Source organism: Roseovarius sp. MBR-78, assembly GCF_040547535.1.
GTDB lineage: Bacteria > Pseudomonadota > Alphaproteobacteria > Rhodobacterales > Rhodobacteraceae > Roseovarius.
The window spans coordinates 1-115343 of sequence record NZ_JBEPPX010000003.1 but is presented as its reverse complement, the minus strand read 5'-3'; the positions used below and the strand labels follow the sequence as shown (position 1 = coordinate 115343).

98 protein-coding genes, 2 tRNA genes and 4 pseudogenes (1 of these 104 running past the window's edge) are annotated in these 115343 nt (G+C 63.6%); 56 read left to right on the top strand and 48 right to left on the bottom strand.

Features of this window, described 5'->3' with window-relative positions; translation table 11 throughout:
- The 5 genes from ABIE58_RS03475 to ilvD form a co-directional block, all read right to left on the bottom strand.
- Window positions 1–27, bottom strand: the start of a protein-coding gene (locus ABIE58_RS03475; RefSeq protein ID WP_354543293.1) for an oligosaccharide flippase family protein. It extends 1341 nt beyond the left edge of the window; the window shows 27 of its 1368 coding nt (coding positions 1–27); it begins with the start codon at window positions 25–27; the stop codon falls past the left edge of the window.
- 218 nt (window positions 28–245) lie between these two features.
- Window positions 246–635 (bottom strand): hypothetical protein, encoded by a 390-nt coding sequence (locus ABIE58_RS03470; RefSeq protein WP_354543291.1) that lies wholly within the window; start codon window positions 633–635, stop codon window positions 246–248.
- A 15-nt stretch (window positions 636–650) separates the two neighbouring features.
- Window positions 651–1409, bottom strand: coding sequence for a DUF6478 family protein (locus ABIE58_RS03465; RefSeq protein ID WP_354543290.1), 759 nt, complete (start codon window positions 1407–1409; stop codon window positions 651–653).
- Between the two features lie 87 nt (window positions 1410–1496).
- On the bottom strand, window positions 1497–2183 hold the full coding sequence (locus ABIE58_RS03460; RefSeq protein ID WP_354543289.1) for a hypothetical protein: 687 nt from the start codon (window positions 2181–2183) through the stop codon (window positions 1497–1499).
- Complete coding sequence (ilvD, locus tag ABIE58_RS03455; protein WP_354543288.1) at window positions 2164–3921, bottom strand: dihydroxy-acid dehydratase; 1758 nt, start codon at window positions 3919–3921, stop codon at window positions 2164–2166. Before ilvD ends, ABIE58_RS03460 begins: the two co-directional genes overlap by 20 nt.
- Window positions 3922–4018: 97 nt before the next feature.
- On the opposite strand from ilvD, the gene ABIE58_RS03450 reads away from it, so the two are divergent.
- The 3 genes from ABIE58_RS03450 (at window position 4019) to ABIE58_RS03440 (ending at window position 7165) form a co-directional block, all read left to right on the top strand.
- Window positions 4019–4906: a CPBP family intramembrane glutamic endopeptidase gene (locus ABIE58_RS03450; protein WP_354543287.1), complete on the top strand. Its 888-nt coding sequence runs from the start codon at window positions 4019–4021 to the stop codon at window positions 4904–4906.
- 61 nt (window positions 4907–4967) lie between these two features.
- Window positions 4968–5894, top strand: a complete 927-nt coding sequence (gene accD, locus ABIE58_RS03445; protein WP_354543286.1) for an acetyl-CoA carboxylase, carboxyltransferase subunit beta — start codon at window positions 4968–4970, stop codon at window positions 5892–5894.
- A complete protein-coding gene (locus ABIE58_RS03440; RefSeq protein WP_354543285.1) occupies window positions 5891–7165 on the top strand; it encodes a bifunctional folylpolyglutamate synthase/dihydrofolate synthase in 1275 nt (424 codons plus the stop codon). The genes accD and ABIE58_RS03440 overlap by 4 nt, the downstream gene beginning before the upstream one ends.
- 276 nt (window positions 7166–7441) lie before the next feature.
- On the opposite strand, the gene ABIE58_RS03435 is transcribed toward ABIE58_RS03440, so the two are convergent.
- The 4 genes from ABIE58_RS03435 to ABIE58_RS03420 are packed head-to-tail and all read right to left on the bottom strand — an operon-like array spanning window position 7442 to window position 12065.
- On the bottom strand, window positions 7442–8938 hold the full coding sequence (locus tag ABIE58_RS03435) for a phosphomannomutase/phosphoglucomutase (protein WP_354543284.1): 1497 nt from the start codon (window positions 8936–8938) through the stop codon (window positions 7442–7444).
- A 17-nt stretch (window positions 8939–8955) separates the two neighbouring features.
- Window positions 8956–9789, bottom strand: a complete 834-nt coding sequence (kdsA, locus tag ABIE58_RS03430) for a 3-deoxy-8-phosphooctulonate synthase (RefSeq protein WP_354543283.1) — start codon at window positions 9787–9789, stop codon at window positions 8956–8958.
- A gap of 1 nt (window position 9790) precedes the next feature.
- On the bottom strand, window positions 9791–11428 hold the full coding sequence (locus ABIE58_RS03425) for a KpsE/RkpR family capsule polysaccharide export protein (protein WP_354543282.1): 1638 nt from the start codon (window positions 11426–11428) through the stop codon (window positions 9791–9793).
- A complete protein-coding gene (locus tag ABIE58_RS03420; RefSeq protein WP_354543281.1) occupies window positions 11406–12065 on the bottom strand; it encodes an ABC transporter ATP-binding protein in 660 nt (219 codons plus the stop codon). The genes ABIE58_RS03425 and ABIE58_RS03420 overlap by 23 nt, the downstream gene beginning before the upstream one ends.
- A 270-nt stretch (window positions 12066–12335) precedes the next feature.
- Here ABIE58_RS03420 and ABIE58_RS03415 point away from each other — a divergent pair, with 270 nt between their 5' ends.
- On the top strand, window positions 12336–12815 hold the full coding sequence (locus ABIE58_RS03415; protein WP_354543280.1) for a UPF0262 family protein: 480 nt from the start codon (window positions 12336–12338) through the stop codon (window positions 12813–12815).
- Window positions 12816–12820: 5 nt separating this feature from the next.
- Window positions 12821–13288, top strand: a complete 468-nt coding sequence (locus tag ABIE58_RS03410) for an arsenate-mycothiol transferase ArsC (RefSeq protein WP_354543279.1) — start codon at window positions 12821–12823, stop codon at window positions 13286–13288.
- Window positions 13289–13354: 66 nt separating this feature from the next.
- On the opposite strand, the gene ABIE58_RS03405 is transcribed toward ABIE58_RS03410, so the two are convergent.
- Entirely contained in the window at window positions 13355–14581 is a 1227-nt protein-coding gene (locus ABIE58_RS03405) for a multidrug effflux MFS transporter (protein WP_354543278.1), read from the bottom strand.
- A 222-nt stretch (window positions 14582–14803) separates the two neighbouring features.
- Here ABIE58_RS03405 and ABIE58_RS03400 point away from each other — a divergent pair, with 222 nt between their 5' ends.
- The 7 genes from ABIE58_RS03400 to ABIE58_RS03370 all read left to right on the top strand — a co-directional run bounded on the left by ABIE58_RS03400 (window position 14804) and on the right by ABIE58_RS03370 (window position 20708).
- Window positions 14804–16336: an acyl-CoA carboxylase subunit beta gene (locus ABIE58_RS03400; protein WP_354543277.1), complete on the top strand. Its 1533-nt coding sequence runs from the start codon at window positions 14804–14806 to the stop codon at window positions 16334–16336.
- Between the two features lie 85 nt (window positions 16337–16421).
- Window positions 16422–16766 carry a hypothetical protein gene (locus ABIE58_RS03395; protein ID WP_354543276.1) on the top strand — a complete coding sequence of 115 codons (345 nt, stop codon included), beginning with the start codon at window positions 16422–16424 and terminating at the stop codon, window positions 16764–16766.
- The gene (locus tag ABIE58_RS03390; protein WP_354543275.1) at window positions 16763–17176 is read left to right on the top strand and encodes a DUF6497 family protein; all 414 of its coding nucleotides are present in this window, start codon (window positions 16763–16765) and stop codon (window positions 17174–17176) included. The genes ABIE58_RS03395 and ABIE58_RS03390 overlap by 4 nt, the downstream gene beginning before the upstream one ends.
- Before the next feature lie 223 nt (window positions 17177–17399).
- Entirely contained in the window at window positions 17400–17537 is a 138-nt protein-coding gene (locus tag ABIE58_RS03385; protein ID WP_354543274.1) for a hypothetical protein, read from the top strand.
- A gap of 90 nt (window positions 17538–17627) precedes the next feature.
- Window positions 17628–17987: a hypothetical protein gene (locus tag ABIE58_RS03380; RefSeq protein ID WP_354543273.1), complete on the top strand. Its 360-nt coding sequence runs from the start codon at window positions 17628–17630 to the stop codon at window positions 17985–17987.
- Between the two features lie 152 nt (window positions 17988–18139).
- Complete coding sequence (locus ABIE58_RS03375) at window positions 18140–20185, top strand: ATP-binding protein (protein ID WP_354543272.1); 2046 nt, start codon at window positions 18140–18142, stop codon at window positions 20183–20185.
- A gap of 4 nt (window positions 20186–20189) precedes the next feature.
- The gene (locus ABIE58_RS03370) at window positions 20190–20708 is read left to right on the top strand and encodes a hypothetical protein (protein WP_354543271.1); all 519 of its coding nucleotides are present in this window, start codon (window positions 20190–20192) and stop codon (window positions 20706–20708) included.
- Window positions 20709–20719: 11 nt separating this feature from the next.
- Here ABIE58_RS03370 and ABIE58_RS03365 read toward each other — a convergent pair whose 3' ends face one another.
- Window positions 20720–21169 carry a DUF4174 domain-containing protein gene (locus ABIE58_RS03365; protein WP_354543270.1) on the bottom strand — a complete coding sequence of 150 codons (450 nt, stop codon included), beginning with the start codon at window positions 21167–21169 and terminating at the stop codon, window positions 20720–20722.
- Window positions 21170–21341: 172 nt separating this feature from the next.
- Between ABIE58_RS03365 and ABIE58_RS03360 the strand changes: the two genes are divergently transcribed.
- Both ABIE58_RS03360 and scpA read left to right on the top strand, forming a co-directional pair.
- Entirely contained in the window at window positions 21342–22295 is a 954-nt protein-coding gene (locus tag ABIE58_RS03360) for a hypothetical protein (RefSeq protein WP_354543269.1), read from the top strand.
- Entirely contained in the window at window positions 22252–24396 is a 2145-nt protein-coding gene (scpA, locus tag ABIE58_RS03355) for a methylmalonyl-CoA mutase (RefSeq protein WP_354543268.1), read from the top strand. The genes ABIE58_RS03360 and scpA overlap by 44 nt, the downstream gene beginning before the upstream one ends.
- A 24-nt stretch (window positions 24397–24420) precedes the next feature.
- Here the strand turns inward: scpA and ABIE58_RS03350 are convergent, their stop codons facing one another.
- The gene (locus tag ABIE58_RS03350) at window positions 24421–24792 is read right to left on the bottom strand and encodes a GFA family protein (protein WP_354543267.1); all 372 of its coding nucleotides are present in this window, start codon (window positions 24790–24792) and stop codon (window positions 24421–24423) included.
- Window positions 24789–25535, bottom strand: a complete 747-nt coding sequence (locus tag ABIE58_RS03345; RefSeq protein WP_354543266.1) for a rhomboid family intramembrane serine protease — start codon at window positions 25533–25535, stop codon at window positions 24789–24791. The genes ABIE58_RS03350 and ABIE58_RS03345 overlap by 4 nt, the downstream gene beginning before the upstream one ends.
- Window positions 25536–25666: 131 nt before the next feature.
- On the opposite strand from ABIE58_RS03345, the gene ABIE58_RS03340 reads away from it, so the two are divergent.
- Window positions 25667–26263 (top strand): LysE family translocator, encoded by a 597-nt coding sequence (locus tag ABIE58_RS03340; RefSeq protein WP_354543265.1) that lies wholly within the window; start codon window positions 25667–25669, stop codon window positions 26261–26263.
- Window positions 26264–26272: 9 nt separating this feature from the next.
- Here ABIE58_RS03340 and putA read toward each other — a convergent pair whose 3' ends face one another.
- Window positions 26273–29704: a bifunctional proline dehydrogenase/L-glutamate gamma-semialdehyde dehydrogenase PutA gene (gene putA / locus ABIE58_RS03335; RefSeq protein WP_354543264.1), complete on the bottom strand. Its 3432-nt coding sequence runs from the start codon at window positions 29702–29704 to the stop codon at window positions 26273–26275.
- 103 nt (window positions 29705–29807) lie between these two features.
- On the opposite strand from putA, the gene ABIE58_RS03330 reads away from it, so the two are divergent.
- From ABIE58_RS03330 to ABIE58_RS03320, 3 genes are all read left to right on the top strand, one after another.
- Window positions 29808–30287, top strand: coding sequence for an Lrp/AsnC family transcriptional regulator (locus ABIE58_RS03330; protein ID WP_354543263.1), 480 nt, complete (start codon window positions 29808–29810; stop codon window positions 30285–30287).
- Between the two features lie 31 nt (window positions 30288–30318).
- Window positions 30319–30870, top strand: a complete 552-nt coding sequence (locus ABIE58_RS03325; protein ID WP_354543262.1) for a tetratricopeptide repeat protein — start codon at window positions 30319–30321, stop codon at window positions 30868–30870.
- Window positions 30871–30944: 74 nt separating this feature from the next.
- Window positions 30945–31030, top strand: a tRNA-Leu gene (locus tag ABIE58_RS03320).
- Window positions 31031–31034: 4 nt separating this feature from the next.
- Here the strand turns inward: ABIE58_RS03320 and ABIE58_RS03315 are convergent.
- A complete protein-coding gene (locus ABIE58_RS03315; protein WP_354543261.1) occupies window positions 31035–31751 on the bottom strand; it encodes a polyamine aminopropyltransferase in 717 nt (238 codons plus the stop codon).
- 184 nt (window positions 31752–31935) lie between these two features.
- On the opposite strand from ABIE58_RS03315, the gene ABIE58_RS03310 reads away from it, so the two are divergent.
- Entirely contained in the window at window positions 31936–32424 is a 489-nt protein-coding gene (locus ABIE58_RS03310) for a hypothetical protein (protein WP_354543260.1), read from the top strand.
- Between the two features lie 252 nt (window positions 32425–32676).
- On the opposite strand, the gene ABIE58_RS03305 is transcribed toward ABIE58_RS03310, so the two are convergent.
- Genes ABIE58_RS03305 through ccmI form a run of 3 tightly spaced genes read right to left on the bottom strand, consistent with a single transcriptional unit; the run spans window position 32677 to window position 34620 of the window.
- Window positions 32677–32910 (bottom strand): DUF1289 domain-containing protein, encoded by a 234-nt coding sequence (locus ABIE58_RS03305; protein ID WP_354543259.1) that lies wholly within the window; start codon window positions 32908–32910, stop codon window positions 32677–32679.
- Window positions 32900–33382 (bottom strand): Holliday junction resolvase RuvX, encoded by a 483-nt coding sequence (ruvX, locus tag ABIE58_RS03300; RefSeq protein WP_354543258.1) that lies wholly within the window; start codon window positions 33380–33382, stop codon window positions 32900–32902. Before ruvX ends, ABIE58_RS03305 begins: the two co-directional genes overlap by 11 nt.
- Window positions 33379–34620: a c-type cytochrome biogenesis protein CcmI gene (gene ccmI / locus ABIE58_RS03295; protein WP_354543257.1), complete on the bottom strand. Its 1242-nt coding sequence runs from the start codon at window positions 34618–34620 to the stop codon at window positions 33379–33381. The genes ruvX and ccmI overlap by 4 nt, the downstream gene beginning before the upstream one ends.
- A 205-nt stretch (window positions 34621–34825) precedes the next feature.
- Between ccmI and ABIE58_RS03290 the strand changes: the two genes are divergently transcribed.
- The 7 genes from ABIE58_RS03290 (at window position 34826) to rarD (ending at window position 42405) form a co-directional block, all read left to right on the top strand.
- Entirely contained in the window at window positions 34826–36070 is a 1245-nt protein-coding gene (locus ABIE58_RS03290; RefSeq protein WP_354543256.1) for a sarcosine oxidase subunit beta family protein, read from the top strand.
- A 17-nt stretch (window positions 36071–36087) separates the two neighbouring features.
- Window positions 36088–36732 (top strand): hypothetical protein, encoded by a 645-nt coding sequence (locus ABIE58_RS03285; RefSeq protein ID WP_354543255.1) that lies wholly within the window; start codon window positions 36088–36090, stop codon window positions 36730–36732.
- Window positions 36726–37055: a sarcosine oxidase subunit delta gene (locus ABIE58_RS03280; protein WP_354543254.1), complete on the top strand. Its 330-nt coding sequence runs from the start codon at window positions 36726–36728 to the stop codon at window positions 37053–37055. Before ABIE58_RS03285 ends, ABIE58_RS03280 begins: the two co-directional genes overlap by 7 nt.
- Window positions 37056–37117: 62 nt before the next feature.
- Window positions 37118–40138, top strand: coding sequence for a sarcosine oxidase subunit alpha family protein (locus tag ABIE58_RS03275; RefSeq protein ID WP_354543253.1), 3021 nt, complete (start codon window positions 37118–37120; stop codon window positions 40136–40138).
- Window positions 40131–40700 (top strand): sarcosine oxidase subunit gamma, encoded by a 570-nt coding sequence (locus ABIE58_RS03270; protein ID WP_354543252.1) that lies wholly within the window; start codon window positions 40131–40133, stop codon window positions 40698–40700. The genes ABIE58_RS03275 and ABIE58_RS03270 overlap by 8 nt, the downstream gene beginning before the upstream one ends.
- Before the next feature lie 107 nt (window positions 40701–40807).
- Complete coding sequence (locus ABIE58_RS03265; RefSeq protein WP_354543251.1) at window positions 40808–41407, top strand: superoxide dismutase; 600 nt, start codon at window positions 40808–40810, stop codon at window positions 41405–41407.
- Between the two features lie 101 nt (window positions 41408–41508).
- Window positions 41509–42405 carry an EamA family transporter RarD gene (gene rarD / locus ABIE58_RS03260; protein ID WP_354543250.1) on the top strand — a complete coding sequence of 299 codons (897 nt, stop codon included), beginning with the start codon at window positions 41509–41511 and terminating at the stop codon, window positions 42403–42405.
- Here rarD and ABIE58_RS03255 read toward each other — a convergent pair.
- On the bottom strand, window positions 42366–42917 hold the full coding sequence (locus ABIE58_RS03255) for an LOG family protein (RefSeq protein ID WP_354543249.1): 552 nt from the start codon (window positions 42915–42917) through the stop codon (window positions 42366–42368). The two genes, rarD and ABIE58_RS03255, sit on opposite strands and share 40 nt — an antisense overlap.
- 100 nt (window positions 42918–43017) lie before the next feature.
- On the opposite strand from ABIE58_RS03255, the gene ABIE58_RS03250 reads away from it, so the two are divergent.
- On the top strand, window positions 43018–44418 hold the full coding sequence (locus tag ABIE58_RS03250) for a LysM peptidoglycan-binding domain-containing protein (RefSeq protein WP_354543248.1): 1401 nt from the start codon (window positions 43018–43020) through the stop codon (window positions 44416–44418).
- Window positions 44419–44523: 105 nt separating this feature from the next.
- Here the strand turns inward: ABIE58_RS03250 and ABIE58_RS03245 are convergent, their stop codons facing one another.
- The 3 genes from ABIE58_RS03245 to ABIE58_RS03235 form a co-directional block, all read right to left on the bottom strand.
- A complete protein-coding gene (locus tag ABIE58_RS03245; RefSeq protein ID WP_354543247.1) occupies window positions 44524–45726 on the bottom strand; it encodes a UbiH/UbiF family hydroxylase in 1203 nt (400 codons plus the stop codon).
- A 26-nt stretch (window positions 45727–45752) separates the two neighbouring features.
- The gene (locus tag ABIE58_RS03240; protein WP_354543246.1) at window positions 45753–45959 is read right to left on the bottom strand and encodes a hypothetical protein; all 207 of its coding nucleotides are present in this window, start codon (window positions 45957–45959) and stop codon (window positions 45753–45755) included.
- A gap of 85 nt (window positions 45960–46044) precedes the next feature.
- Window positions 46045–46689 carry a pyrimidine 5'-nucleotidase gene (locus ABIE58_RS03235; protein WP_354543245.1) on the bottom strand — a complete coding sequence of 215 codons (645 nt, stop codon included), beginning with the start codon at window positions 46687–46689 and terminating at the stop codon, window positions 46045–46047.
- A 105-nt stretch (window positions 46690–46794) separates the two neighbouring features.
- On the opposite strand from ABIE58_RS03235, the gene ABIE58_RS03230 reads away from it, so the two are divergent.
- Window positions 46795–47439: a GntR family transcriptional regulator gene (locus ABIE58_RS03230; protein WP_354543244.1), complete on the top strand. Its 645-nt coding sequence runs from the start codon at window positions 46795–46797 to the stop codon at window positions 47437–47439.
- On the opposite strand, the gene ABIE58_RS03225 is transcribed toward ABIE58_RS03230, so the two are convergent.
- Window positions 47380–49314: a glycosyltransferase gene (locus ABIE58_RS03225; protein ID WP_354543243.1), complete on the bottom strand. Its 1935-nt coding sequence runs from the start codon at window positions 49312–49314 to the stop codon at window positions 47380–47382. The genes ABIE58_RS03230 and ABIE58_RS03225 overlap by 60 nt on opposite strands.
- A gap of 107 nt (window positions 49315–49421) precedes the next feature.
- Entirely contained in the window at window positions 49422–50570 is a 1149-nt protein-coding gene (gene carA, locus ABIE58_RS03220) for a glutamine-hydrolyzing carbamoyl-phosphate synthase small subunit (protein WP_354543242.1), read from the bottom strand.
- 152 nt (window positions 50571–50722) lie between these two features.
- Between carA and ABIE58_RS03215 the strand changes: the two genes are divergently transcribed.
- Window positions 50723–51181 (top strand): GatB/YqeY domain-containing protein, encoded by a 459-nt coding sequence (locus ABIE58_RS03215; protein ID WP_354543241.1) that lies wholly within the window; start codon window positions 50723–50725, stop codon window positions 51179–51181.
- Between the two features lie 550 nt (window positions 51182–51731).
- Here ABIE58_RS03215 and ctaD read toward each other — a convergent pair.
- The 6 genes and pseudogenes from ctaD to ABIE58_RS03185 all read right to left on the bottom strand — a co-directional run bounded on the left by ctaD (window position 51732) and on the right by ABIE58_RS03185 (window position 57565).
- Complete coding sequence (ctaD, locus tag ABIE58_RS03210) at window positions 51732–53405, bottom strand: cytochrome c oxidase subunit I (protein WP_354543240.1); 1674 nt, start codon at window positions 53403–53405, stop codon at window positions 51732–51734.
- A gap of 188 nt (window positions 53406–53593) precedes the next feature.
- Complete coding sequence (gene rlmJ, locus ABIE58_RS03205) at window positions 53594–54373, bottom strand: 23S rRNA (adenine(2030)-N(6))-methyltransferase RlmJ (protein ID WP_354543239.1); 780 nt, start codon at window positions 54371–54373, stop codon at window positions 53594–53596.
- A gap of 100 nt (window positions 54374–54473) precedes the next feature.
- Window positions 54474–55439, bottom strand: a complete 966-nt coding sequence (speB, locus tag ABIE58_RS03200) for an agmatinase (RefSeq protein WP_354543238.1) — start codon at window positions 55437–55439, stop codon at window positions 54474–54476.
- A 99-nt stretch (window positions 55440–55538) separates the two neighbouring features.
- Window positions 55539–56774, bottom strand: a complete 1236-nt coding sequence (locus ABIE58_RS03195; protein ID WP_354543237.1) for an acyl-CoA dehydrogenase family protein — start codon at window positions 56772–56774, stop codon at window positions 55539–55541.
- 109 nt (window positions 56775–56883) lie between these two features.
- Window positions 56884–57087, bottom strand: a pseudogene (locus ABIE58_RS03190) (protein NO VEIN domain-containing protein); the annotation flags it as partial.
- A 388-nt stretch (window positions 57088–57475) separates the two neighbouring features.
- Window positions 57476–57565: transfer RNA gene (locus ABIE58_RS03185), tRNA-Ser, on the bottom strand.
- Between the two features lie 282 nt (window positions 57566–57847).
- Between ABIE58_RS03185 and ABIE58_RS03180 the strand changes: the two genes are divergently transcribed.
- From ABIE58_RS03180 to ABIE58_RS03170, 3 genes are all read left to right on the top strand, one after another.
- Window positions 57848–58396, top strand: a complete 549-nt coding sequence (locus tag ABIE58_RS03180; protein ID WP_354543236.1) for a hypothetical protein — start codon at window positions 57848–57850, stop codon at window positions 58394–58396.
- Window positions 58397–58652: 256 nt separating this feature from the next.
- Entirely contained in the window at window positions 58653–60533 is a 1881-nt protein-coding gene (locus ABIE58_RS03175) for a tyrosine-type recombinase/integrase (protein ID WP_354543235.1), read from the top strand.
- Window positions 60534–60682: 149 nt separating this feature from the next.
- Window positions 60683–62203 carry a tyrosine-type recombinase/integrase gene (locus tag ABIE58_RS03170; protein ID WP_354543234.1) on the top strand — a complete coding sequence of 507 codons (1521 nt, stop codon included), beginning with the start codon at window positions 60683–60685 and terminating at the stop codon, window positions 62201–62203.
- Window positions 62204–62560: 357 nt separating this feature from the next.
- Here ABIE58_RS03170 and ABIE58_RS03165 read toward each other — a convergent pair whose 3' ends face one another.
- On the bottom strand, window positions 62561–63859 hold the full coding sequence (locus tag ABIE58_RS03165; protein ID WP_354543233.1) for a type II toxin-antitoxin system HipA family toxin: 1299 nt from the start codon (window positions 63857–63859) through the stop codon (window positions 62561–62563).
- A complete protein-coding gene (locus ABIE58_RS03160) occupies window positions 63860–64081 on the bottom strand; it encodes a type II toxin-antitoxin system Y4mF family antitoxin (RefSeq protein WP_354543232.1) in 222 nt (73 codons plus the stop codon).
- A gap of 161 nt (window positions 64082–64242) precedes the next feature.
- Here ABIE58_RS03160 and ABIE58_RS03155 point away from each other — a divergent pair.
- Window positions 64243–64515 (top strand): annotated as a pseudogene (locus ABIE58_RS03155) (transposase domain-containing protein); the annotation flags it as partial.
- A gap of 291 nt (window positions 64516–64806) precedes the next feature.
- On the top strand, window positions 64807–65211 hold the full coding sequence (locus tag ABIE58_RS03150; protein ID WP_354543231.1) for a hypothetical protein: 405 nt from the start codon (window positions 64807–64809) through the stop codon (window positions 65209–65211).
- A gap of 114 nt (window positions 65212–65325) precedes the next feature.
- On the opposite strand, the gene ABIE58_RS03145 is transcribed toward ABIE58_RS03150, so the two are convergent.
- Both ABIE58_RS03145 and ABIE58_RS03140 read right to left on the bottom strand, forming a co-directional pair.
- Window positions 65326–65583 carry a hypothetical protein gene (locus ABIE58_RS03145; RefSeq protein ID WP_354543230.1) on the bottom strand — a complete coding sequence of 86 codons (258 nt, stop codon included), beginning with the start codon at window positions 65581–65583 and terminating at the stop codon, window positions 65326–65328.
- 175 nt (window positions 65584–65758) lie between these two features.
- Window positions 65759–65902 carry a hypothetical protein gene (locus tag ABIE58_RS03140; protein WP_354543413.1) on the bottom strand — a complete coding sequence of 48 codons (144 nt, stop codon included), beginning with the start codon at window positions 65900–65902 and terminating at the stop codon, window positions 65759–65761.
- On the opposite strand from ABIE58_RS03140, the gene ABIE58_RS03135 reads away from it, so the two are divergent.
- The 5 genes from ABIE58_RS03135 (at window position 65834) to ABIE58_RS03115 (ending at window position 76209) form a co-directional block, all read left to right on the top strand.
- Window positions 65834–66025 (top strand): BrxR family helix-turn-helix transcriptional regulator, encoded by a 192-nt coding sequence (locus tag ABIE58_RS03135; protein ID WP_502950058.1) that lies wholly within the window; start codon window positions 65834–65836, stop codon window positions 66023–66025. The two genes, ABIE58_RS03140 and ABIE58_RS03135, sit on opposite strands and share 69 nt — an antisense overlap.
- Window positions 66026–66167: 142 nt before the next feature.
- Entirely contained in the window at window positions 66168–69671 is a 3504-nt protein-coding gene (locus ABIE58_RS03130) for a protein NO VEIN domain-containing protein (protein WP_354543407.1), read from the top strand.
- The gene (locus ABIE58_RS03125; protein ID WP_354543229.1) at window positions 69668–70075 is read left to right on the top strand and encodes an ASCH domain-containing protein; all 408 of its coding nucleotides are present in this window, start codon (window positions 69668–69670) and stop codon (window positions 70073–70075) included. Before ABIE58_RS03130 ends, ABIE58_RS03125 begins: the two co-directional genes overlap by 4 nt.
- A complete protein-coding gene (locus tag ABIE58_RS03120; protein ID WP_354543228.1) occupies window positions 70072–72867 on the top strand; it encodes a DUF1156 domain-containing protein in 2796 nt (931 codons plus the stop codon). Before ABIE58_RS03125 ends, ABIE58_RS03120 begins: the two co-directional genes overlap by 4 nt.
- Window positions 72868–72915: 48 nt before the next feature.
- Window positions 72916–76209 carry a DUF499 family protein gene (locus ABIE58_RS03115; RefSeq protein WP_354543227.1) on the top strand — a complete coding sequence of 1098 codons (3294 nt, stop codon included), beginning with the start codon at window positions 72916–72918 and terminating at the stop codon, window positions 76207–76209.
- A gap of 66 nt (window positions 76210–76275) precedes the next feature.
- On the opposite strand, the gene ABIE58_RS03110 is transcribed toward ABIE58_RS03115, so the two are convergent.
- The gene (locus ABIE58_RS03110; protein ID WP_354543406.1) at window positions 76276–76536 is read right to left on the bottom strand and encodes an SEC-C metal-binding domain-containing protein; all 261 of its coding nucleotides are present in this window, start codon (window positions 76534–76536) and stop codon (window positions 76276–76278) included.
- A 549-nt stretch (window positions 76537–77085) separates the two neighbouring features.
- On the opposite strand from ABIE58_RS03110, the pseudogene ABIE58_RS03105 reads away from it, so the two are divergent.
- The 4 genes and pseudogenes from ABIE58_RS03105 to ABIE58_RS03090 all read left to right on the top strand — a co-directional run.
- A pseudogene (locus tag ABIE58_RS03105) lies at window positions 77086–77403 on the top strand (metallophosphoesterase family protein); the annotation flags it as partial.
- A gap of 66 nt (window positions 77404–77469) precedes the next feature.
- Window positions 77470–78216: a metallophosphoesterase family protein gene (locus ABIE58_RS03100; RefSeq protein ID WP_354543412.1), complete on the top strand. Its 747-nt coding sequence runs from the start codon at window positions 77470–77472 to the stop codon at window positions 78214–78216.
- Complete coding sequence (locus ABIE58_RS03095; RefSeq protein WP_354543226.1) at window positions 78213–80828, top strand: AAA family ATPase; 2616 nt, start codon at window positions 78213–78215, stop codon at window positions 80826–80828. Before ABIE58_RS03100 ends, ABIE58_RS03095 begins: the two co-directional genes overlap by 4 nt.
- Before the next feature lie 451 nt (window positions 80829–81279).
- A complete protein-coding gene (locus tag ABIE58_RS03090; protein ID WP_354543225.1) occupies window positions 81280–82314 on the top strand; it encodes a GreA/GreB family elongation factor in 1035 nt (344 codons plus the stop codon).
- 903 nt (window positions 82315–83217) lie between these two features.
- Here the strand turns inward: ABIE58_RS03090 and ABIE58_RS03085 are convergent.
- The 8 genes from ABIE58_RS03085 to ABIE58_RS03050 all read right to left on the bottom strand — a co-directional run bounded on the left by ABIE58_RS03085 (window position 83218) and on the right by ABIE58_RS03050 (window position 91874).
- Entirely contained in the window at window positions 83218–83952 is a 735-nt protein-coding gene (locus ABIE58_RS03085) for a GntR family transcriptional regulator (protein ID WP_354543224.1), read from the bottom strand.
- 77 nt (window positions 83953–84029) lie between these two features.
- Complete coding sequence (locus ABIE58_RS03080) at window positions 84030–85301, bottom strand: TRAP transporter large permease (protein WP_354543223.1); 1272 nt, start codon at window positions 85299–85301, stop codon at window positions 84030–84032.
- Window positions 85302–85314: 13 nt separating this feature from the next.
- Window positions 85315–85896 (bottom strand): TRAP transporter small permease, encoded by a 582-nt coding sequence (locus tag ABIE58_RS03075; protein WP_354543222.1) that lies wholly within the window; start codon window positions 85894–85896, stop codon window positions 85315–85317.
- 16 nt (window positions 85897–85912) lie between these two features.
- The gene (locus tag ABIE58_RS03070) at window positions 85913–87286 is read right to left on the bottom strand and encodes an amidase (protein ID WP_354543221.1); all 1374 of its coding nucleotides are present in this window, start codon (window positions 87284–87286) and stop codon (window positions 85913–85915) included.
- A 227-nt stretch (window positions 87287–87513) separates the two neighbouring features.
- Window positions 87514–88713, bottom strand: a complete 1200-nt coding sequence (locus tag ABIE58_RS03065) for a CaiB/BaiF CoA transferase family protein (protein WP_354543220.1) — start codon at window positions 88711–88713, stop codon at window positions 87514–87516.
- A gap of 12 nt (window positions 88714–88725) precedes the next feature.
- A complete protein-coding gene (locus ABIE58_RS03060; protein ID WP_354543219.1) occupies window positions 88726–89901 on the bottom strand; it encodes an acyl-CoA dehydrogenase family protein in 1176 nt (391 codons plus the stop codon).
- A gap of 21 nt (window positions 89902–89922) precedes the next feature.
- Window positions 89923–91338 (bottom strand): MmgE/PrpD family protein, encoded by a 1416-nt coding sequence (locus tag ABIE58_RS03055; RefSeq protein ID WP_354543218.1) that lies wholly within the window; start codon window positions 91336–91338, stop codon window positions 89923–89925.
- A 47-nt stretch (window positions 91339–91385) separates the two neighbouring features.
- On the bottom strand, window positions 91386–91874 hold the full coding sequence (locus tag ABIE58_RS03050) for a MaoC family dehydratase (RefSeq protein WP_354543217.1): 489 nt from the start codon (window positions 91872–91874) through the stop codon (window positions 91386–91388).
- A 100-nt stretch (window positions 91875–91974) separates the two neighbouring features.
- On the opposite strand from ABIE58_RS03050, the gene ABIE58_RS03045 reads away from it, so the two are divergent.
- The 7 genes and pseudogenes from ABIE58_RS03045 to tnpC all read left to right on the top strand — a co-directional run bounded on the left by ABIE58_RS03045 (window position 91975) and on the right by tnpC (window position 98567).
- Entirely contained in the window at window positions 91975–92865 is an 891-nt protein-coding gene (locus ABIE58_RS03045; RefSeq protein ID WP_354543216.1) for an HpcH/HpaI aldolase/citrate lyase family protein, read from the top strand.
- 1 nt (window position 92866) lies between these two features.
- A complete protein-coding gene (locus tag ABIE58_RS03040; RefSeq protein WP_354543215.1) occupies window positions 92867–94072 on the top strand; it encodes an MFS transporter in 1206 nt (401 codons plus the stop codon).
- 101 nt (window positions 94073–94173) lie between these two features.
- A complete protein-coding gene (dctP, locus tag ABIE58_RS03035) occupies window positions 94174–95166 on the top strand; it encodes a TRAP transporter substrate-binding protein DctP (protein ID WP_354543214.1) in 993 nt (330 codons plus the stop codon).
- A gap of 82 nt (window positions 95167–95248) precedes the next feature.
- A complete protein-coding gene (locus tag ABIE58_RS03030) occupies window positions 95249–95890 on the top strand; it encodes a class I SAM-dependent methyltransferase (protein ID WP_354543213.1) in 642 nt (213 codons plus the stop codon).
- A 280-nt stretch (window positions 95891–96170) separates the two neighbouring features.
- Window positions 96171–96572: an IS66-like element accessory protein TnpA gene (gene tnpA, locus ABIE58_RS03025; protein WP_354543212.1), complete on the top strand. Its 402-nt coding sequence runs from the start codon at window positions 96171–96173 to the stop codon at window positions 96570–96572.
- On the top strand, window positions 96569–96931 hold the full coding sequence (gene tnpB / locus ABIE58_RS03020) for an IS66 family insertion sequence element accessory protein TnpB (RefSeq protein ID WP_354543211.1): 363 nt from the start codon (window positions 96569–96571) through the stop codon (window positions 96929–96931). The genes tnpA and tnpB overlap by 4 nt, the downstream gene beginning before the upstream one ends.
- A gap of 54 nt (window positions 96932–96985) precedes the next feature.
- Window positions 96986–98567, top strand: a pseudogene (gene tnpC / locus ABIE58_RS03015) (IS66 family transposase).
- Between the two features lie 381 nt (window positions 98568–98948).
- On the opposite strand, the gene ABIE58_RS03010 reads toward tnpC, so the two are convergent.
- Window positions 98949–99914: a tyrosine-type recombinase/integrase gene (locus ABIE58_RS03010; protein ID WP_354543210.1), complete on the bottom strand. Its 966-nt coding sequence runs from the start codon at window positions 99912–99914 to the stop codon at window positions 98949–98951.
- Between the two features lie 840 nt (window positions 99915–100754).
- On the opposite strand from ABIE58_RS03010, the gene ABIE58_RS03005 reads away from it, so the two are divergent.
- Together ABIE58_RS03005 and lexA are read left to right on the top strand one after the other, a co-directional pair.
- Window positions 100755–101831 carry a tyrosine-type recombinase/integrase gene (locus ABIE58_RS03005; RefSeq protein ID WP_354543209.1) on the top strand — a complete coding sequence of 359 codons (1077 nt, stop codon included), beginning with the start codon at window positions 100755–100757 and terminating at the stop codon, window positions 101829–101831.
- A 437-nt stretch (window positions 101832–102268) separates the two neighbouring features.
- On the top strand, window positions 102269–102973 hold the full coding sequence (lexA, locus tag ABIE58_RS03000; protein ID WP_354543208.1) for a transcriptional repressor LexA: 705 nt from the start codon (window positions 102269–102271) through the stop codon (window positions 102971–102973).
- A gap of 7 nt (window positions 102974–102980) precedes the next feature.
- On the opposite strand, the gene ABIE58_RS02995 is transcribed toward lexA, so the two are convergent.
- Window positions 102981–105014, bottom strand: a complete 2034-nt coding sequence (locus ABIE58_RS02995; protein ID WP_354543207.1) for a ComEC/Rec2 family competence protein — start codon at window positions 105012–105014, stop codon at window positions 102981–102983.
- Window positions 105015–105090: 76 nt separating this feature from the next.
- Between ABIE58_RS02995 and gltX the strand changes: the two genes are divergently transcribed.
- Complete coding sequence (gltX, locus tag ABIE58_RS02990; protein ID WP_354543206.1) at window positions 105091–106500, top strand: glutamate--tRNA ligase; 1410 nt, start codon at window positions 105091–105093, stop codon at window positions 106498–106500.
- A 77-nt stretch (window positions 106501–106577) separates the two neighbouring features.
- Window positions 106578–107873, top strand: coding sequence for a citrate synthase (gene gltA / locus ABIE58_RS02985; RefSeq protein ID WP_354543205.1), 1296 nt, complete (start codon window positions 106578–106580; stop codon window positions 107871–107873).
- Between the two features lie 97 nt (window positions 107874–107970).
- Here gltA and dacB read toward each other — a convergent pair whose 3' ends face one another.
- Genes dacB through ABIE58_RS02970 form a run of 3 tightly spaced genes read right to left on the bottom strand, consistent with a single transcriptional unit; the run spans window position 107971 to window position 111379 of the window.
- The gene (gene dacB / locus ABIE58_RS02980) at window positions 107971–109467 is read right to left on the bottom strand and encodes a D-alanyl-D-alanine carboxypeptidase/D-alanyl-D-alanine endopeptidase (protein WP_354543204.1); all 1497 of its coding nucleotides are present in this window, start codon (window positions 109465–109467) and stop codon (window positions 107971–107973) included.
- 58 nt (window positions 109468–109525) lie between these two features.
- Window positions 109526–110152, bottom strand: coding sequence for a nicotinate-nucleotide adenylyltransferase (locus ABIE58_RS02975; protein ID WP_354543203.1), 627 nt, complete (start codon window positions 110150–110152; stop codon window positions 109526–109528).
- Between the two features lie 48 nt (window positions 110153–110200).
- On the bottom strand, window positions 110201–111379 hold the full coding sequence (locus ABIE58_RS02970; RefSeq protein WP_354543202.1) for an alpha/beta hydrolase: 1179 nt from the start codon (window positions 111377–111379) through the stop codon (window positions 110201–110203).
- 197 nt (window positions 111380–111576) lie between these two features.
- On the opposite strand from ABIE58_RS02970, the gene ABIE58_RS02965 reads away from it, so the two are divergent.
- Both ABIE58_RS02965 and ettA read left to right on the top strand, forming a co-directional pair.
- Complete coding sequence (locus tag ABIE58_RS02965; protein WP_354543201.1) at window positions 111577–113427, top strand: putative bifunctional diguanylate cyclase/phosphodiesterase; 1851 nt, start codon at window positions 111577–111579, stop codon at window positions 113425–113427.
- Window positions 113428–113496: 69 nt separating this feature from the next.
- Window positions 113497–115152 (top strand): energy-dependent translational throttle protein EttA, encoded by a 1656-nt coding sequence (gene ettA, locus ABIE58_RS02960; RefSeq protein ID WP_354543200.1) that lies wholly within the window; start codon window positions 113497–113499, stop codon window positions 115150–115152.
- Window positions 115153–115343 lie beyond the last annotated feature (191 nt).

Here is a 115343-nt window from a genome sequence, read left to right as displayed (position 1 = left end):
GCTAAAGACTGCCCTGACGGCGCGCATCGTCCCTCGCTTGCCTGCCAGAGCGGGGCGCGTTCATTCGCAGTCACGCGCCCCGCTCTAACTCATTGATGCCGCATGTTTGAGGAACTCAAAACCCGTTCCTGCTCTTGAGTAACATGCTACTGCGTGACCTGTCGCATCATGGCGGCGCTTTCGTGGCAATTTCATTGCAACCGGGTGGTTTTCAGGGCGATGCGGCAGGCCGGATCACCCCCGCGTCACCCCCCGCCAGAGGCCGTCTCCAGGCAATGCCGCCGGAAGGCGCGTTTCAGAAGGTCCAGCTCCTCGCGCAAGAGCGCAATTTCGGCGCGCAGGTCGTAGGCCAGCGCATCGCCCGCCACCAGCGCGAAACTGTCGAGAACCTCGCCGCTGCTGCGGTCGCGGATCAAGAAGGTCTGCACCCCGTCGGCGATGCGGTCGGCGGGCACCGGCACGCGCAGCACCCGGTCGCCGCTATCGGGGCGGGCGATGATCTCGACCCCGTCGAGCGGCTGTTGCAGGTGGGTCACCTCGATCTCGGGGGCGGCGGTGCCCGGCTCTGTCGGCACCAGCACGCCCTCCCAGACGCCCTCGAACAGGCGGGTCTTGGTCAATGTCCAGTCGCTCATGATCGCTGTCCTTTGCTAGAGCGCCGCGCGGGGGCGGCGGCTGAAGGTGACATCGCGCAGCGTCACCTGGCTCATCGCCGGGTTTTCAAAGATCAGGTCGATCCAGGCGCGCTCGATCCGTTTTTCGTTGAGGTTGGAATAGGCAAGGTCGAATTCCACCGTGGTCTCGACCTTCGAGAGCGGCAATTCGCGGACGATCTGCTCGGTATTGGGGCCGTGGCGGATATTGAGCCGGGCAAAGATTTCCAGCGGCTTTTCCATCTCGATGATGGTGTCGAGGCGCACAAGATGGCGCTTGCTCAGGCCCTCGGTGGCCTCTTGCGGCAGGTCGATCACCAGCGACAGGAACGAGCCGTCGAAGGCAAACACATCCATCCGCAGCCCGTAGGGCGCAAGATCGGCCTCGCGGGTGTTGCGCACCTGCCGCAGCGACAGCTCGGAATGGGCGCAATCGTGAAACAATGTCACCTCGCGCCCCAGCATGGATTTCGATTTTACCGAGGCCATTCCGGGGGCGGGCAGCGGCAGGCGCCAGACCTCGGGGCGCCAGGCCCAATCGGTGCCGTGGGGGCGCGGAAACGAGGACGAGCCGACCACCGGCAGCGCGAGGTGATGATCGGCCACGGCAAGCGCCTCTTGCAGGAAATGCGACAGGCGCGCGCCGCTTGCGCGGATGTGGCGCAATTCGGCGAGCGACATCGCCGGGGCGGTGCGCGCCGTCCTGCGCCAGAGGCGCATCATGCGGCGATGCAGGACCGTATCAAGCAGTTTCATGCGGGGCGCACCTTTGAAAACCCGTTTCGACATCCTGACGCGCAAGGCGGATGCCGCAACGTTACCATGACAGGTATGTGCATAACATTAATTCGAAACAGGAAACAATCGCGCGAAGACCCCGCGACGCGGTGTTGCCGCAGAGGGGGGCGGTGCCGTCGCGACCGCCGGTTTCGCCGGGGCGGCCCCGACCGGTGCCGCAGCCGACAACCCGGCCGCCAGATCGCCCAGCAACAGGCGGCCCTCGCGGCCTGTCAGGGTGCTGCCTTGGGGCACGTAGAGCGCGAGGCTTGCAAGCTGGCCCGCCACCACGCGCGCGCCGCGCCAATGGCGCGGATCGCCGCCGGGCAGCACCGCCTCGCCGCCCCGCATGACCTGCGCATAAACCAGCCCCGCCTCCTGCCCCTCGCCCCGCACCGGCGCGGGGGCCACGGCGGCGGCAAGGCTCCGGGCGTCGGGCGCGGGGGCGCCCGCCGCCTGCGGCATGACCGAGACGGTCATCAGCGCCGGGGCAGCAGACACGCCCGGCGTGCCGGTCAGGTGCGTGCAGGGCGCGAGCAGCACAAAGGCGCCGCCACCGGGCAGGCGGCGCTGGCTGTCTGCGTCGATGCAGTAGCCGCGCGGCGCGCTCAGCCGCACCGCCCCGTTGCCAAGCGCGGCCTCGGTCAGCGGCGCTTGCGGCGTGACAGGCGCGAGGCAGGCGGGCAGGGCAAGCAAAAGCGCGGCGCAGGTGACCCCGCGCCGCGCGCCGCGCTCAGATATCCATGTAGACATGGGTTTCGGCCTGCGCGCCGGGATGGGTGACCGCACCCTTGTAGGTAGGCCCCACGAGCTGCGCATATTTCCACAGCGCACCGGCGGTGTAGAGCGTCTTGCGCGGGCCGGGCCACGCATCGCGGCGCAGGGCCAGCGTTTCATCGCTTAGATCGACCGACAATTCGCCCTTGATCGCGTCGATGGTCACCATGTCGCCGGTTTGCAAGAGCGCGATCGGCCCGCCATGCGCGGCCTCGGGGCCGACGTGGCCGACGCAGAAACCGCGCGTCGCGCCCGAGAAACGCCCATCGGTGATGAGCGCCACCTTCTTGCCCATGCCTTGCCCCGAGAGCGCCGCCGTGGTGGACAGCATTTCGCGCATCCCGGGGCCCCCTGCGGGGCCTTCGTTGCGGATGACGATCACCTCGCCCTCCTCGTAGGCCCGCGCCTTGACCGCCTCGAACGCGTCTTCCTCGCATTCGAACACGCGCGCGGGGCCGGTGAAGACCTGATGCTCGGGCGCGATGCCCGCGACCTTTACGATCGCCCCCTCGGGCGCGAGGTTGCCCTTGAGGCCCACCACGCCGCCGGTCTTGGTGATCGGCGCGTCGATGGGATAGATCACGCGGCCATCGGCCTCGCGCGCGATCAGGTCCAGTTCCTCTCCGATGGCGCGGCCGCTGGCGGTGATGCAGTCCTCGTGGATGAGGCCCGCTTTGCGCAATTCCTTCATCACCACGGGGATGCCGCCCGCATCGTAAAGATCCTTGGCCACATAGGCCCCGCCGGGTTTGAGATCGACGAAATAGGGCGTGTCGCGGAAAATATCGCAGACATCCTCGAGGAAGAAATCAATCCCCGCCTCATGGGCAATCGCCGGAAGGTGCAGCCCGGCATTGGTGGAGCCACCAGTGCAGGCCACCACGCGCGCGGCGTTTTGCAAGCTCTTGAGCGTGACGATATCGCGCGCGCGGATGTTTTGCTCCAGCAGATGCATCACCGCCTGACCGGAGGCCTCGCCATATTGGTCGCGGCTCTCGTAAGGGGCGGGCATTCCGCTGGAATTCATCAGCGCAAGGCCGATTGCCTCGCTCACACAGGCCATCGTGTTGGCGGTGAACTGCCCGCCGCAGGCCCCGGCAGAGGGGCAGGCCACGCGTTCGAGCATCTCGAGCGCGGCATCCGACAGCGTGCCGTTCTGGTTGCGGCCCACGGCCTCGAACATGTCCTGCACGGTCAGGTCACGCGAGCGGAAATCCTCGGGGATTTCCTCCATCTGCGGGGCGCGGCCCGGCAGGATCGAGCCGCCATAGATGAACACCGACGGCACGTTGAGACGCACCATCGCCATCATCATCCCCGGCAGCGATTTGTCGCACCCCGCCAGCCCCACCAGCGCGTCATAGCAATGCCCGCGCATCGTGAGCTCGACCGAGTCGGCAATCGCTTCGCGGCTTGCCAGCGACGAGCGCATCCCCTCATGCCCCATCGCGATGCCGTCGGTGACGGTGATGGTGGTAAACTCGCGCGGGGTGCCGTGGGCCTCCTTGACGCCGCCCTTGACGGCCTGCGCCTGACGGCTCAGCGCGATATTGCAGGGCGCGGCCTCGTTCCAGCAGGTGGCGACGCCGACGAGAGGCTGGTGAATCTCCGTCTCGGTCATGCCCATGGCGTAGTAATAGGACCGATGCGGCGCGCGCGCGGGGCCCTCGGTCACGTAACGGCTGGGCAGTCTGGACTTGTCGATCCTGGTCATTTTGGCCTCCCGGAATTTGCTGGCAATCGGTCTAGGCCAGCGCGCCGCGCGGGGCAAGCCGATTGCACGTATCGGCGCGCGCCGATACGGTCGCGCCATGCGATACGCCGCCCATGAAATCCTTGTCGCCCCGGCCCGCGCTTCGGCGGGGATCGGGCGGCTATGCGCGGGGATCGCGCTCACGGTGGCGCTCTTCGTGATGCTGGGGGTGCTGTGGTCGGGGCTGTTGCCGCTCCTTTTCGGGGCCGAGGGCTGGGCGCGGATCAGGCCGGGGATCGCGGCGGCGACGACGCCTGTGGGCGTGCTGATTACGCTCTTCAATTTCGCGCTGCTGGTCGCTGCGCTGGCGCTGGCGCTCAGGGTGGTTCACCGGCGCGGCCTCCTGAGCCTGGTTGGGCCGCTGCCGCTGGCGGCGGGGCAATTCGCGCGGGCGGGGCTGGCGCTGGTGGTGCTTTACGGGGTCGTCGCGCTGGTGCCGATGCCCGAGGCGCTGCGGCCCGTGCGCGGCCTTGGCCTTGGCACATGGCTTTCGGTGTTGCCGCTGGCGCTGGTTGGGCTGTTTTGCCAGGTCTTCGCCGAGGAGGTGGCCTTTCGCGGCTACCTGCAAAGCCAGCTTGCCGCGCGCTTTGCCTCGCCGCTGGTCTGGATGGGCCTGCCTGCGCTCGGCTTTGGCCTGCTGCATTTCGACAGCGCCACCTATGGGGCAAGCGGCTGGCTGGTGATGCTCTGGGCCGCCGGGTTCGGACTGGCGGCGGCGGACCTCACCGCACGGTTCGGCACGCTGGGGCCCGCCACGGCGCTGCATTTCGTCAATAATTTCAGCGCCATCCTCGTGGCCGCGCCCAAGGGGCAGTTCGACGGGCTGGCGCTTTACGTCTATCCCTTCGCGCTCGGCGATGTGGGGGCGGTGACGGCGATCCTGCCGGTCGATATCGTGATGCTGCTTTGCGCGTGGCTGGCGATCCGGCTGGCCTTGCGCGGCTGATTGCATTTCGCGCGGCGCCCGCTTAAGTGGGGGCGACAGCAGCGACAGGACCGACCCCGCGATGAACTGGATCACCAACTATGTGCGCCCGCGCATCAACTCGATCTTCTCGCGGCGGGAGATGCCCGAGAACCTGTGGACGAAATGCGACGAGTGCGGCACGATGCTGTTTCACCGCGAATTGTCGGACAACCTGAACGTCTGCACCAATTGCGGCCACCACATGGCGATCACGCCGCGCGCGCGCTTTGCGGCGCTCTTTGATGGCGGGCTTTACACCGAGGTAGAGGTGCCCACGCCCACCCCCGACCCGCTGCAATTCCGCGACCAGAAGAAATACCCCGACCGGCTGCGCGCCGCGCAAAAGGCCACCGGCGAGAAAGAGGCGATGCTTGTCGCCACCGGCGAGATGGGCCGCACGCCCATCGTGGCCGCCGCGCAGGATTTCTCGTTCATGGCGGGCTCGATGGGCATGTATGTGGGCAACGCGATCATCGCCGGGGCCGAGGCGGCGGTAAAGCACAAGCGCCCGCTGATCCTCTTTTCCGCCGCCGGTGGCGCGCGGATGCAGGAGGGGATTCTCTCGCTCATGCAGATGCCGCGCACGACGGTGGCGGTGCAGATGCTGCGCGAGGCGGGCCTGCCCTATATCGTGGTGCTGACCCATCCAACCACCGGCGGCGTCACCGCCTCTTACGCGATGCTGGGCGATGTGCAGATTGCGGAACCCGGCGCGCTGATCTGCTTTGCCGGGCCGCGCGTGATCGAGCAGACCATCCGCGAGAAACTGCCCGAGGGGTTTCAGCGCGCCGAATACCTGCTGGAGCACGGGATGCTCGACCGGGTGACGCCGCGCACCAGGATGCGCGACGAGCTGATCACCATCACCCGGATGCTGATGGGCCTGCCCCCGGCGGTAAAGGGCGATCTGCCTGCGCCCGAGCCACTGGCGGTTGAGGCCCCGGCCAAGGATACCCCCGAGGCATGAGCGCCCCCGGATCGGACCTCATCCTGTCGCGGATGATGGCGCTGCACCCCAAGATCATCGACCTCACGCTTGATCGCGTCTGGCACCTGCTCGACGCGCTGGGCAACCCGCAGAACGACCTGCCGCCGGTGATCCATATCGCGGGCACCAATGGCAAGGGGTCGACGCTCGCCATGATCCGCGCCGGGCTGGAGGCCGCGGGCAAGACCTGCCACGCCTATACCTCGCCCCATCTGGCGCGGTTTCACGAACGGATACGGCTGGCGGGCACGCTCATTTCCGAGGACCACCTGGCCGCGATCCTCGATGAGTGCGAGGCCGCCAATGGCGGCGCGCCGATCACCTATTTCGAGATCACCACCTGCGCCGCGATCCTTGCCATGGCGCGGGTGCGCGCCGATTATACCCTGCTGGAGGTAGGGCTTGGCGGGCGGCTTGACGCCACCAACGTGGTGGCGCGCCCGGCGCTGACGGTGATTACGCCGGTCTCCATCGACCACGAGCAATATCTGGGCGACACGCTGGCGAAAATCGCGGGTGAAAAGGCCGGGATCATCAAGCGCGGCGTGCCCTGTGTGATCGGCCCGCAGGCCGAAGAGGCGATGGCGGTGATCGAGGCGCAGGCCGCGCGGCTTGGCGCGCCGATCCTTGCGCATGGTCAGCACTGGCATGTCTGGGAGGAGCGCGGGCGGCTGATTTATCAGGACGAGGCGGGGCTGTGCGATCTGCCGCTGCCAAACCTGCCCGGCGCGCATCAGATCGACAATGCCGGGGCTGCGCTGGCGGCGTTGCGTCATCTCGGGGCAGGCGATGCGGCGTGTGAGTCGGCGGTGACGCGCGCGCACTGGCCCGCGCGGATGCAGCACCTTCGGCGTGGCCCGCTGGTCGAGGCCGCGCCCGAGGCCGAGATCTGGCTCGATGGCGGGCATAACCCTGCTGCCGGGCAGGCGCTGGGGCGGCATCTGGCGCATCTTCCAGAGCGGCCGACGCATCTGATTTGTGGGATGCTGAACACCAAGGATATCGGCGGCTATCTCCGCCCCTTTGCGGCGCAGGCCGAGCGGCTGATCGCGCTGTCGATCCCCGGCGAGGCCAACACCCTGCCCGCCGAGGTGACGGCAGAGGCGGCGCGCGGCGCGGGGCTGCGCGCCGAGACGGCAGGCAGCGCGCTCGACGCGGTGCAGCGCATCGCGGCGGATGACCCGCGCGCGCGCATCCTCATCTGCGGCTCGCTCTATCTCGCGGGGGGGATTCTGCGCGAGAACGGCTGAGCGGGGGCGGGGCGCAGGAGGCTACGTTTGGCCTGAAGGGGACGTTGAGGGTTTATCCCCCGCGCGGAATCGAGGCGTGCTTGCACGCCGCCGCGCATCGCCGGGCCGCCCCCCGGCACGGCGATTTGGCTGCAACCTGCGCAATGCTCTGAGGTTTTTCGGATTTGGCGAGATAAAGTGCACCCAAACTGACGTTGGATCGCCGCACCGCGGCCCGTCGATGCGCGGCTTCAGCGAACGTCCCCTTCAGGCCAATCCCCCCTTGCCGCCCCTTTCTCAGATCGTCTGATCGTAATCGCCCACGCTCGGCTCGGTGCGGATCACCGCGTCGATATCGGCGAAGATGGCGCGCATCTCGGCCTCGCTCTCGCTGCTTTCGCAGACCACCACCAGATTCGGCGTGTTCGACGACGCCCGCACCAAACCCCACGACCCGTTGTCGAGGATCACGCGCGCGCCGTTCACCGTGACCACTTCCTTGATGGTCTGGCCCGCAAGCCGCTCACCTGCGTCCTTCTTCGCCACCATCCGCGCCACGATCCGCTCCAGCACCTGATATTTCTCGGTATCGGCGCAGTAGGGCGACATGGTGGGGGTGGCCCAGGTCACCGGCAGCGCGCGGCGCAGGTCGGACATCGACATATCGGGGTTGCGATCCATCAGCTTGCAAAGCTCTACCGCCACGCGCAGCCCGCAATCATAGCCGCGCCCGATGGGCGCTGCGAGGAAGTAATGCCCCGATTTCTCGAACCCCGCCAGCGCGCCCAATTCCTTCACGCGGCGTTTCATGTGGGAGTGCCCGGTTTTCCAGTAATCGGCCTTGACGCCGTTTTTCTGCAACTCGGGATCAGAGGCGAAAAGCCCGGTCGATTTCACATCCGCGACAAAGGTCGCGCCGGGGTAGAGCTTCGACAGATCCCGCGCCATGATGACGCCCACCTTGTCGGCGAAAATCTCTTCGCCCTCGTCATCGACCACACCGCAGCGGTCGCCGTCGCCGTCAAAGCCAAGCGCGAAATCGGCACCCGTGGCACGCACCGTTGCGGCCATGTCGTGCAGCATTTCCATGGCTTCTGGGTTGGGGTTGTAGTGGGGGAAGGTGTAATCAAGCCGGTTATGCGAGGGGATCACCTCCACGCCGATGCGCTCGAACAGCTCCGGCGCAAAGGCCGACGCCGTGCCGTTGCCGGTGGCGCAGACCACGCGCAGCTTGCGCGTCATGCGGAAATCGCCCACCAGATCATCAAGATAGGCCTCGCGCACACCGGGCACGAATTCATAGGCCCCGCCCGGATGCGCCTGCCCGCGCCCCTCCAGCACGATATCGCGCAACTCGGCCATCTCGTCGGGGCCATGCGTGAGGGGCCGCTCGAACCCCATCTTGACGCCGGTCCAGCCATTGGGGTTGTGCGAGGCCGTCACCATCGCCACGGCGGGCACATCGAGGTGGAACTGCGCGAAATAGGCCATCGGCGACAGCGCGGGACCGATATCCTTGACCGTGATCCCCGCCTGCATCAGCCCGAGGATGAGCGCGTTCTTGATCGACAGCGAATAGTCGCGATAATCGTTGCCGACCGCGATCACCGGCGCGATGCCGCGCGCGCGGATCTGCGTGCCAAGGCCAAGGCCAAGCGCGGTGATCCCTGGCAGGTTGATCGCGTCGGGATATTTCCAGCGCGCGTCGTATTCACGAAAACCGGTCGGTGCGATCATCGCATCGCGCAGGAACTCCCAGGTGTTGGGGGTGACGGTCGGCAAGGGTTTGGTCATGAAAAACTCGTTTTTAATCAGAGGGTAATGGGGTGGGCCTTAGCCAGCCTGTCAAACTCCATCAGCGTTGAAATCAGCGCCGCCATCTGCGGCAGCGGGATCATGTTGGGCCCGTCCGAGGGCGCGTTGTCGGGGTCTTCATGCGTCTCGATGAACACGGCGGCCACGCCAAGCGCCACGGCGGCACGCGCCATCACCGGGGCGAATTCGCGCTGGCCGCCCGACGATCCGCCCTTGCCGCCGGGTTGCTGCACCGAATGGGTGGCATCCATCACCACCGGATATCCCGTGGCGGCCATCTGCGGCAGCGAGCGCATGTCGGCCACCAGCGTGTTATAGCCGAACGAGGTGCCGCGCTCGGTCAAGAGGATGCGGCGGTTGCCGGTCGATTCGATCTTGGAGATGACATTGGGCATGTCCCAGGGTGCCAGAAACTGGCCCTTCTTGACGTTGATCGCCGCCCCCGTCTCGCCCGCCGCGATCAAAAGGTCGGTCTGGCGACACAGGAAGGCGGGGATTTGCAGCACGTCGGCCACCTCGGCCACCGGCGCGCATTGATCGGCGGTGTGAATATCGGTCAGCACCGGCAAGCCAAGCGCGTCCTTGACCGATTGCAGCACCTTCAGGCCTTCGTCGATCCCGAGCCCGCGCTTGCCCGCAAGCGAGGTGCGGTTGGCCTTGTCGAACGAGCCCTTGAAGATCAGCCCGGCACCCGCCGCGCGGCACGCCTCTTGCAGGGTGCCCGCGATCATCTGGGCGTGATCGGCGGATTCGAGCTGGCATGGCCCGGCGATGAGGGTGAGCGCCCGGTCATTGCCGAGGGTCAGGCTGTTGAGATCGACATGTTGCATATTAGGACGACACCTGTTCGCGAAGGATGGACGCTGTGAGCGAGATCATCAGGTAGATACCAGAAAAGATCAGGAAGGCCAGAACGGTGTTCTCGAACACCTTGGGATAGGCGGCCTCTTGCGGGGCCACGGGGCGGGCACTTACGGTGAGGTAGCGCACCTGCTTGTTGGCCTCGACCTGCGACATGCGCATGGTTTCCAGCGCGGATTGCATCACCATGTCGGCGGTGGCCAGATCGGCCTGCGCCATCTGGATCGCGGCGGTCTTGGAGGCGAGCGAGCTTCCACCGCCGGTCGCCTCGGTCAGGCGGTTCTTCTGGCTTTTGAGTTCGGCGCGCAGAACCTCGATCTCGCTGCGCAGGGCCGCGACCTTGGCGCTGTTGGGGCGCGGGTTGTTGAGCTGGATGCTGAGCGCTAGCTCTTTCTCCTGAAGCTGCAATTCAACGGTGTTGATGAGGCTGCGGATACCGGCGATCTCGCCCTCGGGGTCGAGGATGCTGTTCTCTTGCAACTCCACCAGCCGCTCTTGCGCCGCGCGTCGATCGGCCTTAGCCTTCTCGAGGCTTTCGGCGGCGACCTTGACGGCGTCGTTGCGCTTGTCGCGGCTGAGCTCGTCCACGCGCTCCTCGGCATAGGCGATAAGCTGCTCGTTGAAGCGCAGGCTGGTTTCGGGATCGGCGGCGATCACCTCCATGCGCATGACGCCCTCGGTCGGGTCATAGCCGATCTTCACATGGTCCTTGTAGAGCTTGTAGACCGCTTCATTGCTGGCCTCGGGGTCAAGCCGCTGAATCGGGTCGATCGCGGGATCGGCGAAATGCGCGCGATAGTCCATTTCTCGATCAAGGCGCAGCATCGCATCCTTTGATTCGAGGTATTCCTGCGTCGCGATCGCGTCCTGCCCGGTGGCGAACTGGCTGGGCAACAGCCCGCCAAGCCCACCCTTGCCGCCGCCGCCACCATCGGCCGAAAGGATCAGAAAGGCCGATTTGGACGCATACATCGGCGTTGCCATAGCCGCGAAATAATAGCCCGCGAGAAAGGTGGGCAGGATCACGAAGGCCGCGAGCCGCGAGAACAGCAGCAAGAGTTTGCGTCGCCGCCGTCTGCTGATGTCGCGCTGGATGCCGGTGATCTCGGCGGCGCGGCGCTCTGCCGGGCTTTTCTCGGTCGCGGGCAGGTTATGGCCGGGCGCGGGCACGGTCTGGGGCAGGTTCACGCGGCCCGCGCCCGCAGCCTTGTCCTCGGCGCCCTTGCCCGCCACCAGCTCGAGCATGGTGGTGCGCTGGAACGGGTCGATGCCGCGTGCGCGCAAGAGCCGCACCGCGTCGAAATCAGAAGTGGGGGCAAGCCCGTGTTTCTGCGCCACGCGCCGCGCCATGCGCAATTCGCGCCCCGAAAGCCCCTCGCGGCGGATGTCGTCGATGCTGGTGCCCGGCGCCTCGGCGCGGGTCTGGTCGATCTGGCCCTCGCGGAGCGGCTCGGGGCGCTGCGCGGCCTCGGGCACCGAGGCTTGCACCGTCTCGGGATGCGCCTCGGCGGCATTGCCATAGGCTGCGCCTGTGCCGGTGGCGGCGCTGGCGGCGGCAGGCGCGCTGCGGCGGATGCGGAATTTGCTAACCTTGGGTTTCGTAGTCATAAAGCTCTCTTGCCTCTTCCAAGGTGTCATACATGTAAAGTTTGCCACCCATCAGAACGGCGGCGGAACTGGCGAATTTTTCAAGCGTCTTGGGATCGTGAGACACGATGATGATGGTGGTGGTGCGCAGCCGTTCCTGCAATATCTCGCCGGCCTTGCGGTTGAATTCCACATCCGTCGAGCCGGGCATCCCCTCGTCGATCAGATACATGTCGAAATCCAGCGCCAACATCAACGCAAAGCTGAACCGCGCGCGCATCCCCGAGGAATAGGTGCCAAGCGGCTGGTCGAAATATTCGCCCAGACCACAAAGCCAGCGGCAATAGGCCTCGACGTAATCGGGGTCGATCCCGTAAAGCTGGGCGATGTAGCGGGCGTTTTCCTTGGCCGAGAGGCGCGAGACCACGCCGCCCATGAAGCCCAGCGGAAACGAGATGCGACAGCCGCGCCGGATCACGCCCTCGTCGGGCTTTTCCAGGCCCGCCATCATGTTGATGAGCGTCGTCTTGCCGGTGCCGTTGGGGGCGAGAATACCGAGGCTGCGCCCGAGATCGACGCGAAACGACACATCCTCGAGGATCACCTTGTGCTGTGTTCCCGTCCAGAAGGACTTGGAGACGTTTTCGAACTCGAGCATTGCTGCGCCTCGTTGATCGCCCGCGCATGGCGTCCCTCCTGATCGTCAGGGTGGGCGCGGGTCCGGTTATTATTCCCGATCTAGGGACAATATGCCATTCGAACTGGGCAACAATATGCCGTTTGCCACAAGATTTGCGGCCATCGCGGGGCAGGCGTGGCACGCAGGTGACGGCGCGGTGGCATTCGGTGCGTCAAACCGCGCCGATGATTGCCCGCCGCGCGCCGCTGGGCTAGGCACGCCATAGACAGACCCGAACGGGAACACGCCATGAGCCGGATTTGCCATATCGACCTCGACGACGCCAACCTGCCGCCGCCCACGCCCGAGATCGAGCAGGAACGCAAGGTCGCGATGTATGACCTGATCGAGGAGAATTCCTTTGTGCTGCCCGCGCGCGAGGGCCGCGCGGTGCCCGATGGCCCCTACCGGGTGGGCCTTGCGATCCGCGACAAGCGGCTGGTCTTCGACATCCGCACCGAGGCCGATCAACCGGCGGCGGAATTTCACCTGTCGCTGTCGCCGTTCCGGCAGGTGGTCAAGGATTACTGGGCCATTTGCGAAAGCTATTTCGATGCGGTCAGGAACATGCCGCCAAGCCAGATCGAGACCATCGACATGGCCCGGCGCGGCATTCACAACGAGGGCGCAAGGGTGCTCGCCGAGCGGCTGGAGGGCAAGGCAGAGGTGGATAGCGACACTGCGCGCCGCCTCTTCACGCTCATCTGTGTGCTGCATCACGGGGGCTGAGCCGGATGCCCGCTCGCCTGCCGCAATCGGTGCTGTTTTGCTGCGATCACAACGCCGTGCGCTCGCCGATGGCCGAGGGCATCATGAAGAAATTCTATGGCACCGAGACCTATGTGCAATCCGCGGGCGTCAAGAGCGAGATGGATATCGACGGTTTCGCCATCACCGTCTGCCGCGAGATCGGGGTGGAGCTGGAACGCCACCGTGTGCGCAGCTTTGACGAAATGGCGGAATGGGGCGACGATCTGTCCTCCTTCGATCTGATTGTCGCGCTCAGCCCGGCAAGCCAGCGCCGCGCGCTCGATCTGACGCGGTTCTATCACCTCGATGTGGTCTACTGGCCGATCATGGACCCGAGCGGCCTTGCCCAGACCCGCGAGGCGCGGCTCGACGCCTATCGCCAGACCCGCGACCAGATCATCGGCCACCTGATCGCGCGATGGGGCCCGCCCGTCGAGGAGGGGACCGCCTGAGCGCGCGACGGGACACGGGGCCAATGTCCTTCACGCCCGGCCCTGAGGCCTGCCAGCCCGCCCTTGTCAGCTATCCAGCATCAACCCCAGCCGCCGCTCGCGGCGCATGACGAGGCGGATGGTGATCACCCCCGCCAGCCCGGTCGCGAACATCAGCCACAAAAGCGGGAACGCTCCGCGTTCGGGGGTGAGCAACAGCCCCGCCAGCGCCGAGAGCGCCGCGCCCAGCCCGATCATCAACGCGCCGGAGAGGCCGCTTGCCGTACCTGCAAGATCGGGCCGGATCGACAGCGCCCCGGCGGTGGCGTTGGGGATCACCATGCCATTGCCCAGCCCCATGAAGGTCATCAGCCCGAAAAACGTGAGCGGGGTGCCAAGGCCCGCGTAGAAAAGCGTGAGGTTGAGCCCGATGCCGCCCGCGTTGAACATCGCCCCCCAAAGCACCATCCGGTTGACTCCGATGCGCGTGGAAAAGCGCCCCGAGGCGAAATTGCCGAGGAAATAGCCGATCGCGGGCGCGCCAAACAGCAGGCCGAGCGCCGCAGGCGACAGCCCGAAAATCTGATCGCCCACGAAGGGCGCGCCGCCCAGGTAGGCAAAGAACGCCCCCGAACTGAGCCCCGCCGCCGACGCATAGCCCCAGAACCGGTAAGAGGTGAGCAGCGCCGGGTAGTCGCGGAATTGCTGCACAAGCGTGCGCCCCGAGAGCGGCGCGGTCTCGCCCAGATCGCGCCAGCACAGCCACATGAGCGCCGCGCCCAAGAGCAGCAGCGCCCAGAAATTGGCCTGCCAGCCGAACACCTCATCCAGCACCCCGCCGATGGCCGGGCCGATCATCGGCACCACCGCCATGCCCATCGTCACATAGCCGATCATCGAGGCGGCGCGATCCTGGGGCACCATGTCGCGCACGATGGCGCGGCTCAGCACCATCGCCACGACGATGCTGGCCTGCACCATGCGAAAGGTCAGAAACACCAAGACATTGGGCGCCATCAGGCAGCCCAGCGTGGCAACCAGGAACAGCCCCAGCCCCCAGAGCACCACGGGCCGCCGCCCCCAGCGATCCGAGATCGGCCCCATCAGCAGTTGCAGCGCGGCGTTCACCGCGAGATAGAGCGCGACGGAAAGCTGGATGAGTCGATATTCGGTATCGAAATACGCCACCATCCCCGGCAGCGAGGGCAAGAAAATATTCATCGCCAGCGCCGACAATCCTGCCATCAGGATCAGCGTTGCGATATGGGGCGGGGTGGAGCGGTCCAGAAACCGGACCTTGACTTTGGATTGCATGGGTGAAGGCTAGGCGTTGCAGGTGGGGATGTCCATTTGCACCAGACGCAAAGCTGGGGTTTATTTGCAGCTTTGCAGATATTCACGAAATCGTTCGCAAGAAGTTGCAAATTTGCGGGATTCCGTTTGGTTTCGCGCCCCTGACTGCGTATGGTGCCCGCCAAGGACGGCGAGGGAGGCCCGGACGTGCCGGGACGGATCGCGCAGACAAAGGGGAGCGCCATGAAAGACATTCTTCAGGAACTCGAAAATCGGCGTGGTGATGCGCGGCTTGGCGGCGGGCAGGCGCGGATCGAGGCGCAGCACGCACGCGGCAAGCTTACCGCGCGCGAGCGCATCGAGCTTTTGCTCGACGAGGGCAGTTTCGAGGAATTCGACATGTTCGTGGCGCATCGCTGCACCGATTTCGGCATGGAGGAGAACCGCCCCTATGGCGATGGGGTGGTGACCGGCTGGGGCACTATCAACGGGCGGCAAGTCTATGTGTTCAGCCAGGATTTCACCGTTCTGGGCGGCTCGGTCAGCGCCACCCACGCGCAGAAGATCTGCAAGATCATGGATATGGCGATGCAGAACGGCGCGCCGGTGATCGGCATCAACGATTCGGGCGGCGCGCGCATCCAGGAGGGCGTCGACAGCCTTGCGGGCTATGGCGAGGTATTCCAGCGCAATATCGAGGCCTCGGGCGTGATCCCGCAGATCAGCGTCATCATGGGGCCTTGCGCGGGCGGTGCGGTCTATTCGCCGGCGATGACCGATTTCATCTTCATGGTGCGCGATACGTCCTACATGTTCGTGACCGGCCCCGACGTGGTCAAGACGGTGACCAATGAGGTGGTGACCGCCGAAGAACTGGGTGGGGCGGGCACGCATACCCGCAAGTCGAGCGTGGCCGATGCGGCCTTCGAGAACGATGTCGAGGCGCTGGCGGAGGTGCGGCGGCTGGTGGATTTGCTGCCGCTCAACAACCGCGAGAAGCCGCCCGTGCGCCCGTTTTTCGATGCGCCGGGCCGGGTGGAGGCCAGCCTCGATACGCTGATCCCGGCCAATCCCAACATGCCCTATGACATGAAGGAATTGATCCTCAAGATCGCCGACGAGGCGGATTTCTACGAGATTCAGGAAGACTTCGCCAAGAACATGATCACCGGCTTCATCCGGCTGGAGGGGCAGACCGTGGGCGTGGTGGCCAATCAGCCGATGGTGCTGGCAGGATGTCTCGATATCGACAGCTCGCGCAAGGCGGCGCGCTTCGTGCGGTTCTGCGATGCGTTCGAAATCCCGATCCTGACGCTGGTGGATGTGCCCGGCTTCCTGCCCGGCACGGGGCAGGAATATGGCGGCGTCATCAAGCATGGCGCGAAGCTCCTGTTCGCCTATGGCGAGGCGACGGTGCCCAAGGTCACGGTGATCACCCGCAAGGCCTATGGGGGGGCCTATGACGTGATGGCGTCCAAGCATCTGCGCGCCGATTTCAACTATGCCTGGCCCACCGCCGAGATCGCGGTAATGGGCGCGAAGGGCGCGACCGAGATCATCTATCGCGCCGACCTGAAAGACCCCGACAAGATCGCCGCGCATACCGCAAGCTACGAGGCGCGCTTTGCCAACCCGTTCGTCGCCGCCGAGCGCGGCTTCATCGACGAGGTGATCCAGCCGCGTTCGACGCGGGCGCGGGTGAGCCGGGCGTTCGCGTCCCTGCGCAACAAGAAGACCGTGCGGCCCTGGAAGAAACACGACAATATCCCGCTGTGAGGGGGGCAGGGGGCTCTGCCCCCGTCGCCGTTCCGGCGACTCCCCCGGAGTATTTTCACCAAGAAGAAACGAAAAGGCACAAGGCATGGGCCGCGACCGCTGGCATGTGATCGACGAGGGGGGCGCGCTGACGCTGGCGCGGCGGGTGCCCGTGCGGTTTGATCTGGCCGCAGAGGCGGTGATCGCGGGCCATGTCGGGCGGCGGCGGCTGGCGCATCTGGTGCGGCAGGACATGTGGCGCGCGTTGCGGCATCTGCGCGGCTTTGCGCCCGTGGTGCGCGTGGCGCGCGTGCCCGGCGGGCTGCATGTGCGCGCGGGCGGCGCGGTGGCGGGGCGGTTCGCGCGCGCGCAGGCCGAGGCGCGCATCGCCGCGCTGCTGGCAGACCCGGCGCGCGTGGCGCGCTGGACCGGCCGGGGGAGGGGCACATGAACGGGGCGCTGAGGCCGGTGGTGGGGATGATCCCGCCCGCGCTGCTGGCGCAGGCCCCCGCAGCCGCGGCGCAGGAGGAGGCGCTGCGGCTGCCCTCGGGGCTGGAGGCGCGGCTCTACGAGGTGCTGACCGACCGGCCCGCCGGGGCCGGGCTGATTTACCGGTTTCGCTATGTGGCGCAAGGGTTTGCCGCCGGGGCAGACCGCCTGGACGCCATCGCCGCCGACCTGGCCTGGCTCTGCGAGGAACATGCCCTCGCACGGATCGCCAATACCGGACCGCAGCCGGGGCAGGTGGTGATTTCGCTGGCCGATCGCGAGGCGGAATTCGGGGTTTACGACGGCGCGGTTGCCGAGGTCTTCGAGGCGTATCGGATCGAGGGCGACCGCTGTATCTGGGAGATGTTCTGATGTTTGCGCGATATCTCGTTGCCAAACCGCGTGAAGGGGCCGCAACTGCGGCATTCCGGACACATGCGCGTGGGATTGTGCATTCAATATGTTCAAATCGTTCAATTTCCGCTAGCGTGAACCAAAGGTGCACGCGAGTGCCCTTTACCTCGCCCAATCGGCGGGTTTCGGTATCGTGCCGAGGCGCGCCATCAATCGAAGATACGAGAGACAGGAGTTTTACATGTCCAGAACCGTCAAGAGCATTCTCGCCCTGGGCTTCATCGCCGTTGTCGCCGCATGTGCGCAGCCGGCCGAAGAAGAATTCGTCGTTGTCGAGCCGATCACGACCGAGCCTGTGCAGACCGGCAAATACAAGTAAGCCCTTTGGGCTGATGGCGGGCCGGGCGGTTTCGTCCGTCCCGCCACATCTGAACGGCGCGCGATGCCCCGTGGTAACGGGGGTGGCAACATGCTGAAACATCGCGGATTTCCCGGACGCCTCACGGGAACGGATTACCAATTCACCATCAGGCGGGGCAACCCGCGCGGGATCACCCCGCTGATTGCGCGCGAGCGTTATCGTGATCGCAAGCCGGTTGACCGGCGCGCGGATACCGAGTTCCTGCGCGCCATCTGGCAGCATTTCGGCGAAGAGCCGTTCGAGCGCGGCAATCTCGATGCCGGGCGGTTGAGCTGGCTGTTCGGGCGCGAGATCAAACCCGTCGACGATCCTTTTGACCCCGAGAGCTATGAGACGCGGCTGGTGCTCGATCTCGACGTGGCGCGGCGCAGCTTTCCAGACCTGTTCGACGGCGGGGATGCGCCATGAGCGGGGCGCAGGGATCGGCGGAGTTCCGCGCCGCGCCGGACCGGCATTTCGCAAATGACAGGACGATTTCACCGGCGCATCGGCGGCCGGGATGTGACAGGGGCCGCGCGGTGCGTCGTGCGGGCCGGGACCGTTAGAGGAAGGGACGAGAGATGTTCAAGAAAATCCTGATCGCCAACCGGGGCGAGATCGCCTGCCGGGTCATCAAGACCGCGCGCAAGATGGGGATTGCCACCGTGGCGATCCATTCGGATGCCGACGCGCAGGCCCTGCATGTGCAGATGGCCGACGAGGCGGTGCATATCGGCCCCTCGCCCGCCTCCGAGAGCTATATCGTGATCGAGCGTGTGATGGCCGCGATCAGGCAGACCAGGGCCGAGGCGGTGCATCCCGGCTACGGCTTCCTGTCGGAAAACCCAAAATTCGCCAAGGCTCTGGAAGCCGAGGGCGTGGCCTTTGTCGGCCCGCCGGTGGGGGCGATCGAGGCGATGGGTGACAAGATCACCTCCAAGAAGATCGCCCAAGAGGCGGGCGTCAGCACCGTGCCCGGCTATATGGGGATCATCGGGGATGCCGATGAGGCGGTGAAAATCTCGGGCGAGATCGGCTATCCGGTGATGATCAAGGCCAGCGCCGGGGGCGGCGGCAAGGGGATGCGCATCGCCTGGGATGACGAGGAGGCACGCGAGGGCTTTCAAAGCTCCAAGAACGAGGCGGCGTCGAGTTTCGGCGATGACCGTATCTTCATCGAGAAATTCGTGACCCAGCCGCGCCATATCGAGATTCAGGTGCTCTGCGACAGCCACGGCAACGGCGTTTATCTCGGCGAGCGGGAATGCTCCATCCAGCGCCGCAACCAGAAGGTGATCGAAGAGGCACCAAGCCCGTTTCTCGATGAAGAGACCCGCCGCGCGATGGGCGAGCAGGCGGTGGCGCTGGCCAAGGCGGTTGGCTATGCCAGCGCGGGCACGGTGGAATTCATCGTCGATGGCGACCGCAATTTCTATTTCCTCGAGATGAACACGCGCTTGCAGGTGGAACACCCGGTGACCGAGTTGATCACCGGCGTGGACCTTGTCGAGCAGATGATCCGCCTCGCCGCAGGCGAGCCGCTCTCGATCACGCAGGACGATGTGACGCTCAAGGGCTGGGCCATCGAGAGCCGGCTTTACGCCGAAGATCCCTATCGCGGCTTCCTGCCCTCGATCGGGCGGCTGACGCGCTATCGCCCGCCCGAAGAGGTGGCCGCCGGGCCGCTTCTCGACAGCGGCAAATGGCAGGGCGAGGCGCGGCCGGGCGAGACGGCGGTGCGAAACGATACCGGCGTCTATGATGGCGGCGAGATTTCGATGTATTACGACCCGATGATCGCCAAGCTCTGCACCTGGGCCCCGGATCGCGCGCAGGCGATCGAGGCGATGCGCGTGGCGCTCGACAGTTTCGAGGTGGAGGGGATCGGCCACAACCTGCCCTTCCTCAGCGCGGTGATGGATCACCCGCGTTTTGTTTCGGGCGAGATCACCACGGCCTTTATCGCTGAGGAATATCCCGAGGGTTTCGAGGGGGTGCTGCTGCCCGACGACATGCTGCGCCGCATCGCGGCGAGTGCGGCGGCGATGCACCGGGTGGCGGAAATCCGGCGCACGCGGATCTCGGGGCGGATGGACAACCACGAGCGCCACGTGGGCGAGGATTGGGTGGTGAGCCTGCAAGGGCAAAACCTCGCGGTCACCGTGGCCGCCGACCGCGAGGGCGCGACCGTGGGGTTTGCAGATGGCGGCGAGATGCGCGTGGCAAGCGATTGGACGCCCGGCGACGGGCTGGCGCGGCTCATGGTGGATGGCGCGCCGCTGGTGCTCAAGGTCGGCAAGATCACGCAGGGTTTCCGCATTCGCAGTCGCGGGGCCGATCTGAAATGCCATGTGCGCACGCCGCGCCAGGCGGAACTGGCGGCGTTAATGCCCGAGAAACTTGCCGCTGATACATCGAAGCTGCTGCTCTGCCCGATGCCGGGCATGATCGTGAAGGTCAACGTGACGGAGGGCGACGAGGTGCAGGAGGGGCAGGCGCTCTGCACGGTGGAGGCGATGAAGATGGAAAACATCCTGCGCGCCGAACGCCGCGGCGTGGTGGCCAAGGTCAACGCCGCGCCGGGCGACAGCCTCGCGGTGGACGATGTTATCATGGAATTCGAGTGAGGGGATGACCCGCCCCGCGCGCCATAGCCCTGTGCCGCTGGCCTGTCTGGCGCTCGTCGTGCTGGTGGCGGGCTGTGTGCGCGATCGGGAGGCGGTGCAGCGGGAGTGGCTGGGGCAATGGTTCGCGCTGGGCGATACGCTGTTTTTCAATGCGACGCGGGGCTGTGCCGTGGGGCTTTATGCCGTGGTGACGCCTGATGTGAAATCGGCTCTGCCGGTCACGCGCGACGTGGTGCAGATGCAGCGCGAGATCGTAGCGCGCGGGGCGGCGGCGCTTGACTGGCGAGGGCAGGCGGCGGATGCGGGGCTGGTGGCGATGGCCAACCACCACCGCGAGACCGGCATGGCGATGCGCCGTGCGGGGCTTGAGGCGCGGGCCTGCATGGATGCGCGCAGCGAGGGCGTGTTTCGCCACGGCCTTGATGATGCGCGCACGGTTCTGGGCTGGGACGCGGCGCGGCGCGCGCTCATCCTGATGCTGCCGGGCGAGGGGCTGCTTGTCGTCGCGATGGGGGAGGGCTGAGCGATGGCGCGTCAGCTTCCGCCCGCGCGCCCGTCGCGCAATTCCTGCTGGCGCATCGGCAGCTTGTCGATGGAGCGGGTGATCTCACGCACATGCCACGGGGCCGGTTTGCGCAGGTATATCACCCCGTCCTTGCCGATCAGCACGAGGGCAAAGCCGCGCGGCCGTAGCTTGCGGCGCAATTCCGAGCGGGCGGCGGGATCGGTATCGGTGATGACCACCACATCGCGCGCCGCCAGCGCATCGAGCCGCGCGGTGAGATATCCCATCTGCTCGACATATCGCGGGTCGGCGGGCGTGTCGGCAAAGACCACGAGCGCCCGCTTGAGCCACGCGATATCGTCGAGGTCGATCTCTTCCGCCCCGACGATCACCGGCATGTCGGCCTCGGGGGTGCGGTCCTGCGCCAGCAGGGGCGTTGCGGCGAAGGCGAGGAAAACAAGGGCGAATATCGGTTTCATGGGGTCTCCTGCTGCCCAAGATATAGGGGGGTTGCGCGGAAATGCGAAGCCCGATCAGCGATGTCGTGAAAAAACGGTGCGATTAACGTCCCGCTCAGGCTTTGGTGGCAGACTGCGACCCCAAGCCCTGCGCGCTGCGCGCAGGCAGCGGCTGCAAGGGGGGCGCGCGATCATGGATATCATTCTGCATCTGGGGGCCCATCGCACCGCCACCACCAGCCTGCAACGTTACGCGCAGGCGTGCGGTCCTGCCCTCGCCGCGCTTGGCGTGGTGGTCTGGGGGCCGGAGGTCACGCGCGGCGGGCTGCTGTCGGGGGTGATCCCGGCACCGGGCGGCCATCCCGTCGCCGCCGAGGCGGCGCACGCGCGCGGGCGCATTGCCCTTCGCGTGGCGCAGGCCGAGGCCGGGGGGGCCGCGCATCTTGTGGTCAGCGACGAGAACATGATCGGCGCGCCGCGCCTCTGCCTGCGGCGGCACCGGCTCTATCCCGGCGCGGGTGAGCGGGTGGCGCGGCTTGGCCATGCCTTTGGCGGGCGTATCACCTGTGCCGTGCTGTCGATCCGGGCGCAGGATGCGTGGTGGGACTCGGTGCTGGCTTATGCAGTGGCGCGCGGCCACAGGCTGCCCTCTCGGGGCGATCTCGACCGGTTGGTGACCTCCGGGCGGCAATGGCGCGAGGTGATCGCCGATATCGCCTGCGCCCTGCCGGGGGCCGAGATCGTGATCCTGCCGCATGAGCAATTCGCCACCCGCCCCGAGGCGCGGCTGGCGCAGATGACCGGGGGTGCCACCATGCCCGCCGGGCGCGCGGCCCGCATCTGGCGGGGGCGTGCGCCCGATCTGGATGCGCTGCGCCGCGCCGTGGCCGCGCGTGGCGGCGATCCCGCACGTCTGCCCGAGGGCGCGGGGCGCTGGCACCCGTTCAGCGAGGCGCAGGCCGCCGCGCTGAAAGAGGCATATGAGGACGATCTGCTCTGGCTGCGCGCCGGGGCGGACGGGCTGGCACGGCTGGCCGAGGAAACCGGACCGTTGAGCGCGGGGACACAACCCCGCGACGGTCTTCCGACAAGAGGACAAAGCGATGACATCGACAAAAGACACATCGACAAAAGAAACCTGGGCTAAGCTTGCCGAGGCCGAACTCCGTGGCCGCCCGCTGGGCGATCTGACCTGGCAGACGCTGGAGGGCATCCCGGTCAGCCCGCTCTATACGCAAGAGGATGTCGCGGACCTGCCGCATATGGGCGGCATTCCGGGGCAGGCCCCCTTTACCCGTGGCGTCAAGGCCACGATGTATGCCGGCCGCCCCTGGACGATCCGGCAATATGCCGGCTTCTCCACCGCCGAGGAATCAAATGCCTTCTACCGCCGCAACCTCGCCGCCGGGCAGCAGGGCGTATCGGTCGCCTTCGATCTGGCCACCCATCGCGGCTATGACAGCGATCACCCCCGTGTCGAGGGTGACGTGGGCAAGGCGGGCGTGGCGATTGATTCGGTCGAGGACATGAAGATCCTCTTCGACGGCATCCCGCTCGACAAGGTGTCGGTTTCCATGACCATGAACGGCGCGGTGATCCCGGTTCTGGCGTCGTTCATCGTCGCGGGCGAGGAACAGGGCCATGACAAGGCGCTGCTGTCTGGCACCATCCAGAACGATATTCTCAAGGAATTCATGGTCCGCAACACCTATATCTACCCGCCCGCGCCCTCCATGCGGATCGTGTCGGACATCATCGGCTACACCGCCGAGCACATGCCGAAATTCAACTCGATCTCGATCTCGGGCTATCACATGCAGGAGGCGGGTGCCAACCTGGTGCAGGAACTGGCCTATACGCTGGCCGACGGGCGTGAATATGTGCGCGCGGCCATCGCGGCGGGCATGGACGTGGACAGCTTCGCGCCGCGGCTCTCGTTCTTCTTCGCCATCGGCATGAATTTCTTCATGGAGGCCGCCAAGCTTCGCGCCGCGCGGCTGCTCTGGCACCGGATCATGAGCGAATTCGGCGCGAAATCCGAGAAATCCAAGATGCTGCGCACCCATTGCCAGACCTCGGGCGTCAGCCTTCAGGAACAAGACCCCTATAACAACGTGATCCGCACCGCCTATGAGGCGATGAGCGCGGTTCTGGGCGGCACGCAGTCGCTGCACACCAATGCGCTTGACGAGGCGATTGCCCTGCCGACCGAGTTCTCGGCCCGGATCGCGCGCAATACGCAGTTGATCTTGCAGGAGGAAACCGGCGTGACAAAGGTGGTCGATCCGCTGGCGGGGTCCTATTACGTTGAAAAGCTCACCCATGATCTGGCTGAAAAAGCCTGGGAATTGATCTGCGAGGTCGAGGAGATGGGCGGCATGACCAAGGCGGTGGAATCGGGCATGCCCAAGCTGCGCATCGAGGAGACGGCGGCGACGCGGCAGGCGATGATCGACCGGGGCGCGGAGGTGATCGTCGGCGTCAACAAGTATCGCAAGGATAAAGAGGACCCGATCGACATTCTCGATGTCGACAACGTCAAGGTGCGCGAAAGCCAGATCGCCCGACTGGAGCGCATCCGCGCCACCCGCGATCAGGCCGCCTGTCAGGCCGCATTGGACGAATTGACGCGCCGCGCGCGCGAGGGCGGCAATCTGCTGGACGCGGCGGTCGAGGCCGCGCGCGCGCGTGCCACGGTGGGAGAGATCAGCATGGCATTGGAAAAGGAATTCGGCCGCCACCGCGCCGAGGTGCGCACGCTCGCGGGGGTCTACGGGGCTGCCTACGAGGGCGATGCGGGCTTTGCCGCGATCCAGCAGGATGTCGAGACATTCGCCGAGGAAGAGGGGCGGCGGCCGCGGATGCTGGTCGTCAAGATGGGCCAGGACGGGCATGACCGCGGTGCCAAGGTGATCGCCACGGCGTTTGCCGATATCGGCTTTGACGTCGATGTGGGCCCCTTGTTCCAGACACCCGAGGAGGCGGCGCAGGACGCCATCGACAATGATGTGCATGTGGTGGGCATCTCGTCGCAGGCCGCCGGGCACAAGACGCTGGCACCGAAGCTCATCGCCGCGCTCGAGGCGCGCGGCGCGGGCGATATCCTGGTGATCTGCGGCGGGGTGATCCCGCAGCAGGATTACGATTTCCTGAAAAATGCCGGGGTCAAGGCGATCTTTGGTCCCGGCACCAACATCCCCGATGCGGCGCGCGATATCCTCGCGCTCATCCGCGCGGCGCGGCGGTAGGCGCGGGGGCCGAGGCCGGGGGCGTCAGCGATCAGACGGGTGGTTGACGCCGTCCACCCAAGCGATGGGGTCGAAATCGCGCGGATTGACCCCGTCGATTGCGCCGAGATTGACGCCGTATTCGTTGGGGTTCGAGCGGCGGCGGTGATGGGTGTAGATGCCGCAGCGGCTACAGAACCAGTGTTGCGCCGTGCCGGTGCCCCACTGGTAGAGCGTCAGCGCCTCGGCCCCCTTGACGATTTCGAGATCATCGAGCGCGACGCTGATCGTGGCCGGGCCGCGCCTGCGGCAAAAGCTGCAATCGCAGCGATGCGCGTCGCCCAAACCGGGGTCGCGCGGGCGCAGGCGCAACTCGACCGCGCCGCAATGGCAGGTGGCCTTGAGAAGGTTGGTCATCGGCGTCTCCTGACACGGGGGATAGGCGTGCGGCGAAAGCGGTAGCGCGCCGCAGGGCTGGGCGGTATCCCGCCATGCTGCCTCCAGAAGCGTGGCCCGCCCAGCCGCACGAATACCGGCAGCGCAAGCACCGCCCCTGCGACAAAGCCGCCCGCATGGGCCCAATAGGCGACGCCGCCCGCATCGGCGCTGCTGCCCAGCCCCGCGAGCACCTGGAAGGCGAACCACAGCACCAGAACCAGCGCCGCCGGAATGGTGATGATGCGGATGAAGAACACGATGATGATGAGGATATCGACTCGCGCGCGCGGAAAGAGCAGCAGATAGCCGCCCATCACCCCCGCGATTGCCCCCGATGCGCCCACCGTCGGCACCATCGAGCCCGGCCCGCCCAGCACATGCGCCGCCCCCGCCGCGATACCCGCCGCGAGGTAGAAGACGAGATAGGGCAGGTGGCCCATCCGGTCTTCGAGATTGTCGCCGAATATCCATAAAAACAGCATGTTGCCCGCAAGATGCATCACGCCGCCATGCAGGAACATCGAGGTGAGAACCCCGGAATACTCGCCCATTTGCGTCACCCGCGCCGGGATCATCGCCCATTGGTTGAAGAACAGCGTGATCGCGCGCGCATCCGAGAAGAGCGACCAATAGCTGAGAAATACCAGCACGTTCACCGCGATGAGCGTGTAGGTGACATAGGGCGTGGTGGCCGAAGGGTTATGATCGCGGATCGGAAACATGGGGCAAAGCTAGCGTGGATCAAACCCGTCGGAAAGGCGGCGATTGCATCCACTTGCGCATATTGCGCAGGAACCGGGTCGCGATCCGGGCGTGGTGGTGGTCATCTGGCAAGAAACCATGAGGTGCGCCAATGACCCAGACCGCGATTGCCCTGTTCCTGTTTCTTCTGCCGCTGGCTTATAGTCCCGGTCCGGGGAACCTGTTCTTTGCCGCCAATGGGGCGCGGTTCGGCCTATGGGCAACGCTGCCTGCCAGCCTTGGGTATCATGTCGCGACGTGGCTGGTTACCGCTGCTATCGGATTTGGTGCGCTGCGCACGCTCGATGCGGCACCGGGGGTGTTCGCGCTGCTCAAATTCGCCGGGGCGCTTTATGTCTTTTGGATCGCGGTGGGGCTGTTGCGCGCGGGACGGCAGGATACCGGCGAGGCGGCGCAACCCGCCAAATTCCGCGACGGCGTGATGCTGTTGCTGCTCAATCCCAAGGCCTATGTGATCATCGCGCTGATGTTCACTCAATTTCTTGGTGTGTCCGGGCCGGACAGGTCGGTGCTGGTTCTGGGGATCACGACGTTTTTCACGCTCAACAACCTTGTCGCATTCACGGTTTGGACGATCATGGGCGCTCAGCTAGGCGCGATTTTCGCCCGCGCAGGAAGCGCGCGGGCGATGAATGTCTGGTTCGGCCTGATGCTCGGAGCTGTGGCCGTTTGGATGCTGTTGGCCTAAACGATCTGCTCAGGACATGCCCCCCAACAGTGCCGCGTTGCCGCCTGCGGCGGTGGTATCGACGCAGACATGGCGCTCATGCAGGGCGTGGCCGGTGTCGGGCATCCCCGTCACCAACGGCAGGATCGGGCCTGCGCGCTGCGCCAGTGCCCCGGCATAGGCGCGGGCCTGGCCTTCGTCGCCCCACCAGATCGCGCCCGACAAGCCCCCCATCGTGATGAGCGCGTGCGGATCGACATGGCCCGTGGCCGCGACCGCAACACCGCCCAGCGCCTCGACCGCCTGCGCCTGCGCCGCTGCCGCCTCTGCCCCCGGCCCGAGACACAGAAGCGCGGGCCGCAGATGCGTTGTGAGGCGGTTCGATTCTCCCGTCGGCCCCGGCAGAACCAGCGCCTCGCGCGCGGTGGCAGGCGTAGAATTGGCGCGGTCAAGCGCCGCCTGCACTTTGGCCACGGGCATGGCTGCCTCCCACTTCGCGCCCTGCATCGGGGCCGGTTGCGCCGTGAAGCGCGTCAGGTAATGCGGCCCGCCTGCCTTTGGCCCGGTGCCCGACATGCCCTCGCCGCCAAAGGGCTGGGAGCCCACGATGGCCCCGATCTGGTTGCGGTTGACGTAGATATTGCCTGCGTGCACCGCCTCGGTCACATGCTGCACGCGGTCGTCGATCCGGGTCATCAGGCCAAAGGTGAGGCCATAGCCGGTGGCGTTGATCGCGCCGATCACGCGGTCGAGATCGCGCGCCTTGAAGGTCGCAAGATGCAGCACCGGGCCGAAAATCTCGTGCTCCATATCCTCGATGCCGCCCACGCGGATCAGCGTCGGCGCAATGTATGTGCCCGCGTTGGGGGTTTTCAATTCGTGAAGCAGCCGCCCCTCGGCGCGGGCCTGCTGGATATGCTCGGCAATGCCTGCGCGGGCCTCTTCGTCGATCACCGGGCCGCAATCGGTGGAAAGGTGCCACGGGGTGCCGACCACCAGCGCATCCATCGCGCCGGTGAGCATTTCGGTAAACCCCCCGGCGATGTCCTCCTGCACATAGAGGCAGCGCAGCGCCGAACAACGCTGGCCCGCCGACTGGAACGCCGATTCCACGATCGCCTGCACTGCCTGTTCGGGCAGGGCGGTTGAATCCACGATCATGGCGTTCATGCCGCCGGTCTCGGCAATGAAGGGCGCGCCGGGCGCGAGGTGTTTCAGCATCGCCGCGCGGATTTTCAGCGCCGTGTCTGTGGAGCCGGTAAAGGCCACGCCGCCAACGCGCGGATCAGAGGTGAGCGCCGCGCCGACATTCCCCGCGCCGGGCAGAAGCTGAAGCGCGGTTTGGGGCACGCCCGCGCGGTGCATGAGCGTGACGGCGAGATGGGCGATGAGCGGGGTTTGCTCGGCCGGTTTCGACAGCACCGCGTTGCCTGCGGCCAAGGCTGCCGCGATCTGGCCGGTGAAGATGGCCAGAGGGAAGTTCCACGGGCTGATACAGGTGAAGACGCCCACGGGGGCCGCTTCGGGCGCATTGGCGGCGTAGTAGCGCAGGAAATCCACCGCCTCGCGCAGTTCCGCCACCGCGTCGGGGATCGACTTGCCCGCCTCGCGGTGCAGGATGGCGAAAATCTCGCCGTGATTTTCCTCGTAGAGGTCGGCCACGCGGTTGAGGATGGCGGCGCGCTCGGTCGCAGGGGCCTCCCACGGGGCGGCGGCGGCAAGTGCGGTTTCCACATCCCGCGCCGACGCCCACGCCACCGTGCCGGGGCTATCCGCCGGGTCCGACGGGTTCTCGACCGTCTCGGATGGCTCAGGCGCGGCCTTGCCCGCGAGGATCGGCGCGGCCTGCCACGCCTGTGTGGCAAAGGGCGCGCGGGCGGCCTCGATGGCGTCGAGCGTCGGCTGGTGGCGCAGGTCAAACCCGCGCGAATTGGGGCGTTCGGGCAGGAACAGGTCCGGCCCGGTGGGCAGGTGGGGCTGCGGGTCGCCTACCGCCTCGAACGGATCGCGGGCGACCTCTTCGGGCGGCACGCTCTCATCCACGATCTGGTTGACGAAGCTGGAATTCGCGCCGTTCTCCAGCAGGCGGCGCACCAGATAGGCCAAGAGGTCGCGATGCGCGCCCACCGGCGCGTAGATGCGGCAGCGGGTGGCTTCGGATTTCAGGATGATGTCGTGCAGCGCCTCGCCCATGCCGTGCAGGCGCTGGAATTCAAAGGTGGATTTGTCGGTGCCCATGTCGAGGATCGCCGCCGCCGTATGGGCGTTATGGGTGGCGAATTGCGGGTAGATGCGATCGGTCATCGACAGAAGTTTGCGCGCATTGGCGATATAGGAAATGTCGGTCGCTGGCTTCGACGTGAAGACCGGGAAACCGTCCACGCCCGCGACCTGCGCGCGCTTGATCTCGGTATCCCAATAGGCCCCCTTGACCAGCCGCACCATAATGCGGCGATCCAGCCGCGTGGCCAGATCGTTGAGATGGTCGATCACATGGCCCGCGCGCTGCCCATAGGCCTGCACGACCACGCCGAACCCGTCCCAGCCCGCGAGCGCGGGCTCTGACAGCACCGCCTCGATCACGTCGAGCGAGAGCGCCAGGCGGTCGGCCTCTTCGGCGTCGATATTGAGGCCCATCCGCGCGGATTTCGCGAGCAGCGCGAGCGAGCGCAGGCGCGGCACCAGCACATCCATCACCGTCTCGCGCTGCGCCACCTCATAGCGCGGGTGCAGCGCCGAGAGCTTGACGGAAATGCCGGGATTGTCGCGGATGTCCCTGTGGGTGCAGGCGGTGGCAATCGCGGTGATCGCGCGGGAATAGCTGAGGTGATAGCCGGTGGCATCAGAGTCGGTGCGCGCGGCCTCGCCCAGCATGTCGTAGGAATAACTGTAGCCCTTTTTCTCCATCCCCGCCGCGCGGTCCATCGCCGATTGGATGGTTTCGCCCAGCACGAATTGACGGCCCATTTCCTTCATCGCGCGGCCCACGGCGGTGCGGATCACCGGCTCGCCCAGCCGCCGCACGGCCCCGCGCAGATGGCCCACGATGCCGGGGTTCTCGTCCTTGAGCACGCGGCCCGTGAGCATGAGCGCCCATGTCGAGGCGTTGACCAGCGGCGAGGTGGAATGGCCCATATGCTTGCCCCAGTCCGAGGGCGCGATCTTGTCCTCGATGAGCGCGTCGATGGTCTCTGCATCGGGGACGCGCAAGAGCGCCTCGGCCAGGCACATGAGCGCGATGCCCTCCTCGGTCGAGAGGCCGTATTCGGCGAGAAACACCTCCATCAGGCCAGGGCTCGCCTGCCCGCGAATGGCGCGCACGAGATCGGCCCCACGGCCGGCGATGCGCGCGCGATCCGCCTCCGAGAGGCCCGCCTCGGTGATGAGCCGCGCCAGCACCGTGGCCTCGTCTGCATAGGTGTCGAGGTCGATGGCGCGGCGCGTGTCGGTGTCGTAAGGCATGGCTTCCCCCTGAATTATCCGGCCATGATAGCACCGGATCAGGGGTGACTTTTCCCGTTTGATGTGGTTTTACTGGTCGATCTGGTCTTATTGAGGGCATATCATGGGGCAATCCGACCATTCCGATCTCGACCGGTTCGACCGGGCGATTCTGCGGGTTCTGGCCTCGGACGGGCGCATCAGCGTGACCGATCTCGCGCGCGAGATCGGGCTGTCGAAATCGCCCACGCAGGCGCGGTTGCGGCGGCTGGAACAGGCCGGGGTCATCACCGGCTACCGGGCGTTTTTCGATCCGATCCGGCTCGGCCTTGACCATGTGAGTTTTGTCGAGGTGCGGCTCGACAATACCCGCGAGACGGCGCTTGCGGCGTTCAACGCGGCGGTGACGCGCATCCCCGAGATCGAGCAGGCGCATCTGATCGCGGGCAGTTTCGATTATCTGCTCAAGGTGCGCACGCAGGACATGGCCGAGTATCGCCGGGTTCTGGCCGAGGCGATTTCCACCCTGCCGCATGTCTCGAGCACCTCGACCTATGTCGCGATGCAGGCGGTGAAGGAGACCGTGCTCGGGGATTTGATTTGATTTTTCGCGTCTGCGTGCCATCCTTTATCGCATGAGACGCTTTATCGCCGTGCCACTTTTGTGTCTGCTCGTGCCTGCGGGGGCTCTGGCCTGTCCCGCGCCGCCCGATCATGGCGCGGCGCTGGATGCACTGTTTGCGCGGGTGCAGGCGGCGGAAAATGCGCGCGAGGCGCGGGTTGCGTTCAACGAGATGTGGGCGCTGTGGGCCGACGCGCCCGACGCCCATGCGCAGGAGTTGCTGGACGAGGGGATGACCCGGCGGGCGGCCCATGATTTCGACGGGGCGGTGGCGGCGTTCGACGCGCTCACGGCCTATTGCCCGGACTATGCCGAGGGCTATAACCAGCGCGCCTTTGTCAACTTCATCCGGCAGGATTATGCCGCCGCCTTGCCCGACCTCGATCGCGCGCTGGCGCTGTCGCCCCGGCATTTGGGCGCGCTGACCGGGCAGGCGATGACCTTCATCGCGCTGGAGCGTCCCGGTGAGGCCGCGCTGGCGCTGCGCCGCGCGCTCGATCTCAACCCGTGGCTGAGCGAGCGCAGCCTTCTGCCCGCGCTGGAACGGGCCGAGCAGGATATCTGAGCGTCGCGCGCTGCAAGATCCCAAGAAAGGCATTTTCCTTGCCCGCCGCACCCGCTAGGAAAGCGGGGCCGCATGCGGGCGTGGCGGAATGGTAGACGCATGGCACTTAAAATGCCTGGGCCGAAAGGCCGTGCCGGTTCAAGTCCGGCCGCCCGCACCAGCCGTCACGCCGCCTTGCGCGCGAGATAGACGGTCTGGGTAAAGGGCTGCCCGGTCAGCGGGTTGTCGAAGGTAACCGGCTCTGCCCAGGCGCTGGCAAAGGCACTGGCGAGGCGGTCGAGAAACCGCGCATCCGTGCCCTCGTTCGACCACAGGCCGAAAATGCCGCCGGGCCGCAGGAAGCGGGCCATCGCGCGCAAGCCCTCGGGGTGGTAAAAGCTGTCGGAGCGGCTGTCGAGCAGGTGATCGGGCGCGTGGTCGATATCGGCGAGGATCGCATCATAGCGCTGGCCCGGCCCCTCGGGGTCAAAGCCGTCGCCCGCCGCCATCGCGAAGAAATCGCCCAACGTGAAGCAGCATCGCGGATCGGTTGCAAGCCGCGTGCCCATCGGCAACAGGCCGCGCTCGTGCCATTCGATGACCGGCGCGAGGAATTCCACCACGTCGAGCCGCGCCACCCGCCCGGTGTCGAGCACGGCCTGCGCGGTGTAGCCAAGGCCAAGCCCGCCCACGACCACCGCGAGCGCCTCGCCCTCGCAGGCAGCTATGCCCAATTCCCCAAGCGCCACCTCGGAGGCGGTGAAGGCGCTGGTCATCAGGTAATCCCGGCCGAGCATGATCTCTGTCACGTCCTGGCCAAGCCGCAGATCGTGCCGCTGCCGCAGGCTCAGCGCGCCGATGGGCGTGGGCGCGTAATCGAGTTCCTCGAACATCGGACTCATGTGATCGGCCTTTGGCGGGCGGTTTGGCGGGGGGCGGGTATGCGGTGCTCCATGCCCCCTCTATCGGACGGATCGCGCGCAAACTCAATCCATGCGCTTGCGCAGGGGCGGCAAAGCGAACTTGCACAAGGCGCGCGCGATGCTCTAGGGACAGGCGCAACGCGACAGGGCAGGGGCCACGGGCATGACCAACGACGATGATGCGGAACCGAGCCTCGTGCTGATGGCCTCGGCGGGGCGGCGCGGGATCGGCGTGGCCTCGATTGGCGGGCTGGGGGGGATACTTCTGTGGTTCGCCGCAAGCCAGAACCCCGAACCTTTGTGGCAGGCGGCGATGGTGGCGATGGGCGTCGGCGCGCTCTGGATGGCGCGGCGGATGTGGCGGGCGACGGCGGCCTCGCTGGTGCTGACGCCCCGCGCGCTCAAAAGCAGCGATGGCCGCGTGCTGGCCGAGATGGAGGATATCGTGGCGGTGGCGCGGGGGGCGTTTGCGTTCAAGCCCTCGAACGGGTTCACCCTCACGCTGCGCAAGCCCGGCCCGTTCGTGTGGGAGCCGGGCCTGTGGTGGCGCTTGGGGCGGCGCGTGGGCGTGGGCGGCGTCACCCCCGGCACGCCCGCGCGGTTCATGGCGGAGCTGATGCAAGAGCGGATCGCGAAACGTTCCGGGGAGTGAGCGGGCCGCGCGCAAGAGCGTGCCCGCGTTCCGTCGCAGTCTCGCGCGATGCTTGTCTTATGCTGATCCCGGCTCTTGTGTGAAGAAGGAGCCAGCGCGCGCCACGCCATTTATGGCGCCCGTCCGGCGGTGCCTGCGGCACGTCGAGTCCGCGCAGGGAAGGATTGCGAACGCTCTCCTTTGCCCCCAAGCGGACGGTCAGCAAACGATACCGTAGGGTGGGTGTTCTCTCCGGGCCTGCGCTGAGTCGGGTCAACCCCGCCCCAGACGCCCCGCGCGCCCGCCCCGGCGCCGTGTCAAAAGGCCCGCGCGGTCGGGCAGGGCGGCGATGATCTCGCGGCGCTCTGCGGCGGTCATTTTCGACCAGCGGGTGATTTCATCGACCGAGCGCAGGCAGCCGGTGCAGATGCGCGCCTCGGGGTGGACGACGCAGATGCGCACGCAGGGGCTCTCGACCTCGTCGCGTTGCCAGACATCATCGGCCATCGGTATCCCTCATATGGCGCATCCGGTCGAGCGCCCCTTGCAGGATATAGGCCGCGGCGACCGCGTCGATCACCTCTGCGCGACGTTTTCGCGACGTATCCGCCTCCAGCAGTGCGCGCTCGGCAGCCACGGTCGAAAGCCGCTCGTCCCAGAAGCCGATGGGCAGGTCGGTGATCTGCGCGAGGTTGCGGGCGAATGCGCGGGTGGCCTGCGCGCGCGGCCCCTCGGAGCCGTCCATGTTGCGCGGCAGGCCAAGGATCAGCCCGCCCGCCTCGCGCGCGTCGGCAATCTCCATCAGGCGCGCGGCATCGAGCGTGAACTTGCGCCGCTTGACCGTCTCCACCGCGCTGGCCGACGACAAAAGCCGGTCCGAGAGCGCGATGCCGATGGTCTTGGTGCCCAGATCAAGCCCCATGACCCCGCGCGCCCGTGGCAGCGCGGCGGCAAAGGCCTCGATCCCATCGCAGATCATTGCGCCACGCCTGCGCCACGTGCCGCCGCGCGCAGCGTGTCCAGCGCCCCGTCGTCAGCGGCGAAATTGCGCTGCGCCTCCTGCCAGGTTTCGCGCGCCTTGTCGGTCTCGCCGAGCACGCCATAGGCGGTGATGAGCCGCGCCCAGTCACCGACGGGGCCGCCCTCGGTGGCGAGCCGCTCCGAGAGCCGCGCCACCATGCCGCGGATCATCTCGGCGCGCGCCTCCGGGTCCATCCCGGCGGCGGCCTGCATGTCGGCGGCAGAGGGGCCGGGGGCCGGGGCGAGGCTGGGCGGCTCATAGCGCACACCCGCAAGCTGCGCGACCTGGCCGATCTGGGCGCGGATGGCGGGCACCCAGGGCGCGTCCGGGGTGCTTTCCTCCAGCAGGTCGCGCCATATGGGAAAGGCGCGGTCGGGCCGGTCGAGTTGCAGGTGGTAAAGCCCGAGATAGAACCGCGCGGTGGGCGCGCGCGGGTCACGCTCAAGCGCTGCGCGCAGCGCGGCCTCGGCATCGGTGGAGATATAGCCGCCCGCCGCCTCGATCATCAATTCGGCGAGCATGGCGTGGTCGCTGGCGCTTGCCGCCTCGCCGCGCAGGGCCACGAGCTTGGCCTGCGCCTCGCGCGCGGCGCTCATGCGCCCCAGCGCGGCCTCGCTGCGCACCAAAAATTGCAGCCCCTGCTGATCCTCGGGCCGCGCCGCGACCACCTCGCGCAGGCGCTGGACAAGGGCAAGATGCTCCTCGGTGGCATCGCTGGGCGGGGGCGTATCGGCGGGGCCGAAACGCGCCTCTGCCGCCTCTTGCGACAGGCGCTCGGCGCGCGCCGCCTCGGAGGCGGCGATGCGCATCGAGAGCGGCATGTCGCCATATCCGGGCGCGCCGATCACGGCATAAAGCGCAAGCCCGCCGCCCGCGAGCATCGTCACCGCGACAATCGCCCCGGCCCATCCGGCAAGGCGCGGCTGCCCGGCGGTGGCCCCGCCCGCGCGCAATTGCGCATCGGCGGCAAGGATACGGCGCGACACTTCCGCGCGCAGCCGCTCGGCCTCGTCCCCGGCGATCACGCCGCGCGCGGCGTCGCGGTCGATCTCGCCCAACTGGTCGCGATAGACGCGCAGATCGTAGGCCGCAGGCGGCTCGGCCCCCGGTCGCCCGCGCAAGAGCGCCAGCGCCAGAAGCAGCCCCGTTCCGACGGCCAGCGCCGCCGCGATGATCCAGAAGGTCATAAGCGTCATCCTCTCAGCCCCCATCTAAAGCGCCAAGCGCGCGGAAAAAAGGGGCAAAGCCGCGGTTGCGTGCGCGGCCCCCGCGCCGCGATGTCGCAATGTCGCAATTGGGGCGGAAATCGCCGCCGCCAGTCACCTTTCCCCCGCCCGCCCGGCGCATTACCATCGAAACTGCTTTCGCCCCGCGAATCCCCGCCAAAAGGACTGCCCGCGCATGAAACGCTATTCCGTCTTTGCCATCGCCCGCGAGGCCCTGCGCGACCACATGGGATGGGAGCGGGCCTGGGCCTCGCCCGAGCCGAAGAAGAAATACGACGTGGTGATCGTGGGTGCGGGCGGGCATGGCCTCGCCACCGCCTATTACCTCGGCAAGAACTTCGGCATCACCAATGTCGCGGTGCTGGAAAAGGGCTGGCTGGGTGGCGGCAACACGGGGCGCAACACCACCATCATCCGTTCCAATTACCTGCAGGACCCCTCGGCGGCTATCTACGAGAAATCGCGCAGCCTCTACGAGACGCTCTCACAGGAGCTCAACTACAACATCATGTATTCACCGCGCGGCGTGATCATGCTGGCGCAGACCGAGCACGAGGTGAGGGGCTACAAGCGCACCGCGCAGGCCAACGCGCTCCAAGGCGTGACCACCGAATTCATCTCGCCCCAGCGCGTGAAGGAAATCGTGCCGATCATCAATCTCGACGGGCCACGCTACCCGGTTCTGGGCGGCCTCTGGCAGGCGCGGGCGGGCACCGCGCGCCATGACGCCGTGGCCTGGGGCTATGCGCGGGCCTGCTCGGCCATGGGGATGCATATTATCCAGAAATGCGAAGTCACCGGGATTTCGCGTGACGGCGACCGCGTCACGGGCGTCACCACCAATCGCGGCGATATCGGCTGTGACAAGCTGGGACTGGTCGTGGCGGGGCATTCGGGGCACCTGGCCGATATGGCCGGGTTCCGGCTGCCGATCGAGAGCGTGGCGCTACAGGCGCTGGTCTCCGAGCCGATCAAGCCCTGCATGGATTGCGTCGTCATGGCCAACACCGTGCACGGCTACATGTCGCAATCCGACAAGGGCGAAATGGTCATCGGCGGCGGCACGGACGGCTATAACAACTACACGCAGCGCGGATCGTTCCACCATATCGAGGAGACGGTGCGCGCCCTCATTGAGACCTTCCCGATGGTCGCGCGGCTCAAGATGCTGCGGCAATGGGGCGGGATCGTGGACGTGACCGGCGACCGCTCGCCGATCCTCGGCAAGGCGCCCGTCGAGGGCATCTTCATCAATTGCGGCTGGGGCACGGGGGGCTTCAAGGCGATCCCCGGCTCCGGCTGGGGCTTTGCCGAGTTGATGGCCAAAGGCCACTCGCCGCTCTGCGACCAATTCGGCCTCGACCGCTTCTATCAGGGGCGGTTCATTGATGAGAGCGTGGCGGCGGGGGTGGCGCATTGATGGTGTGGTCGCGCGAAATGGAGCAGGCGCTTATTACTCTTGGTGAACTTGCCGACTTGGCGAGTGCGATTAGGCGTAAGCTCAAGTCGACAAATGAGGATGTTAGCAGGAGTTTTGAAACATATTCGATTATGTTTCAAAATCCCCTCGGTGAGGAACCACGGCCAGCACCCGGTATCTCTGAACGTATCAGCTATCAGCGGTTCATGGAAATGAAAGACAAGCAAAGATTGCGCATAGCCCGAAGAACGCTATTTGCTTCTGGCTATTCAGCGGTAGAGCGTTTTCTTGTTTTAAGAGTGCCGGGATGCAACCCGAAATCGAAGTTTTCGTATTTGAAATTAAAGCTGCTGGAGGCGTTAAATCTTCAAGCGGAAGAAGGCTCTCTTTCAGAAAAGAGTTTCGAGAAGCTCAATTACTATCGTATTGCGCGTAACAAAATCGTGCACCAATGTGCGCTTGTGAATCAAACGGACAGTGATGACGACGAGAAGACTTTGCTAGCTGCCAATCTAAGCCCGGTGTTTCTAGACGAGGTGGAGGGGCACGAGGACTTAAAAGAAATCGTTGTCCAAGAAACCTTCCTCGGCGATTACTTCTCTTTCCTTCAGGATTTTGCAACCGACATCGACGGCAAGCTACATGGAGCCACACCATGCTAATCCTCACCTGCCCCTGCTGCGGCACCACCGGCGAAGAGACCGAATTCCACCAAGGTGGCGAGGCGCATCTCGTGCGCCACGGCCCCGGCGCGTCGGATGACGACTTCCACACCTACATGTTCGCCAAGGAAAACCCCAAGGGCGTGCATTTCGAGCGCTGGCGGCACAACAATGGCTGCGGCAAGTGGTTCATCATGGCGCGCGATACCGTCACGCTGGAGGTCTACGGCACCTATCCCGCCCAGACCCACGAGCCGCCGCAACATATCCGCGAGGCGATCACCGCCAAGCGCCCCGGCTGGACATGGCGAGGCTTCGCATGAGCCTTCATCTTGCCGAAAATATCCACAACACGACGCCCGAAACGGGCAAGAGGGCCTGAGACATGAGCACCAGACTGGCCAGTGGCGGCCGCCTTCTCGACCGCAGCCGCACGCAGGATTTCACCTTCAACGGCAAGCGGATGCGCGGGCACGCGGGCGATACGCTCGCCTCGGCGCTTTTGGCCAATGGCCAGATGATGGTGGGCCGCTCGTTCAAGTATCACCGCCCGCGCGGCATCGTGGCCTCCGGCGCGGAGGAGCCCAACGCGCTCGTCGGGCTGGGCGAGGGCACCCGGTTCGAGCCCAATCAGCGCGCCACCACGACCGAATTGTTCGACGGCCTCACCTGCGTGAGCCAGAACCACTGGCCGAGCCTTGACTATGACGTGGGCGCGGTCAACACGGCCTTCGCGCGCTTCCTGCCCGCGGGCTTTTACTACAAGATGTTCATCCACCCGCGCCCGTTCTGGAAACATGTCTACGAGCCGTTCATCCGCCAGTCGGCGGGTCTGGGCCGTGCGTCCAATCCCGGCGACCCGGACCGCTATGAGCATTTCTATTACTTCTGCGACGTGCTCGTGGTGGGTGGTGGCGTGGCCGGGCTGCAAGCCGCAGCGGCGGCGGCGGAGGCCGGATCGAAGGTCATGCTGATCGAGCAGACCGCCCATTGGGGTGGCCGCGCGCCCGTGGACTATCATGGGGATGGCGGCGAGGTGGATGGCCAGCCGGTCGCTGACTGGATCGCCGCCACCATTGCAAAATTGCAAGACATGCCCAACGTCACCCTGCGCAATCGCTGCATGGGCGCAGGGGTCTACGATCACGGCTATGCGCTTGGCTATGAGCGTGTCGCCGATCACGCACCGGGCACCAACGCCCCCCGCCACCGTCTGTGGCGCATCCGCGCAGGCCAGATCGTCACTGCCACCGGCGCCATCGAGCGCCCGCTGAGCTTTGCCGGCAACGACATTCCCGGCGTGATGCTCGCAGGGGCGGTGCGCGATTACGCGGTGGATTATGGCGTCTCCATCGGTGATCGCACCGTGGTTGTCACCAACAATGACGACGCTTACCGCACCGCGATCACGCTGAAAAAGCTCGGGCTGGACATCCCCGTCATCCTCGATGCCCGCCAAACGGGCGGGGGCGCGCTGGCCGACGAGGCGCGCGCGCTTGGCATCCGGGTCGAGACCGGCAAGGGCATTGCCAAGGTCAAGGGGGGCAAGCACGTCACCGGCGTGGCCATCTGCGCGCAGGCGGGCGAGGGCGCGGCGCTGGAAGAGATCGCCTGCGATGCTGTCGCCATGTCGGGCGGCTGGTCGCCGGTGGTGCACCTCTGGTCGCATTGCGGTGGCAAGCTCCTCTGGGACGAGGCACAGGCCCATTTCCGTCCCGACCCGGCCAACCCGCCGCGCGGCGCGCGGGGCGAGGCGTTTGTCATCCCCGCAGGCGCGGCCAATGGCGCGGGCGATCTGGCCAGCGTTGTCGCTGACGCCCACGCCGCAGGCCAAGCCGCCGCAAAGGCCACCGGCCACACCCCCAAGGGCAAGGCCCCCGACGCGAGCACATCGCCCGAGGCGGCGATGGAGCCGGTCTGGCTCATGCCGCAGGGCGCGGGCTACAAGCTGCGGATGAAGGCCTGGCTCGATTACCAGAACGATGTGAAGGTGTCGGACGTGCAACTCGCCGCGCGCGAGGGCTATGAGAGCGTCGAGCACGCCAAGCGCTACACCACGCTCGGCATGGCCACAGATCAGGGCAAGCTGAGCAATATCAATGGCTTGGCGATCCTGTCGGATGCGCTGGGTCAGCCGATACCGCAGACCGGCACCACCACCTTTCGCCCGCCCTATACACCCATTTCGCTTTCGTCGATCGCGGGCGAGGCCAAGGGCGAGATATTCCAGCCGCTCCGCAAATCGCCGATGCACGCTTGGCACGAGGCCAACGGTGCCGATTTCGAACCGGTCGGCCAATGGCGGCGGCCCTATTGCTTTCCCAAGGGTGAAGAGGGGCGTCACGAGGCCGTGGCCCGCGAGATCAGGCAGACGAGACAAAGCCTTGCACTGCTCGACGCCTCGACCCTCGGCAAGATCATCGTCAAGGGGCCGGATGCGGGCCGCTTCATGGACATGCTCTATACCAACATGATGAGCACGCTGAAGCCGGGGCGCTGCCGCTATGGCCTCATGTGCAACGAGAACGGTTTCCTGATGGATGACGGCGTGGTGGCGCGTCTGGATGACGACACGTTCCTTGTCCACACCACCACTGGCGGAGCCGAGTCGATCCACGGCCATATGGAGGACTGGCTGCAATGCGAATGGTGGGACTGGAAGGTCTATACCGCCAATGTCACCGAGCAATATGCGCAGGTGGGCGTCGCCGGGCCGAATTCGCGCAAGGTGCTGCAAAAGCTGACCGATGACGATATCAGCGCCGAGGCGCTGACCTTCATGGGCTGGACCGAGATCACCGTGGCGGGTATCCCGGCGCGCGTGTTCCGCATCTCATTTGCCGGGGAGCTGAGCTTCGAGCTTTCGGTGCCCGCAAGCCACGGCCGCGCGCTCTGGGATGCGCTGATGGAGGCGGGCGAGGAATTCGGTGTCACCCCCTACGGCACCGAGGCGATGCACGTTATGCGCGCCGAGAAGGGCTTCATCATGATCGGGGACGAGACCGATGGCACGGTGATTCCGCAGGATCTCAACATGCAGTGGGCGATTTCCAAGAAGAAAGAGGATTACCTCGGCAAGCGCGCGCAGGAGCGTGAGCATATGGCCGATCCGAACCGCTGGAAGCTGGTCGGGCTGGAGACGCTTGATGGCTCCACCCTGCCCGATGGGGCCTATGCCACCGCCGATGGCCATAACGCCAATGGTCAGCGCAACGTGCAGGGCCGCGTGACCTCGACCTATCATTCGCCCACGCTGGGCCGTGGCATCGCGATGGGGCTGGTCCTGCATGGCCCGGATCGCATGGGCGAGGTGCTGGAGTTTCCCAAGGTTGATGGCGGGATCGTCAAGGCGCGGATCGTCGATCCGGTTTTCTACGACAAGGACGGGGAGAAGCAGAATGTCTGAAGCCGTGACCGCCCTGAACGGGGCCCGTTATGAGGGGCTTGCCTTGATCGAGGATGCAGGCCTTTGCGGCATGATTACCCTGCGCGGCGATCTGGCGTCAAAAGAGGTCATGGCGGCGGTGAAGAAGGCCGTGGGCCTTGGCATCCCGGCGCAGCGTCAGGCGCTGATGGGGCAGGGCTGTGCCGTGCTCTGGATGTCGCCAGATGAGTTGCTGTTGATCTGCGCCTATACGGAAGTGACGCAGACCATCGCTACGCTGGAAGAGGCCCTCAAAGGCCAGCATTTCCTCGCGGTCAACGTCTCGGATGCACGCTGCTTCCTGCGTATCTCGGGCGCGGGCGCGCGCGAGGTGCTGGCCAAGCTCTGCCCGGTGGATCTTGCGCCGCACGCCTTCACCCCCGGCATGTTCCGCCGCACCCGAATGGCACAAATCCCCGCCGCCTTCTGGCTGGATGACGCGGGCACCTTTCATCTGATCTGTTTCCGATCGGTCGCCGATTATGCCTTTAACCTGTTGAAAACCGCCGCCCTTCCGGGGGGAGAGGTGGGGGTTTACGGCTGATCGGCACCATTCCCGACAGAAAAACACGGGCGCGCGGGGTTGACCTTTGCACGCGCGCGCCACCATGTATCGGCATAGGTTTCAACGCTAACGAACAGGGGGACCACATGGCCTTTGAACTTCCCGATCTTCCGTATTCCCACGACGCGCTCGCCGATTACGGCATGAGCCGCGAGACGCTCGAATATCACCACGACATCCACCACAAGGCCTATGTCGACAACGGCAACAAGGCCGTGGCCGGCACCGAATGGGATGGCAAGCCCGTCGAAGAGATCATCAAGGGCACCTACGATCCCAAGGCCGTCGCGCAGTCGGGCATCTTCAACAATGCCTCGCAATTCTGGAATCACAACCAGTTCTGGGAGATGATGGCACCGGGCGGCACGGGCATGCCCGGCGCGCTTGAAAAGGCGATCACCGAGAGCTTTGGCTCGGTGGCGAAATTCAAGGAAGATTTTTCCGCCGCCGGGGCCGGGCAGTTCGGCTCGGGCTGGTGCTGGCTGGTCAAGGATACCGATGGCAGCCTCAAGGTCACCAAGACCGAGAACGGCGTCAACCCGCTCTGCTTCGGTCAGACGGCCCTTCTGGGCTGCGATGTGTGGGAACATTCCTATTATATCGACTTCCGCAACAAGCGGCCTGCCTATCTCACCAATTTCCTCGACAACCTGGTGAATTGGGAAAACGTCGCCTCGCGGCTCTGAGCCAAGCCCTGATCCCGGCGCATAGCCGGTTTGCGCGCCCCGCCCGTCTCTTTCGGGCGGGGCGTTTTCGTGCCATCACGGCACAAGCGGAGGAACACGGGATGCGCGAGGCGACCAAGGGGATCATCGCGATGGTCGCCACCTGCACGGTGTGGGGGCTGTCGGGTATCTATTACAAGCTTCTGGCGCATATCCCGCCCATCGAGATTCTGGCGCATCGCACGCTGTGGTCTTGTGCCTTCTTCGCGCTGGTGCTGCTGGTGCAGGGGCGGATTTCGCTGCTGGGTCGGGCGCTGGCGGGGCGGCGTTCGGTGCTGGCCATCGGGTTTGCCGCGCTGATGATCTCGACCAACTGGTTCGTGTTCATCACCTCGATCCAGATCGGCCGCGCGATGGAGGCCTCGCTCGGCTACTATATCTTTCCGCTGGTGGCGGTGCTGCTGGGGGCTATCGCGTTCCGCGAGCGGCTTGGCCGGGCACAGCTTTTCGCCGTGGCGCTGGCGCTCTGCGCGGTGGTGACATTGACCGCCGGGCTGGGTGTGCCGCCCTGGATCGCGCTTATCCTCGCGTCAAGCTTTGGCCTCTATGGGCTTGTGAAAAAGGGGTTATCGGTCGGGCCGGTGGTCTCTGTCACCGCCGAGGTGCTGCTCTTGTCGCCGATCGCGCTCACGGTGCTGTGGTATGTCCATTCCGACGGTCATGGCGCGTTCGGCGTGAACTGGCGCGACAGCGCGCTGCTGGCCTTTTCCGGCATCCTCACCGGCACGCCGCTCATCATGTTCAGCTATGCCACCAAGCGGATTGCGCTAGCCACGGTGGGACTGGTGCAATACCTTAATCCGACACTTCAATTTCTCGTTGCAACCTTCTGGTTTCTTGAGCCTTTCAGCCAGTGGCACGCGCTGGCCTTCGGGATGATCTGGACGGCGCTGGCGATCTATACCACCGCCAGCCTGCGTCACGACAGGGCGGCGCGCAGGGCGGTGCCCAGGCTGTGAACATCCGCGACCGGCTGAATCATCTCGCGCAGCCGCGCATCGGCAAAGCCGTGGGCTACGACATGCTCGATCAACTGCATGAGAGGGTCCCAGTAACCGTTTGTATTCAATAGAAACACAGGTTTTTCATGCAGGCCGAGCTGACGCCATGTCAGAACCTCGAACAGCTCATCCAGCGATCCCGCGCCGCCGGGCAGCACGACGATGGCGTGGGAATTCATGAACATCACCTTCTTGCGCTCGTGCATCGTCTCGGTGACGACAAAGCGGGTGAGGTCGCGCTTGCCGCGCTCCAGCCCCACGAGGTGTTCGGGGATCACGCCGAGCGTGCGCCCACCCGCCGCCTGCGCCGCGCGCGCCACCGCCCCCATCAGCCCGACATCGCCCGCGCCGTAGACCAGCTCCCAGCCCTCGCGGGCCAGCATTCGCCCGGTCGCGTCGGCGGCGTCGAGATGGGCCGGGTCGTGCCCGTCGCGTGCGCCGCAAAAGACACAGACCGCCGCGTGCGTCATGAAGAACTCCCGTTACTCAAAGGGTTGCTTTGACCCCTGATAGCCTTGTTGCTATGGTCCGGCAACCGGGCTGCGGCCCTGGACGGGGAAGACGGAATAGATGAGCAAATTCGCCGGTATGGGGGCAGGTCCCGGGATCGGGGTCGGGGCGGCGCTAGTGGCGGCTGCGGTGGCGCTTGGGGTGTATCTGTCGGGCGGCAATTCCTCGGCACCCGCGCCAGAGGTGCCGCGGGTGCAGGCGCCGGTGGCTCCCGAGACGACCGCAAATGCGCCCGCCGCGCCGCAGCGGGCCGAGGAGGCCGCGCCGGAACAGGCCGCGCCCCCCCCCGCTGCGCCCGCTGCGCCGAAGAGTGCCGTTGCGCCTGCGCCGGAGCAAGACAGCGCGCAGGACACCGCGCAGGAACAGGCGGTGCCGCCGCCTGATCCGCCCGCGCTGGATACGTTCCGGCTCGATCCGGGCGGGCAGATGCTGGTGGCCGGGCGCGCGGTGCCGGGGGGCCGGGTGGCGGTGACCGTGGATGATGCGCGCCTTGGCACGACAGAGGCGGATGGCGCGGGCAAGTTCGTGGCCTTTCTCGATCTGCCGCCCAGCGATGCGGTGCGGGTGCTCGGGCTGGAATTGCTGCTCGAGGATGGCCGCGTGATCCGCTCACCCGACGAGGTGTTGATCGCGCCGACACCGGTTCCGGACCCGCAGCCCGAGGCCGTTGCCGAGGCGGTGGCACAGCCCGAGGCCGAGGCAGAGGCAGAGACCGAGACCGGGGGCGGGGCGTCGCAGGAGGTGGCGGCAGACGTGCCCGATCCTGCCGCGCCCGAGTTGGCCACGAGCGCGCCTGCCGCCCCCGAGGCCCCCGCCACCATTCCCGACACGGTGCCGCCCGCCGAGGCCGGGACGGCGGTCGCGCAACCCGCGCCGACCACCCCCGCGCCCTCTGCCCCCACGGTGCTGTTGTCGGATGCTTCGGGCGTGCGCGTGTTGCAGGCCCCTGCCGGGCCGGGGCCGCAGGTGATGTCGCAGGTGGCGCTTGACGCGATCAGCTATTCCGAGGCGGGCGAGGTGCAGCTTGCGGGCCGCGCGAGCAATGCAGATGCCCGCGTGCGCATCTATCTCGACAATCGCGCGATCACGACCGCGCCGGTGGATGCAAGCGGCGCGTGGCGCAGCGCGCTGCCGGAGGTGGATACCGGCATCTACACGCTGCGGGTGGACGAGGTGGATGCAGGCGGCGCGGTGGTTTCGCGGGTCGAGACCCCGTTCAAGCGCGAGGATGTCGCGATACTCGCCCCGCAGGACTCCCCGCAAGGCGGCACGACAGACGGCCCGCCGCGCCCGCCCCGCATGTCGGTGGTGACGGTGCAACCCGGCTCGACGCTCTGGGCGATCTCGCGCGAGACCTATGGCGAGGGGGTGCTTTACGTGCGCGTCTTCGAGGCCAATCGCGACCGCATCCGCGACCCCGACCTGATCTATCCCGGCCAGGTGTTCGAACTGCCGCAATAGGGCGTTCCGGGCCGGTTTCGGGGGCGTGCGCGCAGCAGGCTACGCCCTTGATGCCGCGCAAGGGGGCTGCGCCGTCACTGGCGGCTCACCACCAACAGCGCCCCCTCAGCCCCGCGCGCCAAGCCCCATCTGCATCAGCGTCTTGCGCACCGGGGCCAGCGAATATATCGCGCCCAGCGCCTGTGCGCGCGCGTCGCGCAAGGGCTGCGCGCGCATCATCGAGGCGCGGTTCAAGAGGTCGATGCCAGCCACGCGTGCGCGCACCTCCCAATGCCTGCGGCGGTGATAGGTCTCAAGCATCGCGCGGTCGCCCAGCCGGTCGGGCGCGGCCTCGGCCAGCTCCAGCAGCACGCGCATATCGCCCAGCGACATGTTCAGCCCTTGCGCCCCGATGGGCGGCACGACATGTGCCGCCTCGGCCACGAGCGCCACGCGCTCGGCATACATCCGCTCGGCCACCTGACTGATGATCGGCCAGGTGGTCCGGCGCGAGGCGAGCGTGAGCGGGCCGAAAAGCAGGCACGAGCGGGTGTTCATCTCCGCCTCGAAATCGGCCACCGGCAGCGCGGCAAGGCGGGCCACCTCGGGCCCTTCCTCCATCCAGACCACGGCAGAGGACGGCCGCCCCTCGAAATCGGGCAGCGGCACCAGCGTGAACGGCCCGCCCGAGCGGTGGATCTCGGTCGAGACGTTGTGGTGCGGGATCGGGTGCGTCACGGCAAAGGCCAGCGCCTTTTGCCCGTAACGCGTTGTTTTCACGGCAACACCCGCCGCCTCGCGAATCGGTGAATTGCGGCCATCGGCGGCGATCACCAGCCGCGCGTGCACGCGCGTGCCGTCCGACAGCCCGACGCGCGCCTCGCGCTCGCGGGTAAACAGCGTCGTGGTGCCGGTGCCGGGGCGGAATCTGACCGAGGGCAAGGTTTCGAGATGCGCCACCATCTCGCGTCGCAAGAGCCAGTTGGGCAGGTTCCAGCCGAACGGCTTGTCGGAAATGTCGGCGGCGTCGAATTCGCGAGCGATACGCGGCTCGGGCACCTCGCCACCGGCATCGACCACGCGCATGATCTGCAAGGGCGCGGCATGGGGGGCCAGACGCTCCCACAGCCCAGCGCGCGCCAAGAGCGCCTGCGCGGGTTGCAGAAAGGCGGTGGTGCGCAGGTCCGATCCTTCGGCATCGCGCGCGGTCACCGGCGGCGCGGGATCGACGCAGATGACCGAGAACCCGGCCTGCCCGAACACCGCCGCCGCCGTCAGACCCGCAACACCCCCGCCCGAGATCACGATATCGACGTTTTCGCCCACCATATGCCCGCCTTTCGTGCAGCGCGGCCTCAGCCGCGCGAAATCAACAGAAGCGCCGCCCAGATCACCGGCACCAGCGCCAGTGCCGGGATATAAAGCCCCGGAATCCCCCAGATCGCAACGCTTGTCGCCCAGCCTGCGACAAAGACGGCGAGGCTCAGGAAGATGCGCAACACCGTGGCGCGTTCGCCCTCGACGGGGGCGTCGCTGGGGGCGTGGGTGTCGGTCAGGCTCATCGGGTGGTCCTTTTGCAATAGATGATTGTGAGGCTCAGATATGGGGCGCGCGCGCCCGGTGCAAAGGGACGTGTCGCCGCAGGCGTCAGACCAGCCGCGCGAGAAAGCCCGCCAGATCGTCGGTATGGTGGTGGATATGCGGGGCCTCGACAGGCGCGGGCGCGACATGCACGGTGCGCATCCCCATCGCGTGCGGCGCGGCAAGGTTGCGCGGATCATCCTCAAACATCGCCGCGCGTCCGGCCTCGGAGCCGTCGCGCGTCAGCACGGCGGCAAAGGCATCGGCCTCGGGCTTGGGGCGATAGCCTGCGTGCTCGACCCCGTAGATGGCATCGAAGAGGCCCTTCAGCCCGCGCGCCGCGACCACGCGCGCCGCATAATCGCCCGAGCCGTTGGTATAGACGATCTTGCGCCCCGGCAGGGCGCGGATCGCGCCCGCAAGCGCCGGGTCCGGCTCCAGGTGGTCGAGCGAAATATCGTGGACCGCGTGCAGATAGGGGCCGGGATCGAGATCGTGGCACCGCATCAGCCCGGCCAGCGTGGTGCCATGCTCGCGCCAATAGGCGTGGCGCAGGCGGTCGGCCTCAACGCGGTCCAGGCGCAGCGCCTCCATGACATAAGAGGTCATGCGCGCCTCGATCTGATCGAAGAGCCGCGCCTGCGGCGGGTAGAGCGTGTTATCGAGGTCAAAAACCCATGTCGTGACATGGGTGAAATGCTGTCTGGCCATGCCGCTCGCGTATCCGACACGGCGGCAAAGCGCAATCGCCCGCCCTTGATCACCCGGTCAAAGCGCGTAAGGTGCTGCACCATCGGGATAAAGGACCGCGCAAAGATGAAACCGCCAAGCACTGACGCCTATTCGCTGATCCTCGATGCCATCGATTCGGGCGTGTTCAAGCCCGGTGATCGCCTCGTGGAGAGCGACCTGGCCGAGCGCTTCGGCGTGTCGCGCACGCCCATCCGCGAGGCGCTCCAGCGGCTTGAGACGCAATCCATGCTGACGCGCGACGGGCGCAGCCTGATCGTGGCCTCGCTCGATTACAACCAGCTTTCAGAGCTTTATACCGTGCGCGCCGAGCTTGAGGGGCTGGCCGCGCGCCTTGCCGCGATGCACGCGACGCCCGAGGAAATGCGCGTGCTGCGCGACATGGTCGAGGATGACCGCGCGCTTTTGCACCGCCCCAAGGATCTTGCCCGCGCCAACCGGCGGTTTCACAAGCAGATCCACCTGACCTCGCATAACCGCTTTCTTGTGCAGCAGCTTGATCTCGTGCATCGCTCGATGGCGCTTCTGGCGACCACGTCGCTGGCCGCCGAGGGGCGCGGCGAGGATGCGCTGGCCGAACACGATGCCATCGTCACCGCCATAGAGACCCGCGACGGCGACGCCGCCGCGAAGGCGCTCCGCGATCATATCTCAAAGGCCTTCGTGACCCGGCTCAAGCTTGATTCCGGCGAGATCAAGACCACCGTCTGAGCGCCGCTTCCCGGCGGCGGCCACCGACAGGCCATGCGCCGTCTTGTCCCAGAAAAACGGTTTGAAAATCAATTCATAAAGCGCCTTGTAGGCGGCCACCGCCGCCAGCGGGGCATAGAAATGCATGGTCGGTGTCCAGCGCATCAGGTGGCGGTGCTGCGGCCCCGAGACGGCCTGTGCATGGATGCAGATATTGATCGCCTCCACCGTGAGAAAGAGCACGCCAATGGTCGCCATCGTGCCGCGCGTCATCACCGGATCAAGCGGATGCGGCAGCCCCAGCAGCACCAGCCAGAAGGACCACAGCACCGGCGCGAGCAGAACCTGGCTCACCGCCGAGACGAAATGCGCCTGAAACCCCCAGAACTGTCGTGGCCCAAGCTGCGCATAGAGCCTGCGGGGCGCGCGCATATGCACAAGCCATGTGGTCATGTAGCCCTTGAGCCAGCGCGAGCGTTGCTTGACCCAGGGCCAGGCGCGGCAATTGGCCTCCTCACCGGTGACGGTACCGATCATCTCGGTGCGCCAGCCGTGGCGCGCGAGGCGAAAGCCCAGATCGGCATCCTCGGTCACGTTATGCGCGTCCCAGCCGCCCAGTTCCTCGAGCACGTCGCGGCGCATGTAGAGCGTGGTGCCACCCAGCGGCAGCGCGAGGCCGAGCCGCGCCATGCCCGGCAGGATCGTGCGAAACCATGTGGCGTATTCGATGGTAAAGCACCGCGCCAGCCAGTTCTGGCGCGGGTTGTAGAAATCGAGCACCCCTTGCAGGCAGGCCAGATCGCGCGGCGCGCTCTGGAAACGGCGGGCCACCTGGGTGATCTGGTCCGGCTCGGGCGCATCTTCGGCGTCGAAAATGCCGATGATCTCGCCCTGGCAGAAATCGAGCGCGTAATTCATCGCGCGCGGCTTGGTCCGGGGCTGGCCGTCGGGCACCACCACGGGCCGGATCCAGGGGGGCAGGTCGATGCTGGCGAGGGTCTCTTGGGTGAGCTTGTCCTCTTCCTCCAGCACCAGGATCACGTCGAGCAGGCATTTGGGATAGGTCAGCCGCGAGAGCCGCGCCACCAGCGCATGCGCGATCTCGGTCTCGCGAAAGAGCGGCACGAGGATCGAGACGCGCGGCAGCGGTATGTCGGGCAGGGGGGCGGGGATCGGGTGGGCGTCGCGCATGGCGGCGAGAAAGGCCGCCGTCTTGAGCCCCGCCGCCACCAACAGCGTCAGCACCGCCCAGAGCGCCAGCGTGCCGAACACCATGACGGGAAAGGCGATGCACAGCGCCACGATCACCACCAGCGCCGCCGCGGTCGCGCGCAGACGTGTGCCGGTTTGTGCATCCCAAGTGCGGCAGCTTTCGCTTTCGGGCGTGCGCGCGGCGGCCATGTCGCGCAAGGCGTCGCGGTGCAGCCCTGCCACCCGGTCCTGTATCGCCGCGCGCGGCGCGACGAGCCGGTTCGCGGCGGCCAGATCAGGGGGCAGCGCGGCGCGCAGCGCGCCAATCGGCTCTGATCCGTCACTGATGATGCGGGGTTGGCCGTCGCTGTCGCGCAGCACCACCGCGCCATGTTTGAGCAGCAGGCGCGGATCAAGCCCCGTCTCGACCGGCGGCATCTCGGCCAGCGCGCCCCCGTCGAGCCGCCGCCCGGCGATGCGCCGTGCATGGGCGGCGAGCAGGTCATCCTCCTGCGCCAGCCCCTCGGCCATCAGGATCCGGTCGAGCGAGGTATCGCAGCGCCGCTGCACTAGGCCCGCCAGCGTGGCATCGGCATCGCTTATGACGCCCCGGCGCACAAGATCGCGCCCCAGCTGACCGGCGGGTGGGCGAGCCGCCGGCCCCCGGCGGCCAAACCCGCCCTGACGCAACTCGGAAATGCCCATGCCCGCTCTCCGCTGCTTGTCCCGTTGGGCCGAGGGTAGCGGGCGGAGGGTTAACGAACTTTTAACAAGCGGTTAACGCCGCTGGAAAAATCCGTCGAAAGCACGGCTTACCCGGCCATCGAGGCCGCGAAACGCTCGAAAAGGTAAAAGCTGTCTTGCGGGCCGGGGCTGGCCTCGGGGTGGTGCTGCACCGAGAAGACCGGCCGATTCCTGAGGCGGATGCCGCAATTGGAGCCGTCAAAAAGCGAGACATGCGTCTCGATCACGCCCTCGGGCAGGCTCTGGCCATCGACGGCAAAGCCGTGGTTCATCGAGGTGATCTCGACCTTGCCGGTCTCCATATCCTTGACCGGATGGTTGGCACCGTGATGGCCGTGGTTCATCTTGACCGTCTTGCCACCAAGCGCGAGCGCCAGCATCTGGTGCCCGAGGCAGATGCCGAAAAGCGGCAGGCCGCTTTCGAGCACGCCGCGGATCATCGGCACCGCATAGGCGCCCGTCGCCTCCGGATCGCCGGGGCCATTGGACAGGAACACGCCGTCGGGGGAATGGGCCAGCACATCCTCGGCGGTCGCGGTGGCGGGCAGAACCGTCACCTCGCAGCCCGCGCTCGCCAGGCAGCGCAGGATGTTGCGCTTGGCCCCATAATCGACCGCCACCACCTTGTGGCGCGCCTCGGCCTGGCGCGCATAGCCCTCGGGCCAGGCCCAGCGCATCTCGTCCCAGGCGTAGGATTGCGTGCAGGAGACCTCGCGGGCGAGGTCCATCCCCTCCAGCCCGGCAAAGCCGCGCGCCTTCGCCACCAGCGCGCCCACGTCGAAATTGCCCGAAGGGTCATGCGCCAGCGCGACATGCGGCGCGCCCTGCTGCCGGATTGCCCGCGTGAGCCGCCGCGTATCCACGCCCCCGATGGCGATGCGCCCGCGCCGTGCCAGCCATGTCGAGAGATGCTCCTCGGCGCGCCAGTTCGATGGCTCGGTCGGGTCCCACTTGACAACCATCCCCGCCGCCACCGGCGCAAGCGTCTCGTCATCCTCGGCATTCACGCCGGTATTGCCGATATGCGGAAAGGTAAAGGTGACGACCTGCCCGGCATAGGACGGATCGGTCATGATCTCCTGATAGCCGGTCATCGCGGTGTTGAAACACAGCTCCGCCACCGTCTCGCCCACCGCCCCGAAGCCGTGGCCGTAAAAGAGCGAGCCATCGGCCAGCGCAAGGCAGGCGGTCGGGCGGGGGCGTGTCGCATGGGCCATCGTGGCGGTCTCCGGACTCGGGGTAAATCGGCGCATAACTAGGCCCAGCCCCTGCCGGGGTCAACCCGGCAGATGAACCGGGCAGGGTGGTTGTCACGCCGGTGCCCTGCCGTTAAGATCGGGGGCTGGAAACGGTCACGGGGATGGACCAGATGGACTTACGCGACCGGATCGCTCAGGCGCTGAAGCAGGCGATGAAGGACAGGGAGCAGGCGCGCCTGGCGACCCTGAGGCTTATCAATGCGGCGATCAAGGATCAGGAGATTGCCGCGCGCGGATCGGATGACGCGCCCGCGCTTGGCGATACCGAGATACGGGCGATCCTTGCCAAGATGGTCAAGCAGCGCAATGAGAGCGTGCGCGCCTACGAGGAGGGGGGGCGCGTCGATCTGGCCGAACGCGAACGCGCCGAGATCGCGGTGATCGAGGACTTCCTGCCGCGCCAGTTGACCGCGGAGGAGATCAAGGCCGCCATCGACCGCGCGATTGCCGATGTCGGGGCCAGTTCGATCAGAGACATGGGCAAGATCATGGGCAAGCTCAAGGAGCGCCATGCCGGACAGATGGATTTCGGCACGGTGGGCCCGCAGGTCAAGGACCGGCTTGGGTAGCGCGATACGTGATTGGGCGCGGCTGGTTTTGGCGGATGGTATCTGACAGGTCTTGCCCGATGATGATCCGGCCATGCGGTTCGGTGGGGAAAGCGTCGGGATTGGCCTGAAGCGGACGTTCAAGGCAAAGCCCCCTTGCGCGGAATAGAGGCGTGCCCCGCACGCCGCCGCGCAGCGCCCGACCGCCCCGTCGCACCAAAGGTGCGCCGCTTATAGTTGGCACGCCTTTGGCGTGACGGGCGGGCGCTTTTGCAACCTATATCACCCGCGCAATCGTTGCAGTATTTGGCCGCCATAAGGCGCGCCCCACAAGCGTTGCAGCGCCCACCCGCGGTCGGGCACCGCGCGGCTCATCTCTGAAACCGTCAACGTCCCCTCGAGGCCCTGAGCGTTCCCCCGCACGGAATTTGGCCATTTCTGTCAGGTGTCGACCATCGGCGAGCACCGGTGGTCAATCCTTGAGCGGGGGATGCCCCAAAAATCAACAACCCTCTACCAAAAAGGCCCCGGCACGATGCCGGGGCCTTTTCATTGATTGCGGGCGGATGCCTCAGTGGGCCGGGGCCTTGTCCCAGTCCTCGCGCTTGGGGAGCGTCTCGAACGTGTGCTCCGGCGGCGGCGAGGGCAGGGTCCATTCCAGCGTGTCGGCGTATTCGTTCCACGGGTTCGCCTCGGTCACGCGGGCCCCGCGGAACAGCGAATAGAACACCACGCCAAAGAAGAACACGAAGCTGGCAAACGAGATGAACGCCCCCACCGACGACCACCAGTTCCAGACCGCAAAGGCCTCGGGGTAGTCGATATAGCGGCGCGGCATGCCTTGGCGGCCAAGGAAGTGCTGCGGGAAGAAGGTGAGGTTCGCGCCGATGAACATCGCCCAGAAATGCAGCTTGCCCATCCATTCGGGGATCATCCGCCCGGTCATCTTGGGGAAGTAGAAATAGATGCCGGCAAAGATCGCGAACACCGCGCCGAGGCTCATCACGTAGTGGAAATGCGCGATCACGTAATAGGTTTCGTGATAGGCACGATCCACCGCCGCCTGGCTGAGCACGACGCCGGTGACGCCGCCCACGGTGAACAGGAACAGGAAGCCGAACGCCCAGAGCATCGGCGTCTTGAACTCCACCGAGCCGCCCCACATGGTGGCGATCCACGAAAACACCTTTACCCCGGTCGGCACCGCGATCACCATCGTGGCCAGCATGAAATAGCTCTGCTGCGTCAGGCTCAGGCCGACCGTATACATATGATGCGCCCACACGACGAAGCCCAGGAAGCCGATGGCGATCATCGCCCAGACCATCGGCAGATAGCCGAAAATAGGCTTGCGCGCGAAGGTGGCGATCACATGGCTGATGATGCCAAAGCCGGGCAGGATGATGATATAGACCTCGGGGTGACCGAAGAACCACAGGATATGCTGATAAAGCACCGGATCGCCGCCGCCTGCCGGGTCAAAGAAGGTGGTGCCGAAATTGCGGTCGGTGAGCAGCATGGTGATCGCCCCCGCCAGCACCGGCAGCGACAGCAGGATGAGCCATGCGGTGACAAAGATCGACCACGAGAAGAGCGGCACCTTGAACAGCGTCATGCCCGGTGCGCGCATGTTGAGGAACGTGGTGATCATGTTGATCGCGCCAAGGATCGAGGATGCGCCCGAGACGTGCACGGCAAAGATCGCGAGATCCATCGACATGCCGCCCTCGTTCACCGACAGCGGCGGGTAGAGCACCCAGCCCACGCCCGAGCCAAGCTGCCCGTTGCCGCCCGGTGACAGAAGCGAGGCGACGCCCAGCGAGGTGCCCGCGACATACAGCCAGAACGAGAGGTTGTTCATGCGCGGGAACGCCATGTCGGGCGCGCCGATCTGGAGCGGCATGAAATAGTTTCCGAAACCGCCGAAGAGCGCCGGAATCACGACAAAGAACATCATCAGCACGCCGTGATAGGTAATCAGCACGTTCCACAGATGCCCGTTGGGGGTGCAGTCGGCAACGTCGGAGGCGATAAAGCGCGCGCCTTCAAGGCACATGTATTGCACGCCCGGCTCCATCAGTTCCATCCGCATATAGACGGTGAACATGACGGAAATCAGCCCGACCACCGCCGAGGTGACCAGGTAGAGGATGCCGATATCCTTGTGGTTCGTGGACATGAACCAGCGGGTGAAAAAGCCGCGCTGATCCTCGTGCTCGTGGCCGTGAATGGCTGCGTCCGCCATTGGGTGCCTCCTGTTGACAATTCCGGAAGGGACGCAGGCACATGCCTCACATCCCCGTTATCATGCTCGTTTTAGAGCCTCGCGCGCGGGCGGGCAATGCGCGAAATTGACGTAGGTCAATGAATCTTGTCGCACCCTGATGCGGTTGCGGACGCAAGACCCGCGTCATCCTCGGGCTTGGCCCGCGCTCAGCCCTTTGCCTCAAAGACTGCCGAGAGGCGCGCGGCCTCCTCGGCAAGGCCGTAAGGCGGGTTGACCACGAAAAGGCCCGAGCCGGTCATGCGGTGGCCCTCGCGGGCGGCGGCAAAGCCCACTTCGTGGCGCAGCCCGTCCGGGAAGGCCGCCCCGAGCGCATCGAGCATGGGGCCATGCGCGCCCGATACCAGGATCGGATACCACAGCACCAGGATACCAACATTCCACTTGCGGTGCAGCCGCGCGAAATGGCCGGGGATGCTGTCGTAATCGGCCTTCACCTCGTAGCTCGGATCGACCAGCAGCACCCCCCGGCGCGGCATCGGCGGGCAGGTGGCATGGGCCATCGCAAACCCGTCCTCGCGGCGGATACGGGCAGGGAAGGGGGCAAGCGCCGTCGTCAGCGCCGCGTGCTCGCCGTGGTGCAATTCGGCGAGGTGGAGCCGGTCGCCGGGCCGTAGCGCCTGCGCGGCGATAAGCGGAGAGCCGGGATAGGCAGAGGGGCCGTGGGTGGCGCGGGTCGCATCGAGGCAGCGGCGATAGGGGTGATCCGCCGCCAACGCCTGTTCCAGCCGCCCGATCCCCGCCGCCGCCTCGCCGGTGCGCTGCGCGGCGGGATCGCCCAGATCATACAGCCCGCGCCCGGCATGGGTCTCGATATAGCTGAGCGGCTTGGGCTTGGCGGTCAGATAGGCCAGCATCCAGCCCAGCACCGCGTGCTTGTGAACATCCGCCGCGTTGCCGGCGTGGTAATGATGCTGATAGCTGAGCATTACCTCAGGTATCAGGGGCGGCGGGGATGCGAAAGGGGCACCTTGCCGGGACATATCGCGAAGCAAGGACCGTCATCCCTTGCGCCGCCCCGGCGTTGACTCAGCGCCCGGCGGCGTAAAGCGCAAGCAGGTCGCAGGCGAGCGTCGCCGCCGCCAGCGCGGTAATCTCCGAAATGTCATAGGCCGGGGCCACCTCGACCACATCCATCCCCCGGAGCGCGACGCCCTCCAGCCCGCGCAGGATTTCCTGCGCCTGAAAGGTGGTCAGCCCGCCAATGACCGGCGTGCCGGTGCCCGGTGCCATCGACGGGTCGAGCGCGTCGATGTCAAAGGTCAGGTAGCACGGCCTGTCGCCCACGATCTCGCGCACGCGGCCCGCAATCGCGCGGGGATCTGACAGATGCACCTCGCGCGCGTCGATCACATGCACGCCTAATGGATCGGGGTTATGGGTGCGGATGCCCACCTGCACCGAATGCTCGGGCACCACCAGCCCCTCGCGCAGCGCGTGCCAGAGCATCGTGCCATGGTCGATGCGGCCCGGCTCATCCTCCCATGTGTCGGAATGGGCGTCGATCTGGATCAGGGCCAGGGGCCCGTGCTTTTCGGCATGGGCCTTCAGCAGCGGCCAGGTGATGAAGTGATCGCCCCCCAGCGTGAGCAGCGCCGTATCGGTCGCGAGCACGTCGCGTGCCGCTTGCGCGATGGCCTCGGGGATCGCCGCCGGGTAGCCATGATCGAAGAACAAATCGCCATAATCCACCACGGCGAGTTGCTCGAACGGGTCAAAGGCCCAGGGCCAGGGGGCCGACCACGCGATATGCGCCGACGCCGCGCGCACCGCGCGGGGGCCAAGCCGCGCGCCCGACCGGCCCGACACCGACATATCGAACGGCACGCCCATCACCGCCACATCCGCCCCGCCCAGATCACGGGTGAAGCGGCGGCGCATGAAACTGAGCGCCCCGGCATAGGCCGGTTCGGCGATGCTGCCGCGCAGATCGGCCCGCGTGAAGGCCAGATCCGAGGCCGTGGGGTTGATGCTGGTGCTGTCCTTATCGGTCATGATGTGCCTGTTCAAACTGTCATTCGCCGCGAGACTGCCCGCAGTCGTGCGGGGTGTAAACCGGGGCGGGGGCCGCGGCCCCGCCCCCGGCAGACCGCGCTATACCTTCTCTTGCGTGTGGCGGCGCAGTTCCGCGCGCGCCACCTGTCGGCGGTGAACCGCATCCGGCCCATCGGCCAGCCGCAGCGTGCGCAGATGCGTCCACATCGCCGACAGCGGCACGTCCTGCGAAATACCCTGCGCGCCGAACATCTGCACCGCCTCGTCCACCACCCGGAGCGCCACGCGCGGGGCCACCACCTTGACCTGATGAATCCACGGCGCGGCGGCGCGCGCATCGCCCTGATCCATCATCCACGCCGCCCGCAGGCACAAAAGCCGCGCCTGCTCGATCTCCATCCGGGCCTCGGCGATGATGTCGTAATTCGCCCCCAGATGTGCCAGCGGCTTGCCGAAGGCCTCGCGCGCAAGGCTGCGGCGGCACATCAGCCCCAGCGCCGCCTCGGCCATGCCGATGGCCCTCATGCAGTGGTGGATGCGCCCCGGCCCAAGCCGCCCCTGCGCGATCTCGAACCCGCGCCCCTCGCCCAGAAGGATATTCTCCACCGGCACCCGCACGCCCGAGAAGCGGATATGCATATGGCCATGCGGCGCATCGTCATGGCCGTAGACCTCCATCGCGCGCAGCTTTTCGATACCGGGCGTGTCGGCGGGCACCACGATCATGGAATGGCGCTGATGCTTGGGCAGGTCATCGCCGCCGGTTTTTACCATCACGATATAGACCGCGCAGCGCGGATCGCCCGCGCCGGTGGCCCACCATTTCTCGCCGTTCAGAACGTAGTGATCGCCGTCGCGCACGCAGGACATGGCGATATTGGTGGCGTCGGAACTGGCCACGTCCGGCTCGGTCATGAGGTAAGCCGAACGGATATCGCCCGCGAGCAGCGGCTTCAGCCAGCGGTCCTTCATCGCCGCGCTGCCATAGCGGTGAAACACCTCCATATTGCCGGTATCGGGCGCGTTGCAGTTGAAAATCTCAGGCGCAAGCGGGCTCTTGCCCAGTTCCTCGGCGAAATAGGCATATTCGACCGTCGAGAGGCCAAAGCCCTCATCCCCCTCGGTCAGCCAGAAATTCCACAGCCCCTCGGCCTTGGCCCGCGCCTTCAGCCCGTCAAGGATCTCGGCCTGCCGGGGCGTGAACTGCCAGCGGTCACCCTTGTCCACCTCGGCGTGGAATTCCGGCTCCAGGGGCGCGATCTCGTCGCGCACCATCGCCGCCACCCGCTCCAGCAGCGCCCGCATCGCGGGGCGCATCCCCAGGTTCATCTCCATGTCACCGGTCCCTTTCCCAGATCACCGCGCCGAGAACGGCGCGCGCAGTGATGCAGAGGATGGCGGCGGAAGGTGCGCAAATGCAACCCGATAAAGCGGGGCGATTCACTTCGCCGAGTCCCTTCAAAACCGCGCTGATGTTCTGGTGCTTGAACTCGACCGATCCCTCGGAGCGACCGTTCAGAACGGGCAGCAGCGCACGTCGATGCTCGGCCTTGTTGTAGGGCCGCCCGGCGATATCGTCGGCCAGCATCGCGAAGTAATCCGCGACGATCAGGTCGTTCTCTTCATCCGTCCAAGGCCCGTTCGACATTCCGCCAGGCTAAGGTCGGGAAGTCCGTTTGTCATCAACGCTTTCCGGGCTTGGCCCCGGCAAATTACCGCAACCGCTACGCGCCATTCGGCCAGCTCACCCACCGCCTGCGCCTACCGTCCGTTGTGGCTCTGTTCCCCTCGAAAGCGATTGACATAAGGCACGAAGTTTTGGCAGGGTTGAAACTCATGCCATTGAAAAGGCTATACAAATTCCAACCGAACCGAATTTTTCGAGGTTCGCCCGAACAGAGACAAAACGCCGTTCAGAGCCCGAAACGGGCCTGTCGCGCAGTCTCAGAGGTTCGCATGGGAGAGGCAAACCCCTTTGAAAACACGACGATTCCCGCGCCGCGATGGGTGCCTGTGTGTGTTCGAAGCAGGTATGATGGCGGAGACGATGGGATTCGAACCCACGAGACCCTTCCGGGCCTACTCCCTTAGCAGGGGAGCGCCTTCGACCACTCGGCCACGTCTCCGCCGACGCGTATAGCCGGGCAATCCCCTGCATTACAAGGCGAAAATTCAAAAACTTGGCCAGCGTCCCGCGACGGCCCCAAATGCTTGAAATGGCATGGAAAGGAACGCCGCGGAACCAGAAATGGGAAGGATTTGGTCATTTCCCCTATCCGCTAAAGTGCCTTCGGCAGCGCGGTGAGCGAGTCCCTGCAAATGTTGTCATCTGCGCCGCTCGTCTTCTGCACTCCTTTTTCCGTTTTGATGAAGTGAACCGATCTCCTGGATACAAAGGAGATTGACCTATGAAATCGCAAGGCCCTCGCGACAATGATCAACGTCTTTCAGCTGGCTTTAGCATGCCATCTGACGGCGCTTCAAAGAAAGGTACCACTGCTCAAAGCCGAAGCGCGGCAGAAACGCGTGAGATCGCTCGTGCGCTTGCACAGTATCCGATCCCAGAGTTTACGAAGAAGAATATTTCAAGACGGTGGTCCGTCGGTGCTGACACGGTTCGGCGCTTGTTGCGGGACTTTGGCCTCAATCCCGGAAAAACGCGCGACCTCACCGTCCCGCTCACCGATCTACTCGCTGTCGAAGGCGTAAACGACCCCCTGAAGACCTGGGCACTCTGCTCGGATGACGAGCGGCTGGTCCTGCTCGCGGACCTCCTCACGCCAGAGAGCAAGCGTGAGGACGACAATCGCTTGTCCAAGTTGCACTTGGGCACTTATCGGCGGCACGCCCGCGAAGGGCGCCTCGTCTCCATACGCATCGGTAAACAGCACCGGTTCCGGCGTGATCTGGCATCCGCGCTTTACCGGCACGAGATGCTCCGGAGCAAACAGAAATGACACCGCTCCAGGAAAGAGATTTGGTGTTTATGACGCGAAAAGTGCGATCCACGCACTTTGTGCCGAACCACAACACGATGACACAAACGCCCTGTTGGACTTGGGTCAAGGGCCCAACAGGGCGTCCGTGTCAGACCTCTCCCCCAAACACCGATTTACGCACATTGCGCGTCATTGCGCACCCGCGCGCGCCCCCGGTCGGAAGGGCGGCGCGGATAGCGCAATTCCCCAAAATCTATCCCAAGGAAAAATCAAAATGACTGTCATGCATCATCCCAGCAACCTTAACCTTCGCGACACGGTCCAGATGGATCTCGCCACTGCGAAACTCCAATTTGCTGCAGGCGCATACGACGAATATTGGTCGAAGTCTCGGCGCCTCAAAATTCGGGGTTCGGTTAACAAAGCCCTCCAAGTATACAACGCTCTCGATATCGCGACTGCCGAGGAACTGATCCTCTGCGATCCGGATGAACCCAAGCGCATTTACGCAGGCATCCGACATACTGGGCGCATCCCGAAAGGCTGCGGTTTCAAATCTCTCCTTTCCGTGAAGACTTGGGCCAGCAATCTCTCGTCGTTCTTCGACATCGTCTCCGGGCGCCGGGCTATGGTCAATGCGTTTGCGAATTTGGATGATGATTGGACAGCCCTTATCGACCACATTGTTGGTCGCGTTGAAGGTCCAGTTCTTCTGAACACTTACGAGCGGCTTCCGCTCAATATCTTGGCACGGGAATGCCGTCTGCGCGGGCTGTCCTTGCGCAGCTTGAGCAGCCTCCAAATTGAAGGCTTTGCGCGTGACCTGCTACCCGGCGTCAAGGATGCTGTCCGGCGTGGGGCGCGTTGTTTGGATGCTCTGCGTTTAGATGACCGCGTACCCGATTGTCTTCTGCCGATTGCACCGATCGGCCCACTGCCGGCGCTGACATCTTCTAATAAGCGTGTAACACCCCCGATGCATCCGGACCTGGAGAAGATCCTCGACGATTACCTCGGGCAGCGACGTCGTGGCAAAGCGACCCTGGAATACGGGACAGAAACCCGGACAATAGAGAGAGATGCTATTAGTGATCACCGAGTAAAGAATATCTCGAATGCTGTGCGCTGGTACTGGCATGGCGCAGTGGTCTTGGGATTGGTTGCGCCAGACAAGCCCTTTAATCTCGAGACCTTTATGCGACCCGAGGTGCTGGCCGATGTCGTGGCGGTTTGCGCAGAGGGTGGGTTCGGCCCAGTCTGCCAGCCTGATGTCCGTCGTGCCTACGCAAAAATGGTGATCCAGTTTCTGAGTGACCTGCGTCCTGAGTATGGCGCCCAATGCCAGCCTTTGCTCTTCAAAGCGAAATCTTTGCGCCGCCGGACCGAGCATGAAAGTGCGAACGCAGCCTTCAAGCGCGAAACCTGTCTGCGCTTCATAAAAGACCAAACCTTTCAACGGCAGTTTTTCTCAATGCCGAAGGTTTTCTTTGATGAGGCGAAGCCCCTTATCGAACGTTTCGACGCCCTGAAAAACTCGGATGAGCCTGGCCTCAATAAAACCCAGCATCGCGCGCTCGATCTCGCCCTGATGGCCATGCACACAATTATAGCAACGCGGTTTCCGCTTCGTCTTGCAACGCGCCAGAAACTTCGCTCGGGAGGGGCCAGTCCGCATCTGGTACTTACCGAGCGCGGAAAAGGAAATAATGAGCTATCTATCCTGGTCCCGGGTCACATCGTCAAGAACGGCTTCTTTGTCGATGGCGTGCCTTTGCGAAAGACCAAAACGATGGATCCTTGGAAGATCAGCCGCTGGTATCTCAAGAAAGCGCATCCGCTGATCCTGAAGTACAAACCGACACATGCGAGATACAGGCAACCAAACGCTCTGTTCTGCGGCCTGCATGTTGAGACCCTACGGCGCATTTGGCGGACCTACACCTCTGAGATCGGGCTCAACGTGACGCCGCATATGTGCCGTCACATCGTTGCCAGCCATCTCTATGCCAATGGTGTACCGGTCTGTCAGATTGCCGTATTGCTTGGCGACAAGGAGAAAACCGTGCGGAATGCCTATATGTTCGTTGATCGATCACAAATGCTTCGGGACGTCACGGAGGCACAGGCAACCATTTTTCGGGGGCTTAGCGTATGACGAGCACAATACCCGCAGAGTGGCCAGTCGACTTTCAGCCGGCTCTTGAGACACGGCGAAAGACGGCCTCCAAGCCAATGCGCCAGCGCATCCTCCGCACTGTCCGAGCGTATTGCTCGTGGTCTCGGGACGAATTCCCGGGACGTCCCGTGGTATTCGACGTGGACCGATGGAAGGCCTTTCGCCGTTTTCTGGGCACCTCCCTGACCGTAGATGTGACACGGCAGTATATGCGTGTCCTCTACGACCTGGGCACGACGGGGCCAGATAAGGACTTGCGTGATTGGCTGTACGAAAACGAAATCGACAAACGATCCGTGAGCGACATCATCGCCGCCCGGTGGTGGCCAACCGAAATGCGACACCTCGCTAAGGGTTTACACGTATCAGGGTTACGCCGCTTCCTGAAAGAAGTCGACGCCTATCTGCGTTGCATCGATCGACTTGGGGCATTACCAGCCGATCCTGTGCGTCACCTGTATCTCACTGAGATCATTGCAGAACGAACGCGGTATCAGCGCCTCTCCCGTCTTTGCGTTACGATGGAAATGCTGGCCCCTGGTCATCCTCACCTCGTCGTGCTCCGGCGCGCACAGACTGATCTGTATTCACGGGTCTGGCCACCAAGCCTATCTCAACCGTATTCCAAAAAGCGGGTGATCGCGGACGTAGAGGCGCTTCTCAAAGACCTTACTTCGCGGGATCCGGCGAATGAATGGAGTTCGTCAACTGTCGGAAATCACCGGAAAAGCCTGATTCTGCATCATGATCTGCTTGCCTCACAGGGGCGCGTGATCAGCTTTGATAAGAGCGCGCTCGATATCTTTGCTGACTACGTATTGGACCGCTTGAAGCTTTGGGAGCAGACAAACGGCGAAAAGGGCTGGTGCCGACGTAGCGCCGCCACGTATTGCGCACAGCTTCGGCCATTCATTCAAGACCCAGAGGAGCGCCAGAAATGGGGTCGTTTCACAAATCGGTTTTGGGCCCTCGCGGATAAAAACGGAGATCCCAAGGCAAAGGAGCGGGCGCTATGTGAACGTCCGATGTCCCTCGAGGACTATTTCCGCCGCGCACATCAACTTATAAATCTGGCGAACGATACTGCGAACGTACAAGTCCGAAGGGGACTGCTGACGGTTGCGGGCGTTCTTGGAATTCTGTTGGTCTTCCCGTTACGGCGCGGCGACCTGTGCCGCCTTATCATTGGCGATCAACTTTCTCGGAACGCCAAGAGCTGGATGCTTGATCTTGGGTGGACGAAGAAGTCAGGTACACGGGTCGAGCCTATGATTTTGCCTGAAGAGGTCACATATCTTCTTGATGCCTGCCTACTTCAGGGAACGGAGCCGAGGGTCTTGTGGCAGGTATACCGCGAACGCTCCGGCGTGCCTTTTCTGGAGTCGCCCAAAAACCCTGGTCAGGCCTATTCATTGAACGCGCTGAGCACACTCGTGGCGCGTCACAGCGGACATGGGCCCCACATCCTTCGAACTGTATGGGCCGATACATTGGTGGCGCGTGGAGCAGACCGCGAGGTAATTGCCGCCATTCTTCAGCATGAGAACCCACTATCGCAGGAAGACTACGAAGTTCTTGCGCGGAGAATCCGGTTACGTGAGGCAGCGCTGGCATTGCGCGATCTGGCGGATCGTGCCTGCGGAACTTGAACCCGCCGCGCCGCCAGTTTAACGCACATAGTTTCGTAGCTGCACATGGTTGTTTTGCCCACCCCACCGCTTCCCGGCTTGGGCAAAACAAACCATCCCATATGACCGGGACGTTCGCGACTGAACCGCCCCGGTTTTCCCGGAGCCTGATTACTCCATCTTACGCGACTTTATCGAACTTGTTACACTGTTCATGGGACTGAAAGTCACTGCCCCCCTTCCAGCGCCGCCAAGGCGCGTCTTGAGTCAGATTCATCAAGTGGGGCGAGTGTCGTCGCCCGCAGCCACAAAGCACCGCGCGGAGTTTCAAAAGACCAAGCCGGTGGCACCTCCGCGGTGTTGTAACGCCGCGACGGCCTAAGGGCGATTGATGATGACGAGGTCCCGTTCCGGAATGTCGACATCACAACCTATCGCCGGGCCCAGCCAGCGGGCTTGCTCGGCGATTGCGTCGCCGAGGCGTTTTATCCCTGGTCCCCGCATTTCGGGAACTCGCGCGACCAAGACCGATACGATTTCACAAAGACGGCTCTTCAGTTTCGGCGTCATGCGCCGATATCCGAGATCCTGGAGAAAGCGCGCGATGTCCTCGGTCGTGATGTCGTCGGTCATCTCGGCGGCACCGATCTTGAAAGACATCTGATGCGTGACCTGGTCATTGAGCAGGACCGGAACGATGTCATAGAACGGCGCGAGCTGCGGTCGTGCTCCGTGATACAGCAAACCGTGGTTCTTGGCGTGGTTGTCCGTGTTGCCCAGCAACAGATTGACCAAAGCCCCTTCAAGGAAGGACTGCCGGGTCTGGCCCGGACTGTCACAAGACAGGATAAGCTCGGCAACGCGCCGGGCGGAAAAGGCGCGCTCGTCCACGCCATTTCGTTCGTATTTCAGGGTTGGCCCCAAACCCAAAGCCTGGCAGAAATCCTCCTGGTGAATGCGGCGCACCTGCGCGCCCTCGACCTGGCGATCGAACCGCTCGATCAATAGCCCCCTCACATCTTCGAATTCACGGATAGACGTGTCCGCGACGGGATGGGTGAGCACGTCTTGCGCAATCTGCATCGATACATTTTCGTAATCCACGAGTCGCATTTCAGCGCCCCGGGGCACTTTCAGGATATGCGTTGTCGGCACGTTCAATCCCGAACGCGGAAATCCGAAGCGTCCGTCAGGAAGCATGGCGACAGCGACCTTCCCCTGCACCCCCGCCAAAGGTGATGGATCGCCTGTGCCGTCTGGTACGCGTCGACGATCCCGCAAGGAGATCATCAGGTCTCTTAGCGTGTCGTCGTCGAGCGGGTCGTAATCCGTGTCCAAGTTGCCTGGCTGTTTTGCCGGTCCTTCGCCACGAGGAACGACCGAAATCGCTCCCGGACAGTCCCGTCCGAGGTGATACAACAGCCCAACTGTATCCGAGTGGTCCAGCCCATGGCGTTGCATGATCTGGTCCCTCTGCGCGTTCTCAAACAGAAGATTGTCAAAGAACCCGCGCGTCTCGTTATCGCCAAAGGGCTTCTCCCCGACAGGCAGCGACGTCGATATCGGATGCGGCAAGTCATCCCGCAGGTATCTGAAGGAGATGTCACCGTGGTCATCGCGGGCCAGCCGCCCGACCGGCGTCGGCTGGGCTTCGAGGAAAACATCGAGCTCCAGCATTCAGGTCTCCACGCTGAGCCGCAGCCCAAGGTCCCGGCACAGGTCGAGGACGATGCCGATCTGCGCAGTGTCCTTGCCGTTCTCGATCGCGCTGATGGTCGCGACCGATACGCCTGCCTGCATCGCAAGGTCTCCCTGGGTCATCGACAGGGTCTTTCGCCGTTCCCGGATCGCTGCGCCCAGATCGCTGGCAGTGCGGATGGCGCGTGTTATCTCAGACATATCGATTTCCACGATCGTTGAAGTTTCGCTGAATGTGGGCTTAGTTGCCCGTTTTGTCAACGATCGTCGAAATTTTGCTTCCAAGACACGGAACTCTGCAAAATTTTGACGATCATTGAAATCGCCATGTCGTCAGCTCCCGGAGCTGACAAGGTCAGGCCGTGGCGATCGATAACAATCCAGCCGAGCGTGCCCTACGCCCGATCGGGATAGGACGGAAAAACTGGCTCTTCGCAGGAGCCGATACTGGTGCGGAAACCCTGTCCCGCGCCATGACCATCATCGAGAACGCCAAGCTCAACGGCCTCGATCCGCTGGCCTATCTCGACGACGTGCTCGACCGCATCCATGATCACAAGATCAACAAGCTAAATGAGTTGCTGCCGTGGAATTGGGTGCCACTGGCATCCGTGACACGCAGTCAAGCCGCGTAAGCTGCGGTATCAAAGAGGCGGTTACCAACAAACTGGCACTGGTAGCTTTTGTCAGTGCGTTTGAGGCACCCTGCGAACTCGGCGCGATATCCAGAATTAAAAGCTGGGAAATCAATAAAAATTCCAATTTTCTGCTTCGTGGCGTGAAATACCGGCCAATATGCCTACTGAAAGGAAACAGACAGGTCGCAAAACACAACACTCTGACGGTCGCAGCGGCCTTGCCGTTCAACCCGACGCGACCATTGGCAATGACCATTGCCCGGATCAGCTCCAAAAATGGAGTCATACATGAACTTTATCCTTCCCATTCACTTTGGATGGTCTTCCGACGATGGGGACGCGCGCGACGATGTAGACGCGCTGTCGCTGGCGATTGACCGTCTCGGTCTGTATCTTGACCAGGAGAGCGAGACGCTCATCCAGGTCTTGAATGAGGCGGGCCGTCTGCCCGCAGCTGCGGACTTGGATGAGCTCTCGGGCCTTCATCTCGAGCCCGATTGCACGGACTTCAACATCAGGCAGCTTTTGCTCGACGTGCGCCCAATCCTTGTTCTTGCGCTGGATGAGATGGCTGCCATCTCCATCAGGAGCGATCAGATCTCTTCTTGCAACCAGGACTTCGATACGCGCGTGAACTGGGTATGCGCTCGGCTCAGGGACATGATTGCAACCCTCGACTGGGCATTGAACTAAGATCAGTGCTGGAGCCCGGCAACCCGGGCTCCAGCGCAAAATCTGCATGCGAAGAGTACTTATTCAGGGGCCGTTTTATCTCCTGGGTCACTTAGGGTTTCAACCTCAATTCTGTCAGAACGTCTTGCGGTTGCAAAGTGGAACCAACAGGGTCACTTGCGATCTCAGAGTTTCTACCTCTATCGAGGTGATCAATCGATAATCCGCGGCAGTTGGCTCGGGCTGGCGCGGCAGACCGAACTCACCAAGCTCTGCCGGGTCCCGGTTGATATTACTCAATACGATGGACGCCAACTGGAAGATCGACGTCAAAATGGCCTCCGGGACTTCAACAATCCATGGCAACTTCGAATACCAGTAGGATCGCGTCATACGCGGTGCCGGTGGTGCTGGTAATCAATAAGAACACCCACACGCTGCGAAGCTTCACGGAATGGCTGCGCGAGCACCGTTGTCCGGTCGAAACGTGAACCCGCCCTCCCTGCCGCAATCGCCTGTACGACCCGTCATGGATTTCGATTGAAGAGGCTGTCAGGTGTCGTTACGCTCACGCCAGCACAATAACTGAATGTGCATAGTGATCGTATTCCTCGGCAAGGCTGGGAGAGCCCGGTGAAACAAGGTGGAGCTTCGCTGGGGCGTCGAGCAGCGCCTCGAGTTTATCAAGTTTCGCCTGTTCTGGGAGGGGCATGTGAACTGCAGCGATCTAATGGACCAGTGTGGAATTTCCGTGAACCATACGTGCGCCGACTTAAACCCCTGCATCGGGTTCACTCAAGACATCATGATTTACGGCAAGAGCGCGCGCAGCTAACTGTCTGACCGGAGGAATTATTGTTCGAGATACCGTCGCAATGGACCATCGCGGGTCGCATGGGCCTGGACACAGACCCTTCAGCGCGTCGCCTCCAAGACCAGCAGATCGTAATGATGGGTCAGGAGGCCGTACCGTGAGTATGCTTGAGGACGTCAAACCAGGCAGTCGCGCTTTGGGCGTGGCCCCAGGACCTTCGGTGGAGGTCGTGTCCGTCGAATGGATCGGAGGCCAGGCGATCAATGTCGTCTACCGGAACTCAACTGGCTCTGTCGCAGAAACGACACTCTACCGTGACGATGAACATAGGCTCCGCATCGAAAGCCAAGGGAGGAAGTGGTCGTTTGACGCCGACGGAGCTCAACTCCGCCTCGTGACTGAAGCAAACCGCATCAAGCTGGCGCACTTCTTCGATCCCTATCTCGCGATCCACACCAGCCTTGTGGATCCGCTCCCACATCAGATTTCTGCCGTTTATGGCGAAATGCTTCCGAGACAACCTCTTCGGTTCCTGCTTGCGGATGACCCCGGCGCGGGAAAAACCATTATGGCAGGGCTTCTGATCAAGGAATTGATCGCTCGTAGTGACCTCGAGCGCTGCTTGGTCGTAGCTCCAGGAAGCCTCGTCGAGCAGTGGCAAGACGAACTCGGTGAAAAGTTTGGCCTGGAGTTCGACATCCTGACGAAGGACATGATCGAGGGTTCCCGTTCCGGAAACCCATTCAATGACAATAACCGCCTTATTGCCCGTCTCGACATGCTGGCTCGAAATGAGGAGCTACAGGAGAAGCTGACGTCGTCGACTGAGTGGGACCTGATCATCGCGGACGAAGCTCATCGGATGTCAGCAACCTATTTTGGTAACGAGGTCAAATACACCAAGCGTTATCAGCTTGGTCAGCAGCTCAGTCGGGCGTGCCGACATTTCCTGCTCATGTCGGCAACTCCACACAACGGCAAGGAAAAGGATTTTCAGTTGTTCATGGCCCTGTTGGACGGAGACCGCTTTGAGGGTCGTTTCCGTGACGGAGTCCACGTCGCCGATGTCGAGGACATGATGCGGCGTCTGACAAAGGAAGAACTGCTGCGCTTTGATGGCCGTCCGCTCTTTCCAGAGCGGCGCGCCTACACCGTCAAATACGATCTCTCCCCTCTTGAGGCTGAGCTTTACACGGCCGTCACCGAATATGTCCGCAATGAAATGAACCGTGTGCAGCGTTTCGCGGAAGACGACGGTAAGAAACGTAACAACGTGGGCTTTGCACTTCAGATTTTGCAGCGTCGGCTCGCATCCAGCCCTGCGGCCATCTACCAGTCCTTGAAGCGTCGCCGCGAGCGCCTGGAGAATGAGCTTTCGGAAGCCAAGCTCGCAACACGCGGAAAGACCTCAGCATTCTCGAACGTGGCAATCAACGACGAGATGTTGCGCAACCTCGATGAGTACGGCCAAGATGAACTGGATGATCTCGAAGAACAGATCTCTACTGGCGCAACTACGGCTGAAACCGTGGAGCAGCTGGAGATCGAGGTCCAAACTCTCGAAGGTCTTGAAAACATGGCGCTCGGTGTCCTGCGCTCGGGCAAGGACACCAAGTGGCAGCAGCTTGACCGAATTCTTGATGACGACCTGATGGTCGATCCGGACGGGTATCGCCGAAAGCTCATAATCTTTACCGAGCCGAAAGACACGCTTGAATATTTGTGTGAAAAGGTCGTCGGCAGGATCGGACGGCCAGATGCGGTGGCCGTAATTCACGGGGGTGTCTCTCGGGAAGAGCGCCGCAAGATCGTCGAGCGGTTCATGCAAGACCGTGATCTGCTTGTCTTGATCGCCAACGACGCAGCGGGCGAAGGCGTGAACCTTCAGCGTGGGCATCTCATGGTGAACTACGACCTGCCATGGAACCCGAACAAGATCGAACAGCGTTTCGGGCGTATCCACAGGATCGGCCAGACCGAGGTTTGTCATCTCTGGAATCTCGTCGCGAAGGATACCCGTGAAGGCGAGGTCTATGCGCGGCTATTGGAAAAGCTTGAGGCAGCACGAGAAGCACTCGGCGGACGCGTCTACGATGTCCTCGGCGAACTATTCGAGGAACGCGCGCTCAAGGACCTTCTGTTCGAAGCTATACAGTACGGTGAGCAGGAGGAGGTGAAAGCTCGCCTCTTCCAGACGGTCGATGGTGCAGTTGATCAAAGTCATCTTCTCCACCTCCTTCAGAAGAGACAGCTGACCAGCGACACCATGCCGGAGGCTCGCGTGCAGGAGCTGCGGCTTGAAATGGAACGGGCTGAAGCTCAGCGCCTGCAGCCCCACCACATCCAGAGCTTTTTTGTGGAGGCTTTCCAGCGGCTTGGCGGCCAGATCAAACGCAGAGAAGAGGGAAGATGGGAAATAACTCATGTCCCCCTCAGCGTGCGAGAACGCGACCGTCAGATCGGCTCAAGTGCGCCGCTCCAAAAGAAGTACGAGCGCATCTGCTTTGAGAAGAGCAAAATCAACCAGCAACCCGTCGCCTCCTTCGTTTATCCTGGTCATCCGTTGCTCGACGCCGTCATCAGCTTGGTGCGCGAGAAGAACGATCACCTGATGAAGCAGGGCGCCGTACTGGTCGATGACACCGACGACGGTCGAGACGTCTCCGCCCTCTTCTTGCTCGAACACGGCGTTCAAGACGGGCGCCCAACCAGCTCTGGCAACGCAAACATCATCTCTCAGAAGCTACAGTTCGCCGCGATTGACGAGGAGGGCAACGTGACCAATGCAGGCATCGCACCCCACCTCAATCTGCGTCCCGCAACACCTGACGAGATAGGAGGCGTTGAGGAGATCCTAAACGCCGAATGGCTGCGGGGCGATCTCGAGAAGAAGGTTGTCCAGTTCGCGACGGTCGAGCTTGCCCAAGGTCATGTCGCGGAGGTCCGTGCACGCCGATTGCCGGAAATCGACAAGGTCGAGCAGGAGGTGAAGGCCCGACTGAAGAAAGAGATCAACTACTGGGACGCCCGCGCCTTCGAGTTGAAAGAGCAGGAAAAGGCCGGCAAGAAGACGCGGCTCAACTGGCAGAACGCGCAGCGCCGGGCGGAGGACTTGGCAGAGCGCATGAAGCGTCGTCTGGACCTGATCGAACAGGAGCGGTTCATCTCGGCCCAGCCGCCGCGCGTCCGGGGCGGGATGGTCGTCGTGCCGCGTGGCCTTCTGTTTGAGCGTGTCGCGGGCGAGATGGCCGGTGCCGGATCGGGTTTCTCGGAGGACCCTGTTGCACGCCGCGAAATAGAACTGAAGGCGATGGAGGCGGTCATGGCGGCTGAGCGGGAGCTTGGCAACCAGCCGGAGGACGTATCCGCCCAGAAGGTCGGCTACGATATCGCCTCCTACGATCCCAACGTTGACCACATGCGGTTCATCGAGGTGAAGGGACGGATCGACGGCGCGGACACGGTGATGATCACGCGGCAGGAGGTCATCACCTCGCTCCACGAACCCGAGAAGTTCATCCTCGCCATCGTTCAAGTCGGCGACGGCTACGTGCATGCGCCGCGGTATCTACGCGGGGCTCTTGACACGCGAGAGCCGCCGTTCGATCAGAACGCTATTCAGTTCAACATCAACCGCCTGCTTGAGCGGGCAAGGGCACCGGCATGAAAATCGAAAAAGCTCTCATCATTGACGAACCTTGGATCAGCAAGATCCTGAACGGTACCAAGATCTGGGAAATGAGGAGCACATCGGCCAAGCAACGTGGCTGGATTGGCCTGATAAAGAAGGGCAGCGGCCATGTTGTCGGCGTCGCAAAGATGGTAGGGGCTGACGGCCCACTATCCGATCAGAAGATGATCGAAAATACCGACAAGCATCACATTCCTCCCGAGATTTTTCTCTCGGGGAAATTCGCCAAGCACCGGTACGCTTGGATCATGTCCAACGCAGTTCGCCTGAACAGGCCTGTCCCCTATCGGCACAAGAGCGGCGCGGTCAAATGGGTCACGCTCGATCAGCACGTCTCAGATGCTTTGGCGGAAGATAAAGCCGTAAAGGCCGTTGCATGACAACGCCATATAAGAAGAAACTCATCGAAGTCGCCATCCCCCTCGAAGCGATCAACGCGGCATCGGCGCGGGAGAAGTCGATCCGGCATGGGCATCCCTCGACACTGCATCTGTGGTGGGCGCGGCGGCCTTTGGCGGCGTGTCGGGCGGTGCTGTTCGCGCAGCTGGTGGACGATCCGTCGAGCCATCCGGAGAGGTTTCCGACCGAGGAGGCGGTGGAGGCCGAGCGCAAGCGGCTGTTCACCATCATCGAGGACCTGGTGAAGTGGGAGAACTCGACCAACGAGGAGGTGCTGGAGCGCGCGCGGGCCGAGATCCGCGCCAGCTGCGATGGCGAGCTGCCCCCGGTCTATGACCCGTTCTCGGGCGGCGGGTCGATCCCGCTGGAGGCGCAGCGGCTGGGGCTGCCCGCCTATGGGTCCGACCTGAACCCGGTGGCGGTGATGATCGGCAAGGCGATGATCGAGATCCCGCCGAAGTTCAAGGACATGGAGCCGATTCATCCAGGGGGAAAAAACGCCGGCCATGGCGGCTATAAAAACGCCCAGGGGCTGGCGGAGGACGTGAAATACTACGGCGAATGGATGCGCGAGAAGGCATGGGAGCGCATCGGGCATCTCTATCCGAAGGTGGACCTGCCGAACGAGTTTGGCGGCGGCAAAGCCAACGTGATTGCGTGGTTCTGGGCGCGAACTGTTACCTGTGCCAACCCGGGTTGCCGCTGCCAGACGCCACTTCTTTCGTCTTTTGTACTGTCATCGAAAAAAGGAAGTGAGGCCTATCTAACCCCTATAGTGGAGGGGCAAACTATTCGCTTTGATGTCGGGCCTAAATTCGGCCTAATAGGCAAAAAACCAGAAGAAGGCTATAAGAGGGGCAAGTCAGCAATCTTCGAATGTGCATTCTGCGGCACACCAACAGATCGCAACTACGTGGCGCAGGAAGGTTTAGCCGGAAGAATTGGCGCGCTCCAGACAGCTGTAGCTTGTGAAGGAAAAAGAAGCCGTGTTTATCTTCCAGCGAGTTCATCTCTACTTCCGTCGGATTTGCCAGAGACCGACTTACCTGCTCTGGAGTTTGAATTCCAGCCGAACCCGCGTGATGTATGGTGCAGGAACTTCGGGCTGACACGACCCAAAGACTTATTTACAAAGAGGCAACTTGCAACTCTTTCGACATTCCAAAGTCTGGCTGTAGACGCACGGGAGGCAGCAGAAAAGGACGCTATTTCATCTGGTTTGACTGAAGACGATGTACCATTACGCGATAATGGAAAAGGCGCTCGCGCATACTCAGAAGCAATAACCGTGTACCTAACATTTGCGGTTGATCGTGCTGCAGATGCTTGGAGCGCTCAAGTTACTTGGCGGAGTTCGGTTCAGGCGTCAAGGAGTACGTTCGCGCGTCAAGCTCTGCCTATGACGTGGGATTTTGTGGAGTTGAACCCATTCAGCAATAGCAACGGAAATTGGACGGATGCCTCTGTTGACTGGGTATACAAGTCATTGGGCGCATTCGTTCCGGATGCTATTGGAGAAATACAACAAGCGGATGCCCAGACCGTCGAATATCCCACGAAATGCGTAATTTCCTCCGACCCCCCATACTACGATAATATTGGGTACGCTGATCTTGCAGACTTCTTTTTTGCTTGGATGAAGCCTGCGCTTAGAGGTATATATCCGGATATTTTTGGCATTCTTGCAACGCCCAAATCGGAAGAGTTGGTAGCCGCGCCTTATCGTCAAGGTGGCGCAGCAGCGGCAGAGGACTTCTTCCTCAGCGGCATGAAGCAAGCGATCCAGAATATGGAAGCGAACGCACATGAAGCAATACCCGCCACGATTTACTATGCCTTTAAGCAGAGCGAGGTGGAGAAAGAGGGTATAAGCTCAACGGGCTGGGCAACATTTATTCAGGCAGTTGTCGAAGCTGGTTTCTCGGTGGTCGGAACCTGGCCGATGCGCACTGAAAAACCTGGCCGAATGGTCTCGGTCGGAACAAATGCCCTCGCCAACTCGGTCGTTCTTGTTTGCCGCAAGAAGGAAGTAACCGCCGATTCCGTCACCCGCGCCGAGTTCATCCGCACCCTGAAGCGCGAACTTCCTCCGGCCATCGCCGAGCTTCAAGCCGCCAACGTCTCCCCCGCCGACATGCCGCAATCGGCTATCGGCCCCGGCATGGGCGTCTTCTCGCGCTACAAGGCGGTGCTGGAGGCCGACGACAGCCCGATGACGGTCAAGACCGCGTTGCAGTTGATCAATGCCGAGCTCGACGAGTTCCTGAACGATCTGCATGGTGAATTCGACGCCGACACCCGCTTTGCCGCGACCTGGTTCGAGCAGCACGGCACCGACAAGGGCGACTACGGCGCGGCCGACAACCTCGCCCGCGCGCGCGGCATCTCGGTCGAGAGCGTGAAGCATGCCGGGATCGTCGACAGCTCGGCCGGCAAGGTCCGCATCCTCAAGCGCGCCGAACTCGACCCGGAGTGGGACCCGGCCGAAGACGACCACTTGACGATCTGGGAAAGCTGCCAGCACCTGATCCGCGTGCTGGAGAACGACGGCGAGTACGCCGCTGCCCTGCTGCTCAAAAAGCTGGGCCCGGACCGCGCCGAGATGGTCAAGGACCTCGCCTATTACCTCTACGACGTCTGCTCGAACAAGCGGAAGGACGCAAAGGAGGCGACCTCCTACAACGGGCTGATCGCCGTATGGACGGACTTGACGCGGCTGGCTGCGACGATCCGGATCGAAGATGTGAACCGCCAGTCGGCGATGGATATTTGAAGGTAATCTGAAATGGCAAAAAGTGCACGCCAAACCGTATTCGAAGGCATGGAACTGATGCCGGAAGCGCTGATCCCATTCGTGGAGAAGCGCCTCGACAGCACGCTGCAAGGGCATTGGCAGGTCGATGTCGTGGAACGGATCCGGGGGCTTCGCCCCAATTCCGAAGGTAAGGTCGCGTGGGACCAGCAGGGCCTGCTGCAGACCATGATGGCCTATTGGAAGGAAAGCTTTTCGAGCGTTCTCGGGCATATGGAACGTTCGATGGTTTCAGAGCTGCTCGAAATTCGGAACCGCCTCTCCCACAACGAGTCGTTCAGCTATGACGACGCCGAGCGCGCGTTGGACTCGATGCGTCGCCTTTGCGAGGCCATCAGTGCGGGTGAAACCGCAGGCCAGCTTGGCAAGATGCGCGACACGATCCTCCGGACGAAGTATCGCGAGCTGGCAAGATCTGAAGAGCGCAGGGGACAAACCTCGACCATATCGACCGAAACCGTCTCCGGCCTGCTTCCCTGGCGAGATGTGGTCGAACCGCACCAGGACGTTGCCACCGGCGAGTTCCAGCAGGCTGAGTTCGCAGCCGACCTCGCTAAGGTGCACAATGGCAGCGCGCCCTTTGAATACAGCGATCCCCGGGAGTTCTTCAGCCGTACCTATTTGACGGACGGTCTGAGCAAGCTGCTGGAGGGAGCGGCCAAGCGGTTGTCGGGCAAGACCGGCGACCCGGTGGTTGAACTGCAGACCAACTTTGGCGGCGGCAAGACGCACTCGATGCTGGCCCTCTACCACATGGTCGGGAACACGGCGGTTAATGATCTACCAGGCCTGGACCAACTGCTGTCGGACAAGGAGCTGAGCGTTCCCGACAAGATCAGCCGAGCGGTGCTCGTTGGCACCTCGCGCGGGCCGCAGGACATCATCCGCCTGGAGGGTGGGCAGGAAATCCGCACCACGTGGGGTGAGCTTGCCTGGCAGCTTGGTGGTCAGGACGCGTTCGACATGATTGCAGAGTGCGATATCAGCGGGATCGCACCGGGTTCAAACCTGCTCGAGGCGGTCTTCAAAAAGTGCGCTCCGAGCCTGATCCTGATCGACGAGTGGGTCGCCTATCTCCGCCAGATCTACAAGGTCGAAGGGCTTCCCTCGGGCTCATTCGACGCGAACCTCTCTTTCGTTCAGGCGCTGACCGAAGCCGTGAAGGCTTCGCCGCAGACGCTACTGGTCGCCTCACTTCCGGCGTCCCAGATCGAAGTTGGCGGCGAAGGTGGTCAGGAAGCGTTGGCGCGGCTCAAGCAGACTTTCAGCCGTGTGGAGAGTTCTTGGCGGCCGGCGTCGCAGGAAGAAAGCTATGAAATCGTCCGGCGTAGGCTCTTCAAGGAGATACCGGGCGACAAGTACATGCATCGGGACAACACCCTGAAGCAATTCGCCAAGCTTTATCGGGAAAGCCCCAACGATTTCCCGCAGGGCTGCGCTGACGAAGACTACCGACGCAAGCTCGAAAAGGCCTACCCAATCCATCCAGACCTGTTCGATCATCTGTATACGGCTTGGGGATCACTGGAAAAATTCCAAAAAACGCGGGGCGTGTTGCGCCTAATGGCGCAAGTGATCCACGAGCTCTGGATGTCAGGCGATCCCTCAGTGATGATTATGCCCGGCAGCCTCGCGATAAGCTCGGCCCGAGTTGAGCCTGAGCTACTCCACTACCTGCCGAACGCTTGGCAGGGAATCATCGCGGGCGATGTGGATGGAATGAATTCCACTCCCTACAAAATTGATCAATCCGCTCCGAACCTGAACCGATACTCGGCGACACGTCGTGTGGCACGAGGGGTCTTCGTCGCGACTGCGCCCACGGAGGGCCAACAGAATCGTGGCATTGACGACAAGAGGATCAACCTTGGCGTTGTGCAGCCGGGTGAGCGGGTGGCTATTTTCGGTGATGCGCTCCGCAGATTGACCAATCAGGCCAAGTTCATGCACAGCGATCAGGGCCGCTATTGGTATTCAATGTCGGCGAGCCTGAACCGCGTTGCCGCCGATAGGGCCAGCCAACTGGAAGAAGCGCTTGTCATGGTCGAAATCGATAAAGCTCTGACAGTTTACATCAACGGACTCGCAGATCGTGGCCACTTTGACGCGGTGCAGGTCGCACCGGATGGTTCTTCTGAAGTACCTGATGAAACCGGTGGTGTCAGGGCAGTTGTTCTCGGCGTTGCTCACCCCCATTCGGCCCGCGATGGCTCGGACGCGCTGGTCGAAGTGAAGGATATCCTGTTGCAACGTGGCGCTACGCCCCGCGTGTATCGTAACACGTTGGTATTTCTGGCATCTGACAATCGCCAGTTGGATAACTTGAAAGAAGCAATGCGATCCTCGCTCGCATGGGATGGAGTCGTTCGAGATGCCGACACCGGACGCCTCGATCTAAAGACCAGTGACATTGCACTGGCAAAAGACAAGGCAAAGGAAGCCCGGGAAACCGTTCAAACCCGGCTCAAAGAAACCTGGTGTTATCTGATCTACCCCTATCAGGATTCTGCACAATCTGACGTAGAACTGACATCAGCCCGGATCCCACCTCAGGATGGCATTCTCGGCCGTGCCAGCAAGAAACTCGTGAGTGATGAAGCCCTCCTACCAGAAATCGGCCCAGAACGCCTCAATCGAGAGCTGGAGAAATATATCTGGAACGGCAAGCCGCATCTGCATCTCAAGGACCTCTGGGAGTACTTGAACCGGTACACTTACCTGCCTCGCTTGAAGAGCAGAGAGACCCTGACAAAATCCGTGCAGTCAGCTGTATCCGGAATGCTTCCAGGCCCATTCGCCTACTCTGAGCGGTGGGATGAAGGATCCCAGTCCTACGCCGGGCTGGCGATCGAGAAAGCATCGAACGCATTGGTGTCGATTGACAGCGACTCTATCATCGTGAAGCCCGATGCCGCAGAGGCGAGCCGGCCAAAGCCTGCCGCTGCCTCAGAACAAAGTGGACTTGGTTCCAGAGCAGGCGCCGCGACAGGCGAGACTGACGAGGGCAGCGCAACGCACACTGGCGAAGGCGGCGTTCATGAAAGTGCAGCAGCCAAACCGGACGCAGAGATTAAACCGAAGCGGTTTGTCGGTACCGTCATGCTTTCTCCAGACCGGCCGGCGCGCGATATGCATCAAATCGTTGAAGCCATCGTAGAGCAGCTCACGACTCTGCCTGGAGCGGAGGTTTTACTGAAATTAGAAATTGATGCTGAAGTTCCATCTGGCCTCGACAGAGCAAAAGTTCGAACCCTTTTGGAGAACGCCAGTACGCTGGCATTCACTGATAAATCAGTTAAGTAGCTTGGGTATCTCAAGGCTTACGCGGGAACTGTCACGAGACAACAGGTTGCGCTCATCGAATAAGTTCTAACCTGTCCCCCGGATTCGCCGCAACTCTTCCGCGATTCGAACCAACATCCTCCTCGCAAGCCGTGGCGGAACCCTTACTCGCTGCTTTCGGACAAGCTCTGCGTGGCAGTCGCGGAGACGGCGCCCGCTGCCGCAGGGGCAGCGAACGTGTCCCTTCACGCTCTTGCGTTCCAGCAGCCTCAGATGCGCGACAAGTTGGCCGATGGTCGCGAATGGCGAACGACGAGAGCAATTGATCACCCGTTTGACAAAGCACATCTTGGTCTTGCGCAAAAGATATGGAGACCCAAGACACGCTTTCTCGGCTATGCTCAGCGAACATCTCGACGCATTTGAAAATGAACTGACGCAACTCTTGTAGAAGCTGCAGGTGTAACTTTGATCCTGACTTCCGAATGGCTCCCTAAACTTCACTACTCATATGATTTGTCCCATGCGATGTTGGACGCTCTAAATTCGCGATGGCTGGAGGCCGACTTAGGTTTGCAGCGCGTAGTACGACGCTACAGGAATACCAGTTGGATCGCCAAGCCATCCTTTTCCAGTATTGCACTCAGAGCCCTCCGCGCTCATCTGCACCACGAAATGCAAAGGGCTGGTCTTTTGGTGTCATTTTTTACTTTCTGGTCCTTTTCATTTCACAACCCTTGGGATTAGGTTTCGATGAACGGGAGAGCTGAAATTCAACCAAAAGAAAAGCAGGCAAAAGCAAGTCATCTCCAAGATGACCACTTTTGACACCCCCATGACCGAATTCACAGAGCGCGAATCTGATAACGACGGGGGAAACACTTTTCAGGAGCTGCCATGTCATTTCGATTCATTCATTCCTCCGACCTGCACATTGGCCGGAAATTCGCGAATATCCCGGAGCCGGCAGACGGCAATATCCGCGGACGTCTGATGGAAGCCCGGCATAGCGCGATTGCCCGCCTTTCGGCAGCAGCGTACAACCATGGGGCAGAGCATATCCTGCTTGCCGGAGACACCTTCGACACTGCGACACCCTCTGCGACCGTGATCAGACAGGCACTCGGCGCAATGGCAGAAACACCAGACGTTACATGGTGGATGCTGCCGGGCAACCACGACAATCTCCGCGATGCCGAGCCCCTTTGGGAAGCGATCTGCCGTGATGCGCCTGGCAACGTTGTGGCTCTTCTGGATCCCGGGCCACATGATATAGGCGACATGGCGACGCTGCTGCCCTGCCCCGTCGCTTTCCGCTCCGGCGCTTCCGACCCGTCCGAGCCGCTGGTGAACATGGTGAGCGACGAAGGCCGGTTAAGGATCGGGCTGGCGCATGGCGGCGTGACCGACTTCACCGAGTCCGGCGATGCGATCACACCCGACCGTGACCAGAGCGCGCGCCTCGACTATCTCGCGCTCGGAGACTGGCATGGCCGAATGGCCGTATCGGACCGTGTGCAATATTCCGGCACGCCGGAACAGGACCGCTTCAAGCATGGCCGCCGGGGCGTCTGCCTCTGCGTCGAGCTCGACGGACCGGGTGCCCCCCCGAAGGTAGAAGAGATCGAGACTGGCACATTCCTCTGGCAAGAGATCGAGGTACCCTTGCACCCTCGGCAGGATGCAGCGGCAGCGCTGGCTGAGGCTCTGCCGCAGTCCGGGCGGCGCGATATCCTGATGCGCGTGGCGGCGACCGGCTGGGCCGGGTTGCCCGACCGGGCCGACCTGGAACGCGCTGCGGAGGCATCTGCGCCCGAATTTGCCCATTTCGATCTGGTGACGGATGCGTTGGGCACGCAGTACGACGCCGCTGATCTCGATGAGATCGACCGCGGCGGCGCGCTGCGGCTGGCGGCCGATATGCTCAAGGACGATGCCGAGGCCGACGCCCTGCCGCAGGAGGATCGCGACGTTGCAGCCGACGCGCTCGCCCGGCTTTACGCCTATGTCCGAGAGGCCTCGGAATGAAGATCCGCTCGATCACCCTCGACAATGTCCGCCGCTTCACCGAGCAAGTCCGCGTAGTCGACATCGGCGACGGGCTGAACGTGCTTTGCGAGCCCAACGAGCATGGCAAGTCGACGCTTTTTGACGCAATCCAGGCGCTGTTCTTCAAGCCCCACGGCTCGCGCGACAAAGATGTCACGGCGTTGCGCCCCCATGCTGGCGGCGCGCCGCAGGTATCCACAGAGATCGAGGCCGAGGGCAAACGGTTCACCGTGATGAAGCGGTGGCTGCAGAAGCCCGCCGCGACGGTCCACCGCGATGGTACGCTGATCGCGCAAGCCGACGAGGCGGAGGCATGGATCGCGGACCTGCTTGGTGGGGATAACGGCGGACCCTCGGGCCTGATCTGGGTGCGGCAGGGTATGACCGACCTGATGGGGGGCTCCAGAAAGGAACAGCAAGCAGCGCTGGAGGCGCGGCGCGACCTGATGTCATCGGTTGGCGCGGAGGTCGAGGCGATGACCGGCGGGCGGCGGATGGACATGGCGCTGGCGCAGTGCCGTGATGAACTGGCCGGCTACGCAACCAAGACAGGGCGACCCTATGCCAACGGCCCTTGGAAGATTGCCATGGACCGGGTAGAGGAGCTGAGGGCGGAGCGCGACGCGCTGGCAGCGACGGCTGAGGATCTGCAAGGCGCTCTGGCCGAACGCAAACGGGCTCGACGCGATCTTCGCGAACTGGAAGATCCCGATGCAGTTGAGGATCGGCGGCAAAAGCTCGAATACGCCCGCACGGCCCATGCGGCGGCGGAACGCCATGCTCAGGATCTCGACGCCGAGGCGCACAAAGTGGAAATGGCCCGGCTGACAGCCGAGAACGCGCTGGCGCGGCTCGAAGGGCTCCGGGAGGCCCGCTTCGAAAGGACGAAAGCCGCGGAGTTGACGGCGACCGCAGAAGCCGACGCAAGCAACAGCAAGGCCGCGTTGGAGATGGAGCGCAGGTCACGAGACACAGCCGAGCGCAACCTCGAAACCGCGCAGAGCGAGCTGAAGGATGCCGAGGCCGCCCGCAACCTCGCCCTGCGCGCGCAGGCTGCCCGAGACGGCGCCGACCGACGGCGAGAACTGGCGGCGCGGATCGCCGAGGCCGAGAAGACGCGTAGCGCTATGGAGATCGCCGCCGCGGCGGCGCGTTCAGGCCCGGATGCCAAGAGCCTGAGCCGGATCGAAACCCTCGCCGCCAACCACGCCACGGCCGTCGCCGCGCGGGACGCTACTGCGACACAGGTCGTCGCCCATTACAACGAAGGCCGCGCCGGCATGATCCGCTCGGAGGACATGGCTTTGCCCGACGGGCAGCCTGTACCCCTGCCCCGCGCTACGCGGTTCACCATCGAGGGTATTGGCGAGCTGGAGATCCGCCCCGGTGACGCGGGACATGACGACAGCTCGGTCGAGGCTGCTGCCACCGCCTTGCGCAAGGCACTCGACGCCATCGGCGCCGACGATCTGGACGCCGCGCGCAGCGCCGGCGCCACCAGGGCCGAGGCGGAACGCAAAGCGGGTGAGGCGAAAGCTGTTCTGCAAAGCCTTGCCCCTGATGGGATCGACCCGCTGCGCGAGGCGCTGGCGAAAATCCCTCAGGTGGAGGACGACACCGACGCCCCCGATCTGCACGAGGTTGAGGTGGCGCTGGAGGCGGCGCGCGCGGCCCACGACCAGGCCCGCATTGCCCGCGACACCGCGTCGGAACTTGTATCGGACGCCCGCGAGGCAGCCACCGGCGCCGAGACCGCGCTCGGATCGCTGCAGGACCGTCTGCTGCGTGCCGAGGGCGCGCTGGCGAAATACGGTACGAGTACGGAAGAAACGCTGGCCTCCGAGGCGACCCAAGCAGCCGAAGCGTTGGAAGCCGCCGCAAGGAGTCATGCCTCGAAGGCGGACAACGCCCCCGACCTCGCCGGCACTGAAGCGACGCTGAAACGGGCCGTCTCGGTCGACCAGGGCGCGCGGGACGAGATTGCCCGCCTGAAACCGCTAATCGCCCGGCTTGACGAACGCATCACCCGGTCTTCGGGCGATGCCGTCGAGGAACGGCTGGCCGAGACCGAAGAGGCGCTCGGCGCAGCCTCGGCCAGCCTCGCCCGGATCGAACACGAGGTGAAGGTGCTTCAGCGACTGGAGAAAGCGTTAGAGGCCGCCCGCACCGAGGCGCGCGATCGTTACTTCACCCCCATCGCCCGAGAATTGAAGCCGCTCCTGCACCTGCTCTGGCCCGAGGCCGAGCTGACTTGGGGCGAGGAATCCCTGCTTCCCGACACGCTGATCCGGGACGGCCAGGAAGAGCCGATCGACATCCTGTCGGGCGGCACGCAAGAGCAGGTGGCGTTGCTTGTCCGGCTGGCCTTCGCCCGGATGCTTGCCGCCGCCGGACGGGTCGCGCCGGTGATCCTCGACGATGCGCTGGTCTTCACCGATGACGACCGGATCGAGCGGATGTTCGACGCTCTGCACCGACAGGCGGGCGATTTGCAGATCATCGTCCTGACCTGCCGCCAGCGCGCCTTCCGCGATCTGGGCGGCAAGGCTCTGCGTCTGGCCGCGCCTGGAAACATGGAGCCGGCTGACTGACAGAACGCATTCGATGTCACCCACACACGCCGTCCAATTTCAGGATTTTCTCGAAGCGCGCCTGCTTTGTCAGCCTCCAACTGAGCGGTCCTGAGGTTGGTTTCCTCGAGCGGGAACGGGAGGGGTGGCTGTTGAAATAGCCCAGCCGGTCCGTAAAGCTCAATCGCGCGCCAGAACGTAAACGCCATGAGCGAGAAGAGTTCGATCGTCTTTATGTCAAATCCGATGCGCTGGATCTCCGGGCAAAAGAGAGCATAAACCCAATCATTTTTGGGCCCTGGTAGGGTTGTTTTCTTCCCGGGCCTGATAAAATCGGAAAATGCAGAAATTTGGCCATTTTTCCCTGCGAACACCCACGATGAGAACTGGAACCCGGCCCTGCGGACGTGTACCAAACGGATTATCCGCCCGGCAAAGTTGATAGGCGGATCGCTTAATCAATGGAGCGGCTTTGAAAAACGAAACGGCAAATAACCAGTTCGAGGATGATGCGGATCGCAAAGGCCTCCAGGGTCTTCTTGGTTTTGCACAAGGCGTCCTCACGGCACGCGCCAAGGTTCAGATGACCATGGGCGGAGGCCTTGGTGTTTTTCACGAAATCGATATTGTCGACCTGCCGGGCGTACAGGCCGACTGCGACGACGGTGCCTGGATCCGGATTGCGCGCCAGCGCGAAACAAAGCCACCCGAACCCGCCGAGCATGTGGCTACCTTCCTGGTCACCAGTCCGACTGATCCATCCAGAGCGCCGCAACTCAAAGATGCCGTGTCCGTCGAAGTTACGATCGAGGACGCCTCCGACCTTGTGGAAGGCGAACTCGTGCAGCCCGGTAATGTCCATCCTATCGTCGAAAAGGGCGTAACCGTCGATAATCGTGTCAGGGCAACCATCCTGGCCAAGGATTGCCCGGAAATGCGCCGCGATTTCGAACAATACCGGTCCGGCCCCTGGGCTGAATGGGCCAAGACAGAAGAGCCGGTTCGCAAGAGCATATCCCTCTACAATGACCCTTTCCGGATCAACTCGGAGATCCACACTTCCGAAGGGACGCCGCCCGAGCTCGTCTGGGGGATCGGTATCGGACGCTGGAAGCACAAGATCGATCGCGTGGACCCCGGGATGACTCCAGACGAGGCCACCGAACCGACTCCGACGAACGCGGCTGAGGGAAAACACGCGCCATCGTCATTCGAGCTCCACTCTCAACCGAGAATAAAACAAATGTCTTTCCCGCTTGACGATCCGGATGCCGAACTGGAGCAAAAGATCATTGGCCCAGGAAGTACCGTCAAGCTGGAGAAAATCGCCAATGGCGGTGGCAAAATGCACATCATTCTTGTCGACGGCGAAAACGACCCTGAAAATGGCTATATCGGCACCCACACACCGCTCGGGCAGGCCCTTCTCGACGCGCGCACCGGGGATACGGTCGAATACCACGCCGGCTCCTACCTCAGGGAGGTTCGAGTTCTTTCAGTGGATTGATTTATCTCCCGAGGTTTCTCGATCGATGTCCAGTGAAATTCGTCGAATCCCGGAGAAACCTTTGTCGTAGTGACCTACCGAAAGGCGACCAGAAAGTCGCTGATTCACGCAGCGTACTACCGGACCGATGTGTCCACTCAGTAGCCTTTTCTGACGCTCAGGGCGTCACTGGCGTGGGTCGAGCGTGCTACGAACGCTGCGCGAATTGACCTCAGTGACCGCAGAACGCGGCGAACATCCGGAACAGCGGATTCGGATTACCTGTGCAGATCGCAGAGCGCGTCGAACGCGGTCTGGCCGGAAGTGCTGGGAGCGTAAAGATCACCTTGAAGGAAATGTGAGAAATTCTTGTAGCATCAGAGGTTAAGCCGATGTCGCATACAACCAAATGCTGCACCCTTTCTCCGTTGTCTGATTTATGTACGCTTCGACGCAGCAATTGACGTAACGGATAATGTCCAGTTTGGGCTGTCCCCGCCGCCGCCATGTTGGGCGCCGCGGATGCGGTGTTGCCGCGAGGCGGCTTTACGGGTCCGTTACGGTGGACCGACAACGCGAAACGCATCTTGGGACATGTCGGAGACATCAAGGCTTCCTTCAGTGATCTACAACAGCACCTCTTTCGATAAACTGCGCTTGGATAAGATCCGCGTCGTCGCGAGCTGCTTACACCATCGCCAGGCACGCAAGACCACACGCCAAAAATCTACGAGCATGTTCCAGATCCAATACAAGCATTACGACTCCTACGAGCTTTTGATTCGTTGACAATTCGATATTGCCCAAACAACGTGCCAAAAAGTGGCCATTGCGGAAGCAGCGTTGTACGGCCCTGGATGTCTCGTGCGCGCAGAGCGAAAGCTCGGATCTTGCGACGAAGCTTGCTCCTTTCTCCCGAGTTAGTCAATCGCGGGTCAGACGGATCTGGTAGCGGAAACGGCCGACGGGATGAAAGTTGATCGACGCCTCTATCAGCCTTGCGTCGTCAGTGTAGTACCGACGCGTGATTTCCAGCAAGGGATGGCCTACAGGAACCAACAGCCGCGACGCGACGTTGGAAGTGGCCAGCGCTGAATCGATGTCCTGATCAACCTGCTGGATCTTCAGCCCATAGTTCTCTTCGAGTAGCGTATAGACGGCCTTAGCCCGCGTCCCGATCTCTTTCACAACATCCGCGTGTTCGGGGCGGATGAATATCTCCGAGTATCCGATCGCAGCGGCGCTTTGATCGGCTATCCGCAAGACGCTCACCCGGATCCAGTTCGCACCTCGTTCGCAGTGCATCTTGTCGGCAATATCGCGATCAGCGAGTATGCTGTCAACGGCCAGCACCTCAAGCTTGGTGTTGCTGGCGTATTGCAGGAGTTCCTCGAGCGTGTTGATCGAGTAGGAGAAATCCTTCTTCGGCTGATCCGAGATCAGGTAAGTTCCGGCACCTTTGCGGCGCTCGATCATCCCGAGTTCCTGCATACAGCGCATCGTTTCGCGGATGGTATGGCGGCTAACGGCATAATGCTTTGCAAGATCCGTTTCCGGCGCAAGGCGATCACCAATCTTCAGGTCACCCACGCTGACCTTCTCCAGCAGTTCGTTCACGATTTCCTTGTATCGGGGAATATTGGGCGGACTCTTGATCATCTGCTGATGGGACCTCCTTGGCGGCAATGGTCTGTCCCGAATGCCGCGCCTCAGGGGGCGCTACGGGGTTCCTGAGCTTACGGCACAAGCGCCAGAGACAGCAAGGGAAGAGCGTTAATTAGCAAAAGGCCAACGAGCTGTACCATATAGAAAGGCAAGACGCTGCGCGTAATGCTCTGAACCGGGAGTTTGGTGATCCGGCTCATCACGAAGAGGTTCAGTCCGATGGGCGGTGTCAGCGTCGCAATCTCGACGAGAGCGGTGATGATGACGGCGAAATGGATCGGGTTGATGCCCACCGCACTGGCCATCGGGAACAGAACCGGGCTGAGCAACACGATCAGCGATATTCCGTCGAGGAACATGCCGAGCACGATCATCAGCAGGTTGATGGCCAGCAGGAATTGCCAGGCAGGGATGTCCGCGTCGGCAATCATGGAGGTCAGCTCGCGCGACAGTCCCAGACGGGTCAGCACAGCGGTCAGGAGGCCGGAGCCGATCAGGATGCCGTAAATCATCACGGTTTGCGAAACCGAGTCCCGGGCGGTGCCCCAGACGTCGCGGACCGTAGCCGTGCGATAGATCAGCAGCACCAGAATGACGGCGTAGATCGCGGCGAGCGCGGAAACCTCAGTCGGGGTGAAGTAGCCAAGGTAGATCGTTCCGATGATCAGAACAGGCATCAGCAGCGCCCCGGTCGCACCGGGCAAGCGTCGACCAAATTGCTTCCAATCGGGTGGCTTGGTCTGGGCCCCGTACCCGTGCCGCCGAGACAGCCACAGAGTCATGCCAGTTAGCAGTGCGGCTTGCATCAGACCGGGTATGATCCCGGCAATGAACAGGTCGGTGATCGGCATGCCGACGATCGAGCCTATCAGGATGAAGGTCAGGGACGGGGGGATCATCAGCCCCAGGGTTGCATTAACCGCGACTATCGAAGCCGCGAACTGCTTTGGATAGCCTTCGCGGGGAAGAAGATCGACCGCAGCCGGGCCCATCGCGACCGCACAGGCGACGGATGATCCGTTGACTGCGGAGAAGAAAACGCTCGACAGTGACAGGGCGAGGGCGATGCCGCCGCGAAAGCAGCGAAGGATGCTGCCCATAAGCTCCAGCAGCACGAGGGCGAGGTTGCCACGGGTCATCAGGTTACCCGCGAAAATGAAGAACGGTATTGCCACCAGCGCGTAGCCGTCGATGGAACCCCAGGCCATCTGCGCAATCAGAATGATCGGGATGTTGAGGTTGAAGCTCAGCATCAGGGTGGCGACAACGCCGAGGGCGATGGCGATATGTACTCCACCGGCGACAAGAATCAGCAGAGCGATAAAGGCGATGACGGTCAGCATGTATTTTCGCTCCTCAGGACACGATTTTGGAGTTTGGATCTACACCGCGTGTTAGGGCGTACATCGAGCCGATAAAATGAAGCGCAAAGAGGGTGCCACCGATCGGTATCGCCATCCGGACGAACCACAGAGGCAGGTCCAGATTGGAATCGGTCATCATGCCGATGTAGGCCATGTGAAGTACCTCGACGGTGCCTGCGTAAATCAGGATACCCGAAAAACATAGCCCAATCAGGCAGTTGACCCAAGAGGACGCAAGCCGCGCCCAAGGCGGGCATATGTCGAGCAGCAGGTCCATGCGGATGAAGTGATGGTGGCGCGTGGCCACACCGAGACCCAGCAGCACGCTCCAGACGACCAGAAAGCGCACCAGTTCCTCGGCCCACCAATAGCTTTCAGCGAAAAGCGAACGGCTCATTGCCTCGTAGAACATGACAGCCATCGCGGCGCACATGAGGACGGTTGCCAGATTGAGGATGACCTTTTCCTCGAAGAACACCCACCAACGCGGCAGCGCTCTGACCGTTTCCACTTCGAGCGTGTCGACTCCGGGTTCATTGTCCGAAAGCGGGGGCGTGCCGGGTCTATCAATCATTGGATATTCCTTTTGCCTATGTGCTTGTTGGGGCAATGCCCACGTCTCTCTCTGCGACGGCCCCGGCACGCAGAAGGGTCTTTTCGGACAGGGGCGGGCCGATCAGTTGCAGGGCGACCGGCAGACCCCCATCGTCGAAACTGGAGGGAACCGAGAGCGCAGGAAAGCCGAGGTAGGACACCGGACGGGTCAGATCCGACAGGTCTGCGATCACGGAACGCATCTCGCTGCCTGCCTGCACGTCCATGGCGGCAGCGATCGGCACCGGCCTTCGTAGGACCGGGGCGAACAGCATGTCGCAATCCGAAAAGGTCTGAGCCATCATTGAGCGCGCATGTACGGCCCGCAACTGCAACGCTTGCCGGTACTGAACGGCGCTGATCGCCAGGCCCTGCGTCAGCCGCGCAAATACCTGCACGCCGTAGTGTCCGGGATGCGCTGTCATGCGATCAGCATGAAGCGCCGCTGCTTCGGGGGTGAAGACGATATTTGCCAACTCGCCGAAATGTGTGTGATCAGGGATCGCCACATCGCGAAAGATCGCACCTTTTGCTTCAAGTTGCCGACGGGTGATATCCAGCTGGGCTGCGACCTGGGGATCGAGATTTTCGAAATACCAGCTTTCGGGAATGCCGAAGCGCAGACCCTCGACCCCATTGTTGATCCCGTCCGCGTAATCCGGACCGCTTCCGACGAGAGCAGTGAGCATGATTGCGACATCGCGGGAACTGCGGGCAAGCACGCCGGGACAATCAAGGCTCTCGGACAGGACCATCATACCATCCTGGGGCAGAAGCCCCTGAGTGGGTTTCAGCCCCGCGACACCGCACATCGCGGCGGGCAGCCTGACTGATCCGCCGGTGTCCGAGCCAAGAGCCGCAGCAGCCAGCCCCGCCGCGACCGCCGCGCCGGAGCCGGAGGAAGACCCGCCGGTGACGTGATCTGTGTTCCAGGGGTTCCGACAGCGGCCCAAGTGGGCATTGTGGCCGGTCGGCCCCATCGCGAATTCGCTCATGTGCAGGCGGCCCAGCGTGACGGTCCCGGCATCGTTGAGCCGCGCCATGAGCGTTCCCGTGCAATCGGGGCGATGTCCCGCCATCGCGGCGGGCGATCCGTATTCACACAGGCGTCCGGCGTCATGGAACATGTCCTTGTGCGCCAGCGGAATGCCATGCAGGGGTCCGCGCACCCTACCGGTTGCGCGTTCTTGATCCAGCTCGCGTGCCCGCTTGAGCGCTGCTTCGGCCTCGACCTCGACAAAGCAGTTCACTCTGTCCGACAGAAGGGCGATCCGATCCAGATGATCCTGCACCAAGGCTTCGGAGGTCACCTGGCCGGATCCCAAAGCATCCGACATGGTGTGCAGCGATTGCAGGTGTCCGGCGCTCATCGGTTGGCGCCCTCACGCATCAAGCGTGCATGATCTGAACACAGTGTTTGGAAAAGGTCGGTCCGGAGGACGCCCCCGCAGACCCGGTTGCGCTCTTCTTCGAGGACGCGCGACGCCGTCGAATCATGCCGCGCCTGATCTTCTATCGGCGCGGTTGTCTTTTCGAATGGTTTGCTCACAGTCTCCTCCCAAAGATGCGTGGCGCGGTGACGGATCCCCTTGGCGGGTCAGATCACCCCTTCTTTTCTCAATCTTTTCTGATCTTCCATTCCCCACCCGAGCCCCTCGAGCAGTTCGGCGGTGTCCGCACCCAAGTGCGGGGCTGCGTTCATCATTCCCTGCGACCCGTTCACACGCACCGGCGGGCTGAGCATTGCAAGCGTGCTGCCGTCCTTGCGCGGAAAAAACTCCGTGCGGCGGCCTTCGGCGATAAAGTCGGACTCAAGTGCCTGGCCGATGTCGTTGACCGGCGAGATCGGCACGCTGCCGCCCAGAAGTTTCATCCATTCCGCGGTTGTCTTCTGACAGAGCGCTGCATCGACCATCTCGGTCACCTCGTCGCGGTGCTTCAGACGGGCCGAGAAATCGGAGAAACGCGGGTCATTGACCCATTCCGGATGCCCCAGCTTGTCCGCGAGGATGGGCCAGAACTTTTCCTTGTTGCACATCACGAAAATCCAGCCATCCTTGGTCGTGAACATCTGCGAGGGTGTCAGTGAGGGATGCGCCCCGCGCGGTTCGCGGCCCTGGATGTGGCCATTGTTCAGATACCAGGTGGCGAGGTAGCTGAGGTTGTGTAGGGCGGTGTCGAACAGGTTGACGTCCATGTCCATCCCCTTGCGCTGCGCCCGTGCCCCGACCACACCAGACACCAGCGCGAAGGCGGTCATCAGGCCGGTCATCATATCCACGATCGACACGCCGAACCGCGAGGGCGGACCGTCGGGTTCACCGGTAACACTGAGATATCCCACCTCGGCCTGCATGAGATAGTCGTAGCCGGGCCAGTTCTTGCGCGACCCTTCGCGACCGTATGCCGACAGATGCGCGCAAACGATCTTGGGGTTCACTTTCGAAAGCGAGGCATAGTCCAGCCCCAGCTTTTCGGGCAAATCACCGCGTAGGTTGTTCATTACGGCATCCGCATTGCGGACCAGCCCTTCGAATATGCGCCGCCCTTCCTCGTGCTTGAGGTTGAGCGTCAGACTGCGCTTGTTGCGGTTGAAGGACTGGTGAAAATAGCTGTCCCCCTCGCTGAAATAGTAGGGGCCGACCTTGCGGCCAACATCGCCGCCTTCCACTGGGTTCTCGATCTTGATGACGTCAGCGCCGAGATCGCCCAGCAGCATGCTGCCGAAGGGACCGGCCCCGTACTGCTCCACCGCAATCACTGTAACGTCCTTGAGAGGTTGCATCATATCTTTCATTGAAGGGTTCCCTTACAGCGGGTTTTGTTCGATGTGACGCTTGGCGATGATCAGACGCTGGATCTCGTTTGTGCCTTCGCCGATGCACAGCAACGGGGCGTCGCGGTAGAGGCGCTCGACCACAAATTCCTTGCTGTAGCCATAGCCACCGTGGATGCGCAGCGCTTCCTCGGCATTCTTCAAGGCGGATTCGGTGGCAAAGAGCTTGGCCATACCTGCCTCAAGATCGCAGCGCTCGCCACGATCCAGCGCAGCGGCGGCATTCTCCACCAGCAAGCGGGATGCCGTGACGCGTGTCACCATGTCGCCCAGCTTGAGCGCAATTGCCTGGTGTTCGTGGATTTGCTTGCCGAAGGTGCTGCGCTGCTGGCTATACTTGGTCGCTTCGTCCAGCGCGGCCTGCGCGATTCCGACACCCCGTGCGGCGACGTTTACGCGCCCCAGTTCCAGCCCGCTGATGGCGCAGATCATGCCACGCCCTTCAGTTTCGCCGATCAGGCGATCTGCCGAAATGCGGTAATTGTCGAACACCAGTTCGGCGCTGTCGATGCCCTTGTAGCCGAGTTTCTCCAGCTTGCGGGATACGGTGAAGCCGTCGCCTTTATCGGCAATGAACATTGACATGCCCTTGTGCCGGGGATCGGCCTTAGAGTCGGTCTTTACCAACAGGGCAAAGCAGGACCCTTCAATGCCGTTGCTGATCCAGGTCTTCGTTCCGTTGATGACATAGTCGTCGCCGTCCCGCTTCGCGGTCATGCGGATCGCCTGAAGGTCGGTGCCGCAATCGGGTTCCGTCAGCGCCAGCCCCCCGCGCAACTCGCCCGTGGCGAATCTCGGCAGCAGCGCTTCCTTCTGCTGCTCGGTGCCGTTTTTCATCACGATGTAGGCCATGATGAGGTGGCTGTTGATGATCCCAGACAGGGACATCCATGTCGTAGAGATCCGTTCGATGATCTTGACGTAGGTGGAAGGTCGAAGACCCAGGCCCCCGAATTCCTCCGGGATGATCGCACCAAAGAGCCCCATTTCCTTCATCTGCTCGACAATATCGGCCGGGTAGATGTCGCCATGTTCCAGCTTCATGACGTGGGGTTGCACGTCACGTTCAAGCCAGCGATTCACGCTGTCGAGCATCATGCGTTCGCGTTCGGCTTCGTCATTGTCGAGTTCTGTGACCTGGTGGTTCATGGTTGTATTCCTTCTGATCTATCAGGCACGCACGGGCTCAGCCGCAAAAGGGACGAAGGCGTGCAGCAAAGGTGCAAGGGGCTTGTCGCTGTCGATGGAAAGGAGCGTGTCACGTATGGCCGTCGCACGGTTCCGCGGCCCTGCCACGGCGGCATTGGCGTCGTACTTTTCGACGATTTCCGCATTGGTCAGGGGGCGTTCATCGGCGCCCCGGTTGATGTGTTCCCGGTGTCGCAGTTCGGTGCCGTCCTTCAGTGTCACGATCAGATCGCCCGAATAGGCCTTGGGGAAGGGGGAGTCAGGATCGGTGCGATAGGACACGCGTTTCGCAAGATCGAGCGTTTCCGGATCGCGCAAGGCGGTGTCTTCAAGCTCGGACAGTGTCATCCGGTTGTTTTTGATCGCGGTGGCGACCAGATAGGGGATGGAGAACTGCGCGTCATAGCTGTTGGACGGGCGCTTCTTGTTCGCTTCGGGCTCGCAGACGGTCTTGACGACCTGAGCAGGGACCAGTGCCGTTATGCTGTCGATCTTGTCCAGAGTCGCGCCTTTTTCGCGAAGTATCAGCGCCGCGTCGATGTTGGCATGGGTGAAATGGCAGGCGGGATATGGCTTAATCGCCGTCTTCATGAGCTCCCATTCTGACCCCAGACCGCTGGTCGCCAGAGAAATGTCGCATTGCTCCGCGAGCGGTCCCAGGTAGGCGTTATAGAGCCCAAAGCGGCCAACGAAGGGGCGGGAGATGCCATTGAAACCCTCCTTTGCCATGGCGGCCGCGGTGATCCCAGACTGAGCGGCCCAACCGGGGTGGAAGCGCTTGTTCCAAGCTCCGTCCTCGAGAAATTCCAAACTGCCCGAAGCAAGCGACAGGGCCAGTCCGAGCGCGTTCTGGAGCTGGTCTTTGGTCAGGCCCATCAGGCGACCTGCGGTCATGGTCGACCCGAACACTCCGGCGACGCCGGTGGGGTGAAAGCCTACCTGATGAAAGCCACCCTTGGCGACCGCACCGAGCCGGGCTGAGACCTCGACACCGATGATGTAGGCAGTCAGCATCTCGCGGCCCGACGCCTTGACGTGGATGCCGGTTGACAGGGCTGTGGCGAATGCGCTGGCGGAGGGATGGACAACCCCGGCGATATGGGTGTCGTCGAAATCAAGTCCGTGGATCAAGAAGCCATTCATCATTGCCGCGTCGCGCGGTGACAGTGACTGCGACATGCCGATGACGGGCACGTTGCCGTCTCCGCCCAAGCCGTGGATCGCCCTCATCGTGCGTTTGGCAAAGTCGAACGTTGCGCTGGCCATGGCGATGCCCGCGGAATCGAGCAGATGGTGCATCCCGCGAACCCGGACGTCGGCAGGGATATCGGCGTCTTTCAGACCAGCGCTATAGGCCGCGATGGCGTGGGACGGATCTTCGGTGTCGGTGAATGTCATGGTCGTGTCTCCTCCACGATTTGAATGGGCCTGCGCCTGCAAGACTACTACGGTCTGCGTGGCACCAGGCTGCTGCGCACGAAGGTCATGAATACCATACCATCCGCTTTCACACCCTCGGTCCGGGTTTTGACGATACCTTGCGTCGGACGCGATTTGGAAACGCGGACGTCGAGCACCTCTGAACGTGCATAGATCGTGTCACCCGGAAAAACCGGTGCCTTGAGCATGATTTCGTCCCAGCCCAGGTTCGCGATCGCCTTGTAGCTGATATCGTCCACGGTCATCCCCAGCACGATCGCCAGCGTGAGGCCGCTGTTGACGAGCGGCTTGCCGAATTCTGAACTGGCCGCAAAATCGGCATCGCAATGCATCGGGTGGCGGTTCATCGTCATCAGACTGAAGTTGATGTTGTCGGATTCGGTGATCGTCCGACCGGGGCGATGTTCATAAACATCGCCCTTCACGAAGTCTTCCAGGTAGCGACCCAGATCGGCTGTTATAGTTCTGGGTTCGGTTCTGATTTCAGTCGTCACGAGGTACTTCCTTGGAATTGACAGTTGCTTCCTTCAAAATGTCCGGACAAAGTAGCGCTGTCAAGTCGAATATATTCCAACAATAGGAAGGAGCCCTTTCATGCCCTTGACCGATCCCACCCCCGAGCATCCGCTTATTCGCTCTTGGCTTTTTGTGCCAGGCAGCAGACCGGAACGTTTTGCAAAGGCCTGCGCAAGTGGTGCGGATGCCGTGATCATTGATCTGGAGGACGCGGTGGCGCCTGAGAGAAAGGACACGGCGCGCGCAGCGGTCGTCGCTTTTATGACGGGAGAGGGCGGCTGTGTCGGCATTCCGGTCTTTGTCCGTTTGAACGACATTCGTTCCCTGCATGGGATCAGGGATTTGCTGGCAATCTGCGAGGCGGCTCAGGCCAATGCAGGCAGCGCGGTTTCGGGGATAATGTTGCCGAAGGTGTCCTGCGCCGAAGACTTGACGTTTGTCTCGGAGGCGATGGACGATGCCAACGTGCCGTTGCGGATTGGGGCATTGATCGAAACGGTTGCCGGGCTCGCGCAGGCCTCGGCCATAGCAAAAGCATCAGGGCGACTTCAGTTCGTGATGTTCGGCGGGGCGGACATGGCGCTGGATCTAAGGGTGCCGATGGAATGGGGGCCTCTGCTTTCGGCGCGCACCGATGTGGTCCGGGCCGCCGCCGGGGCGAAGGTCGATGCCGTGGACATGCCGTGGATCGACCTTGGAAACAAGGCAGAATATGAGAGCGAAATGCAGCGCAGCTTCTCCCTGGGATTTACCTCTCGAGCGGCCATCCACCCGTCTCAGATTACCGCTATCCATGCCGCGCTCACGCCCTCCGACGTGGAGATCGCGCGTGCAAGAGAAGTGATGTCGGCCTGGGAAAATGGGGCGGGTGGCGTTGCCCTGCTGGACGGAAAGTTGATCGAAAAGCCACTGATTGCCCAGGCCGGACGTATTCTCTCGCTCGCCGAGAGAGCGGCCGGGAAGGGCTGACATGACGCGCTCTGCCAAGGGACAGCTGGTCGTTGTTCTGGGGATTGTCACGATGGTCCAGGCGATGTTGTCGCTAACGGTTCTCGCTGCCGCCAGCATCGCGCCAGAGATCACCCAAGCCTATGGAATCGGGCCAGAAACCATTGGCTACCAGATCAGCATCATCTATTTTGCCGCCTCTGCCGGGTCGATCGTCGCGGGGGTGGTGGTGCGGCGATATGGGCCTGCCACGACGAGCATGATCGCGCTGGCAATCGCCGCTGTCGGATTGATTGGGCTGGCCAGCGGCACCCTTGTCATTGCGGCGCTCGCGGCCTTTCTGATCGGGATCGGCTATGCGTTGACCAACCCGTCTGCCGCACGAATCCTGGACAAGCATTGTCCGCCGGGACACCGCAACTTTGTATTCTCTCTCAAACAGACCAGCGTGCCGATTGGCGGCATTATCGGGGGTCTCGCCCTCCCCTTTATAGCAGAGGCGGCTGGCTGGCGTGTGGCGATTTTCGCCGCTGCGGGCCTGTGCCTGACAGCCTTCGTCATTGTCGCCCCGTTCCGGCGACGCTGGGACGGGGCGCGCGAACAGGGGTTCCGGTATCGCGGCGGTGTCTTTGCCGGCGTTGCCGAATTGGGACGCAACCGTGGCCTGCGGTTGCTGGCGATCACGTCTTTCTGCTTTTCCGCGATGCAGTTGTCGCTCATGTCCTACGTAGTGTCGACTCTGGTGATCGACCTGCACTGGACCCTTGTGGCAGCGGGTGCGATGACCGCTGTTGTCCAATTGTTTGGCGCGACCGGTCGACTTGTCTGGGGCTGGCTCGCGGATCGAACCGGCTGCCCGATGGGCTTGCTGGCCACCATCGGCGCGATAACGACGGTCGCCGCCTTTTCGATGCGCTTGCTGTCTGCCGACAGCAGTCAACTTGCCGTCGCGGTGATCCTGATCCCTTTTGGCTTTGCCTCCATCGGATGGAACGGCATCATGCTGGCAGACATCGCCCGTCATGTCTTCCCCGAGAAGGTCGGGGACGCGACGGGGGGTGTCATGGCGGTGACTTTCGTAGGTGTCGTCGTCGGGCCGGCGACGCTCGCACTTGTCCATGGCGTGACCGAGAGCTTTCCGCTGGCCTTCTCCTGGCTGGCATTGTTTCCGCTTATTGGGGCCGTGTCGGCCCTGACAGCCCATCTTTCCGAAGCGCCCAAGCAGTAAATCGCCACATAGTACGGACAAAGAAGTTGATTCTGGCCCGTTTCTGCGCAATTATGTCCGTATCAAGCTTTTCAAATGCTTGCGTTCAAGGGAGGAAAACCATGAAGAACTTTGGATTTGCGGCGATTGTCGCTGCTGCCGTCACGGCAGGAACGGGCGCGTTCGCACAGGACACCTACGAAATGGTCATGACCAACGAGTTGGCCACCTCGCACTGGACCGCCAAGATGATGGACGATTATGCGGCCAAGCTCGAGGAACGCAGCGAAGGACGGATCGACGTATCGGTGTTTCATTCGGGCACGCTTTATACCGACCGCGACGCAATCGCGGCTTTGGGTACCGGCGCGGTTCATATGGTCTGGCCAGTCAGCGTCAACCTCGAACCGATCGCGCCGGAGTACGGCGTGGTGAACTTGCCGTTCTCCTTGACCGACAATTTCATGCAGTCCGACGGGGCGGTGGAGGAACTGTCGGAGATGATGTCAGCAATCATCGAGGGCCGTGGCATTCGCGTGATGGGCCTGATGCGGACTGCCGATCTGATCTTTCTTTTCAAGGAACAGGCGGTCACCAAACCCGCAGACCTGTCAGGCGAACGGGTGCGGATGACCGGAGGCCGGGTTCTGCAATCCATGATGCGTGAATTCGGGGCCAGCCCGATTTCCATGCCCGCGAGCGAAATGGCTGCGGCGTTGATGCAGGGTGCCATCGACGGGATATTCACCTCTGCAGGCGGCTGGGAAATGGTCGGAACCAACGCAGCCAAGACGGCAAGCTACATTCCCGGTCTCAGCCTGCTGTCCTATACCATCGTCGCGGATGACAATTGGTTGAATGCTTTGCCCGAAGACCTGCAAGAGATTGTCGTCGATACCACAAACGAGTTGGTGCAGATGCAGTGGCAGGAAGGCATCGACAAGGACAAGGCGACCATGCAGCAGTTGCTGGATCAGGGCGGCGAGCTCGTGACTGCGGATGACGCGGCGCAAGCCGAATTCCGCAGTTTGGCGGAAAAGGCATCTGCGGAATTTACGGACCGCTTTCCCGAAGTCTGGGAGCAGTTCCAGACCCTCAAGGCAAAGTACGAATGATCGGTAGGGGCGGCCTCGGGTCGCCCATTCCCCCTTCAGCAGAGAGTGCCGGATCATGAGCGACCTTCGACAGACGAGCGCGATGCAGATCATCGCGACCGCCCTTGCCGACGGCAACTGCGAAAATTTGTTGGATATCGGATGCGGGTCGGGCGGACTGAAGCCGCACATCGAAAAGCTCGGTATCCGATGGACGGGCGTGGACCCCGCCGTAGCGGAATCGACCCCGGACCTTGAAACCGCCCGCGCGGAATCCCTGCCTTTTGCGTCAGGGGCGTTCGACTCTGTTTTGTTCCTTAATTCTCTCCACCATGTTGCAATCGACGAGATGCCGCAGGCACTGCGCGAGTCACTGCGCGTCCTTGCACCGGGCCGCGGCCCAGTTATCGTGATCGAGCCGGCGGTGGATGGCGAGCTGAGCGAGATACTGCGACACGTCGACGATGAAACTACGGTCCGTGCGGCAGCACAATCGGCTTTGGAGGCGATCGTCGAGGAGGGGGGCGCGCAAAAGGTAGATGCCTATGAATATGTCCGGAATGAGCGCTATGTCGGGATCGATGACTTCGTTTCCCGCATTGCAGCTGCAGATCCGTCGCGCAAGGATGCCATGGCGCAAAACCGGCCATGGCTGGAAAAGCAATTTTACCGCCTCTCGCGGCGGGGCGCATGCGGATATATCCTGCGACAGCCGATGCGGGTCACGCTTCTGACGCTTTCCTGAAGGGGCGGACATTGCGTCAACTGCAGGGGACGGCGGGATCTGTATGGCCTCGAGATCTCCGATTACAACGCAGTGATCTGTTGTTGATTTTAAGATCTAATTGATCCTTTTTTTCGATTTGACGCTGACCCTCCTGAAGCATTCTACCTAACGGAAAGTTGGTGGAATTATTTACAGCCGGTGAGTCACTGCATTGTAAGCGCGATCTGGGGCCCACCTTTTTCTGACGTATGATTTCTGGGAATCCGTCTCTGTCTTGGAATAGGGAAGGAGTTTCTCCGTGGAGGATACGCAGGAGTTTTTCCGTTTGGGCGGAGCGGATAGCTCCGTTGCGGGTCGGCGGCGGTGGCCTGATGGGCTCAAGGCGCAAATCGTGGCGGAGACGCTTGAGCCGGGTGCGACGGTTCGCAGCGTTGCCGCGCGCCATGGGCTGCGCGCGAACCGGCTCTCGGAATGGCGGCGTCTTGCCAAGGACGGCAAGCTGGTTCTGCCCGCATCGGAATGGCCACCTGGGTTCGCGCCGCTGGTGCTGTGCGATGATGGGCATCCCGACGCCTCGCCTGAGGCCACATCGACCGCGGGCGCGCCTTTGATCGAGATCGCGGTCGGCGACGTAACGATCCGTCTGGACGCGGGCACTTCGGCGGCGCGGATTGCCGAGATCGTGCGAGCGGTGGGATGACGGACATGATCATGCCGACGCACAGGGTGCGCATCCTGGTGGCGACGCAGCCCGTGGACTTCCGGAAAGGCCATGACGGGCTGGCCGCTCTGGTGCAGTCGGCGCTGAAGGAGGATCCGTTCACCGGCACTGTGTTCGTGTTCCGCGCCAAGCGGGCCGACCGGTTGAAGATCCTGTTCTGGGACGGGACCGGACTGGTGATGGCCTACAAGCGGCTGGAGGAGACGACCTTCACCGGGCCTGCGATCAAGGACGGCCTCATTCCGCTGAACCGGGCGCAGTTCGAAGCCCTTTTCTCTGGCCTGGACTGGCGCCGGGTGAAGGCGCTGGAGGCGCGCCGGCCGGCTGCGGCAGAATGAATCGGGCGACTGATTTAGCGCGCATTTCCAGCCGGTTCGGGGTATGTTCGGGACATGTCGGCCCTGCCTGATATCGACCTTTCGGCCATTCCCGAGGACCAACGCGACGCTGTCGCCGCGCTGATGCGCGAGACGGCCAGCCTCAAGGAAATCAACAAGCGCCTCGAGCATCTGGTGGCCGAACTGAACCATGTCGTGCATGGCAAGACGTCCGAGAAGCTCGACGAGGACGAGCGGCAGCTGGCTTTCGAGGACTTGCAGATCGCTGTCTCCGAGGCCGAGGAACAGAAACAGGATCAAGCGCCCGGCGATGACACGCCGAAACGCAAACGGTTGGCCAGGCGCAACCGTGGCAACCTGCCCACGGACCTGCCGCGGATCGAGCAGATCGTCGAGCCCGAGATGCTCGTTGGCCCCTGCGGCTGCGGGCAGATGCACAAGATCGGCGAAGACCGTACCGGTCCGCTGGACATCGTGCCGGCGCAACTGCGTGTGATCGTGACCGTACGTCCCAAGTATGCCTGCCGCGCCTGCACCGACGGTGTGAAACAGGCTCCGGCCCCGGCGGCCCTGATCGAGGGTGGCCTTCCGACCAAGGGCGCCATCGCCCACGTCCTGGTCAGCAAATATGCTGACCACCTGCCATTATATCGCCAGAGCCAGATGCTCGCCCGGTCGGGTGTCACAATCAACCGCGGCACCCTGGCCGACTGGGTCGGTGTTGCGGGGTTCCACCTGCGGCCTGTCGTAGACCGGCTGGCTGAGCACCTGAAGGCGTCCACCAAGCTGTTCATGGACGAGACCACGGCGCCTGTGCTGGATCCGGGGCGGGGACGCACCAAGACCGGCTATCTCTGGGCGCTGGCCCGTGACGACCGCAACTGGGGCGGCGCCGACCCACCCGGGGTTGTCTTCTTCTATGCGCCCGATCGGGGTGGTAAGAATGCTGAAACGTTCCTGCGCGGCTTCGACGGGATCCTCCAACTCGACGGATATACGGGCTACAATCGGCTGACGCGCCCCTCCCGCAAGGGCGGCGGGCCCATCCGCGTGGCCCATTGCTGGGCGCATGCCCGGCGCAAGCTGAAGGAAGTGTTCGACCGCGACGGCGTCGTGCCGGAGGCACGCCTTCGGCGTGACGATCGCCGCCGAGGGCCTGCGCCGCATCGCCGAGATCTACAAGATCGAGGCTGACATCCGCGGCGTCGAACCAGGTCAACGCCTCTCGGCCCGGCAGGCACGAACGGCCCCGCTGGTGGCGGCGTTCGGCGACTGGCTACAGGAACAGCGGCTTCGGGTCTCGGCCAAGTCCCGCCTCGGCGAGAAGCTGGCCTATATCCATCGCCACTGGGAGGGCCTGCAGACCTTTCTCCATGACGGCCGCGTCGAGATCGATTCAAACGGCGTCGAAAATCTGATCCGCCCGATCGCTCTGAACAGGAAAAATGCGTTGTTCGCCGGTCACGACGAGGGCGGCAAAGCCTGGGGCCGCATCGCGTCCCTGATCGAGACCGCCAAGATAAACGGCGTCGAACCGTTCGCCTATCTCAAGGCCATACTCGAGGCCATCGCTGCCGGCCATCCGAAAAACCGGATCGATGAACTCCTTCCTTGGAACTTCCAGCCGTCAAGCTGAAAAGCCCGTGGGGCCCAGCTGGCGCTTACAGGAAAACCGGCAATTAAGGCGAATCAGTTGCCACTCGCTGCGTTCAGATTCGGCGAGAGGCTTTTCTTGGATCCGCCCTTTAATGGCAAATCGGCTGAACGTACTGCGACAGAACGCCGCATCTGGTGCTCAATCAAAAACTGCTTTTTAACCGGCATTCATGGACGAGACGATCATGCTGTCTCGATGCTCGACCGGGAAATTCCTCCTGGCGCATGACGGGCGCACTCAACCCGGATTCCCGAGCATATTGCGCTAAGCAATCTCCGAGGAATGAAGAGCAAGATGTTAACTGCGCCGGGAAAATCCCGATCAATTTTCCTGCTCGACGCAGCGATTCAATCGGGAGATTCACTGAGAGTCAGGCGCAAATCGCAACGAGACCTTCTCCCCAAACCGCACGGGAGCTCCGGGATTCCTCCGGAAATCCCATCCATGTTCGAGCAACCGGTGACCGAGATCATCAGGCGTGATCTTGCGGTAGCGGTTGGCGGTATCCGACCGGTTCCAGCCCCCCTGATCCAGCAGATCACCCCAGTCTTTTGTCATCGCGTACATCCACGAGTGTCGGGTGTGTCTCAATACATACGGCGTGACGTCTGTCCCGAAGCCGGCGGCGTCCCGAACCTTGTTAAAGGCGACGGCCATCTGTCCGCCCCGGTTCTTCCGGAACGTGTACGGCTGCCCGTCCGGCGCGGGAAACGCCGGTCCACTGTCCGGGATTGTCCCGATCAGTTCGACGGCGCGTGTTGGCAGAAGGACGTAGCGTGCGCGAAAGACGGTCTTGGTTCCCTCCAGCCACCATTCCCGGGTACCGGGATTCCAGTTTTCTCCGAGGGCCGCCATGGTCTCTCCCGGCCCCGCACCGCTTCCCAGCATGAAGGCAATCTTCCGCAAGGTCTCCAGATTGGGATCTCGCAAGCCAATGGCTTCAGGATCCGCTGCCGTCACCAATAATCTCTCGGCTTCTTCAGGGGTTAACCAGCGCGTCCGACGTGTGTCGGGAATTCTCTCGCGCCGCCTTCCAGCCGCGAAATTCTGGACGGCCTTGATGGGAACGCGCAACTGTCGACGTACCGTTTCCGGCTTCGCATCCGGATAGATGGCGCGCGCGGCCCGCGCGATGTCGAGGTGGGAAATTTCATCGACGCGGGTGTGAGGGCCGAAGTGCTTCACGATCTTCGGCAGGAACCGTTCTTCCCCACCTTGCTGGATGTAGAGTTCGGCCGCGTCCTGGAAGGTTGAGACCTTATTCTCACGATTAGAACTGCCCGCGTCACGCCATGCCTCCTTGTAGATGTTCCGCGCCTTGTCCAAGGCCAAGGATCGCAAATTCACGTCTCGAATGGCGAGACATCGTCTGAACCTCTTCCCCTCGACCCGAAAATCGATGACCCAGTCATTTTTCACCTCGGACCAGGTTGGCACCCACGGACTATTTCTCCCCAAGATACTCTCCCTTCATTTCGTTGACGGAAGGGAAATTGGCCAGTTTCAGGAAGTACGAAGAGAATTCTCACGGAAATTATTGACGCGTCCCTTTCGGGAATCCCGGTCGATAATATCTCACATGAAAACTCCTTGTGATGCGTTCCATTTCGGCAGTTTCTCTCGGCAGGATTTTGGCGACGAGAAGGATCCGGAATTTCCATCCAGACTTTATCCACGTGCTCGGCCCGCACATTGAAAATTCCCTGTCCCGCCACCTCAGACGCTCGACAAGAAACGGGAAAATAAACCATATCAGATAGATAGACCTATAGGCCTATTCCGACCAATTTTTTAGAAACGCCGCGCCTGGGTGCCTTACTCGTCCTGTATTGACAGCCCGCTTGCTGGTCACGCTTTTGGGAGAGGTCCTCGGCGGCCCACGTCCAGATTGGCGCAAGCTCGTCGAGTGACAGCGGTCATCGGGACCGCATGGAAGGCACGGCAAAAGGACAATCCAAGAATGGATCTCAGGACCGACACTGACGACTACGATCTTTCGGAACGCCCTCTCTCCTTGAAAGAGGCTGTGGCGCATCTCGGAGTTTCGCAGCGTTATTTCCTGTTCATCAGGAAGAAGTATGCGCGTTCGCTTGAGGTCTGTGAGTGGCGCGGCCGAAAACCCGTCTTCTACAGAAAACACATTTCCAATTTAAGGGATGCCATGAAATGCGAACGCCCAAACAACCACGAAAGATCAAAGGAGAAGCCAGCTGGTACCCGTTCTGGTATGGCGGGTCGTACTGCTATGACTTTTACGTCGAGGGGCAAAGGTACCGTCAGTCGACAAACGTCTGTGATAAAGCGTCGATTAAAATAGCTGAAGGCATTGCAAAAGCTGTGCACGATGCCGCCTGGGCGCGGGCCCTCTCGGACGCACCGACACTCAAGGACGCGGCAGAGCTCTACCTTGCGGAGTTCGGAGTTCACGAAAGCGAGCTTGAAAAGATCGTCGATTATTTCGGGCCCCACATCAAGATTGACGAGATCGACGACTTTTTGAGGAAACAATGTGCTGTCGACGTCGGGAATTCAGATGTACAACCACAAACCAGAAGGCGGCAGATCAAAACACCATTACTGGCAGTGATACGAAATGCGCAGGGCCTGAGGACAGAACCTCAAGTAGACAACGCACGTGAGCGCTACTTGACCCCTGACGAGATGGAGCGGCTTATCCACAAGGCCAAAAACCCGCCGCCCAGCGTCAGAGACCCTGATCGACGTTTGTTGAAGATGATTGCGTTCCTGCTTGGCTCCGGCGCAACACCGGGAGAAATGTTCTGCGTCATGGCGCGCGACGTCAATCGGACCACCGGCGAGATCTGGATCCGCGGCGAACATGTGGGGGCCGGCAAGACCAAGTACCGCCAGCGCATGGTGCGTCTGCCCGACCGTGCTTGGCAACTGATCGGAGATCTTCCCTCCAAAGGGCGGGTATTTCTGAGCACCACGGGGCGCGAAATTGTTCCGGACGGCAAGCGTGGGAGCACCTCGATCCGCCAGTTTCGCAAGCTCTGTGACGCTGCGGGGCTGGTCTCGGACAAGGAAAACAACGAGCCGGTCGTTTTTTATACACTCCGGCACACGTGGGCGACAGCTTTTGCCTCGCAGGTTTCCTCGGAACATGCCCTGATCCAACGGGGCGGCTGGAAGGACGGCCGCATGCCAGCACGATACCGCAAACGCATTCCGGAGGATCTCGGGGATCAGCTTCGCACACATGGTTGGGAGTTCAAGCCATGATGGGAAGAATTCAGGAATCTCGAATTGAGGGAGGGAAAAAGTCGCTGTTTTTCAGCGACTTGCCCGCTAAATGCGCTGCCTTAGCAGGGGAGCGCCTTCGACCACTCGGCCACGTCTCCGCCGACGCGTATAGCGGCGGGTGGGGCGGGGTTACAAGGACAAATTTCGGGCGGGAGGCATTACCCGGAGCGCGGCCCGCTCGGGGCGGCCACCATGGAACCGGCCAGTTCGCGAGATCCCTTTCCCTGGGGAACGCGGGGTGTCTTGCGGGGACTATCTGGCGGGCCGTTTGTGCAAATCCGGAGGCGGCAAGCCGCAAAGAGCGATGTCACGCGACAGCACAAGCGAGGTTTTGAGGCGGTTGCACGCCATCCAAAGATTGACACAAAACAGGAACATCGCTAGAACGTAAGCAGAGTATCAGCGTGGAGGCCGGGATGCTGACCAGAAAACAACGCGATCTGCTTGATTTCATACACAAGCGCGTACAGCGCGACGGCGTGCCGCCCAGTTTTGACGAGATGCGCGAAGCGCTTGATTTGAAGTCCAAATCCGGCATTCACCGCCTGATAACCGCGCTCGAGGAGCGCGGCTTTATCCGGCGCCTGCCGCATCGCGCCCGCGCCATTGAGATCGTGCGCCTGCCCGACATGATCGCCGATCAGGGGCAGGCCGGATTCGTGCCCCGCGTGGTCGAGGGGGATCGGCGGTCCGACCCGCCCATGCGCGCCAATGCCATGCCGGTCGAGACGGGCGAGGCGATTTCGCTGCCGGTGATGGGGCGGATTGCGGCCGGCACGCCGATCGAGGCCATTGCCCATGCCAGCCACAATGTCTGCGTGCCCGCCGACATGATCTCGGGCCGGGGCGATCACTATGCGCTCGAGGTGAGGGGCGACTCGATGATCGACGCGGGCATCAATGACGGTGATGTGGTGATCGTTCGCGAGACCTCGGTGGCCGATAACGGCGATATCGTGGTGGCGCTGATCGAGGAGCAGGAGGCGACGCTCAAGCGGTTCTTGCGCCGGGGCCACACGATCGTGCTCGAAGCCGCCAACCCCGCCTATGAGCCGCGCGTCCTGCCCGCCGAGATGGTGCGCGTGCAGGGCCGCCTTGTCGGGCTGATCCGCACCTATTGAGGCGGCGTTACCGGGCAGGGCCGGGGGCAGGGACCCAGGGCCGCCGGCCCGCAACATCTGCCGCGCTTGGCAGGAGCGTGCCATCGGCGGCGAGTGCCAGCGCCCCGGTGATGCGGCTCGTGCGCGGCGCGGCCACGATGCAAGAGCCATCAACCGGCCCTTCGGGATCGGCGGTGAGCACCAGGATACGCGCCGCCCCGCAGCTCAGCGGGCCGCGCGCCGCCGCGCGCCCGGCGCGCACGGATACGGCGAAGGGGGCGAGCAGATCGTCGCGCCAGCGGCCATGCGCCTCGGCCTGATCCGCCGGATCGCCGTCGTTTTCAAGCCATATCCGGGCGATGAACCCGCCCCCGCGGGGCTTGTTGAGCGCGCGCCCCGCCGGTGTCATGACGCCCACCAGCCCGCCGCTATCGGCGATGAGCAGCGCCGGACGCTCTGCCCCCGCCCCGGCCCAGAGCCACGCCGCCACCGCTACCGGGCCAAGGCCCAACAGGCGGGTGCGCCCCTGCCACAGAACCACGAAGAGCGCGCCAAGTGCCATCAGCGGCAGCACCCATGCGCCCGGCGTCACCACCGTGATCCGCGCGCCGTCAAGCGCGGCGGCCCAGCGGGCGACGCCCAGGATCCAGTCGAGCCCCAGGCCCATGACCCAGAGCGCCGCCCCGTCCAGGCCCAGCGGCAGAAGCAGCACCGCGACCACGGCGGCAGGCATCACCAGCACCCCCATGAGCGGCACGCTCAGGAGATTGGCGACCAGGCCGTATTGCGCCAGTTGGTTGAAATGCGCTGCCCCCACCGGCGCGGTCGCAGCCCCTGCCACCGCCGAGGAGATCACCACCGCCAGCACCGGGCGCAGCCAGCGCGGCCCAAGGCGCACCCGCGCGTCGCGCAGCCAGCCGAACACCGCCACAAGCGCCACGGTGGCGGCAAAGGACATCTGGAATCCCGGCCCCAAAAGCGCCTCGGGACGCAGCAGCAGCACGATGATCGCCGCCACCGCCACCGCCCGCAGGCTGAGCGCGCGGCGATCGAGCATCACCGCCACCAGCATCACCGCGGCCATTACAAAGGCGCGCTCGGTCGCGACATTGCCGCCCGACAGGCCGAGATACCCCGCCGCCGCGAGGATCGCCAATGCGGCGGCGATCTTCTTTATCGGCCAGAGCAGCGCGACCCGTGGCAGCATGGCGAGCCAAAGGCGCGCGGCGGCAAAGACGAAGCCCGCGAGCAGGCCCATATGCAGCCCCGAGATCGCGAGCAGATGCGCGAGGTTCGACACGCGCATCGCGTCGAGCGTGTCGCGCGAGAGGCCCGAGCGGTCGCCGGTCATGATCGCGGCGGCAAAGGCCCCGGACTGGCCTTGCAGCCGCGCGCGCACATGATCGGCCAGCGCCATGCGGGTGCGGAACAGGGGTTGCGCGCCCTCTGCCCCGGCCACGGCCAGAACCGGCACGCGGGTATAGCCTATCGCGCCGATCCGTTGAAACCACGCGTGGCGGCGGAAATCGAAGCCGCCGGGCTCGACCGGCCCGGCGGGCGGGCCGAGATGCGCGGTGGTCATCACCCGCAGCCCCGGCACGACATCGGCGGCGGTATCCGGCCCGTGCAGCGACACGCGCACCCGTTGCGGCACGCGGGCGGGATCGACCCGGTCGAGCGTGACCCGGTCGAGCGTAAGCCGAAGCGCGTCCGAGGCAGAGCGGTCGATGCCCACGATCCGCCCCTCGACCGGGCCATAATAGCGCCAGCCCAGAACCGGCCCGGCCACCAGATGCGTGCGCAGCCCGGCAATCGCCACGCCCGCCAGCAGCACCGCCACCGCGCAGCCCAGCGGCCCGGTCCATTCGCGCCCAAAGCGCAGCGCCAGCCCCAGCGCGGTGGCGGCAAGCGCGCCGCAGGCGGCGAGTGCTGCGGCCGGCGGTTCCACCGGGAGCGCGAAATAGCCGCCGATGCCGCAGGCAAGCAGCACAGGCACCCAGGGAAACAGCGCCCCGCGCTGGAGGAGCCAGCCGCGCCCGATCGCGTGCAGGATGCGCGCCACTTGTCACCCTCCCGGTGGGCCGATAGACAGGCCGCATCCTCGCCCCGCCATCGTTAAGAAAAGGTTAAGCCCGCCCATGACGCACCAGGTCGTGACCCGTTTTGCCCCGTCGCCCACCGGATACCTGCATATCGGCGGCGCGCGCACGGCGCTCTTTAACTGGCTGTTCGCGCGCGGGCGTGGTGGCAAATTCCTGCTGCGGATCGAGGATACCGACCGCGCCCGCTCGACCCCCGAGGCGACGCAGGCGATTCTCGACGGTCTGCGCTGGCTCGGCCTTGACCATGACGGCGAGGCCGTGAGCCAGTTTGCGCGCGCGCCCCGCCATGCCGAGGTGGCGCATCAGCTTCTGGCCGAGGGCAAGGCGTATAAATGCTTTGCCAGCCAAGAGGAGATCGAGGCCGCGCGCGAGGCCGCCCGCGCCGAGGGCCGCTCCACCCTCTATCGCAGCCCGTGGCGCGATGCCGACCCGGCGCAGCACCCCGATGCCCCCCATGTCATCCGAATCAAGGCCCCGCGCGAGGGCGCGACGGTCATCCGCGACGTGGTGCAAGGGGATGTCACTATCCGCAACGATCAGCTTGACGACATGGTGCTGTTACGTAGCGATGGCACACCGGTCTATATGCTGGCGGTGGCGGTGGACGATCACGATATGGGCGTGACCCATGTGATCCGGGGGGATGACCACCTCAACAATGCTGCGCGCCAAATGATGATCTACCAGGCGATGGGCTGGCCGCTGCCCGTTTACGCCCATATCCCGCTCATCCACGGCCCCGATGGCAAGAAGCTCAGCAAGCGCCACGGCGCGCTCGGCGTCGAGGAATATCAGAAGATGGGCTATCCGGCGGCGGGGATGCGCAATTATCTTGCGCGGCTGGGCTGGAGCCACGGCGATGACGAATTCTTTACCGATGCGCAGGCGCAGGACTGGTTCGGCCTTGAGGGAATCGGCAAATCGCCCGCGCGGCTGGATTTCAAGAAGCTGGAGAATCTCTGCGGGCAGCATATCGCCGCATCGAGCGATGCTGCGCTGCGGCGTGAACTGGGGGAATTCCTGGCCGCGACCGGTCAGTTACCGCTGTCTGACGATAAGGTGACCCTGTTGGAGCGGGGCATGTATTGTCTCAAGGAGCGGGCAAAGACATTCCCTGAACTTATTGACAAGGCAGCGTTTATCATGGCGGATCGCCCGATCGTGCCAGAGCCGAAGGCGGCGGCGATGCTGGATGATGTATCCCGTGGTATACTGCATGAATTGACGCCGCACCTGCAAAATGCTAAGTGGTCGCGGGACGATCTCGAAACTGTCGCGACGGCGGTGGCCGAGGCGCACGGACTGAAATTCGGCAAGCTGGCGGGCCCATTGCGCGCCGCGCTGGCTGGGCGCACGGCAACGCCGAGCGTGTTCGACATGATGCTGGTCCTCGGGCGGGATGAAACCATCGCCCGGCTGACCGACGCAGCTTGCGACGAGGGGTAATCCTCTGGCAAGTATTTGTAGCTAGCAAGTCCGGGATGCCGCAGGGTGTGACCGGGCACCGAGAGGGAGGACCCCAGATGTCAGACGAGAAGAGAACCGCCAAGCTTGAAATCGACGGAAAGACCTACGAGTTGCCGATCTTCTCGCCGACGGCGGGGCCGGACGTGGTGGATATCCGCAAGCTCTATGGCACCGCCGGCGTGTTTACCTACGATCCCGGTTTCACCTCGACGGCGAGCTGTGACAGCACCATTACCTTTATCGACGGCGACAAGGGCGAGCTTTTGCATCGCGGCTATCCGATCGACCAACTGGCCGGGAAATCGCATTTCCTCGAGGTCTGCTACCTGCTGCTTTACGGCGAATTGCCCTCGCCTGCGCAGCTTGAGGATTTCGAGAGCCGGGTGACCAACCACACCATGCTGCACGAACAGATGCAGTATTTCTTCCGCGGGTTCCGCCGGGATGCGCATCCGATGGCGATTATGGTCGGCGTGGTCGGCGCGATGTCGGCCTTTTATCACGACAGCACCGATATCAGCGACGAGTGGCAGCGCGAAGTGGCGTCGATCCGCATGATCGCCAAGATGCCCACCATCGCCGCCTGGGCGTTCAAATATTCCATCGGCCAGCCCTTCGTCTATCCGCGCAACGATCTCGATTATGCCTCGAATTTCCTGCGCATGTGCTTTGGCGTGCCGTCCGAGGAATACGAGGTCAACCCGATCCTGAGCCGCGCGATGGACCGGATTTTCACGCTCCACGCCGATCACGAGCAGAACGCCTCGACCTCGACGGTGCGGCTGGCGTCAAGCTCGGGTGCCAATCCGTTCGCCTGTATCGCCGCAGGCATTGCCTGCCTCTGGGGGCCGGCGCATGGCGGCGCCAACCAGGCCTGCCTCGAGATGTTGCAGGAAATCGGCACGCCCGACCGCATCCCCGAATTCATCGCCCGCGCGAAGGACAAGGACGATCCGTTCCGCCTGATGGGCTTTGGCCACCGCGTCTACAAGAATTTCGATCCGCGCGCCAAGGTGATGAAGCAATCCGCCGACGAGGTGCTGGAGCTTCTGGGGATCGAGAACAACCCGATCCTGCAAGTCGCCAAGGAGCTTGAGGCGCAGGCTTTGGCCGATCCCTATTTCTCCGACAAGAAGCTGTTCCCGAACGTGGATTTCTACTCGGGCATCATCCTCGAGGCGATGGGATTCCCGACCTCGATGTTCACGCCCATTTTCGCGGTCTCGCGCACCGTGGGCTGGATCTCGCAGTGGAAAGAGATGATTGCCGATCCGCAGATGAAGATCGGTCGCCCGCGCCAGCTCTACCAGGGCGCGACGCTGCGCGACTACGTGGATATCGAGAAGCGCTGAGGCGGCATGACCCTTGCCGAAAAAGCCCGCTGATTGCGGGCTTTTTTATTGGGAGGCGGGGGAGGCGGGGCAAAGGGACGGCGTGCGCGCGCCCCTGTCATCCGCCATAGGTCGCGCTCCACCGTTCGATCAGTGCCTGTTGCAGCCGCTTGGCGCGCAGGTTCCAGCCGCGCGCGCCCGCCGGGCGCTCGTCGCGGGCGGGGTTGATGCGGCTGCGCAGGCTGTCGCTCGCGCTCAGCACCGCAAAGACCAGCTCGCGCCCCCCCGGCGGCGTGACATATCCCGCCAGCGTGCTCACGAAAAACAGCGTGCCGGTCTTGGCCTGCACCTTGACCTCGTGGCCCTTCACGGGGCGGCCCTGCGCGTCACGCATCGCGACCTCGCGCATCAGCGGGCGTAGCGCCTCGCGGCGTCCGGTCGCGGCCAGCGCCCGCGCCATATCCTCGGCCGAGAGCCGCGAGCGGTCGCTCAGCCCCGAATGGTCGCGCAGATCCGCCGCCGCCATCCCCAGCGTGGCCTTGGCCCAGCCGGTCATCTCGCGGGCCGAGGCCGCGTGCGTGACGGGCCGCCCGCGCCGTTTCGCGCTGGCTGCCATGCCGACCATCTCGGCGGTGATATTGGTGGAATAGCGCAGCATGTCGCGCAGGATATCCGCCAGCGCCGCGCTTTCATGCGTGACCAGCGTGGCCCCCTCGAGCGCGGTGCCGTCGATCTCGGCGGGGGCCTTCAGCACGATGCCCTGGGCCCGCGCGAAAGTGGCAAAGACCTCGCCCGCGTAGAGCGCGGGCTTGCGCACCGGCAGCCACCGCGCCCCGCCGCCGCCCAGAGCGCCGCGCGCCACCGTCCAGGCGTCATGCGTGCCCGCATCGCTGTAGGTATAGACCGGCGCCGCCCGGTCCGCGACGCGCATCCGCGCTACCGTCACCTCGGGGCGGTAGCGCGAGGATCGCGCATCCATCGTGAGGGCGTATGTGCCGCCCGCCGCCCGCCATTCGAAATGCACCCGGTTATAGTTGAGGCTCAGCCCCGACAGCGCCGGGTTATAGCCGACATGTACGGGCTGTTGCGCATAGATCGCGTGGAGATAAGGGAGCGCGCCGCCCCAGACCTTGAAACCACCCCGCACCTCGCGCAGCCCCGCGCGTTTGAGCGCGGCGGCCATGTCGGCGAGCGCGTCGGTATCGAGCGTCGGATCGCCGCCGCCCGCCAGCACCAGATCGCCGTCGAGCACGCCATCGCGGAGCGGCCCGGTGGCGATGAGCCGGGTTGCAAAGCGATGCTCCGCCCCCAGGGTTTCGAGCGCGTAGAGCGCCGTCACCGCCTTGGTCACGCTGGCCGGGGGCAGGCCGGTGCCAGCCGCGCGCGCCTCGAGCACGCCGCCCGTGGCCGCCTCGAGCACGGCAAACCCTACCTCGCCCGAGAGCCGCGCCTTTGCGATCAGCGCCTCGGTGGCCGCCGCGCCTTGCGCCGCGCGGATACTGGCCGGGCGCAGCACCGGGCGCAATGAGACAGCAGGTGCCTCGGCCAGCGCGGGGGCGGCGAGCGTGGCGAGCGCCGAGGACAGGAAAAAGCGTCGGGAAAGCGGGCGTGTCATGGCGCGAGCGTAACCGGATCGCACCTTGGGACGCAATCGGCCTTGACCTTGTGATGGCTCACTTTTCCGCGTCTTTCGCGCCCTCTGCACCATCCGCGCCGCGCGCGCGCAGCGCGCTTGACGAGATGTCGGTCATCGGCACGTTGACGAAACACCATGCCGGGGCCGCCGCGCGCCCTAGCACATGGCTCGCCCGACCCTTGATCCGCGCCGCGGCATAAACGCGCGCGGCGGGCGACAGCCGCGCCGAGATGCGTTGACCGGGCCGCGCCAGAACCCCCACCGGCACCCGGTCCATGATGCTGCGCCAGTCCTGCCAGAGGTGCAGTTGTGCGAGGTTGTCGGCCCCCATCAGCCACACAAAGCGCCGCCCCGGCGCAATCGCCGTCAGCGCCGCCAGCGTGGCAGAGGTGTGGCGCGTGCCCAGCCGCGCCTCGATATCGGTGACGGCGATGCGCGGGTGATCCGCCAGCGCCCGCGCCGCCGCCATCCGCTCGGGCAGGGGGGCCGGGCCGTGGCGCTTGAGCGGATTGCCGGGGCTGACCAGCCACCACAGCCGGTCCAGCCCGAAGCGCTTGAGCGCCTCGCGGCTGATATGCAGATGGCCCGAATGGGGCGGGTCGAACGAGCCGCCCAACAGCCCGATCACCTGTCCGGGGCGCGAAGGCGGCAACGGCTGGATCATGCTCCCGTCATCGCCACAGCGCCGCGCCAAGTAAAGTGAAATCCGCGCTCAGCGATCCGGCCCCTTCAAGAGATCCAACGCAGCGCGTTCTTGCACCAGCCGCCAGAAATTGCCCTCGTCCGGCTCGAGATTGCGTGCCGGGCTGCCGGGGGCTGCGCCCGACGCGATCACCTCGGCCATGTCTTGCAGCACATCGGGGTTCTGGCGGAAATAATTGTGGCTCGATTGCCCGACCACGCCGCTTACGTTGATGAAATGCACGTTGCGGATGGATTTGAATATCTCGCGCTCGGCGGGGCCCAGTTGCGCGTAGGAAATCCGCCCGAACCGCACCCCCGCGAGCAGCACCTGCGCCAGCCCCAGCGCGCTGTCGCCGGGGTTGATATACACGGTGATCCGGCCAAAGGCGGGGCCAAGGCGCTCGGCGATGATGCGTTGCCGCGCGATCGAGAAATCGAGATCGGGGGCGGCAAGGATCAGGGTCTCGATCTTGAGGCTCTGGCGCGGGTTGCGCCCCGCGGCGCGCTCGGCGATCACCATCTCGCGCAGGGCCGTGGTCACGACCTGGCTGCCCCGGCTATGGGCCACCACATGGATGCGTCGCAGCCCCGGCACCGTGGCGAGGATGCGCAATGTCTCCTTGAGGTGGAAGATTGCGAATTCCCCGCTCTCGCGGTCCTTGAAATAGGCGAATGTGCCGGGATTGCCCGCAGGCCAGGAAAACGCCACCGGCACAACGCTGGCCTCGGTCGCCTGCGACAGGCGCGCCAGCGTTTCCATCGTATCGTCAAAATGGCTGTTGAAGCCGTGGATATAGAGCAGGATGTCGCGCCGTCCGCTCTGGCGCAGGGTCTTGGCCAGCGTGGCGCGCATTTCCGCCTCGCTGGCAGCATAGGCGCGCGCGGCCTCCGGCTCGGTGACGGGCCAGTCGTCCTTGACCGAAAAGGGCAGGGGCGTGGCCGGAAAGCGCACGCGCGTGCGCGCGCCGCGCAGGTGAGGGCCGTTTTCGGTGATGTCGATGGCCGCCGCGCCAAAGCTCATCGCCGGGTCGCGGCGCACGCTGAAGGTGAGCGTATCGCCGCTCGCCTCTTCGATCACGCGGTCGCTGATGAAATGAAAGCCGGGCGCGGCCGTCGCATCATGTCCATCGCCAAGCACCGGCACATCGCGCGCGCCCCCGCAGGCAGCGAGCAGGCTCAGCAAGAGGATCGCAATGGCGCGGCGCATGGGGCCCCCTTTCGCGAACGCGACAGCCTCTCTTATGCCCGCAGGAGGGGCGCGGCGAAAGTGGAAATCGCGGCAGTGGCAGGGCAGGGCGGGACCGGTCGCATTTTCTGCATTTTCCGGCGGGACGGCGGCGGATGGTGACGGGCTGTTAACCGCGGGCGGCTAGGGTGGCGGCGTGACAATGGAGCATGGGCCGTATGAGCGATGGATTTGCCAACGATGCGTCTGCCAGTGGCAGTGAGGCCGGGTCCGGGGAGGATGCCACGGCGCATCGGCTCTTTGCCCGCATCCTGGCCGATGCCCATGATGCCATCACGGTGCAGGACATGGAGGCGCGCATCGAATGGGTCAACCCGGCCTGCGAGCGGCTCTATGGCTGGTCGCTGGCGGAGATGCGCGGGCGCAAGCCGCAGGAATTCGCGCTCCCGCCCGACGCACGCCCCGATGCCGCCGCGATTGCGCGGTTCCGCTATGATCCCGACAGCGCGTTGTTTCGCCGCTACCAGCTTGGCCGCCACATGCGCCGCGACGGCACCACTTTCTGGACGCAGCAAAGCTTTGCGTTGCTCGATCCCGGCCCTGACCCGAGGGATCGTCGCGTGGTCATCACCTGCCGCGACGTGACCGATCAGGTCAGCACCGAAATGGCGCTGCGGCAGGTGCAGGTCGATCTGCGCCACGCCGCCCATCACGACGATCTCACCGGGCTGGCCAACCGCAAGCGGCTCGCCGAGCATCTGGCCAACCCCGCGCTGCGCGCCGGGATCGCGGGCGGGCAGGTGGGTGTGCTGGTCATCGACATCGACAAGTTCAAGGATATCAACGACACGCTTGGTCACGGCGCGGGCGACCGGACGTTGTGCCATGTCGCCGATGCCCTGGCACGGGTGGCGGGGCCGCACGATCTCGCCTGTCGCACCGGCGGGGATGAATTCCTGCTGGTCTGCGCCTTGCCCGAGGGGGCGGCGACGCTCGATGCGCGCGCTGCAGAGGTGCTGCGCGCGCTCGATTCGCCGCTTCTCTGGCGCGATCAGGCGATTCGCGTCGGGGCCTCCATCGGGGCCTGCGTGGCGGGCGAGGGGGCGCAGACCGGCGAGGAGATGATCCAATGCGCCGATGCCGCGCTCTTTGAGGCCAAGGCGCGCGGGCGCGGGCGCGTGGTCCATTACACCGCCGACCTTGGCCGCGCCCAGCGCGCCCGCCAGACCCTCGCCCGCGACTTGCGCGAGGCGGTGAGCCGCGACCAGTTCGAGATTCACCTGCAACCGCAACTGTCGCTCGCATACGGGCGTATCTGCGGCTGCGAGGCGCTGATCCGCTGGAACCATCCAAGGCGGGGGTTGCTGGCACCGGCGGTCTTTCTCGACGCTGCCGCCGCGCTCGGCCTGATGGCCGAGATCGATTACCGCTCGATGACGATGGCGCTTGATGCGCTGCAATCGCTCGACGAGTCGGGGTTTGACGATCTCACCATGTCGATCAACGTCTCTGCCGCCATCCTGGCGGATGCCAATTACCCCGGCCTGCTGCACTGGGCGTTGCAAACCCGTGGCCTGCGGCCCGAGCGTATCTGCATCGAGGTGCTGGAGACCACCATCCTCGATGGTTCAAAGGCCGATGTGATGGGCGCGGTGGCGCGGCTCAAGCGGCTGGGCGTGCGCGTGGCGCTCGATGATTTCGGCACCGGCTATGCCGGGCTCGCACATATGGCCAGCTTCGAGGTGGACGCGATCAAGCTCGACCGCTCGATGATCGCCCGGCTGGAACAGGACCCGCGCAACCGCATCATCGTGCGCGCGATCATCCGGTTGTGTGGCCTGTTGCGCATGGCGGTGGTGGCCGAAGGCGTCGAGACCGCGCAGCAGCTTGCCATGCTGCGCCGCGCGGGTTGCCCGGTGATCCAGGGTTTCGGCCTCGCCCGCCCGATGCCGCTTGCGGCGCTGATCGACTGGCTGCACGCCCGCGCAGCCCGGCCCGGCACCGATGCTTTCGGCACCCCGCCCCAACCCGTCGCCCTGTCGCCGCCCGCGCGGGGCCATGCGCGCTGACCATTGCCCCCGGCCCCTGTGCCGGGTATCCCCGGTCCAACACGGATTTCCCTGAACGGAGCGCGGACCATGGCAGCCTATCAATACGTCTATCACATGTCCGGGGTCTCCAAGACCTATCCGGGCGGCAAGAAATGCTTTGAGAACATCCACCTGAATTTCCTGCCCGGCGTCAAGATCGGCGTCGTCGGCGTCAACGGTTCGGGCAAATCCACGCTCTTGCGCATCATGGCCGGGATCGACACCGATTTCTCGGGCGAGGCCTGGGCCGCCTCGGGCGCGCGGGTGGGCTATCTGCCACAAGAGCCGCAGCTTGATGAGGCGCTTGACGTGCGCGGCAACGTGATGCTCGGCGTGGCCGAAAAACAGGCCAAGCTCGACCGGTTCAACGAATTGGCGATGAACTATTCCGACGAGACCGCCGACGAGATGGCGCAACTCCAAGACGAGATCGACGGCGAGAACCTGTGGGATCTCGACAGCCGCATCGACGTGGCGATGGAGGCGTTGCGCTGCCCCCCCGACGGGGCCGCCGTCGCCACGCTCTCGGGCGGCGAGCGCCGCCGCGTGGCGCTGTGTCGGCTGCTGTTGGAGGCCCCCGACATGCTGCTTCTGGACGAGCCGACCAACCATCTCGACGCCGAGACCATCGCCTGGTTGCAGAGCCACCTGATCGACTACAAGGGCACGATCCTGATCGTCACCCATGACCGCTATTTCCTCGATTCGATCACCAGCTGGATCCTCGAATTGGACCGTGGTCGCGGCCTGCCCTACGAGGGCAATTACTCCGCCTGGCTGGAGCAGAAGGCCAAGCGCCTGGCGCAGGAAGCGCGCGAGGATAAATCCAAGCAAAAGACGCTGGAACGCGAGCTGGACTGGATGCGCCAGGGCGCGAAGGCGCGGCAGGCCAAGCAAAAGGCCCGGATCAACGCCTATAACGAGCTTGCCGGTCAGTCCGAGCGCGAGCGCGTGGGCCGCGCGCAGATTGTCATCCCCAACGGCCCGCGCCTTGGCTCCAGCGTGATCGAGGTGGCGGGGCTGAAAAAGGCGATGGGCGACAAGCTCCTGATCGAGAATCTTGATTTCTCTCTGCCGCCCGGCGGCATCGTCGGCGTGATCGGCCCCAACGGTGCGGGCAAATCGACGCTCTTCAAAATGCTGACCGGGCAGGAAAAACCCGATGAGGGCACCGTGAGCTATGGCGACACGGTCAAGCTGTCCTATGTCGATCAGTCGCGTGACGATCTCAAGCCGGATGACACCGTGTGGCAGGCGATCTCGGGCGGGGCCGAGGTGATCGAGTTGGGCGACGCGCAGATCAACTCGCGCGCCTATTGCGGCGCGTTCAATTTCAAGGGCGGCGACCAGCAAAAGAAGGTGTCGCTGCTCTCGGGCGGCGAGCGCAACCGCGTCCACATGGCGCGGCTGCTGAAGGAGGGCGGCAACGTGCTGCTGCTCGATGAGCCGACCAACGATCTCGACGTGGAAACGCTGCGCGCGCTCGAGGATGCGCTGATGGATTTCGCCGGCTGCGCCGTGGTCATCTCCCACGACCGCTTTTTCCTCGACCGCATCTGCACCCATATGCTCGCCTTCGAGGGCGACGCCCATGTGGAATGGTTCGAGGGCGATTTCTCGGCGTATGAAGAGGATAAAAAGCGGCGGCTGGGGCCAGACGCGTTGGAGCCGAGACGGGTGAAATACAAGAAGTTCGCGCGATAGACCACTCTTGGTTGTGCGCACAAATGTGCATACGCCTGGCTCCGTCGACGGCACGAGCGCCAAGGGTCAGAAGCACGGCCTGAGCATTGCCCAGAGAGGTGGTCGCGAAAATTCGGACCAGTTGTTAAGGTGGATCGCATGACGAGAGAGACGATCCATAATGACGAAGAGAAAAATGCATACGCCTGAGT

Bases quoted from the DNA above. Each gene is read 5' to 3' on its own strand.
- ABIE58_RS03470 (WP_354543291.1), bottom strand. From the start codon at position 635: ATGAGCGACTGGACATTGACCAAGACCCGCCTGTTCGAGGGCGTCTGG.
- ABIE58_RS03465 (WP_354543290.1), bottom strand. From the start codon at position 1,409: ATGAAACTGCTTGATACGGTCCTGCATCGCCGCATGATGCGCCTCTGG.
- ABIE58_RS03460 (WP_354543289.1), bottom strand. From the start codon at position 2,183: ATGTCTACATGGATATCTGAGCGCGGCGCGCGGCGCGGGGTCACCTGC.
- ilvD (WP_354543288.1), bottom strand. From the start codon at position 3,921: ATGACCAGGATCGACAAGTCCAGACTGCCCAGCCGTTACGTGACCGAG.
- ABIE58_RS03450 (WP_354543287.1), top strand. From the start codon at position 4,019: ATGCGATACGCCGCCCATGAAATCCTTGTCGCCCCGGCCCGCGCTTCG.
- accD (WP_354543286.1), top strand. From the start codon at position 4,968: ATGAACTGGATCACCAACTATGTGCGCCCGCGCATCAACTCGATCTTC.
- ABIE58_RS03440 (WP_354543285.1), top strand. From the start codon at position 5,891: ATGAGCGCCCCCGGATCGGACCTCATCCTGTCGCGGATGATGGCGCTG.
- ABIE58_RS03435 (WP_354543284.1), bottom strand. From the start codon at position 8,938: ATGACCAAACCCTTGCCGACCGTCACCCCCAACACCTGGGAGTTCCTG.
- kdsA (WP_354543283.1), bottom strand. From the start codon at position 9,789: ATGCAACATGTCGATCTCAACAGCCTGACCCTCGGCAATGACCGGGCG.
- ABIE58_RS03425 (WP_354543282.1), bottom strand. From the start codon at position 11,428: ATGACTACGAAACCCAAGGTTAGCAAATTCCGCATCCGCCGCAGCGCG.
- ABIE58_RS03420 (WP_354543281.1), bottom strand. From the start codon at position 12,065: ATGCTCGAGTTCGAAAACGTCTCCAAGTCCTTCTGGACGGGAACACAG.
- ABIE58_RS03415 (WP_354543280.1), top strand. From the start codon at position 12,336: ATGAGCCGGATTTGCCATATCGACCTCGACGACGCCAACCTGCCGCCG.
- ABIE58_RS03410 (WP_354543279.1), top strand. From the start codon at position 12,821: ATGCCCGCTCGCCTGCCGCAATCGGTGCTGTTTTGCTGCGATCACAAC.
- ABIE58_RS03405 (WP_354543278.1), bottom strand. From the start codon at position 14,581: ATGCAATCCAAAGTCAAGGTCCGGTTTCTGGACCGCTCCACCCCGCCC.
- ABIE58_RS03400 (WP_354543277.1), top strand. From the start codon at position 14,804: ATGAAAGACATTCTTCAGGAACTCGAAAATCGGCGTGGTGATGCGCGG.
- ABIE58_RS03395 (WP_354543276.1), top strand. From the start codon at position 16,422: ATGGGCCGCGACCGCTGGCATGTGATCGACGAGGGGGGCGCGCTGACG.
- ABIE58_RS03390 (WP_354543275.1), top strand. From the start codon at position 16,763: ATGAACGGGGCGCTGAGGCCGGTGGTGGGGATGATCCCGCCCGCGCTG.
- ABIE58_RS03385 (WP_354543274.1), top strand. From the start codon at position 17,400: ATGTCCAGAACCGTCAAGAGCATTCTCGCCCTGGGCTTCATCGCCGTT.
- ABIE58_RS03380 (WP_354543273.1), top strand. From the start codon at position 17,628: ATGCTGAAACATCGCGGATTTCCCGGACGCCTCACGGGAACGGATTAC.
- ABIE58_RS03375 (WP_354543272.1), top strand. From the start codon at position 18,140: ATGTTCAAGAAAATCCTGATCGCCAACCGGGGCGAGATCGCCTGCCGG.
- ABIE58_RS03370 (WP_354543271.1), top strand. From the start codon at position 20,190: ATGACCCGCCCCGCGCGCCATAGCCCTGTGCCGCTGGCCTGTCTGGCG.
- ABIE58_RS03365 (WP_354543270.1), bottom strand. From the start codon at position 21,169: ATGAAACCGATATTCGCCCTTGTTTTCCTCGCCTTCGCCGCAACGCCC.
- ABIE58_RS03360 (WP_354543269.1), top strand. From the start codon at position 21,342: ATGGATATCATTCTGCATCTGGGGGCCCATCGCACCGCCACCACCAGC.
- scpA (WP_354543268.1), top strand. From the start codon at position 22,252: ATGACATCGACAAAAGACACATCGACAAAAGAAACCTGGGCTAAGCTT.
- ABIE58_RS03350 (WP_354543267.1), bottom strand. From the start codon at position 24,792: ATGACCAACCTTCTCAAGGCCACCTGCCATTGCGGCGCGGTCGAGTTG.
- ABIE58_RS03345 (WP_354543266.1), bottom strand. From the start codon at position 25,535: ATGTTTCCGATCCGCGATCATAACCCTTCGGCCACCACGCCCTATGTC.
- ABIE58_RS03340 (WP_354543265.1), top strand. From the start codon at position 25,667: ATGACCCAGACCGCGATTGCCCTGTTCCTGTTTCTTCTGCCGCTGGCT.
- putA (WP_354543264.1), bottom strand. From the start codon at position 29,704: ATGCCTTACGACACCGACACGCGCCGCGCCATCGACCTCGACACCTAT.
- ABIE58_RS03330 (WP_354543263.1), top strand. From the start codon at position 29,808: ATGGGGCAATCCGACCATTCCGATCTCGACCGGTTCGACCGGGCGATT.
- ABIE58_RS03325 (WP_354543262.1), top strand. From the start codon at position 30,319: ATGAGACGCTTTATCGCCGTGCCACTTTTGTGTCTGCTCGTGCCTGCG.
- ABIE58_RS03315 (WP_354543261.1), bottom strand. From the start codon at position 31,751: ATGAGTCCGATGTTCGAGGAACTCGATTACGCGCCCACGCCCATCGGC.
- ABIE58_RS03310 (WP_354543260.1), top strand. From the start codon at position 31,936: ATGACCAACGACGATGATGCGGAACCGAGCCTCGTGCTGATGGCCTCG.
- ABIE58_RS03305 (WP_354543259.1), bottom strand. From the start codon at position 32,910: ATGGCCGATGATGTCTGGCAACGCGACGAGGTCGAGAGCCCCTGCGTG.
- ruvX (WP_354543258.1), bottom strand. From the start codon at position 33,382: ATGATCTGCGATGGGATCGAGGCCTTTGCCGCCGCGCTGCCACGGGCG.
- ccmI (WP_354543257.1), bottom strand. From the start codon at position 34,620: ATGACGCTTATGACCTTCTGGATCATCGCGGCGGCGCTGGCCGTCGGA.
- ABIE58_RS03290 (WP_354543256.1), top strand. From the start codon at position 34,826: ATGAAACGCTATTCCGTCTTTGCCATCGCCCGCGAGGCCCTGCGCGAC.
- ABIE58_RS03285 (WP_354543255.1), top strand. From the start codon at position 36,088: ATGGAGCAGGCGCTTATTACTCTTGGTGAACTTGCCGACTTGGCGAGT.
- ABIE58_RS03280 (WP_354543254.1), top strand. From the start codon at position 36,726: ATGCTAATCCTCACCTGCCCCTGCTGCGGCACCACCGGCGAAGAGACC.
- ABIE58_RS03275 (WP_354543253.1), top strand. From the start codon at position 37,118: ATGAGCACCAGACTGGCCAGTGGCGGCCGCCTTCTCGACCGCAGCCGC.
- ABIE58_RS03270 (WP_354543252.1), top strand. From the start codon at position 40,131: ATGTCTGAAGCCGTGACCGCCCTGAACGGGGCCCGTTATGAGGGGCTT.
- ABIE58_RS03265 (WP_354543251.1), top strand. From the start codon at position 40,808: ATGGCCTTTGAACTTCCCGATCTTCCGTATTCCCACGACGCGCTCGCC.
- rarD (WP_354543250.1), top strand. From the start codon at position 41,509: ATGCGCGAGGCGACCAAGGGGATCATCGCGATGGTCGCCACCTGCACG.
- ABIE58_RS03255 (WP_354543249.1), bottom strand. From the start codon at position 42,917: ATGACGCACGCGGCGGTCTGTGTCTTTTGCGGCGCACGCGACGGGCAC.
- ABIE58_RS03250 (WP_354543248.1), top strand. From the start codon at position 43,018: ATGAGCAAATTCGCCGGTATGGGGGCAGGTCCCGGGATCGGGGTCGGG.
- ABIE58_RS03245 (WP_354543247.1), bottom strand. From the start codon at position 45,726: ATGGTGGGCGAAAACGTCGATATCGTGATCTCGGGCGGGGGTGTTGCG.
- ABIE58_RS03240 (WP_354543246.1), bottom strand. From the start codon at position 45,959: ATGAGCCTGACCGACACCCACGCCCCCAGCGACGCCCCCGTCGAGGGC.
- ABIE58_RS03235 (WP_354543245.1), bottom strand. From the start codon at position 46,689: ATGGCCAGACAGCATTTCACCCATGTCACGACATGGGTTTTTGACCTC.
- ABIE58_RS03230 (WP_354543244.1), top strand. From the start codon at position 46,795: ATGAAACCGCCAAGCACTGACGCCTATTCGCTGATCCTCGATGCCATC.
- ABIE58_RS03225 (WP_354543243.1), bottom strand. From the start codon at position 49,314: ATGGGCATTTCCGAGTTGCGTCAGGGCGGGTTTGGCCGCCGGGGGCCG.
- carA (WP_354543242.1), bottom strand. From the start codon at position 50,570: ATGGCCCATGCGACACGCCCCCGCCCGACCGCCTGCCTTGCGCTGGCC.
- ABIE58_RS03215 (WP_354543241.1), top strand. From the start codon at position 50,723: ATGGACTTACGCGACCGGATCGCTCAGGCGCTGAAGCAGGCGATGAAG.
- ctaD (WP_354543240.1), bottom strand. From the start codon at position 53,405: ATGGCGGACGCAGCCATTCACGGCCACGAGCACGAGGATCAGCGCGGC.
- rlmJ (WP_354543239.1), bottom strand. From the start codon at position 54,373: ATGCTCAGCTATCAGCATCATTACCACGCCGGCAACGCGGCGGATGTT.
- speB (WP_354543238.1), bottom strand. From the start codon at position 55,439: ATGACCGATAAGGACAGCACCAGCATCAACCCCACGGCCTCGGATCTG.
- ABIE58_RS03195 (WP_354543237.1), bottom strand. From the start codon at position 56,774: ATGGAGATGAACCTGGGGATGCGCCCCGCGATGCGGGCGCTGCTGGAG.
- ABIE58_RS03180 (WP_354543236.1), top strand. From the start codon at position 57,848: ATGAAATCGCAAGGCCCTCGCGACAATGATCAACGTCTTTCAGCTGGC.
- ABIE58_RS03175 (WP_354543235.1), top strand. From the start codon at position 58,653: ATGACTGTCATGCATCATCCCAGCAACCTTAACCTTCGCGACACGGTC.
- ABIE58_RS03165 (WP_354543233.1), bottom strand. From the start codon at position 63,859: ATGCTGGAGCTCGATGTTTTCCTCGAAGCCCAGCCGACGCCGGTCGGG.
- ABIE58_RS03160 (WP_354543232.1), bottom strand. From the start codon at position 64,081: ATGTCTGAGATAACACGCGCCATCCGCACTGCCAGCGATCTGGGCGCA.
- ABIE58_RS03150 (WP_354543231.1), top strand. From the start codon at position 64,807: ATGAACTTTATCCTTCCCATTCACTTTGGATGGTCTTCCGACGATGGG.
- ABIE58_RS03145 (WP_354543230.1), bottom strand. From the start codon at position 65,583: ATGACGCGATCCTACTGGTATTCGAAGTTGCCATGGATTGTTGAAGTC.
- ABIE58_RS03140 (WP_354543413.1), bottom strand. From the start codon at position 65,902: ATGCCCCTCCCAGAACAGGCGAAACTTGATAAACTCGAGGCGCTGCTC.
- ABIE58_RS03130 (WP_354543407.1), top strand. From the start codon at position 66,168: ATGCTTGAGGACGTCAAACCAGGCAGTCGCGCTTTGGGCGTGGCCCCA.
- ABIE58_RS03125 (WP_354543229.1), top strand. From the start codon at position 69,668: ATGAAAATCGAAAAAGCTCTCATCATTGACGAACCTTGGATCAGCAAG.
- ABIE58_RS03120 (WP_354543228.1), top strand. From the start codon at position 70,072: ATGACAACGCCATATAAGAAGAAACTCATCGAAGTCGCCATCCCCCTC.
- ABIE58_RS03115 (WP_354543227.1), top strand. From the start codon at position 72,916: ATGGAACTGATGCCGGAAGCGCTGATCCCATTCGTGGAGAAGCGCCTC.
- ABIE58_RS03110 (WP_354543406.1), bottom strand. From the start codon at position 76,536: ATGTGCTTTGTCAAACGGGTGATCAATTGCTCTCGTCGTTCGCCATTC.
- ABIE58_RS03100 (WP_354543412.1), top strand. From the start codon at position 77,470: ATGGCGACGCTGCTGCCCTGCCCCGTCGCTTTCCGCTCCGGCGCTTCC.
- ABIE58_RS03095 (WP_354543226.1), top strand. From the start codon at position 78,213: ATGAAGATCCGCTCGATCACCCTCGACAATGTCCGCCGCTTCACCGAG.
- ABIE58_RS03085 (WP_354543224.1), bottom strand. From the start codon at position 83,952: ATGATCAAGAGTCCGCCCAATATTCCCCGATACAAGGAAATCGTGAAC.
- ABIE58_RS03080 (WP_354543223.1), bottom strand. From the start codon at position 85,301: ATGCTGACCGTCATCGCCTTTATCGCTCTGCTGATTCTTGTCGCCGGT.
- ABIE58_RS03075 (WP_354543222.1), bottom strand. From the start codon at position 85,896: ATGATTGATAGACCCGGCACGCCCCCGCTTTCGGACAATGAACCCGGA.
- ABIE58_RS03070 (WP_354543221.1), bottom strand. From the start codon at position 87,286: ATGAGCGCCGGACACCTGCAATCGCTGCACACCATGTCGGATGCTTTG.
- ABIE58_RS03065 (WP_354543220.1), bottom strand. From the start codon at position 88,713: ATGAAAGATATGATGCAACCTCTCAAGGACGTTACAGTGATTGCGGTG.
- ABIE58_RS03060 (WP_354543219.1), bottom strand. From the start codon at position 89,901: ATGAACCACCAGGTCACAGAACTCGACAATGACGAAGCCGAACGCGAA.
- ABIE58_RS03055 (WP_354543218.1), bottom strand. From the start codon at position 91,338: ATGACATTCACCGACACCGAAGATCCGTCCCACGCCATCGCGGCCTAT.
- ABIE58_RS03045 (WP_354543216.1), top strand. From the start codon at position 91,975: ATGCCCTTGACCGATCCCACCCCCGAGCATCCGCTTATTCGCTCTTGG.
- ABIE58_RS03040 (WP_354543215.1), top strand. From the start codon at position 92,867: ATGACGCGCTCTGCCAAGGGACAGCTGGTCGTTGTTCTGGGGATTGTC.
- dctP (WP_354543214.1), top strand. From the start codon at position 94,174: ATGAAGAACTTTGGATTTGCGGCGATTGTCGCTGCTGCCGTCACGGCA.
- ABIE58_RS03030 (WP_354543213.1), top strand. From the start codon at position 95,249: ATGCAGATCATCGCGACCGCCCTTGCCGACGGCAACTGCGAAAATTTG.
- tnpB (WP_354543211.1), top strand. From the start codon at position 96,569: ATGACGGACATGATCATGCCGACGCACAGGGTGCGCATCCTGGTGGCG.
- ABIE58_RS03005 (WP_354543209.1), top strand. From the start codon at position 100,755: ATGCGAACGCCCAAACAACCACGAAAGATCAAAGGAGAAGCCAGCTGG.
- lexA (WP_354543208.1), top strand. From the start codon at position 102,269: ATGCTGACCAGAAAACAACGCGATCTGCTTGATTTCATACACAAGCGC.
- gltX (WP_354543206.1), top strand. From the start codon at position 105,091: ATGACGCACCAGGTCGTGACCCGTTTTGCCCCGTCGCCCACCGGATAC.
- gltA (WP_354543205.1), top strand. From the start codon at position 106,578: ATGTCAGACGAGAAGAGAACCGCCAAGCTTGAAATCGACGGAAAGACC.
- dacB (WP_354543204.1), bottom strand. From the start codon at position 109,467: ATGACACGCCCGCTTTCCCGACGCTTTTTCCTGTCCTCGGCGCTCGCC.
- ABIE58_RS02975 (WP_354543203.1), bottom strand. From the start codon at position 110,152: ATGATCCAGCCGTTGCCGCCTTCGCGCCCCGGACAGGTGATCGGGCTG.
- ABIE58_RS02970 (WP_354543202.1), bottom strand. From the start codon at position 111,379: ATGCGCCGCGCCATTGCGATCCTCTTGCTGAGCCTGCTCGCTGCCTGC.
- ABIE58_RS02965 (WP_354543201.1), top strand. From the start codon at position 111,577: ATGAGCGATGGATTTGCCAACGATGCGTCTGCCAGTGGCAGTGAGGCC.
- ettA (WP_354543200.1), top strand. From the start codon at position 113,497: ATGGCAGCCTATCAATACGTCTATCACATGTCCGGGGTCTCCAAGACC.